83 protein-coding genes and 1 tRNA gene (1 of these 84 running past the window's edge) are annotated in these 95,524 nt (G+C 35.1%); 64 read left to right on the top strand and 20 right to left on the bottom strand.

All coding sequences use genetic code 11. From position 1 onward, the window contains the following. Positions 1 to 272 precede the first annotated feature (272 nt). The 4 genes from rnr to ACN5J7_RS10080 all read left to right on the top strand — a co-directional run bounded on the left by rnr (position 273) and on the right by ACN5J7_RS10080 (position 4,474). Entirely contained in the window at positions 273 to 2,471 is a 2,199-nt protein-coding gene (gene rnr, locus ACN5J7_RS10095) for a ribonuclease R (RefSeq protein WP_418603781.1), read from the top strand. Positions 2,472 to 2,551: 80 nt separating this feature from the next. Further along, positions 2,552 to 2,851 carry a YbjQ family protein gene (locus ACN5J7_RS10090; protein ID WP_311936097.1) on the top strand — a complete coding sequence of 100 codons (300 nt, stop codon included), beginning with the start codon at positions 2,552 to 2,554 and terminating at the stop codon, positions 2,849 to 2,851. Between the two features lie 132 nt (positions 2,852 to 2,983). Beyond that, positions 2,984 to 3,658 carry a head GIN domain-containing protein gene (locus ACN5J7_RS10085; RefSeq protein WP_418603780.1) on the top strand — a complete coding sequence of 225 codons (675 nt, stop codon included), beginning with the start codon at positions 2,984 to 2,986 and terminating at the stop codon, positions 3,656 to 3,658. A 120-nt stretch (positions 3,659 to 3,778) separates the two neighbouring features. Next, a complete protein-coding gene (locus ACN5J7_RS10080; RefSeq protein WP_311936091.1) occupies positions 3,779 to 4,474 on the top strand; it encodes a LysE family translocator in 696 nt (231 codons plus the stop codon). 426 nt (positions 4,475 to 4,900) lie between these two features. Here the strand turns inward: ACN5J7_RS10080 and ACN5J7_RS10075 are convergent. After that, positions 4,901 to 4,971 (bottom strand) — tRNA-Cys (locus tag ACN5J7_RS10075). A 39-nt stretch (positions 4,972 to 5,010) separates the two neighbouring features. Further along, positions 5,011 to 5,382, bottom strand: a complete 372-nt coding sequence (gene folB, locus ACN5J7_RS10070) for a dihydroneopterin aldolase (RefSeq protein WP_418603779.1) — start codon at positions 5,380 to 5,382, stop codon at positions 5,011 to 5,013. A gap of 98 nt (positions 5,383 to 5,480) precedes the next feature. Here folB and ACN5J7_RS10065 point away from each other — a divergent pair, with 98 nt between their 5' ends. The 3 genes from ACN5J7_RS10065 to ACN5J7_RS10055 all read left to right on the top strand — a co-directional run bounded on the left by ACN5J7_RS10065 (position 5,481) and on the right by ACN5J7_RS10055 (position 9,288). Next, the gene (locus ACN5J7_RS10065) at positions 5,481 to 7,499 is read left to right on the top strand and encodes a glutamine--tRNA ligase/YqeY domain fusion protein (RefSeq protein WP_418603778.1); all 2,019 of its coding nucleotides are present in this window, start codon (positions 5,481 to 5,483) and stop codon (positions 7,497 to 7,499) included. Between the two features lie 85 nt (positions 7,500 to 7,584). Further along, complete coding sequence (locus ACN5J7_RS10060) at positions 7,585 to 8,064, top strand: DUF1761 domain-containing protein (RefSeq protein ID WP_376717815.1); 480 nt, start codon at positions 7,585 to 7,587, stop codon at positions 8,062 to 8,064. A gap of 66 nt (positions 8,065 to 8,130) precedes the next feature. Then, positions 8,131 to 9,288, top strand: coding sequence for a GNAT family N-acetyltransferase (locus tag ACN5J7_RS10055; protein ID WP_311936078.1), 1,158 nt, complete (start codon positions 8,131 to 8,133; stop codon positions 9,286 to 9,288). A 6-nt stretch (positions 9,289 to 9,294) separates the two neighbouring features. On the opposite strand, the gene ACN5J7_RS10050 is transcribed toward ACN5J7_RS10055, so the two are convergent. Both ACN5J7_RS10050 and ACN5J7_RS10045 read right to left on the bottom strand, forming a co-directional pair. After that, positions 9,295 to 9,786: a YdcF family protein gene (locus ACN5J7_RS10050; RefSeq protein WP_418603777.1), complete on the bottom strand. Its 492-nt coding sequence runs from the start codon at positions 9,784 to 9,786 to the stop codon at positions 9,295 to 9,297. 66 nt (positions 9,787 to 9,852) lie between these two features. Next, a complete protein-coding gene (locus tag ACN5J7_RS10045; protein ID WP_311936073.1) occupies positions 9,853 to 10,776 on the bottom strand; it encodes an SPFH domain-containing protein in 924 nt (307 codons plus the stop codon). A gap of 74 nt (positions 10,777 to 10,850) precedes the next feature. Here ACN5J7_RS10045 and ACN5J7_RS10040 point away from each other — a divergent pair, with 74 nt between their 5' ends. Next, a complete protein-coding gene (locus ACN5J7_RS10040) occupies positions 10,851 to 11,540 on the top strand; it encodes a hypothetical protein (protein ID WP_311936069.1) in 690 nt (229 codons plus the stop codon). Between the two features lie 238 nt (positions 11,541 to 11,778). Beyond that, positions 11,779 to 12,822, top strand: a complete 1,044-nt coding sequence (gene asnA / locus ACN5J7_RS10035; RefSeq protein WP_418603776.1) for an aspartate--ammonia ligase — start codon at positions 11,779 to 11,781, stop codon at positions 12,820 to 12,822. A gap of 67 nt (positions 12,823 to 12,889) precedes the next feature. Here the strand turns inward: asnA and gltX are convergent, their stop codons facing one another. Next, positions 12,890 to 14,416, bottom strand: coding sequence for a glutamate--tRNA ligase (gltX, locus tag ACN5J7_RS10030; RefSeq protein WP_418603775.1), 1,527 nt, complete (start codon positions 14,414 to 14,416; stop codon positions 12,890 to 12,892). Between the two features lie 216 nt (positions 14,417 to 14,632). Here gltX and ACN5J7_RS10025 point away from each other — a divergent pair, with 216 nt between their 5' ends. From ACN5J7_RS10025 to ACN5J7_RS10005, 5 genes are all read left to right on the top strand, one after another. Further along, positions 14,633 to 18,058 (top strand): hypothetical protein, encoded by a 3,426-nt coding sequence (locus ACN5J7_RS10025; RefSeq protein WP_418603774.1) that lies wholly within the window; start codon positions 14,633 to 14,635, stop codon positions 18,056 to 18,058. Beyond that, the gene (gene ybeY, locus ACN5J7_RS10020; RefSeq protein ID WP_418603773.1) at positions 18,051 to 18,461 is read left to right on the top strand and encodes an rRNA maturation RNase YbeY; all 411 of its coding nucleotides are present in this window, start codon (positions 18,051 to 18,053) and stop codon (positions 18,459 to 18,461) included. Before ACN5J7_RS10025 ends, ybeY begins: the two co-directional genes overlap by 8 nt. Positions 18,462 to 18,597: 136 nt before the next feature. Continuing rightward, complete coding sequence (mnmG, locus tag ACN5J7_RS10015) at positions 18,598 to 20,469, top strand: tRNA uridine-5-carboxymethylaminomethyl(34) synthesis enzyme MnmG (protein ID WP_418603772.1); 1,872 nt, start codon at positions 18,598 to 18,600, stop codon at positions 20,467 to 20,469. Between the two features lie 202 nt (positions 20,470 to 20,671). After that, the gene (locus ACN5J7_RS10010) at positions 20,672 to 21,517 is read left to right on the top strand and encodes a class I SAM-dependent methyltransferase (protein WP_418603771.1); all 846 of its coding nucleotides are present in this window, start codon (positions 20,672 to 20,674) and stop codon (positions 21,515 to 21,517) included. Between the two features lie 236 nt (positions 21,518 to 21,753). Further along, a complete protein-coding gene (locus tag ACN5J7_RS10005) occupies positions 21,754 to 22,296 on the top strand; it encodes an OmpH family outer membrane protein (RefSeq protein ID WP_418603770.1) in 543 nt (180 codons plus the stop codon). A gap of 83 nt (positions 22,297 to 22,379) precedes the next feature. On the opposite strand, the gene ACN5J7_RS10000 is transcribed toward ACN5J7_RS10005, so the two are convergent. Together ACN5J7_RS10000 and ACN5J7_RS09995 are read right to left on the bottom strand one after the other, a co-directional pair. Next, positions 22,380 to 23,534: an ATP-binding protein gene (locus ACN5J7_RS10000; RefSeq protein ID WP_418603769.1), complete on the bottom strand. Its 1,155-nt coding sequence runs from the start codon at positions 23,532 to 23,534 to the stop codon at positions 22,380 to 22,382. A gap of 303 nt (positions 23,535 to 23,837) precedes the next feature. Next, complete coding sequence (locus ACN5J7_RS09995; RefSeq protein ID WP_418603768.1) at positions 23,838 to 27,416, bottom strand: SIR2 family protein; 3,579 nt, start codon at positions 27,414 to 27,416, stop codon at positions 23,838 to 23,840. Positions 27,417 to 27,713: 297 nt separating this feature from the next. Between ACN5J7_RS09995 and ACN5J7_RS09990 the strand changes: the two genes are divergently transcribed. The 3 genes from ACN5J7_RS09990 (at position 27,714) to ACN5J7_RS09980 (ending at position 31,555) form a co-directional block, all read left to right on the top strand. Continuing rightward, positions 27,714 to 28,901, top strand: coding sequence for a phosphoglycerate kinase (locus ACN5J7_RS09990; protein WP_418603767.1), 1,188 nt, complete (start codon positions 27,714 to 27,716; stop codon positions 28,899 to 28,901). A 95-nt stretch (positions 28,902 to 28,996) separates the two neighbouring features. Further along, entirely contained in the window at positions 28,997 to 30,550 is a 1,554-nt protein-coding gene (locus ACN5J7_RS09985) for a LysM peptidoglycan-binding domain-containing protein (RefSeq protein WP_418603766.1), read from the top strand. Positions 30,551 to 30,574: 24 nt separating this feature from the next. Next, complete coding sequence (locus tag ACN5J7_RS09980; protein ID WP_311936032.1) at positions 30,575 to 31,555, top strand: DUF4837 family protein; 981 nt, start codon at positions 30,575 to 30,577, stop codon at positions 31,553 to 31,555. Between the two features lie 107 nt (positions 31,556 to 31,662). On the opposite strand, the gene ACN5J7_RS09975 is transcribed toward ACN5J7_RS09980, so the two are convergent. After that, positions 31,663 to 31,851, bottom strand: a complete 189-nt coding sequence (locus ACN5J7_RS09975) for a twin-arginine translocase TatA/TatE family subunit (RefSeq protein ID WP_311936029.1) — start codon at positions 31,849 to 31,851, stop codon at positions 31,663 to 31,665. 118 nt (positions 31,852 to 31,969) lie between these two features. On the opposite strand from ACN5J7_RS09975, the gene ACN5J7_RS09970 reads away from it, so the two are divergent. From ACN5J7_RS09970 to ACN5J7_RS09870, 21 genes are all read left to right on the top strand, one after another. Next, a complete protein-coding gene (locus ACN5J7_RS09970) occupies positions 31,970 to 32,839 on the top strand; it encodes a M23 family metallopeptidase (RefSeq protein WP_311936025.1) in 870 nt (289 codons plus the stop codon). 91 nt (positions 32,840 to 32,930) lie between these two features. Continuing rightward, entirely contained in the window at positions 32,931 to 34,421 is a 1,491-nt protein-coding gene (locus ACN5J7_RS09965) for a GH3 auxin-responsive promoter family protein (protein ID WP_311936022.1), read from the top strand. A gap of 100 nt (positions 34,422 to 34,521) precedes the next feature. Continuing rightward, positions 34,522 to 36,201 (top strand): DUF6909 family protein, encoded by a 1,680-nt coding sequence (locus ACN5J7_RS09960; RefSeq protein ID WP_418603765.1) that lies wholly within the window; start codon positions 34,522 to 34,524, stop codon positions 36,199 to 36,201. 12 nt (positions 36,202 to 36,213) lie between these two features. Continuing rightward, complete coding sequence (locus tag ACN5J7_RS09955) at positions 36,214 to 37,287, top strand: hypothetical protein (protein WP_418603764.1); 1,074 nt, start codon at positions 36,214 to 36,216, stop codon at positions 37,285 to 37,287. 3 nt (positions 37,288 to 37,290) lie between these two features. Next, positions 37,291 to 38,298 (top strand): dTDP-glucose 4,6-dehydratase, encoded by a 1,008-nt coding sequence (gene rfbB, locus ACN5J7_RS09950; RefSeq protein ID WP_418603763.1) that lies wholly within the window; start codon positions 37,291 to 37,293, stop codon positions 38,296 to 38,298. A gap of 43 nt (positions 38,299 to 38,341) precedes the next feature. Continuing rightward, positions 38,342 to 39,202, top strand: a complete 861-nt coding sequence (gene rfbA / locus ACN5J7_RS09945; protein ID WP_311936010.1) for a glucose-1-phosphate thymidylyltransferase RfbA — start codon at positions 38,342 to 38,344, stop codon at positions 39,200 to 39,202. 1 nt (position 39,203) lies between these two features. Next, positions 39,204 to 39,752, top strand: a complete 549-nt coding sequence (gene rfbC, locus ACN5J7_RS09940; RefSeq protein WP_311936008.1) for a dTDP-4-dehydrorhamnose 3,5-epimerase — start codon at positions 39,204 to 39,206, stop codon at positions 39,750 to 39,752. After that, positions 39,745 to 40,530, top strand: coding sequence for a dTDP-4-dehydrorhamnose reductase (gene rfbD / locus ACN5J7_RS09935; protein WP_311936005.1), 786 nt, complete (start codon positions 39,745 to 39,747; stop codon positions 40,528 to 40,530). Before rfbC ends, rfbD begins: the two co-directional genes overlap by 8 nt. A 13-nt stretch (positions 40,531 to 40,543) precedes the next feature. Further along, on the top strand, positions 40,544 to 42,358 hold the full coding sequence (gene asnB / locus ACN5J7_RS09930) for an asparagine synthase (glutamine-hydrolyzing) (protein WP_311936002.1): 1,815 nt from the start codon (positions 40,544 to 40,546) through the stop codon (positions 42,356 to 42,358). Between the two features lie 14 nt (positions 42,359 to 42,372). After that, positions 42,373 to 42,810, top strand: coding sequence for an adenylyltransferase/cytidyltransferase family protein (locus tag ACN5J7_RS09925; RefSeq protein WP_311936001.1), 438 nt, complete (start codon positions 42,373 to 42,375; stop codon positions 42,808 to 42,810). A 38-nt stretch (positions 42,811 to 42,848) separates the two neighbouring features. Continuing rightward, on the top strand, positions 42,849 to 44,102 hold the full coding sequence (locus tag ACN5J7_RS09920) for an oligosaccharide flippase family protein (RefSeq protein ID WP_418603762.1): 1,254 nt from the start codon (positions 42,849 to 42,851) through the stop codon (positions 44,100 to 44,102). An 8-nt stretch (positions 44,103 to 44,110) separates the two neighbouring features. Continuing rightward, entirely contained in the window at positions 44,111 to 45,316 is a 1,206-nt protein-coding gene (locus ACN5J7_RS09915; RefSeq protein ID WP_311935995.1) for a CDP-glycerol glycerophosphotransferase family protein, read from the top strand. A 26-nt stretch (positions 45,317 to 45,342) separates the two neighbouring features. After that, positions 45,343 to 46,611, top strand: coding sequence for an O-antigen ligase family protein (locus tag ACN5J7_RS09910; protein WP_418603761.1), 1,269 nt, complete (start codon positions 45,343 to 45,345; stop codon positions 46,609 to 46,611). Further along, positions 46,598 to 47,845, top strand: coding sequence for an O-antigen ligase family protein (locus tag ACN5J7_RS09905; RefSeq protein WP_311935990.1), 1,248 nt, complete (start codon positions 46,598 to 46,600; stop codon positions 47,843 to 47,845). Before ACN5J7_RS09910 ends, ACN5J7_RS09905 begins: the two co-directional genes overlap by 14 nt. Beyond that, complete coding sequence (locus ACN5J7_RS09900) at positions 47,842 to 48,885, top strand: glycosyltransferase family 1 protein (protein ID WP_311935987.1); 1,044 nt, start codon at positions 47,842 to 47,844, stop codon at positions 48,883 to 48,885. The genes ACN5J7_RS09905 and ACN5J7_RS09900 overlap by 4 nt, the downstream gene beginning before the upstream one ends. Next, positions 48,882 to 50,030, top strand: a complete 1,149-nt coding sequence (locus ACN5J7_RS09895) for a glycosyltransferase (RefSeq protein WP_311935984.1) — start codon at positions 48,882 to 48,884, stop codon at positions 50,028 to 50,030. Before ACN5J7_RS09900 ends, ACN5J7_RS09895 begins: the two co-directional genes overlap by 4 nt. A gap of 1 nt (position 50,031) precedes the next feature. After that, positions 50,032 to 51,066, top strand: a complete 1,035-nt coding sequence (gene gmd, locus ACN5J7_RS09890; RefSeq protein ID WP_311935981.1) for a GDP-mannose 4,6-dehydratase — start codon at positions 50,032 to 50,034, stop codon at positions 51,064 to 51,066. After that, entirely contained in the window at positions 51,035 to 51,946 is a 912-nt protein-coding gene (locus ACN5J7_RS09885; RefSeq protein ID WP_382301319.1) for a GDP-mannose 4,6-dehydratase, read from the top strand. The genes gmd and ACN5J7_RS09885 overlap by 32 nt, the downstream gene beginning before the upstream one ends. Before the next feature lie 18 nt (positions 51,947 to 51,964). After that, entirely contained in the window at positions 51,965 to 53,365 is a 1,401-nt protein-coding gene (locus tag ACN5J7_RS09880; protein ID WP_311935976.1) for a nucleotide sugar dehydrogenase, read from the top strand. Between the two features lie 5 nt (positions 53,366 to 53,370). Continuing rightward, positions 53,371 to 54,357: a UDP-glucuronic acid decarboxylase family protein gene (locus tag ACN5J7_RS09875; RefSeq protein WP_418603760.1), complete on the top strand. Its 987-nt coding sequence runs from the start codon at positions 53,371 to 53,373 to the stop codon at positions 54,355 to 54,357. Positions 54,358 to 54,359: 2 nt separating this feature from the next. After that, on the top strand, positions 54,360 to 55,712 hold the full coding sequence (locus tag ACN5J7_RS09870; protein WP_311935973.1) for an undecaprenyl-phosphate glucose phosphotransferase: 1,353 nt from the start codon (positions 54,360 to 54,362) through the stop codon (positions 55,710 to 55,712). Here ACN5J7_RS09870 and ACN5J7_RS09865 read toward each other — a convergent pair. Genes ACN5J7_RS09865 through ACN5J7_RS09855 form a run of 3 tightly spaced genes read right to left on the bottom strand, consistent with a single transcriptional unit; the run spans position 55,709 to position 59,283 of the window. Then, positions 55,709 to 56,872: a glycosyltransferase family 4 protein gene (locus ACN5J7_RS09865; protein ID WP_311935970.1), complete on the bottom strand. Its 1,164-nt coding sequence runs from the start codon at positions 56,870 to 56,872 to the stop codon at positions 55,709 to 55,711. The genes ACN5J7_RS09870 and ACN5J7_RS09865 overlap by 4 nt on opposite strands. Next, positions 56,873 to 57,967, bottom strand: coding sequence for a non-hydrolyzing UDP-N-acetylglucosamine 2-epimerase (gene wecB, locus ACN5J7_RS09860; RefSeq protein ID WP_311935967.1), 1,095 nt, complete (start codon positions 57,965 to 57,967; stop codon positions 56,873 to 56,875). Further along, positions 57,964 to 59,283, bottom strand: a complete 1,320-nt coding sequence (locus tag ACN5J7_RS09855) for a phenylacetate--CoA ligase family protein (RefSeq protein WP_418603758.1) — start codon at positions 59,281 to 59,283, stop codon at positions 57,964 to 57,966. Before ACN5J7_RS09855 ends, wecB begins: the two co-directional genes overlap by 4 nt. 92 nt (positions 59,284 to 59,375) lie before the next feature. On the opposite strand from ACN5J7_RS09855, the gene purD reads away from it, so the two are divergent. Next, the gene (gene purD / locus ACN5J7_RS09850) at positions 59,376 to 60,647 is read left to right on the top strand and encodes a phosphoribosylamine--glycine ligase (RefSeq protein WP_311935961.1); all 1,272 of its coding nucleotides are present in this window, start codon (positions 59,376 to 59,378) and stop codon (positions 60,645 to 60,647) included. Position 60,648: 1 nt separating this feature from the next. Here purD and ACN5J7_RS09845 read toward each other — a convergent pair whose 3' ends face one another. After that, the gene (locus ACN5J7_RS09845; protein WP_311935958.1) at positions 60,649 to 60,876 is read right to left on the bottom strand and encodes a DUF6341 family protein; all 228 of its coding nucleotides are present in this window, start codon (positions 60,874 to 60,876) and stop codon (positions 60,649 to 60,651) included. 70 nt (positions 60,877 to 60,946) lie between these two features. On the opposite strand from ACN5J7_RS09845, the gene ACN5J7_RS09840 reads away from it, so the two are divergent. Continuing rightward, the gene (locus tag ACN5J7_RS09840; RefSeq protein ID WP_311935956.1) at positions 60,947 to 61,870 is read left to right on the top strand and encodes a DUF6427 family protein; all 924 of its coding nucleotides are present in this window, start codon (positions 60,947 to 60,949) and stop codon (positions 61,868 to 61,870) included. Here the strand turns inward: ACN5J7_RS09840 and upp are convergent. Beyond that, complete coding sequence (upp, locus tag ACN5J7_RS09835; RefSeq protein WP_311935951.1) at positions 61,859 to 62,518, bottom strand: uracil phosphoribosyltransferase; 660 nt, start codon at positions 62,516 to 62,518, stop codon at positions 61,859 to 61,861. The two genes, ACN5J7_RS09840 and upp, sit on opposite strands and share 12 nt — an antisense overlap. A 75-nt stretch (positions 62,519 to 62,593) precedes the next feature. On the opposite strand from upp, the gene ACN5J7_RS09830 reads away from it, so the two are divergent. Together ACN5J7_RS09830 and ACN5J7_RS09825 are read left to right on the top strand one after the other, a co-directional pair. Continuing rightward, positions 62,594 to 63,202, top strand: coding sequence for a DUF4254 domain-containing protein (locus tag ACN5J7_RS09830; protein WP_311935949.1), 609 nt, complete (start codon positions 62,594 to 62,596; stop codon positions 63,200 to 63,202). Positions 63,203 to 63,269: 67 nt separating this feature from the next. Then, a complete protein-coding gene (locus ACN5J7_RS09825; RefSeq protein ID WP_311935947.1) occupies positions 63,270 to 64,292 on the top strand; it encodes a glycosyltransferase family 9 protein in 1,023 nt (340 codons plus the stop codon). A gap of 179 nt (positions 64,293 to 64,471) precedes the next feature. On the opposite strand, the gene ACN5J7_RS09820 is transcribed toward ACN5J7_RS09825, so the two are convergent. After that, positions 64,472 to 65,530 carry a ferredoxin--NADP reductase gene (locus ACN5J7_RS09820; RefSeq protein ID WP_311935945.1) on the bottom strand — a complete coding sequence of 353 codons (1,059 nt, stop codon included), beginning with the start codon at positions 65,528 to 65,530 and terminating at the stop codon, positions 64,472 to 64,474. 120 nt (positions 65,531 to 65,650) lie between these two features. Here ACN5J7_RS09820 and ACN5J7_RS09815 point away from each other — a divergent pair, with 120 nt between their 5' ends. The 12 genes from ACN5J7_RS09815 to atpG all read left to right on the top strand — a co-directional run bounded on the left by ACN5J7_RS09815 (position 65,651) and on the right by atpG (position 76,996). Beyond that, complete coding sequence (locus tag ACN5J7_RS09815; RefSeq protein WP_311935942.1) at positions 65,651 to 67,129, top strand: DUF5687 family protein; 1,479 nt, start codon at positions 65,651 to 65,653, stop codon at positions 67,127 to 67,129. An 11-nt stretch (positions 67,130 to 67,140) separates the two neighbouring features. After that, positions 67,141 to 67,848 carry an ABC transporter ATP-binding protein gene (locus tag ACN5J7_RS09810; protein WP_311935939.1) on the top strand — a complete coding sequence of 236 codons (708 nt, stop codon included), beginning with the start codon at positions 67,141 to 67,143 and terminating at the stop codon, positions 67,846 to 67,848. A 301-nt stretch (positions 67,849 to 68,149) separates the two neighbouring features. After that, complete coding sequence (locus ACN5J7_RS09805; protein ID WP_311935937.1) at positions 68,150 to 70,708, top strand: tetratricopeptide repeat protein; 2,559 nt, start codon at positions 68,150 to 68,152, stop codon at positions 70,706 to 70,708. 13 nt (positions 70,709 to 70,721) lie between these two features. Then, complete coding sequence (locus tag ACN5J7_RS09800) at positions 70,722 to 71,153, top strand: polymer-forming cytoskeletal protein (protein ID WP_311935934.1); 432 nt, start codon at positions 70,722 to 70,724, stop codon at positions 71,151 to 71,153. Beyond that, positions 71,101 to 71,352, top strand: a complete 252-nt coding sequence (locus tag ACN5J7_RS09795; RefSeq protein ID WP_418603757.1) for an AtpZ/AtpI family protein — start codon at positions 71,101 to 71,103, stop codon at positions 71,350 to 71,352. Before ACN5J7_RS09800 ends, ACN5J7_RS09795 begins: the two co-directional genes overlap by 53 nt. Then, complete coding sequence (locus tag ACN5J7_RS09790) at positions 71,353 to 71,751, top strand: hypothetical protein (RefSeq protein WP_311935928.1); 399 nt, start codon at positions 71,353 to 71,355, stop codon at positions 71,749 to 71,751. It abuts the gene before it with no gap. A 127-nt stretch (positions 71,752 to 71,878) separates the two neighbouring features. Next, entirely contained in the window at positions 71,879 to 72,964 is a 1,086-nt protein-coding gene (gene atpB, locus ACN5J7_RS09785) for a F0F1 ATP synthase subunit A (RefSeq protein ID WP_311935924.1), read from the top strand. A gap of 20 nt (positions 72,965 to 72,984) precedes the next feature. Further along, positions 72,985 to 73,191, top strand: a complete 207-nt coding sequence (gene atpE, locus ACN5J7_RS09780) for an ATP synthase F0 subunit C (protein ID WP_007647348.1) — start codon at positions 72,985 to 72,987, stop codon at positions 73,189 to 73,191. A 173-nt stretch (positions 73,192 to 73,364) separates the two neighbouring features. Then, positions 73,365 to 73,859 (top strand): F0F1 ATP synthase subunit B, encoded by a 495-nt coding sequence (locus ACN5J7_RS09775; protein WP_311935918.1) that lies wholly within the window; start codon positions 73,365 to 73,367, stop codon positions 73,857 to 73,859. A 7-nt stretch (positions 73,860 to 73,866) separates the two neighbouring features. Beyond that, entirely contained in the window at positions 73,867 to 74,403 is a 537-nt protein-coding gene (gene atpH, locus ACN5J7_RS09770) for an ATP synthase F1 subunit delta (RefSeq protein WP_311935914.1), read from the top strand. Positions 74,404 to 74,445: 42 nt separating this feature from the next. Next, entirely contained in the window at positions 74,446 to 76,026 is a 1,581-nt protein-coding gene (atpA, locus tag ACN5J7_RS09765; protein WP_311935911.1) for a F0F1 ATP synthase subunit alpha, read from the top strand. Between the two features lie 109 nt (positions 76,027 to 76,135). Then, on the top strand, positions 76,136 to 76,996 hold the full coding sequence (gene atpG, locus ACN5J7_RS09760; RefSeq protein WP_311935907.1) for an ATP synthase F1 subunit gamma: 861 nt from the start codon (positions 76,136 to 76,138) through the stop codon (positions 76,994 to 76,996). 81 nt (positions 76,997 to 77,077) lie between these two features. On the opposite strand, the gene ACN5J7_RS09755 is transcribed toward atpG, so the two are convergent. Continuing rightward, complete coding sequence (locus tag ACN5J7_RS09755) at positions 77,078 to 77,542, bottom strand: hypothetical protein (RefSeq protein ID WP_418603756.1); 465 nt, start codon at positions 77,540 to 77,542, stop codon at positions 77,078 to 77,080. Between the two features lie 260 nt (positions 77,543 to 77,802). Between ACN5J7_RS09755 and ACN5J7_RS09750 the strand changes: the two genes are divergently transcribed. The 7 genes from ACN5J7_RS09750 to ACN5J7_RS09720 all read left to right on the top strand — a co-directional run bounded on the left by ACN5J7_RS09750 (position 77,803) and on the right by ACN5J7_RS09720 (position 84,841). Next, positions 77,803 to 78,309 (top strand): hypothetical protein, encoded by a 507-nt coding sequence (locus tag ACN5J7_RS09750; protein ID WP_311935900.1) that lies wholly within the window; start codon positions 77,803 to 77,805, stop codon positions 78,307 to 78,309. A gap of 58 nt (positions 78,310 to 78,367) precedes the next feature. After that, positions 78,368 to 79,828, top strand: a complete 1,461-nt coding sequence (locus tag ACN5J7_RS09745) for a polysaccharide biosynthesis C-terminal domain-containing protein (protein WP_311935897.1) — start codon at positions 78,368 to 78,370, stop codon at positions 79,826 to 79,828. 1 nt (position 79,829) lies between these two features. After that, complete coding sequence (dut, locus tag ACN5J7_RS09740) at positions 79,830 to 80,264, top strand: dUTP diphosphatase (protein WP_311935894.1); 435 nt, start codon at positions 79,830 to 79,832, stop codon at positions 80,262 to 80,264. A 107-nt stretch (positions 80,265 to 80,371) separates the two neighbouring features. Next, positions 80,372 to 81,391 carry a sugar phosphate nucleotidyltransferase gene (locus tag ACN5J7_RS09735; protein WP_418603755.1) on the top strand — a complete coding sequence of 340 codons (1,020 nt, stop codon included), beginning with the start codon at positions 80,372 to 80,374 and terminating at the stop codon, positions 81,389 to 81,391. A 92-nt stretch (positions 81,392 to 81,483) separates the two neighbouring features. Beyond that, on the top strand, positions 81,484 to 82,845 hold the full coding sequence (locus ACN5J7_RS09730; RefSeq protein WP_418603754.1) for a tetratricopeptide repeat protein: 1,362 nt from the start codon (positions 81,484 to 81,486) through the stop codon (positions 82,843 to 82,845). Beyond that, positions 82,845 to 83,612 (top strand): DUF4292 domain-containing protein, encoded by a 768-nt coding sequence (locus tag ACN5J7_RS09725; RefSeq protein ID WP_311935885.1) that lies wholly within the window; start codon positions 82,845 to 82,847, stop codon positions 83,610 to 83,612. The genes ACN5J7_RS09730 and ACN5J7_RS09725 overlap by 1 nt, the downstream gene beginning before the upstream one ends. A gap of 2 nt (positions 83,613 to 83,614) precedes the next feature. Further along, positions 83,615 to 84,841, top strand: coding sequence for a murein hydrolase activator EnvC family protein (locus ACN5J7_RS09720; protein ID WP_311935883.1), 1,227 nt, complete (start codon positions 83,615 to 83,617; stop codon positions 84,839 to 84,841). Between the two features lie 45 nt (positions 84,842 to 84,886). Here the strand turns inward: ACN5J7_RS09720 and ACN5J7_RS09715 are convergent, their stop codons facing one another. Beyond that, the gene (locus tag ACN5J7_RS09715; RefSeq protein WP_311935881.1) at positions 84,887 to 85,099 is read right to left on the bottom strand and encodes a DUF6515 family protein; all 213 of its coding nucleotides are present in this window, start codon (positions 85,097 to 85,099) and stop codon (positions 84,887 to 84,889) included. 232 nt (positions 85,100 to 85,331) lie between these two features. Here ACN5J7_RS09715 and ACN5J7_RS09710 point away from each other — a divergent pair, with 232 nt between their 5' ends. The 3 genes from ACN5J7_RS09710 (at position 85,332) to ACN5J7_RS09700 (ending at position 92,293) form a co-directional block, all read left to right on the top strand. Further along, a complete protein-coding gene (locus tag ACN5J7_RS09710; RefSeq protein ID WP_311935878.1) occupies positions 85,332 to 86,033 on the top strand; it encodes a CoA transferase subunit A in 702 nt (233 codons plus the stop codon). A gap of 97 nt (positions 86,034 to 86,130) precedes the next feature. Continuing rightward, positions 86,131 to 86,790, top strand: a complete 660-nt coding sequence (locus tag ACN5J7_RS09705) for a 3-oxoacid CoA-transferase subunit B (protein WP_311935876.1) — start codon at positions 86,131 to 86,133, stop codon at positions 86,788 to 86,790. Between the two features lie 685 nt (positions 86,791 to 87,475). Continuing rightward, positions 87,476 to 92,293, top strand: a complete 4,818-nt coding sequence (locus ACN5J7_RS09700; RefSeq protein ID WP_418603753.1) for an immunoglobulin-like domain-containing protein — start codon at positions 87,476 to 87,478, stop codon at positions 92,291 to 92,293. Positions 92,294 to 92,368: 75 nt separating this feature from the next. Here ACN5J7_RS09700 and ACN5J7_RS09695 read toward each other — a convergent pair whose 3' ends face one another. The 4 genes from ACN5J7_RS09695 to rsmA form a co-directional block, all read right to left on the bottom strand. Further along, positions 92,369 to 93,307, bottom strand: a complete 939-nt coding sequence (locus ACN5J7_RS09695; protein ID WP_311935870.1) for a 2-hydroxyacid dehydrogenase — start codon at positions 93,305 to 93,307, stop codon at positions 92,369 to 92,371. Between the two features lie 58 nt (positions 93,308 to 93,365). After that, positions 93,366 to 93,731 carry a cupin domain-containing protein gene (locus tag ACN5J7_RS09690; protein WP_311935866.1) on the bottom strand — a complete coding sequence of 122 codons (366 nt, stop codon included), beginning with the start codon at positions 93,729 to 93,731 and terminating at the stop codon, positions 93,366 to 93,368. Positions 93,732 to 93,935: 204 nt separating this feature from the next. After that, positions 93,936 to 95,309, bottom strand: coding sequence for a magnesium transporter (mgtE, locus tag ACN5J7_RS09685; RefSeq protein ID WP_311935863.1), 1,374 nt, complete (start codon positions 95,307 to 95,309; stop codon positions 93,936 to 93,938). Between the two features lie 60 nt (positions 95,310 to 95,369). Then, a protein-coding gene (gene rsmA / locus ACN5J7_RS09680; protein WP_418603752.1) for a 16S rRNA (adenine(1518)-N(6)/adenine(1519)-N(6))-dimethyltransferase RsmA crosses the window boundary here: on the bottom strand, positions 95,370 to 95,524 show its 3' portion. Its footprint extends 643 nt past the window's final position; the window shows 155 of its 798 coding nt (coding positions 644-798); its start codon lies beyond the right edge, outside the window; the stop codon is at positions 95,370 to 95,372.

Below are 95,524 nucleotides of genomic sequence, written 5' to 3'. Positions count from 1 at the left end.
AAAATAAAACGTAAAAAAGTTATACCGCTATTAACACACTATAATAACCATCATTTATTTTTTTAAATTTTAAAAGAAAAATTATTATATAATATATAATGTGGATAAGTTGAATTTACCTAAGCTTAACATTAAAAAAATGCTATTTAATATTAAAACCCTAACTTTGCACAAAACAAATAGCGATCTTCTCCTAAAAACAAAGCTATTTAATAACAAAATTTTCTCCCGACACTTCGGGATTGGAAATTAAAATGATTACAAAAAATTAAATGACAAGAAAGAAAAAAGGGAAATCCAAAAATAAAGGCATTTCCAACTTAACAAATACCATTCTAAGTATTTTAAAAAAAGATAGAAACCAATCATTCAACTACAAACAAATTGCTGCAAAACTTGGTGTAAACGATGCGAGCAGCAGAAATCAAATTATAAAAAAATTACGCGATTTACAAGGAAAACAGGAAATTGAAGAGGTTGAGCGCGGTAAGTATAAAGCCATTGTAAATACCGAATATCACATAGGTAAATTAGATTTGGCCGCAAAAGGAAATGGTTATATAATTTCCGAAGATTTTGATGATGATGTGTTTATTGCATCAAACAATATCAATAAAGCCCTAAACGGCGATGAAGTAGAATTTTATGTTTATAAACGACGTAAGCGCGGAAATCTAGAAGGCGAAATAACAAATATCATCAAACGCGAAAAAAGCGAATATGTTGGCGTTATTCAAATTCAAGAGAAAAAGAACTTTGCCTTTGTAGTGGCGGATAGCAATAAAATGTACAAAGACATTTTTGTGCCTATTGATAAAATCAATAAAGCTGAAAATGGCGATAAAGTATTGGTAAAACTTGAAGATTGGCCGGAAAAAGCCGATTCTCCTTACGGAAAGGTCATTCAGGTTTTGGGCAAACCGGGAGATCATAATACCGAGATACATGCCATACTTGCAGAATATGGATTACCACACGATTTTCCCCAGGAAGTTGAAGATTTTGCTAATAAAATAGACACGTCAATTACTCAAGAAGAAATAGCAAAACGACGCGATATGCGTCAGGATTTAACCTTTACTATCGACCCTAAAGACGCTAAAGATTTTGATGATGCCCTATCATTTAAAATGTTGGAAAACGGTTTGTACGAAATAGGTATTCATATCGCCGATGTATCACATTATGTGCAAGAAGGTACTATTTTAGATGATGAAGCTTACGAGCGCGCCACCTCGGTTTATTTAGTCGATAGAGTGGTACCTATGTTACCAGAAGTATTATCGAATAATGCCTGTTCGTTACGTCAGCACGAAGAAAAGTATACCTTTTCTGCAGTGTTTCAAATGAATGATGCCTGCGATGTTAAAAACCAATGGTTTGGCAGAACAGTAACCTATAGCGATGCCCGTTTTGCTTACGAAGAAGCACAGGCTGTAATTGAATCTAAAACCAACACGATTCCCGCAGAAGTTTCATTAACAGGAAAAACTTATAAAACAGATCAAGCCATTGCAGATGCTATATTAAAAATGGACGAATTAGCTAAAAAAATGCGTCGTAAACGTATGAGTTCTGGAGCCATTTCGTTTGATAAAGTAGAAGTAAAATTTGATTTGGACGAAGAAGCAAATCCAATAGGGGTGTTCTTTAAAACCAGTAAAGATGCTAATAAAATGATTGAAGAATTCATGTTATTGGCCAATAAAAAAGTAGCTGAGTTTATAGGTAAACAATCACCAAAAAAGACTTTTGTATATCGTGTGCACGACAAACCGGACGATAGCAAATTATCTAATTTACAAAGTATTGTTTCTAAATTTGGGTATAAACTTAATTTTAAAGACCGTAAAACAACATCGGCATCACTTAATAATTTATTAAAGGAAGTCAATGGGAAAAAAGAACAAAATTTAGTTGATACGCTTACCATTCGAAGCATGAGCAAAGCCGAATATACCACGAATAATATTGGGCATTACGGATTGGCTTTCGATTATTACAGTCATTTTACATCGCCCATTCGAAGGTATCCCGATGTGATGTCGCATCGCTTGTTACAACACTATTTAGATGGCGGAAAATCGGCTAACGAAGCTATTTACGAAGATAAATGCAACCATTCCAGCAACATGGAAAATTTGGCCACTAAAGCTGAACGCGATTCTATAAAATACATGCAAATTAAGTTTATGGAAGACCATAAAGATGAAGCATTTGTAGGCGTAATTTCAGGGGTAACCGATTGGGGAATTTATGTAGAAATTATTTCAAATAAATGCGAAGGCATGGTAAGTGTTCGCGATATGAAAGACGATCATTACGCCTTCGATCAAGACCAATACGCCATGGTTGGCAGAAATACCAAAACCATGTATCAGCTGGGAGATGAAGTTGTTGTAAAAGTTAAAAACACCGATTTGGTCAAAAAACACCTCGATTTTAATCTTATCGGAAAACATGAAAATTAATTTAATTTAGCTATAGTTTAAGTTCGGATATAAGCTTTTTTAAAAAGCACAATGAATTATACTAATATAAAATACAACCCATGATACTAACAACAACAAACACCATTGAAGGGCATAGCATTCAAGATTATTTAGGCATTGTTACAGGAATAAGTGTAAATATGCCAAAAGCTACATTTTCATTTAAAATGGAAAAATATTACCAATCTTACGAAGTAAAAATCAATGATGTTAAAGAAGACGCCTTTCAAAAACTTAGAGATAACGCCATTAAACTAAAAGCCAACGCCGTAGTGGGCATTAGGGTTGATGTTGAAACTTCACCAACATCGGGCTTAATATTTGTTTCCATTACAGGAACCGCTGTTAAGGCTGTTTAATTTTCTACTCATCTTTTTCTATTTCCTAAAAAGTCAAGATGAGTTCATTATAAAATTTTCATAAATAAAGTAACAACGGAATAATTATTGATAATTTTACGTTTAATAAAAAAACAATTAATAAAAATGTTTATGAAACGTATAGTAACAATTCTCGCTATTTGTATTTCAACACTTTCAATGGCCCAAAAACCCATAGAAAAATCAATTGGTGAATTTTCAGAACTTAAAGTCTACGATTTAATTGAAGTAGAGCTCATTAAGGCTAATGAAAACAAAGTGGTTATTTCAGGAAAAAACAGAAGTAGCGTTTTGGTTAATAACAAAAACGGAAAGCTAAAGATTAAAATGAATTTAGAAGAAATTTTTGATGGCAATAACACAACGGTAAAATTATACTACACCAATGTTGACGTTATAGATGTTAACGAAGGCGCACTGGTGCACTCCAATGATAAAATAAAACAATTCGAGATAAATTTAAAAGCCCAAGAAGGTGGCAAAATAGACGTTAAATTAAATGTAAATTATGCTAATATTAAATCGGTTACAGGCGGCGTAATTACCACGGAAGGAAAATCGGAAAATCAAAAAATATCGCTATTAACCGGTGGTGTTTATAAAGGCGAATCCTTAAAAACGAAAAACACCGAAGTTGCCATTAGAGCAGCAGGTAAAGCTTATATAAATGCATCCAAATTAGCAGAGATTAAAATACGGGCTGGAGGCGACGTCTTTATTTATGGCGATCCGGAATATGTAAATGAAAGTCGAGTATTTGGTGGTCGTGTAAAGCGAATGAATTAAAATACAATACATTATAAATTTTAAACCCACTGTTTACAGTGGGTTTTCTTTTAAATAGTGAGCAAAGCTATTAAATAATCATAAAATATTTCTTTACTTTGTGTAAAGCTTCTCTCAATTATGTTTGATGATATTTTAACAGCAGTTCCATTTGGTATTATACTTGCCTTTACCATAGGTCCTGTATTTTTTGTGCTTTTGGAAACTAGTGCAACAAAAGGTTTTAAAAGTGCATTGATTTTTGATTGCGGCGTTATGTTTGCCGATGTTTTATTTATTCTCGTTGCGTTTTACAGTACAAATAGGCTGTTGGAAAAAGTAAAAGACGACCCTGGGTTTTTAATTTTTGGTGGTGTTTTACTGGTTACTTATGGTATCATTTCATTTGTAAAAACCTCAAAGTCTTTTCGGGAAATAGTAAGGGAATACCATAAAATTCAAATAAAAAAAGGTTACGGTAAATTATTCCTTAAAGGGTTTTTACTCAACTTTATCAATATTGGCGTGTTGTTGGGCTGGATCGCTTTTATTGTATTGGCAAACTCATTAACCGAAACCAAAACTGGGGTTATCACTTTTTTATCAACTATATTAATCGTTTATTTTTTAGTGGATTTGGTTAAAATAGCTATTGCAAAAAAACTGAGAAACAGGCTAACGCCCAGGCTCATTTTTAAATCTAAAAAAATAATAGCATTGGTTATTCTCGGGTTTGGTATTTTGCTATTGGTTCAAGGTTTTTTTCCAAATGAAAAGGAAATGATAAAAGAACGATTGGAACAAATCAACCCTATAAAAGATAGGCTTTCAGAATAAGTAAAAATCTTGTATTAGTACGGTATTATTTTTTGGGCGTTACCACAACCCTTCGACTGCGCTCAGGGCATGTGGTCGGGCTATTCGCTGCAAGTCCTCGCTACCTGCGTCGCTGTGGGCTTTCCACTGCTATCCCTAACGCAATTTACAGCGTAATTCAACAGTTTACAAACATTCAAAAACCCTTAAGTTCAATCGAAATGAATTCCTCAAGGCTATGCCTAGGAGTTTCCATTGTCCCGAAATTCCGGGAGTCATTCTCAAAAAATTAATAATCTAAAATAACTTCAAAGGTAGTGCTTGAAGGCTCTTAGAGGCGTCGATCGGATTCAAATATATTTATTAGCAGGTTTTGCACTACTTTAAAATAATTTTTTCTAAAAATTTAAAATAAAAAAACCTCCAAGTTTCCTTGAAGGTTCTTTGAGGCGTCGAGCGGATTCGAACCGCTGTAGAAGGTTTTGCAGACCTCTGCCTAGCCACTCGGCCACGACGCCTTAATCGTTTGCAAATGTAAAAAAAATAAACTTTTTACACTACTTGTCTTTGGTTTTTCTTTTATCACTCATTTTTATAGTTACTCTTGCCACATCCCCACCAATTGGCGGATTTAGTTTGCCTACCCAAACGGTGGCTTTTTCAACTAATTTATCTTCTGCAAAAATTCTATTTAAAATACGTTTTGCTACCGTTTCAAGCAAATGGGAGGGTTTTTCCATTTCCTCTTTTATAATCCTGTTTAAAAAAACATAGTCCACCGTGTCTGTTAATTTATCCGTTTTTGCAGATTCCTGTAAATTGGCTTTAACCTGTAAGTCCACACGGTAATCACTTCCAATTTTGGTTTCTTCCTTTAAGCAACCATGGTAAGCGAATACACGAATATTTTCAACTTTTATAATTCCCATGAGGTTCATTTTAAGTCGTCAAAATTACCTAATTTTGCACAATAATTTGTTTAATATCATTAGTTTTTAAAAGCTAATACATAGCGTTGTAAATTTTTATGTCTGAAGAAAAAAAATCACTTAACTTTTTAGAGCAAATCATAGAAGAAGATTTAGCTAACGGCATGTCGAAAAACGATTTGCGCTTCCGCTTTCCACCCGAACCCAATGGTTATTTGCATATTGGGCATACTAAAGCAATTGGAATAAGTTTTGGTTTGGGCGAAAAATACAATGCGCCGGTAAACCTTCGTTTTGATGATACCAATCCCGCAAAAGAAGAACAAGAATATGTTGATGCTATAAAGCGTGATATTGAGTGGTTAGGGTATACTTGGGCAAACGAGCTGTATTCTTCAGATTATTTTCAACAACTTTACGATTGGGCCGTTTTGCTTATTAAAGACGGAAAGGCCTATGTAGATTCGCAATCTAGTGAAGCCATGGCCGAACAAAAAGGCACGCCAACCCAACCAGGAGTGGATGGCCCTTATAGAAATAGAAGTGTTGCCGAAAATTTAGACCTTTTTGAACGCATGAAAAATGGCGAATTTGAAGCTGGGTCACACATTTTACGCGCTAAAATTGATATGCAGCACACCAATATGCTCATGCGCGACCCGATTATGTACCGTATTTTAAAGAAGCACCATCACAGAACAGGAAATGATTGGTGTATTTACCCGATGTACGACTGGACGCATGGCGAAAGCGATTATATTGAACAAATATCACACTCTTTATGCTCGCTTGAATTTAAGCCTCATAGAGAGCTTTATAATTGGTTTAAACACGAAGTGTACGCTTACAGCAAAAACAAATACCCATTGTTGCCCAAGCAACGTGAGTTTGCCCGTTTAAATTTAAGTTATACCATAATGAGCAAACGCAAGTTGCTTCAATTGGTTGAAGATGGTGTTGTAAGCGGTTGGGACGATCCGAGAATGCCTACCATCTCTGGCTTGCGCCGTCGCGGATATACCCCAAATGCTATTAGAAAATTTGTTGAAACCGTTGGTGTGGCAAAACGCGACAATGTGATTGATGTGTCGCTTTTAGAGTTTTGTATTCGCGAAGATTTAAACAAAACAGCGCCTCGGGTTATGGCGGTTTTAAACCCTGTTAAGCTTGTAATTACCAACTATCCGGAAGACAAAGTGGAATGGATGGAAGCCGAAAACAATCAAGAAGATGAAAGTGCAGGTTTTAGAAAAGTGCCGTTTTCTCGTGAACTCTATATTGAAAAAGAAGATTTTAAAGAAGAGGCTGGGAATAAGTTTTTCAGACTGAAATTAGGTGGCGAAGTCCGACTAAAAAATGCTTATATTATTAAAGCGGAAAGTGTTGTAAAAGACACCCGCGGAAACATTACGGAAATTCGTTGTACCTATACCGAAGACACTACCAAAAAAGTAAAGGGCACCTTGCATTGGGTGTCTATAAATCATGCGATTAAGGCTGAAGTTAGAGAATACGATAGGCTGTTTATGGACGAAGCTCCAGATAGTCATCAAGATAAAAACTATATGGATTTTATCAATCCAAATTCATTAAAAATCATTGAAGCTTTTGTCGAGCCAAGTTTGAAAGAAGCTCAAATAGGCGATAGGTTTCAGTTTCAACGTTTAGGTTATTTTAATGTTGATGACGATTCTATTTCAGAAAAATTAGTATTCAATAAAACGGTTGGTTTACGAGATTCTTGGGCGAAGCAATCCCGAAGTGTCGAGACTAAAAATAAAACCAATCAAAACCAAGCGAAACCCCAACAACAAAATAACCGTCCGGCGATTGAACAAATAAAATCGTACGGTAAAAAATACGATAGATTACCAGAAGATGCACGGGAAAAGGCCAAAGCAGAAATTATAGAATTGGCAAAACACGTGGCTTATGACGATTTAGAACCGCTGTTCAACACATCTGTTAAAAAATCCGGAACACGAATTATTACCATGATTACACTCGGAGTTTTGTTAAAAAACGGCTTGAAAAAAAATGAGGCTATAAATGCGTTTATTTCAAAAGCTTTAGACGATAAAAATGCGTTATTGGTTGCTGAGGCTAAGCAAGTGTAACACCCATTAAAGTGTTAAAAAAAAATACGTGATTAATATTTTTACCTATATTTAAGTTCTAACTATAAAACTAAAATATATGGAAATGCCAATTAACCCCATAGCAATCCCAATTGCTGCAGTTGCTGCACTGGTTGTAGGATTTATATGGTACAACCCAAAAGTATTTGGAAACGCATGGATGCAAGCTTCTGGAATGACGGAAGAAAAAATTAAAGGCGGAAATATGGCCAAAATATTTGGATTAGCCTTGTTTTTTGCAGCCTTATTAGCCGTACAGCTTATGCAAATGACCAATCACCAATGGGGCGCCTTAGGAATGGTTGGTGGAGATCCAACCATAGCTTTACCGTCATTTGAAGCGTTTATGGCAGATTACGGAACGGCTTACAGAACCTTTAAACACGGTGCGTTTCATGGCACACTGGCAGGAATTTTTGTAGCGCTTCCCATTATTGGAACCAATGCCTTATTTGAACGCAAAAGCGCCAAATACATTTTTATAAATGCAGGATATTGGATTGTTACGCTTGCGGTTATGGGCGCTATCCTTTGTGGTATGTAAAATTTTGTAATTTTTTAACACATTTAAAGACTGAGGTATTTAACTTCGGTCTTTTTTCTTTTTGTATTGATACACTATAAAATCTATAACACGGTTAGTCAGCTTCCAAATTCTTGGGATGCTTTACCAAATAACGATATTTTCTTAAAAACCTATTTTTTAAAAGGGCTTGAGCTATCGTCGCCTTATAACATTACACCCTATTATTTGGGCGTTTTTAAAAATGAAAAATTAGTTGGCATTGCTATAATTAAGCGTGTGGAAATGTATGCCGATGATATTTTTAGAAACAATAAAAGCCCAACATTAAAGCAATTGGCCAAACAATTGGTTTCTAAAATTATAAAAGGAAACGCCTTAATTGTTGGTAGCTTAATGCATACGGGGCAACACGGAATTTATTATAACCCCCAAGACATATCGCAAAAAGATTATTTGAATCAGCTTGAAAAATCACTACAAGATTTAACGGCCAGAATCAAATCTGAGTTTAATAAAAAGATACGCATTATTGCTTTTAAAGATTATTTTGAAAACGATACCATTCATAAAAGCCCTGAATTCTTCAAAAGGAATAATTTGTACAAAGTCCAGGTACAACCCAACATGGTACTTTCAATTTCAGAAAATTGGAAATCGCCTGAAGACTACGTATCGTCATTAAATAAAAAATACAAAAGGCGTTACAAAACGGCTCGAAAAAAGGTATCGAACATAGCTTGTAAAGAACTAAACGAAGATTTTATCAAGGCAAATTCCGAAATCCTTTTTGAATTATATGAAACCGTTTCGGATAATGCCAGGGTCAATTCCTTTAAACTACACAAATCGCATTTTTATAATTTAAAAGTCAGTTTAGGCGAAAAGCTTAAAGTTTTTGGTTTCTTTTTAAATGAAGATTTGATTGGGTTTTATACCTTAATTTTGAATAACGACGTTTTGGAAACCTACTTTTTAGGCTATAATAAAGAGCTGCAGCACAAGCATCAAATGTATTTGAATATGCTGTTTAACATGGCATTTTTTGGTATTGAAAACGGCTTTAAAACCATTGTATATGCCAGAACTGCTATGGAAATTAAAAGCTCTATTGGCGCAAAACCCAAAACGATGCATGTGTATTTAAAGCACACCAATAATTTTATAGCGAACACCATTTTAAAGTGCATTGTAAAATACATGAACCCGATTAGAAAATGGGAAGAGCGGCATCCGTTTAGCTAATCTAAATTAATAGTATAACCCATTATTTATTATGGATTTCATCGCTTTTTTTTCATGGGCAACCAATTTATTGTAAGCTACTACACTTAGATTAGATTCCACTCCATGAAACTTCAATTCAAAAGATTTTAAAACTTCATTAAAAATTAACTTTACGCGTGCTAAGTGGTAATCGGAAGTAATAATAGTTAAACCTACATGGTTTAATTTTTCAACAATGGGCTTTATTTTTACGGCATCGTCAACCGTATTTGATGACATAGCGTACTTTAAAAAAGCATCTTTTAAAACTCCTTTTTTAAGTAGATATGCTTTTGCATAATAGGCGTGAGGTTTAGGGTATGTATTAAAATGATTGCCCCAACCGCCAGTGCAAAGCACAAGGTTTTCTTTTGAAAATATGTTTGCACAAAAATCCAATCTACTTGTAGAAATGGCACTTAATTCCCCTTTTGGGGAATTTGGAGATCCTAAAACGATTAAAACGGTTTTTTTCATGCGCTTGAGCAATGTAAAAACCCTCTAAAAATAAATTCAGAGGGTTGATTTTATAAATAGAATATCTTATTCTTTTTTCTTCCTAGCTTCTTTCATGGCCTCCCCAATTTGATTGCTCGCAGCAAAACTAGCAACCATATCGTTTAGCATATTGCTTCCGGCCTGTGGCGCATTGGGTAAAAGAATTAAATTACTATTGGTTTCTTCACCTAAAGATTGAAGGGTATCGTAGTGCTGTGTAACCACAATTAACGCCGAAGCTTCCTGACTGTTAATGCCAACGCGATTTAAAACCTCGACAGATTCCTCTAAACCACGCGCAATTTCACGACGCTGGTCTGCAATACCTTGACCTTGCAAACGTTTGCTTTCGGCTTCGGCTTTTGCTTTTTCAACAATTAAAATACGCTGTGCATCACCCTCAAACTGAGCCGCGATTTTTTCACGTTCAGAAGCATTAATTCTATTCATCGCCTGCTTTACCTGCGCATCCGGATCAATATCGGTAACCAGGGTTTTTATAATATCAAAACCGTAATCAGACATGGCGTCGTTCAATTCAGCTTTTACGGCCAATGCAATATCATCTTTTTTCACAAAAACATCATCCAATTTCATTTTTGGTACCTCGGCACGCACCACATCAAATACATAAGAGGTAATTTGGTCGTGTGGATAATCTAATTTATAAAACGCATCGTACACTTTATCACGAATTACCTTGTATTGCACCGATACTTTTAAACGCACAAATACATCGTCCAGTGTTTTGGTTTCGATAATAACATCCAATTGCTGAATTTTTAAGCTTAAACGACCGGCAATTCTATCTACTAAAGGGATTTTTAGCTGCAAACCAGACTGACGAATACTATGGAATTTACCAAAGCGTTCTATAATGGCAGCCGTTTGTTGTTTAACAACGAAGAAAGCAGAGATTAATATGATTAATCCGAAGATAATAATGGGAATAAAAAGAAAATTGTTCATGGAAATATTTTTAATGGTTAAGAAAATGAACTACTAATTTAAGCTATATTTGAATATTTAACCCTAAATAAGCAATGAATAATAACGGATATTTCTTATTAGTAGCACTAACACTGTGTTTTGTTACAAAAAGCTTTTCTCAAAAAGGAAATTATCGCATACAAAATGGCTTTGGAATTGGTGGAGGAATCACCCAATTTGATATAACCACAGATAATTTTATAACCAAATCGTCCAATGGATTTTTGGGCGGTATGTCTTCAACCGTTAATATTCCTACCAGATGGTACGATATTAGTTTTGGGATGCAACTCTCTGAAAACCGAATTGAAATTTCTGCGAGACCAACGCCGTTAAGCAACAGTAATCCGGACGAATTTATTGCGTATAAAATGTTTGCCGCCCAAGTGGCAATGTTGATGCATATTAAAGTGATTCCGGATTATTTAACCATCGATTTGGGGCCGATGTTGCAATACAACGGAAAATTGGAACTTAAAGATGACACTAAAAAAGGCTACTACATCAATAATTATAACCTTTTAACCGCCGAAGACATCACAACTATTTCCCAGTTTAACGTCAATGGTGCTATTGGTGCATCGGTTGGCATTAAAAACTTTAAGCTAAAAGCCCAATATATTTACGGATTTACCAATATTTTAAAGAAATTAAATTCTGAAAATGTGGATGTTTCCGGTGGAACCCCTCGTTTTAAGGGTAATCAAACGATGTTGGTTTTGGGCGGAATAATTTCGTTTTAACTTTTTTTCGGCATCTTTATTGCGCCACTTTTTAAACCTGCTTAAAATTAAATAGACCTGTTTTATTTATTTCCCTTCATAATTTATAACCTAAAACACATAAAACTGCATTTTTTCAATTTTAACGGTCGAATTTTTAAGTATTTCCCATTCACCAAGGTTTTGATATTCATTCTATTTATCGCATTTTTGTGCCATAAATACCGAGTCGCTAATCAACTAATTTAATATGAACACCATGGGTTATAAATTACAAACTCCAAAAGGATACTTTCCGCAATTAAATATACAAGAGACAGAGCAAGCCATTAAATTGATTAAGGATTTTTTTGAGCTTAGTTTATCTTCGGAATTGCGATTAAGAAGAATCACAGCGCCGTTGTTCGTGAAAAAGGGGTCTGGAATTAATGATGATTTAAGTGGGATAGAGCGCCCTGTTTCCTTTCCTATAAAATCGATGAATGACGCTGAAGCTGAAATCGTGCATTCGCTGGCAAAATGGAAAAGATTGGCCTTGGCCGAATTAGGCATCGAGTCGGGCTATGGCGTATATACAGATATGAATGCCATTCGTCCGGACGAAGTATTTACAAATATACATTCTATATATGTAGATCAGTGGGACTGGGAACGCGTCGTTACTAACGAAGAACGAAATATTGATTTTCTTAAACACGTTGTTACTAAAATTTATAGCGTTTTAAGAAGGGTAGAATATGTGGTATTTGAAAATTACCCACAATTAAAACCCGTTCTTCCTAATAAAATTACGTTTATTCACACCCAAGAATTAGCAGAACAATACCCAAACCTTACGCCTGATGAAAGAGAAACCGAAGCCACAAAAAAGCACGGTGCCGTATTTATAATTGGAATTGGAGCGCAGCTTCCGGAAGGGCGAAAGCACGATGGAAGAGCACCAGATTACGACGATTGGAGTACCGAAACCGGAAATGGTAAAAAAGGCTTAAATGGTGATATCCTGCTTTGGAACCCTATTCTTGAACGCGCATTTGAGATTTCATCGATGGGTATTCGTGTGGATAAAGAAGCCTTAAATACTCAATTAGCAATTGAAGGTGCGGAAGACAGAAAAGAATTGATGTGGCATAAAATGCTTTTAAACGGTGAATTGCCACTATCAATTGGCGGTGGCATTGGGCAATCGCGTTTATGTATGTTTTTCTTGAAAAAGGCGCATATAGGCGAAATCCAAACCAGTATCTGGCCCGAAGAAATGATTGAAAAATGTAAACAGGCCAATATTCCTATTTTAAAATAAGACTTAACACTTTTAAATAAAAAATGGCTGTCAATTATATTTGGCGGCCATTATTTATGATAAAATCTTAGTCTAGTGAGCTAATCACTTTTTCAATCCGTTTAACCGTTTCGGCTTTTCCAATCATAAACATAATATCAAACACTTCGGGACCTTGCAACGCGCCAACCAAAGCTAAACGTAGGGGCATCATAACTTTTCCGAAACCAATTTCGTTACTTGTTATCCAGCCTTTTATTTCGGTTTGAAGGTTTTCTACGGTAAAATCTTCAACCTTGTTTACTATTGAAATGACTTCTTCTAAAATGGCTTTGGTGTCGTCTTTAAACGCTTTTTTTGAAGCTTTCTCATCATAAGAAGTTGGGGCAATGAAGAAGAAATGACTCAACGCCCAAAATTCGGATACAAAAGTCGCACGTTCTTTAATTAAACCAATAACCATGGCGATGTAATTAACATCAATTTGGGCTAACTCAGAGCGTTCTGCTTTAAACAATTCAGCCAATACATCGTTATTTTGCTCTTGCATATAATGGTGATTGAACCACTTGGTTTTATCCGGATCAAAACGTGCCCCGGATTTGTTTACCTTTTTCAAATCGAAAGCTGCAATCAATTCATTTAAAGAAAAAATTTCTTGTTCCGTACCGGGATTCCAACCTAAAAAAGCCAAAAAATTTACCATAGCTTCGGGGAAATACCCATCTTCTTTATAACCTCTTGAAACGTCTCCGGTTTTTGGGTCTGTCCATTCCAAAGGAAACACTGGAAAGCCCAATTTATCGCCATCGCGTTTGCTTAATTTACCTTTTCCGGTTGGTTTTAATATTAAGGGTAAATGGGCGAATTCTGGAGTTTCCCACCCAAAAGCTTTGTATAATTGATAGTGTAATGCTAAACTTGGCAACCATTCTTCGCCACGGATAACGTGCGATATTTCCATAAGGTGGTCGTCCACAATATTGGCTAAATGATAGGTTGGCATGCCATCGCTTTTAAACAAAACCTTATCATCTAAAATATTGGTATCGATTTTAATCGTACCGCGAATCATATCATTTAAGTGCAGCGTTTCGTCTTGTGGCGATTTAAACCGAATCACATAATCGTCGCTAGCCTCTAATTTGGCTTTGGTTTCTTCCGCCGAAAGCGATAAAGAGTTGTTTAATTTAAGCCGGTTATGCCAATTGTAAATAAAGGTTTTGCCTTTGGCTTCGTGGTCTTTTCTGTGAAAATCCAATGTTTCAGCCGTATCAAAAGCATAATAGGCGTTACCCGAAGCAATCAACTCATCGGCATATTGTTTGTATAAATGTTTACGTTCGCTTTGACGATACGGTCCTTTTTTCATTTCCGCTTCCGCGGAAATCCGTGGCCCTTCGTCAAAAGGCATATTACACCAATTTAATGCATCAATAATGTATTGTTCGGCGCCTTCAACATAACGGTTTTGATCGGTATCTTCTATCCTCAAAATAAAAGTACCATTGTGTTTTTTAGCGAATAAATAGTTGAAAAGCGCGGTTCGAACGCCGCCAATATGTAAAGGCCCGGTTGGACTTGGTGCGAAACGCACACGAACGTTTTTGGTCATGTTTTATAAATTTCTTCAAAGATACAATTATCGAGATTTTTAAAGACACAGATTGCACTGATTTTCGCGGATAAGGTTTTGCATATAGAAAATCTGTGAGGGGCCAAATAAACCATGTAAACTCTAGTTTGCCTTTAAACCAAAATTAACAGACAGTTAAGACGCTTATAAAAATAAAATTGTAATTTAGTAAGTTATAAGCCTTAAACAATACAATTGAACAATTTTAAAACTATACAAACCAAATTAGAGCAATTTATTAGTCGGTATTACACCAACGAATTAATAAAGGGTGCTATTTTGTTTTTCGCCATTGGCTTGTTGTATTTTTTATTTACGCTGTTTATCGAGTATGTTTTATGGCTAAATCCTTTAGCGCGAACCATTTTATTTTGGGTGTTTATTTTAGTTGAGGTTTTGTTACTCGCTAGGTTTATAGCTGTGCCGTTGGCTAAATTATTTAAGCTAAAAAAGGGAATTGATTATGTGGATGCTTCTAAAATTATAGGCAATCATTTCCCTGAAGTTAGCGATAAATTATTGAATGTTGTTCAGCTGAAACAAAACCCATCGCAATCTGAATTATTGTTGGCGAGTATTGAACAAAAATCGATGGAACTGAAACCCATTCCGTTTAAATTGGCCGTAAATTTTAAAAAGAATTTGGGCTATTTAAAATATGCCGCCATTCCTGTTTTAATCATTTTAGCTACTTTTTTAACCGGCGAATCCAATTGGTTTAGTGATAGTTATAAACGTGTTGTACATTACAAAACGGCCTACGAACCACCAGCTCCATTTCAGTTTTTTGTAGTTAATAACGATTTAAAAGCCATTGAAAATAAAGATTTTAAATTAGAAGTTAGAACCGCCGGCGATGTTGCTCCAGAAAGCGCGCAAATAATTTACAATAACGAAACCTATTTTTTAAACAAAAAGGGAATAGGCGAGTTTGAATATGTGTTTTCCCAACCAAAATCCAATATCGAATTTCAGTTATTGGCAAACACCGTAACCTCAAAACCGTATACCTTAAATGTTGTTGAAACACCATCATTATTGAGTTTTGAGATGGTTTTGGATTTTCCGAAACACACCAAAAAGAAGAATACTACTTTAAAAAGTACCGGCAATGCCGTTGTTCCGGAAGGCACCAATGTTACGTGGCGACTTAAAACAAAATCGACCGATACTGTGCACTTGTACGCCACTGACACCTTGGATTTTTCTTCGGATAAAATAGATAATTTTGAATTATCCAAACGTCTTTACAAGCATTTCGATTATAGCTTAAGCACTAGTAACGTCAACCTTAAAAACTACGAAAATTTGGCTTTTAGAATTGATGTTGTTAAAGATGAGTATCCCGAACTCAACTTAAAAGTGCAGGTGGATAGCCTGGATTTACAAACCCTTTATTTTTACGGTCAAATTAGTGACGATTATGGGTTTAGCAAGCTTCAAATGGTGTATTATCCCGTTAATGATGCAACTAAAAAGCAAGTGGAGATCATACCTATTTCCAACACAAATATTGATGAATTTATTACGGCTTTCCCCAATAATTTGAATATTAAAGCTGGCATTGCTTACGAATTGTATTTTCAAGTATTTGATAATGATGTGGTTAACAATTATAAGCGTACAAAAAGCAATGTGTTTACCTATAGAAAACGTACCAAGGCTGAAGAGGAACAAAAACAACTGAATGAACAAAACGAAACAATAAAAGACTTAAATAAATCCTTGGAAAAGTTCGAAGAACAAGAAAAAAACCTAGAAGAATTATCTAAAACCCAAAAGGAAAAGTCGAGCTTAAATTTTAACGATAAAAAGAAATTGGAATCATTTTTAAAGCGTCAACAACAACAAGACGAAATGATGAAAAATTTCAATAAAAAACTCAAAGATAATTTAGAGAATTTTCAAAAAGAAAACATAGAGGAGGACACCTTTAAAGAAGATTTAAAAAAGCGGTTGGATGAAAATGAAGAGCAACTTAAAAAGGACGAAAAACTTTTAGAGGAATTAAAAAAACTTCAAGAAAAAATAAATAAGGAAGAGTTAACCGAAAAACTTGATGAATTAGCAAAACAAAATAAAAACAAAAAGAGAAGTCTTGAGCAATTAATCGAGTTAACCAAACGCTTTTATATTGAAAAGAAATTGGAAAAGCTTAAAGAGGATTTAATGAAGTTGGCCATCGACCAAGAAAAATTATCCAACGAACCTGAAGAGAAAAACACCAAAGAAAATCAGGATGGTTTAAACGAACAGTTTGAAGAGTTTAAAAAACAAATTGAACAACTTGAAAAAGACAGCAAAGCATTAAAAAAGCCCATTGATATTCCCCGGGATAAATTGGATGAAAGGGAAGTAGACGACGAACAGCAAAAAGCTACTGAAGCTTTGGAAAAAAGCAAAGAGGAAAAAGCGTCAGACAAGCAAGAAAGTGAGCTCAAGAACAGTGAAAATCAAAATCAGAAAAACGCTAAAAAAAGTCAAAAGAAGGCGGCAAAAAAAATGATGGAGATGAGCGAGAAAATAAAAAGTTCCATGGGATGGAGTGATGCCAATCAAATGCAAGAAGATGTTGAAATGCTTCGACAAATTCTAGATAATTTGGTATTGTTTTCTTTTGATCAAGAAGCCCTAATGAATCAGTTTAAAACCATTGAAGCCAATAACAATAAGTATGCCTCTTATTTAAGAAAACAGCATAACCTTAAAGAACATTTTGAGCATATTGACGACAGCTTATTTGCTATGTCGTTGCGTCAGCCCAAACTATCTGAAACGGTAAACAAAGAAATTACCGAGGTGTTTTATAATATTGATAAAGCATTAAGTTTACTGGCAGAAAACCAATTGTATCAAGGGGTTTCAAATCAACAATTCACCATTACAGCCGCGAATAATCTGGCCAATTTTTTAAGTGATGTTTTAGACAATATGCAAGAAAACATGAGTATGTCCCAGGGCAAGGGAGGAGAGGGCGAAATGCAACTTCCGGATATTATTACGACACAGGAAGAGCTTAATAAGATGATGGAAGAAGGCTTGAAAAAAGGTGAAGGTCAAAAACCCGAAAAGGGTGAAGGCGATAAAGAAGGTGAGGGCGAAAAAGAGGGAGAAAAAGGAAAGCAAGGACAAGAAGGAAATAATGAGGGAAAGGGAGAAAACGGCAACCAAAATGGCGGTGAAGGTGAAGGAGAAAACGATGATTTGAATGGTAAACTATACGAGATTTATCAGCAGCAACAGGAATTGCGAAAGGCCTTAGAAGAACGTTTGGCAAAAGAAGGAAAGGGCTCAAAAGGAGATGGCGATGCGCTGTTAAAAAAAATGGAAGAGGTAGAGTTGGATTTGTTAAATGAAGGATTTACAAATCAAACCCTTCAAAAAATGATGGAATTAAAACATCAATTATTAAAAATGGAGAACGCTACGTTTCAACAAGGCGAAGACAATAAGCGTGAATCTGAAACCAACAAAAATGATTTCGACAATAACACAAACAATCAAATTCCATCGGCTAAACAATATTTTAATACTACCGAAATATTGAACAGACAAACCTTACCTTTGCGTCAAATTTACAGAAAGAAAGTTCAAAAGTACTTTAAAAAAACAAATGATTAGTTTTAATTACGAAACCGATTTTTCATTGGAAAACGAAGAGGCTGTTTCCTCATGGATTTCACAAACTATTTCCACAGAAGGATTTAAAGAAGATGATATAAATTATGTGTTTTGCGATGATGCCTATTTACATAAATTAAACGTTGAATTCCTCAATCACGATACTTTAACCGATATAATTAGCTTTGATTATTCAGTCGGAAAAATTATACAAGGTGATATTTTTATATCTGTGGAACGGGTAGCGGATAATGCCAAAGATTTCAATACTCCTTTTGAAGAAGAATTACATCGCGTTATAATCCACGGTATTTTACATTACTGTGGCTACAAAGATAAAACGGAAGAGGACGCCAAGGAAATGCGCAATAAAGAAAACCACTACTTAAAGCAACTGGTTTAATATTCAAGAATTCAGCGTATATTTGCAAACCAAAAATATTAAGATGTTCCACGTGGAACGTTTTATGATTATAAAATGAATGAGACATTGAGCTTGCCGAAATGTGTATCATTCAAAGCAATAAAAAAACAATAGGATGTTTAACGACCTTTATGATGTTATAGTTGTTGGTGCTGGCCACGCAGGAAGTGAAGCTGCCGCCGCTGCCGCCAATATGGGAAGCAAAACATTGCTGGTTACCATGAATTTGCAAAACATTGCGCAAATGTCTTGCAACCCCGCTATGGGCGGTATTGCAAAAGGGCAAATTGTTCGTGAGATTGATGCGCTTGGTGGCTATAGCGGTATTGTATCCGACACTTCGGCCATTCAGTTTAAAATGCTTAACAAATCCAAAGGGCCTGCAATGTGGAGTCCCAGAGTGCAGAGCGATAGAATGCGTTTTGCGGAAGATTGGAGATTACTTTTAGAAGGCACACCAAATCTTGATTTTTATCAAGAAATGGTTTCTGGTTTGTTGGTGAAGAATCATAAAGTTGTCGGAATAAAAACGTCGCTTGGATTAGAGATTAAAGGCAAAACCGTTGTGCTTACAAACGGCACTTTTTTAAACGGTTTAATTCATATTGGCGACAAGAATTTTGGAGGAGGAAGAGCAGGTGAAAAAGCCGCAACTGGAATCACGGAACAATTGGTTGGTTTAGGTTTTGAATCGGGTAGAATGAAAACCGGAACGCCTCCAAGGGTTGATGGAAGGTCATTGGATTTTTCTAAAATGATAGAACAGCCTGGGGATGAAAACCCCGAAAAATTCTCTTTTTTAGATATTACAAAACCATTGGGGAACCAGCGCTCTTGTCACATGACTTACACAAGCGAATTGGTACATGATTTGCTACGTGAAGGTTTTGATAGATCACCGATGTTTAATGGTAGAATTAAAAGTTTGGGCCCGCGTTATTGCCCGTCTATTGAAGACAAAATTAATCGTTTTGCAGATAAAGACAGGCATCAATTATTCATTGAACCCGAAGGCTGGAAAACATGTGAGGTTTATGTAAATGGGTTTTCTACTTCGCTTCCTGAAGATGTTCAGTTTAAAGCATTGCGCTCTGTTGTCGGTTTTGAAAACGTTAAGTTTTTTAGACCAGGTTATGCCATAGAATACGATTATTTTCCACCAACACAATTAAAGCATACTTTAGAAACCAAGTTGGTTGATGGTTTGTATTTCGCTGGTCAAATTAACGGCACTACGGGATACGAAGAGGCCGCTTCGCAAGGATTAATGGCAGGTATAAATGCCAGTTTAAAAGTTAAGGAAAAAGAACCTTTTACCTTGAAAAGAGATGAAGCTTATATTGGTGTTTTGATTGATGATTTGATTACAAAAGGCACCGAAGAACCGTATCGTATGTTTACATCTCGTGCGGAATATAGAACGTTGTTACGTCAAGATAATGCAGATAAAAGATTAACACCAAAAGGTTTTAAAATTGGTTTGGCTTCAGAAAAGCGTTTAAAGCGAATGGAAGAAAAACATGAAGCAGCTGAAAAATTTGTGAATTTTTTTGAAACACAAAGTGTCAAGCCAGAGGAAATAAATCCGATATTGGAATCAAAAAAATCATCACCGGTTAATCAATCGGGAAAACTATTTAAAGTGTTTGCTCGACCAAATATTGAAATGGATGATGTTAGAAAAATAGAAAGTGTTGAAGCTTATATTCAGGAAAACGATCTGGACAGAGAGGTTATTGAGCAAACGGAAATACAGGTAAAATACTCTGGGTATATTGCGAAAGAAAAAAACAATGCAGACAAATTAAGCCGATTGGAATATGTGAAAATCCCGCAGAATTTTGATTACTCACAAATTAAATCCATGAGTTTTGAGGCGCGCGAAAAGCTTAAAAAAATCCAACCAACTACGGTATCGCAAGCATCAAGAATTAGTGGTGTTTCTCCAAATGATATTTCGGTGTTATTGGTTTATATGGGACGCTAAATTCCTTCGAATGCAGTAATCTCATTATTGAAAACAAGTAAACGTTGTTATTTAAAATGCGAATTACTTACAAACGTTCCACGTGGAACATTCGTTTTTTTGTCATTCCTGCGAAAGCAGGAATCCACTTTTGAAAACAAAACAAGATCGTCATAGTGCGATTTATTTTTAGAAAACAACTTGCTAAAACATTCGTGTATTCGTGGCTAAAGAAAATTTAAAAGTAAAAGACCATTCTGTTTCAGGAGAGGAATTTGAATTAGTTCTAAATTCAGAATATGGATTTTTAGAAACCTCGCCGCAACCAGTTTCAGATAAATTATCCGAATATTATAAAAGTGAAGATTATATTTCGCATACGGATTCACAACGCAATCTGTTTGAAAAAGCATATCATTTAGTTCGGCAATTTTCACTTAAAAAGAAGTTGAATTTGATAAACTCTTTTTCCTCAACCGAAAAAAACCTATTGGATGTTGGATGCGGAACAGGTGATTTTTTACAAAGCGCAAAACAAAATAATTGGACTGTTTTTGGAATTGAGCCCAACAAAAAAGCCCGGGACATTGCCAATAAAAAAACAAACCATTCCGTTTTTAAAACCGATGAGCTTTTTAAGTTTGAAGAACACCGTTTTGATGTCATTACACTTTGGCATGTTTTAGAACATTTACCAAATTTGGAAGAACAGATTTCAATATTCAAAAAAATATTAAAACCCAATGGCACTTTAATAATTGCCGTTCCTAATTACAAAAGTTACGATGCCAAACATTACAAACAGTTTTGGGCCGCTTTCGATGTGCCGAGACATCTTTGGCATTTTAATAAAGCATCAATTTCAAAATTAGTTTCAAAACAGGCCATGCAAGTTGTTAAAATGAAACCCATGCTTTTTGATGCGTTTTATGTGAGCCTACTTTCGGAAAAATACAAAACAGGAAAAATGAACATGCTTAATGGTTTTTGGATAGGATTGCTTTCAAATTTAAAATCCTTACGCACTAAAGAGGCATCTTCCTTAATTTATATCATAAAAAACAGGTAAAATTTGTTTTCGTGTACGCATTTAAGCGATTAACCATACAAACAGCTATATGCTAGTCCTATTTAAAAAAGGCTCTTAAATCGCTTTAAACGATTCTGTTTTCAATAGACACTGACTATTTTAATAGATACATTCTATAAAAATTACTTATACGTTAAATTCAAAATAATTCCGCTTTAAATTATCACTTACTTTATTACATTTGTGCGAATTCTAAAAACAGAAAAACCAAACCCATGAAAAATATAGTTTACCTCGTATTAGCAATGATTGTTTTATCCTCTTGCCAAAAACAAGCAAAGATTGGATATGTAAATAACGGAACGCTTATAAACGAATTTCAAGAAAAAAAGGATCTTGAAGCAAAATTTCAGATTAAGGAAGAAGCTTTTAAGAAAAGAGCCGACAGTATTGGTAAAGCATTTCAAGCAGAAGTACAAGAAACCCAAAAGGAAGCGCAAAGAGCTTCTCAAAAAAAGCAACAAGAATTAATGGGCGGTTTGCAGCAAAAACAACAGCAATTGCAACAGCAAATGCAATATGAGCAGCAATTGTTAACTCAATCTTTTCAAACAGAAATCGATTCTGTAATTATTAAAGTAAAGGATTTTGTAAAAGATTACGGCGAGAAAAACGGTTACACCTACATTTTAGGCACTACCGATGCCGCATCAACCGTTATGTACAGCTCGGAAGAAAACGATTTAACCCAAACCATTGTAGAGGCTTTAAACGGTACCGAAAAAGAAGTTGCTAAAGAAACTGACAAAAAGGAATAAGTCTTAAAACACTAATAAACAAATAGTTAAACGCTTTTGGAGTCATTTCCGGAAGCGTTTTTGTTTTTATCCTAATTAGTGGCTTATGTTTCCTTTTTATGAAGCAAGCGCGTTAATTTAATAGACAAATCGGTTAAAATAATTTTTGAATTTCCGTTGCGCTCAATATGGTAAATCGCGTCTTGTAGCTCGTTGCTAATATCCATAATGTTATTCCCGTGCACAAAAGGCGCAAAATTTTCAAGTTTGAATTTTTCGGTTTTAGGCTCTAAAAAAACAAGATCGGTAGCGTTGTAGTTTAGCAATAATGCTTGACGAAAAAAATCCAAACAAAAATTTAAAAACTGCTTTTGGGTTTCGCGCCCTGTTTTTGCAATATCGGCGCTCCACGAAATTAAATCGTGTATGGCCGCTTTGTTGCCTTTGGCCTTAAAAGCACTACGAATCCAGAAAATAAACCAAGTTTCAAATTGGATGTCTTCAGAATCCCGATACACCAAATCGCAAGCTTTGTTGTAATTCCCGTCCGATTGATGCGCTATTTTTGTAGCAACAGAAAGCTCTAAACCATACTTTTTAACCAAAGCATCTTTTATCACATCTTCAGCCAATGGCGGAAAATGCAATAGTTGGCAACGCGATTTTATCGTGTTGATTATTTGCTCATCGTCTTCGGTAATTAAAATAAAAACGGTTTTGCTTGGCGGTTCTTCAATCAGTTTTAAAAGTTTATTGGCGCAGGCGGTATTCATTTTTTCTGCCATCCAAATCAGCATCACTTTATAGCCACCTTCGTAAGATTTCAGCGTAAGCGATTTTACAATCTCATGGGCTTCATCAACCCCAATTTGCCCCTGTTTATTATCAACCCCAAGCAATTTGTACCAATCAAACAAATTTCCGTAAGGTTGCTCTTTTAGCAATTGGCGCCACTCTTCCAAATAAAAACTCGAAACTGGTTTGCTTTTCACCTTATCGCTCGTGGTTACCGGAAATGCGAAATGTAAATCGGGATGCGAAAAATTCTTGAATTTTAGGTTACACACATCATTTCCAGTATGGTTTTCACCGCCCGAATTAGAGCATAAAATGTACCGCGCATAAGCAATGGCCATGGGTAAGGTACCAGAGCCCTCTTTACCAACAAACAATTGGGCATGCGGTATTCTGCCATTATCAACACTTTGCGTCAAATGGTTTTTAATGTGTTCTTGTCCTAAAATATCTTCAAAAAGCATAAAGCAAAATATACGAATTTTATTAGAAGTTAAGCACCAAAAAAGAAGTAAAATTTTAGAGTTTTTTTCATTTGGGCGTTACCACAAGGGTCGCGCTTTCGGCAGTCGCTTTTTTGTGTTGCATAGGTGCAACAACACAAAAAGAGCTTCAACAAAACCTCAATCCCTAACGCGCTTTTTGTTATCTTATGGTTTTAGATTTGAAGTTTTTTTATTTTTTGGAGCGGTTCGTTTAACGTTTGGGGCACGGTTTCGTAGCTGACGATATGAAGCTATGAACGATACCCATTGTTGTGTACAGTTTTATTTTATTAAATATCTTTTATCGTGTTTTTTGCCAATTTTCTCGATGATTTTATTGAGGTACTTCTTTCTTTGTCCATTAGATTTATTGTATTCAGGAATCAATTTACTAATAACAAATTCGTCAGTCGATATTTTTTGCAATAATCCACCCCTATAATGAGATGCTTCTAACTGAATGTTATCTAACAAATATGAAATCGATTCAGGAGTGAAATCCTCTAATTTCAATTCATCAATTCTTGGTAACAAATTCGATTGAAGGATTTTTCTATACTTACTACCAGGCTGGTTAAATTCACGAATAAGTGTTTCAACCTCAAGCGGTTTTAAAACCCGAGATAATAGAATTGAAATACGATCGACAAAGATCCAAGATTTGTCATCTTTGGAAGATGAAGCTTCATAAATCCATTCGAGCCACCATGACAAATCTTCGAAATTTAATTTAGGAAGTTTATTGTTATCGCTTATCACGTCCAATGATTCACACAACTGCCATCCTAAATGGATATTTCTCTTTCGAAGTAATTTAATAAATAGGTCTCCTTGATTGCTCCAATCCAATTCCATGTGCCCAATCAGGTCAATTGGTTCCAAGTTCAGTTGTTCTTTATCTAATTCTATTAGATTATTTAAACTCTCAAAAGCATCTTCTTCACTAATACAATAATTCAATGCAGCCAAGACTACGCCTTTTTCATTTTGAGAGATTTTTTGAACGATTGTCTTGTTGTCAGCGCTATACTCACACAATTGTTTTAATGAACTTAGAGCCCAATCAGCGTTTTTGCTATGCTGATTCTTAACAATTTCAATTAATTCCTCAATATGTTCTTTGGAGAAAACAGAAAGATCTAATTCGATATCATCATCAACAAATTTTAATATGAAATAAATGGGTACTACCACATCGGTAACACCTTGAGATAGAAGTTTAATTGCAATATTCATACCTTCTTGAGACCGAGTATCTTGGAGGAAGTCATTTAGACAAGCTATTCTAACACTTTGTTCTTCGTGTGTTTTATTTGAATCAAAAAAGGTATCATAAACTAAGGCGGCATTCTGCCCGTGTAATAATGTGCCTAAAGCACTATCAAAAGCTTCAAAGTTATCAATTTGTTTGTTGTCATATTGCTTTTGAACTATTTCTGCTGCATTTACTAATTCTAATAAATCGGCTTGATTTATCTTTTTTCGGATTTGACGTGCAATTCTCGAACAAAAGTTATAATCAGTACAGTTTTCTATTATTAAATTAATTCCAAATGTTTTATCGTGCTTTGCGCTTAATTCAATAACCTTAGCAGCAGCAACTCCTCCTAAAGAATTCTTTGACTCTATTATCTGAATCAAAGTAGGAATGTGTTCTTGTGTAAGTGGAACTGAATAATCTAATTTATGCTCCAAAGAGGACATAGTTTCAAAATCTTCCTCAGATCTGGTCTTTATTTCTTCAAGTAATCTTTCAACGATGCTTGATTGGTTTTCATCGATGTAACAAACAGCTACTAAAGCTAATTCGAAGTCAAGTTTTATTACTGTTTCAAGAAATTCAATTGACTTTGGATTTGGTAACAAATTTAAAGTTAGAAAAAGGGCTTGATCCCAATTCCTGTTTTTCATTTTTCTTTCAAGAATTGCAGGATCTTTTTGATATTCTTTTGCCAAATCAGATGCTGCTAGGAACTCGGTAATAGACTGATGGAAAAATGATACTTTCTTGTTAGGGCTTGTTATGAAGAATTCCTTTGCAATTAGCCAATTCAGTATGTCCTTGTACTCTAAACCTTCAGGGCAAATTTGTTTAATACTAGAGATGACACCATCAATATCAATTGTTTCTGAACCAACATCAATCGCATAAGCAGCAAGCTTCTCTAAAGGTGTAAAGATATTAATCTCTTGTCCAAATCGGCCTTGTATGTCGCTCAAAAGAAGCTTAAAGTATTCAGAATAAATACTACTTGGCTTAGTATGGTTTGTAATATGAAACTTTCCTTCTATAGCTAATTTGTAAAAAATAGGTCTCCTTAATATTGATAAAACCTCTCTAGAAACAGTTTCAGGTTCAAGAATATTTTTACTCGATAGGTTTTCTTGTACGAATTTCTCTTCTATCGAGTCTATTCTATAAATAGGTAAATCCAAGTCAATAAGTCCATCGCTTGTTCTTGATGATATTATAAATGAAATAGAAGGGAAAGATGATAGCAATTCATTAATATCAGTGTCCCAAACGTTGTCCTCCTTGTACTCAACTGGTATTTCATTGAAAGCATCAAAATAAATTTTAACAGTAAAATTTGCACATAGGTCATTAAAATTAATACCTGTTGGTAGAGATCCTTCAATAAGATCAATTACATTACCTTGATAATTTTTTAGATCTATAAAAATAGGAACAATAAGATTACTAGGATCGACAGGTGTTGATAAACAACTATCTAACAATTTTTCGGACAACCTGAAAACACTGCGTTCTATAGAAAAGCTTTTACCCGAACCAGGCAACCCTAAAAGAATAAATCGAGTTGGGCCATGATCCAATATCCTTTCAATTGAAGCACCATAGTATCTATAATCTTTTGTTTCGTTCGTTTTACTTTTTTCTGGGTAAACTTCAAGTGGGATTATAGATATACTGTTAGTGTTTTTTAAAAATCTTGATGCATGACGAGTCAACTTTAATAGGGTTCCAGGATCATTTTTAAGGTTAGCTATAGAAGTAGCTAATTCTTCAGGCTTACCTAAACTCTTTAATAAGTCAATTAATTGACCATGATTACTTGAGCCATCTTCGTTAATAGTTGTAGTGTACCCTAATAAATGAATGCCGTAATTTCGTCTCCAGTAATCTACCTCTGCTTCTGTGATGTCAGCTACAATACAATAATGGTCTCTATTTCCACCTTTATATGTATTTGCTATTAGATCTCTGACAAATAAAAAATCAGGATCACGTAATCCGAATCCAATGTACACGAATGGTCTACTTAACTGTAGGGTTTTAATGGCATCTAATGCATGATGTAATTCTCCGTCTGGATTAAGAATTCTATATTGCTCTCTAGTTAGAATAATACTACTTGAGTCTTGAGCATCACCGTGAAGTTTGTATAAAAACTGATTACTTCTAGCGCCTACTATCTCAGCTGTTTCAACCAACATTCGATTGGTTATAAATCTAAAATGCATTTGAGATTTCCACTTGAGAAAACTTTGCTCCAAAAGATTGTCATAATTGGTAGTTACGAAACAAGTGGGTCCTAAATTGACTATTAACTGGTGAATTTGATGGGGTTGAGAAACACCAATCCTGCACGTCTTTCTAATAAACTGTCCTACTAGTTGCGGTGTTAATTTGTCAAACCCATAACTCGCTGCCTGAAGTAATTCTCCTTTTTGAAGTTCTTTGTCAACTAATGATTTATCTATCCCGATTTCTTCTAAAAATGTTGATAGTTCTTCGATTAGCCCATACCAAGTCGGTAACCCAGACCATAAGGATATCCCAGATCCAATAAATAGTACAGTATCGTCTTGGTTTAATATCCTTTTTAATTGGTTATGCATTTATTAGGTTTTTCATTTTGTACACAATGTTATCAAGTATATGAATCCGTTTTAATGATTTATATACAACGTTAACGAAATTATCCTTTTTTTCTCACAAAGTCAAGCGATAGGCTTAACTAATATTTCAATTTGTATCAAAAAAACAAAATGCTCAATGTGTTTATACTTAAATAAATTCAGCAGAGGTAATTTATTTTCAAGCTACATCGTTTTCGTTAAAAAACACATTTTAATTGGCTGTATAATTGGTTACATTTGTGTTTCAAATAACTAAGAAACAAAAACATATATACAATGAAAACCCTTAACGACTTTAATTTCGAAAATAAAAAAGCACTAATCCGAGTAGATTTTAACGTGCCACTAAACGACAATTTTGAGGTAACCGATGCCACAAGAATTGTATCGGCAAAACCAACCATAATTAAAATATTGGAAGATGGCGGGAGTTGTGTTTTAATGTCGCATTTAGGTCGCCCTAAAGGATTTCAAGAAGAATTTTCGTTAAAGCACATCGCATCAAAAGTTGAAGATGTGTTGGGTGTTGACGTTAAGTTCGTGCCCGATTGTGTTGGAGACGAAGCAGAAAACGCCGTGGCAAACCTAGAACCGGGTCAAATTTTATTGTTGGAAAACCTACGGTATTATAAAGAAGAAACCGCTGGCGATGTCGAGTTTGCCAAAAAATTATCGAAACTAGGCGACATTTACGTAAACGATGCCTTCGGTACAGCCCACAGAGCGCACGCATCAACCACTATTATAGCGCAGTTTTTTAAAGACAAAAAATGCTTCGGAAATTTATTGGCGCAAGAAATTGAAAGCATTAAAAAAGTCATGGAAACAGGCGAAAAACCAGTTTTAGCTGTTTTGGGCGGAGCAAAGGTTTCTTCAAAAATTACAATCATCGAGAATATTCTGGATAAAGTAGACCATTTAATTATTGGTGGCGGTATGTCGTTTACCTTTGTTAAAGCTCAAGGAGGACAAATAGGAAATTCCATTTGTGAAGACGATAAAATGGACTTGGCATTGGATATATTAAAACAAGCCAAAGCTAAAAACGTTCACGTGCACATTCCTGTTGATGTGGTTGCTGCAGACGATTTTAGTAACGATGCAAACACGCAAATTGTGGATATTAATGCCATTCCTGACGGATGGGAAGGTGTTGATGCCGGACCAAAATCGATTGAATTATTTCACGATGTTGTTATGGATTCCAAAACCATTTTATGGAACGGTCCTTTAGGCGTTTTCGAAATGGAAAGCTTTGCAAAGGGCACCATTGAGTTAGGGAATTCTATAGCAGAAGCTACTAAAAATGGAGCGTTTTCACTTGTGGGTGGTGGCGACTCTGTTGCCGCGGTAAAACAATTTGGTTTTGAGAACAAAGTAAGTTACGTTAGTACTGGTGGTGGCGCAATGCTTGAAAGTTTAGAAGGTAAAACATTACCCGGAATAGCCGCTATTTTAGAATAAACGAAATTAAGTTTTCAAATTACATTAAAAAATACGATTTTAGCCATACTATCGTTAAACCTTATCTAGGTTAGATAACAAACAGAACAGATTTTATGGCTTTTCGATTTTTTATAATATGCTTGCTTTTTAATTATGGCGTTTGTGTTGCACAAACTCAAGACTCCATTTTGCCTAAAAATGAATCCATTAAAGATTCAATAGTTGATGGGAAACCCCATGGTGTTAAAAAAATTGAAGCTGAAAAAGATAGTACCTCCATTAAGAAATTGGAAGACTTGGAATTTGCGGCGAAAATAGATGAAAAATGGCTTGAAGAACTATACAGCAATAATCTGTTCGACACCATTTATAAATCGGTTACCGAGCTTACTTACGAGCCCATCGATTATCCGGAATTGCCTACCGACACCTTAAAAAAACGCTTAAAAGAACTCGATGCCAGAACGCCTTTTAATGTGGAGTACAATCCGTCGTTGGAAAGCGTTATTAAATCATATTTAAAACATCGCAGAAAGCATTTGCAAAAGTTAATGACTTTAAGTGCATTTTACTTTCCTATGTTCGAGGAGGAATTGGATAAACATAACATTCCATTAGAAATAAAATATTTAGCCATTGTTGAGTCGGCATTAAAACCCAGAGCCAAATCCAGAGTGGGAGCAACAGGTTTGTGGCAGTTTATGTTTGGTACGGGCAAAGAGCACGGATTGGATGTAAGCAGTTATGTTGATGAGCGTAGCGACCCTATAAAATCTACCAAAGCTGCCGCAGAATATTTAACACGCTTATATAAAATATTTGGCGATTGGGACCTAGCTTTGGCCGCCTACAATTCGGGGCCCGGAAATGTTACCAAAGCCATTAGGCGCTCTGGCGGTTATGAAAATTATTGGAACATTAGGCATAATTTACCACGCGAAACCGCAGGTTATTTACCGGCGTTTTTAGCGAATATGTATATTTTTGAATATGCCGAAGCCCATGGTTTTAAAAATCTTAAACCCCAATTCACATTAATTGAAACCGACACGGTTATAGTAAAACATATGATAACGCTCGATCAGGTTTCAGAAGTTACGGGCACACCAATTGAAGAACTTCAGTTTTTAAACCCTTCGTATAAATTAGATATTATTCCTTTTATAGAAAAAGAAAATTATGTGTTGCGATTACCACGAGAGGTGGTTGGTACCTTTGTAAATAACGAAGAAAAAATATATGCCTTTGTAAAAGAAGAGTTTGCACAGCGCGAAAAACCATTACCGCAGTTTTTTAATGCGAATGATAAGGTACGATACCGCGTGAGATCTGGTGATTACTTAGGAAAAATAGCCAGAAATTATGGTGTTCGCGTAAGCCAGATAAAACAATGGAACGGCTTGAGGAGCAATAATTTAAGAATTGGCCAGCGATTAACCATTTATCCGCGAAAACCTTATGTTGCAAGCGCAACGGCAACCAATACAACACCTAAATCAAAGCCTATTTCCGGCAATGTAACAACCTATACTGTAAAAAGTGGCGACTCGCTTTGGAGCATCGCCCAAAAATTTCCTGGAGTTTCTGTTCAAAATATTAAAGATTGGAACGATATTAGTGGTAGTAAATTAAAACCGGGAATGAAACTTAAAATATCAAAAGGTTAAGTTCCTAAAAAAACCAAAAACTTAATGATGCGTAATTTTCTTTTAACAGCATTAGCCATTGTGCTACTAGTCTCTTGCGGAGACAAAAAATCTTCCAACGATAGAATACTTTTCGATTCGTCTGGAAACGTTAATCACATTTCGGTTGTAGTTAGTAACGAACTATGGAACGGTAGTGTTGGAGAAGCCATTAGAAACGTGCTTACCACGCCAATTTATGGGCTGCCACAAGACGAACCCATGTTTAATATTAACCAAATACCAACCAAGGTGTTTTCCGATTTTATTACGAGAAACCGAACCATTTTAAAAATAGAAATGGGTAAACCCTCAGGGTTTAAAGTCGTTAGAAATGTATACGCGCAACCTCAAAAAGTAATTGTTGTTTCAGGAAATACCAAAGACGATGTTATTGGGTTGCTTAAAGACAATTCGGAAAAAATATTGGAAGAATTTAAAAATGAAGAGCTAGCAGAACAGCAGCGACGTATGAGCAAATCGCTTCACCGTACAAAAAAGATTGAAGAAAAACTGGGGTTGAGTATTAAGTTCCAGACGGCTTACCGAATCGCCAAAGAAATCGATAATTTCTTTTGGATACGTAAAGATATTTCAACAGGAACAACCAATTTAATGATTTACGAGTTGCCTTTGAGTGCTATTAAAAGAAATGATAGTGTTGTAAATCAAATTATTAAAATTCGAGATTCTATTGGTAAAAAGTATATCCCAGGCCCTACAGATGGCTCTTATATGGTTACCGAGAATGCTTATGCGCCATTCCATTCTGAAACCATTTTAGACAACAAACCCGCTTTAGAGACCAAAGGACTTTGGGATTTAAAAGGTGCTTTTATGGCTGGTCCCTATATTAATTATGCCATTGAAGATAAAATTAATAACAGATGGATTATTGCAGAAGGCTTTGCATTTGCGCCATCTGTTGAAAAACGGGATTATATGTTCGAGCTAGAAGCCATAATTAAAACGATTAAAATTAATTAACGGTTTGCGTGTAAACAGAGCATCCTTAAGACCTTTATTTAAAAAATTCAGTCATAAAAAAAAACCAGCTTTTTAAGCTGGTTTTTCATTACTAGTAAAATACACTTTTACTGTTTTTTATCTTTTGCAGGCTCATCGCCTTCTTCTTTGCTAGCGTCTTTAAATTCCTTAATGCCGCTACCCAATCCTCGCATTAATTCCGGTATTTTTTTACCGCCAAACAACAGTAAAACAACAACAACAATTAAGGCTATTTGCCAAGGACCAATCGCTAATGGTAATATATAAAAACTCATAACTTTAAAATTTAAAAAGCAAAGTTAATAATTAAAGTTTAATAATGGCGTTTTAAAGCTAACTTTAGTACAAAGAGAAACTACTCGTGCCATAATTTTATATATTTTTGTTTTCAACATGAAGAACGAAAAGAAAGAACCTAAAAAAATAAAACGAAAATTACTCGATAAGTATCGCTTAGTCATTTTAAACGAAAACACCTTCGAGGAACGCCTGTCTTTTAAACTAACAAGACTAAACGTTTTTGTGTTGGCTTCAATCTCAATAATTGTTTTAATAAGCGCTACATATGCATTAATTGCTTTTACACCGCTTAGGGAGTATATTCCTGGGTATTCTTCAACAGCTTTAAAAAAGAAAGCCGTAGAGCTTAATTATAAAACCGATTCGTTGCAACAGGTTATTTCTATGAACGAAAGGTATTTTTCATCGATAAAAAAAGTATTGCAAGGCGATGTAAGCGTTGTGGATTTTAATAAGGATTCTATAGTAGAAGCCATAAAATTAGAAGATACCGAAATAGACTTAAGTCCAAGTTTGGAAGATTCCTTATTGCGTGAAAAAGTGGCCAAAGAAGACAAATACAACCTCTTTGAGTCGGCTATATCGGCTTCAAATTTTGTACTGTTTCCCCCTGTTAACGGTACTATTAGCGAGCCTTATAATCTTAAGGAAAAACATTATGCGGTAGATGTTGTAGTGCCCAAGGACGCCCCCATTAAAGCCACGGCCGATGGTATTGTAATTTTTGCCGAATGGACACCAACTACGGGACATGTAATAATTATTGAGCACAGTTACGGTTTAATTTCTGTGTACAAACACAATGGTGCATTAACAAAAACACAAGGCGATTTGGTAAAGGCAGGCGAGGTTATAGCCACAGCGGGAGATTCTGGAGAGCTTTCAACGGGTCCACATTTACATTTCGAGCTTTGGAACGACGGTTACCCAATAAACCCAACAAACTTTATAGATTTTGAATAAAAGCGGTTCCCTCGAGCGCAGTCGAGAGGTTAAAAACAAAATTAATAAAAGGTCTCGACTGCGCTCGATGTAATATTTAACTATAAATTAAATGCTATCAATAAAATCGGCTTTAGCAAAACCCTTTGCAAAACGTGCTTACAAGCGCATTAAAAAATGGGCAGAAAAGCCTATTGAAACACAAGAGAAGGTTTTTCAGGAATTAATAAGTAAAGCGGCTGCAACTTCCTTTGGGAAAGACCACGATTTTATTAGTATAAATAACCATTCAGATTTTGTAAAACGCGTTCCTGTAAGAGATTACGAAGCGCTTAGATCCTATGTTGAAAAAGCAGTATCGGGCGAAGAAAATGTACTTTGGACAGGAAAACCTATTTACTTTGCAAAAACCTCGGGCACAACCTCCGGTTCCAAATACATACCTATTACCAAAGAAAGCATGCCCACCCATGTTGAGGCGGCAAGAAATGCTATTTTAATGTACATTCACGAAACCGGGAATGCTAAATTTGTTGACGGGAAAATGATTTTTTTACAAGGCAGCCCAATTTTAAAAGAGCAAAATGGCATTCAACTAGGTAGGCTTTCGGGTATTGTGGCCCATTATGTGCCCAAGTATCTTCAAAAAAACAGATTGCCATCCTGGGAAACCAATTGCATTGAAGATTGGGAAACCAAAGTGGATGCTATTGTTGAAGAAACCTTGCCCGAAAACATGACGGTTATTTCAGGTATTCCGTCGTGGGTGCAAATGTATTTTGAAAAACTGCAACAAAAAACAGGCAAAAAGGTTGGTGATATTTTTAAAAACTTTAATCTTTTTATTTTTGGCGGTGTAAATTACGAGCCCTATCGCGCAAAATTTGAAAACCTAATTGGCAGAAAAGTAGATAGTATTGAACTGTACCCCGCCAGCGAAGGTTTTTTTGCATTTCAAGATAAACAAAACGAAAAAGGCATGTTGCTTCAATTAAACTCTGGTATTTTTTATGAGTTTATTAAAGCCGATGATTTTTTTAACGACAACCCCAAGCGCATCACGATTGCAGATGTAGAAATAGGGGTAAATTATGTGATGATAATCTCTACAAATGCCGGACTTTGGGCCTACAATATTGGTGATACGGTTGAGTTTACGTCAACAAACCCGTACCGTGTAATCGTTTCAGGAAGAATAAAGCATTTTATATCGGCTTTTGGTGAGCATGTGATTGGTAAAGAAGTTGAGCAAGCCATGAAGGAAGCCACTTTAAACACAGCGGTTAGGGTTTCAGAATTTACGGTGGCGCCTCAAATTAACCCAACTGAAGGTTTGCCGTATCACGAATGGTTTGTTGAGTTTGAAAATGAACCAGAAAATCTTTCCGCGCTAGCGAAAAATATAGACCAATCGCTTCAAAAACAAAACAGTTATTATTTCGATTTAATAGAAGGTAAAGTTTTGCAACCGCTTAAAATCACTAAAGTTAAAAAAGACGGTTTTCAAGAGTATATGAAATCTGTTGGGAAATTGGGCGGGCAAAATAAAATTCCGCGCCTATCAAACGACAGGAAGATTGCTAAGCATTTTTCGACGGATTAAAAATTTAAGGACCGGTTATGTGTAGAATTGACCAATACCATTGCAGCTTTCATGTTTAAAGTAATACAAATAGTATTATCTTTGCAAGAATTTAATAAGTATGAGTAAAAAGAAACGTCACGAAAGAACGAGAGCTCAAGAAAGCTCGAATGCCATTGAGAGAATGTACATTACAATGCGCCATTTGTTTAACCGTGGTTTTTATAAACCCATGGGGGTTTCGGGCGAAACGTTAAGACAATCGTTGTTGTTGCTACGACCAGAAATTTACGGATCAATTGGCGATGAAAAGGCAGAATTGGAAGGTTTACTTTATGTTATTGATAGATTGCCAATTGGTATTGAAGAGTGTACTTTTATCAATTTAACGAGTGATGAGGGCTATGCGAACTCTCATTTCAAACCTATAATCCCACCCAAAAGGCGTCGAAATTGCTATAGAATAGATGCCGAACAAATGAATATTGAGATTACCAGAGGACGATCGGACATCTACGATATTTTAACCCACCTTACCTTTCTTTTTATCGAATCGCACAAAATTAGTAATCGGGTCATTATTGATGAAAACGGCGCTACCACAAGAGATTGGATTAAGTTGGAAAAAGCGGTTTTATCAACTAAAAAGTTAACACAACCCGAACGTGAAATTGCAATTACGCACACGGCAAACATATTGGGGCGCACATTTAACGAGTTAACTAATGTGTATTCTAAATTTGCAACACCCAAACAACCGGAGCGCCTGTTGCATATTGTGTACTGGCTGGGTAAACTTGCCATTGAAGAGCAAATAAACAACAATAAGCGCACGGTTACTTTTAGTCCGGTGCTTAGGGAGCGCCTTGGCCACCATATACACGGTGAGATTTGGGCAAATACGATTAAGGAAACCTTACATAAAAACAATTTATTAGAACGGCCAATACATATTATTAGCGCCAATATGCATAGTGTTATGAATACGCTTTTCGCTCCAACGGCCTTAAAATCTAAAAAAGATATTTTCGAGGTCTATAAGTCTTTAAGTCAAAAAGAAAGCGAAAGCCTGCGAAATAAAGTCACTAAAGAGGCCTTGCTTAACGGGATGATTTATATTAAGGACAGCTCGGGTACCAATATCGACGTTCAAATTTTCGATACCGATAAAATAGATGCTTCTAAAATTGACGTAAAAACCAACGAAGCCGCATTAAATTCAGAAAAACCAGTGGTGTTTGTAATGGATTATGCTTTTGGTGAACAAGCCTACGAAACGATTGATGAATTATTGAAACCTTATATCGTAAAAGGAAAAGATATCCATTTAAATGTAGAATCCATTTCTATAATGGGTAAAGCTGGAATTTTAGAAGGCGGGAAAGGCGATATTATGATTCCCACGGCGCATATTTTTGAAGGAACAGCAGATAATTACCCTTTTAAAAATGAATTGAAAAAAGAAGATTTTGAAGGTGAAAACGTTAATGTTTGCGAAGGCTCAATGATTACTGTTTTGGGCACATCGTTACAAAACAAGGATATTTTAAAGTTTTTCCATGACTCGACATGGCACGTTATAGGCTTGGAGATGGAAGGTGCCCATTACCAAAAGGCCATTCAAGCGGCTTCCAAGGTGAGAAATAGCATAAACCCAAACGTAAAAGTGCGTTACGCTTATTACGCCAGTGATAATCCTTTAGAAACAGGAAGCACTTTAGCATCTGGCGGATTGGGAACTTCGGGCGTAAAGCCAACCTATTTAATAACCAGAAAAATATTAGAACAACTATTTAATTAACACAATAAAATTATGAGTAAAGATTTGCCACAACAAAACCCGTCTGAAGAAGTCGATTTAGGACAGTTGTTCAAACTTATAGGAAATGCTTTTGACCGCTTTTTTAAGTTTATAGGTAGCATATTGAACAGTCTTTTTTTGGCGTTTGTTTGGATTGTGTTTTTTCTAAAAAAACACTTTATAAAATTTATAATTGCTGGAATTGTTGGAGTTGCTCTAGGCATATTATTGGAAAAAACTTCCGAACCGGTTTACAAATCGTACATCACTGTTAAGCAAAATTATAATACTGGAGAAAATTTATACAATGCTATTAGCTATTATAATGATTTAGTAGAGCAACAGGATATAAGTACTTTGGAAAGTGTTTTAGGTGTTGAGCAGGACGCGTTGTCTTCTATAGACAAAATTGAAATTGAATCAACACTTAGTGAAAATCAAAAAATACAAGCTTACGATGCATACATAAAAACACTCGATTCTACCGTAGCATCAACAATTGATTATGAATCGTTCTTAAAAAATGATAAGGATTACAATCATAGGTATCAGCAAATTACCATTAAAGCTAAAGAAAGAAATAGTTTTAGTGCCGTTTTTAATAATATTATAGAAAATATAAACTCTAATCCATACTTTAAAAGAGAACAAGAAAAAGATATAAAAGCATTAAATGAACAGGCGTTGGCAATCAATAGGTCGTTGATTAAATCTGATACTTTACTTAATGTTTACCAAAAAGCCATTATAAAAGCTGCAGAAAACAACAATAATTCACAAGCTAGAATTACAATTGACAACAAAGATACCGGAAGTTCTACAAAAGAGTTTGAATTGTACTCTAAAGACTTGGAATTAAGAGAAAAGTTAGTAGAAATTGAAAGAAACATTGCCGACAAGCAACACATTATAGAAATAACATCAAGTAAGCAAGACAGTGGCTCTATAGATAACAGCAAAGAACTTTTAGGCAAATCAATGGGCTTAAAAAGCTATTACGCCTTGATTTTGTTAACACTAACTTTTTTAGTCTTAATTGGTTTAGAGTTTATTAAGTTTTTAGGACGCTATAAAGATAAAATATAGACTATGACTATTTTAATAACAGGTGGTGCCGGATTTATAGGATCAAATTTCATCCTATATTATTTAGAAAACAACCCAGATGTTAAAATAGTAAACATTGATAAATTAACCTACGCCGCTAATGTATCAAATTTAGCTAGTGTAGAAAACAACGATAGATACACTTTTATTAAGGGTGATATTTGTGATAGAGCCTTAATTGAACGTTTATTTACTCAATACGAATTTAAAGGTGTTATACATTTTGCGGCAGAATCTCATGTTGATAATTCTATCAGTAAACCTACAGCTTTTATTAACACCAATATTGTAGGAACATTTAATTTAATTGATGTAGCTAAAAACCATTGGATGGATGCTCCAAAATCGCCAAAACCACAGCATAAAAACTCAAGATTTCATCATATTTCTACCGATGAGGTTTATGGTACATTGGGAGAACATGGCTTATTTACAGAACAAACACCTTATGCACCAAACAGCCCGTATAGTGCCTCAAAGGCATCATCAGATTTTATAGTTCGAAGCTATTTTCATACTTACGGTATGAATGTGGTAACCACCAATTGCTCAAATAATTACGGCCCCAATCAGCACGACGAAAAACTTATTCCAACCATAATTAGAAAAGCGCTGTCTGGAGAAGACATCCCCATTTATGGCGACGGAAAAAACATTCGCGATTGGTTATATGTTAAAGACCATTGCTACGGGATTGACCTGGTTTTTAAAAAAGGCATTGCGGGTGATACCTATAATATTGGAGGCAAAAACGAACGTAATAATTTATATATTGCACATAGAATTTGTGAGATATTGGACGAAATGAAACCTAAAACGAAGTCGTATAAAAATCAAATTTCGTTTGTTACAGACAGGCCGGGGCATGATTATAGGTACGCCATTGATGCGTCAAAAATTGAAACCGAACTGGGTTGGCAAGCACACGAAAGTTTTGAAACCGGCATACTTAAAACCATTAATTGGTATATTAAGAAATACAACGTTTAATTTAAAGAGATTTCCACTTTCGTGGAAATGAAAAAAATAATTGATGAAGGGTATCATTTTAGCAGGAGGTTCGGGCACGCGTTTGCATCCACTAACCAAAGTGGTTAGTAAACAACTTATGCCTATTTACGATAAACCCATGATTTATTATCCGCTTACCACGTTAATGTCTACGGGAATACAAGAAATTCTAATTATTTCCACTTCAAAAGACACCCCAAAATTTAAGGAATTATTGGGCGATGGAAGCGATTACGGTTGTCATTTCCAATACGCCATTCAAGAGGAGCCAAACGGATTGGCCGAAGCATTTATTATTGGAGAAGAATTTATAGGAAACGATAGCGTAGCCCTTATTTTAGGCGATAATATATTTTATGGTTCAGGTTTAAACAGCATTTTACGAGCTAGCGTTAATCCAATCGGAGGTATTATTTTTGCGTACCATGTTAACGATCCACAGCGCTATGGCGTTGTTGAGTTCGATGACCAAAACAAAGCGGTTTCAATTGAAGAAAAACCAAAACAACCAAAATCTAATTTTGCGGTTCCGGGCATATATTTTTATGATAATAATGTAGTTGAAATTGCAAAGAACATAAAACCGAGCCATAGGGGCGAACTAGAAATAACAGATATTAATAAAGCTTATTTAATTAAAGGAGCGCTTAACGTAGAAATTTTAGATAAAGGCACAGCTTGGTTAGATACTGGTACTTTCGCATCGCTCATGCAGGCTTCTCAATTTGTACAAGTTATTGAGGATCGCCAAGGTCAAAAAATAGGATGTATTGAGGAAGTGGCATATAAAATGGGATATATTGACAGTATTCAACTAAATAAACTAGCACAGCCACTACTTAAAAGCGGCTACGGCGAATACCTTCAACAATTAATAGATTAACATGACGGTTGAAGAAACAAATTTAAAAGGCTGTTTTGTAATAGCGCCTAATGTAATTGAAGACGAAAGAGGTTATTTTTTTGAAAGTTTTAACAAAGCTCAATTCGAAGCTAAAACAGGAATTGCCACCAACTTTATTCAAGATAACCAATCGCAATCCTCAAAAGGGGTTTTAAGAGGACTGCATTTACAAACTGGAGCGTTTGCTCAAGCCAAACTTGTTAGGGTAATTAAAGGCAAAGTTTTAGATGTCTGTGTAGATTTAAGAAAAGATTCGCTAACCTTTGGAAAACACTTTTCAATAGTTTTAGACGCTATAGAGCACAATCAACTTTACATTCCTAAAGGATTCGCCCACGGTTTTTTAGTTTTGGAAGACCAAACTATTTTTTCTTATAAATGTGATAATTATTATAATAAAGCTTCAGAAAGAGGCATTATTTATAACGATAAAACATTAAATATCGATTGGGGTTTCCCAACGGAAAACTTAATGCTTTCAGAAAAAGACAAAGCGCTACCAACACTAGAGGCTTACCTAAATGAATAAACGAGTTTTAGTAACAGGAGCCAATGGGCAATTAGGAAAAACCACTAATGAGTTATTCGCTAAAAACGAATACGGCCTAGAATTTACTTTTGTTACTAAAGCAGAATTAGATATTACCAAAGAAGCCGATTTAAAACCGTTTTTTAAAAATAACAAGTTTGATTATTGTATAAATTGTGCCGCTTACACCAATGTGGAGCAAGCAGAAAAAACACCTGAAATAGCCTATAAAGTAAATGCCGAAGGTGTAAAGTATTTAGCTGAGGCTTGCAAAGAAACCGATACGGTATTAATCCATATTTCAACAGATTATGTTTTTGATGGCGAGAAAACAGAGCCTTACACAATCAAGGACATCCCAAATCCTATTAACGAATATGGTAAATCAAAACTATTGGGCGAGCAACATGTTCAAGATATTTTAGATGACTACTTTATAATAAGAACCTCGTGGCTGTACAGTAAACAATACGGACATAACTTTTATAAAACCATTTTAAAAAAGGCTAAAGCAGGAGAAGCTTTACTAATAACTGATGATCAACTAGGTTGTCCAACAAACACTGAGAACCTAGCAAAATACATAATAAGTCTAATTGCAATCAAATCAAAAGATTACGGAATAAAACATTTTTGTGATGAAGGAGAAATGACTTGGTATGGTTTTACAGAACAGATTTTAAAAGAAATTGGTTTGTTTAATAAAGTAAACCTTGCCAAGGCAAAGAATTATCGTACTTTTGCACGCAGACCAAAAAGAAGTGTTTTATTAAAATAAATTTTTAGATTTAATGTGCGGAATAACGGGAATCTATTCTAAAAAAAATATTCAAAATATTAAAGAAAGAGTTTTAAGGATGAATACCTCTATAAAACATAGGGGGCCTGATGCCGAAGGAGTTTATGGAGATGATAATCTTGTACTTGGGCACAGACGATTAAGTATTATAGATACAAGAGAGGTTTCTAATCAACCAATGCATTCCAACTCTAACTATTGGCATGTAGTGTTTAATGGAGAGATTTATAATTTTAAAAAAATAAAATCAAAGCTTAATTACAGTTTCAAAACAACCTCAGATACAGAGGTCATTTTAGCGGCCGTAGAAGAAAAAGGAATTGATTGGTTTATTGAACAAGCTAATGGTATGTTTGCAATTGCTTTGTATAATTCTGAGACTAAAAATTTGTACCTAGTAAGAGACAGGTTGGGGATAAAGCCCCTTTACATTTATAATGATGGCGAACATTTAATTTTTTCATCAGAGATAAAAGCCATCCTGTCTAGTGGCTTGGTGGATGCACAATTTAACGAAGAAGCAGTAGACGAATATTTGGCAAATAGGTACATACGCTCCCCTTATACATTCTTTAAAAACATCTTTCAAGTACAACCCGGAACATATTTACTGGTTGATAAAAACCTGTCTTCAATTGAAAACAAATATTGGGACATTCCACAAGTATTTAATATGTCCAAGGAGTATAATGAGGGTAGAATTCTAAGTGGGTTAGACGAAGAGTTAAATAAAGCGATTAAATATAGGCTTATTGCCGATGTGCCATTAGGAACTTATTTAAGTGGAGGAGTTGACTCTAGTGTCATTACTGCAATTACGGCTATAAATAAAAAGGAAAAAGTTAACACGTATACAATTGGATTTAAGGAAATTAATGAGTTTGAGTATGCAAAGATGATTGCTGAAAAATATGATACCGAACACCATGAAATCTTAATGCATAAAGAAGATTATATGTCTAATTGGGAGCGCCTAATTAAATTCAAAGATGCACCACTAGGTGTGCCCAACGAAATCCCGTTAGCTGTAATGTCTAGTAAACTAAAAGAAAAAATTACTGTTGTATTATCGGGCGAAGGAGCAGACGAATTGCTAGGAGGATATGGTAGGATTTTTAGATCACCATTTGATTATTCCAATAAAGAAACTAATAAATCATTTTACGATTACTTTATTTCAAAATACGAGTATGTACCCAGGTCTATGCGAGATGAATTAATTAACACACCTAAAAACTACAGACACAAGTTTGATAAAGAAATAAAGGAAAGTTTTGATTCTAGCTCTAAAGAAGAAAGTGTTTTCAAGTTTTTTCATAAATACCATGTAAAAGGATTATTACAGCGGGTTGACATGACAACGATGCAAACCTCAGTAGAAGCTAGAGTACCCTTTTTAGATCATAATTTAATTGAATTTTCATATCGTAATATTCCTTACGATATGAAACTACGTTGGATAAATGACGAAGCGGAGAATAAAGCAAAGTCTATGAGTGCTGATCAATATAGCGAAACCTTGGACACACCAAAATATTTACTCAGGAAATTATCTTACAAATATTTGCCCGAAGAAATCATTGAGCGAAAAAAAATAGGATTTCCTGTGCCTTTAACAGAATGGTTTGATAACCTAGAATCTCTAGCCAAAGAGCTTTTACCAAAAGCCAATTGGTTAAAAGAGGGTGTTGTTAACGATTTAATAGAAAAAAGTAAAACCGAATCTAGAGCAGGACAAATACTCTGGATGTTTATTAATATAGAATTATTTAAAAGTAACTACTTCAATAAGCAGTGGAAGTGGTAATATAACATTAGCTTATGTACAAAAGAGGAGACGAAAAAACAACGATAGGATACACGTCTGGGGTGTACGACTTATTTCATATTGGACATTTAAATTTAATAAAAAATGCTAAAGGATTATGCGACAAGCTAATTGTTGGAGTAACTTCTGATGAGTTAGTTGCTTATAAAAACAAAAAAGCCGTAATAGGCCACCAAGAGCGCATGGAAATTGTTAGAAACATTAAACATGTTGACGCAGTTGTTCCCCAAAACGATATGGACAAATTCAAAATGTGGGAACGCCTAAAGTTTGATGTCATGTTTGTTGGCGATGACTGGTTTGAGAGTGAAAAATGGAAAGAACTTGATGAAAAATTTAAGGCCGTTGGAGTAAAAATTGTGTACTTTCCATATACCAAAGGAACATCTTCTACTTTAATAAACGAAACTTTAAAGAAGCTAAGAGAGTAGGTTTTTTCATGCAGGAGCTATAAATTTAACTTATTAAAATGAAGCTTGTAACATTTAAACATGTTTTAGTAAAAAATTTTTTAGCTCTTTCTACTTTACAAGGAGTTAACCTTATTCTACCATTTGTAACTTTGCCCTATTTAACTAGAGTGCTAGGGGTTTCTAATTATGGGGTTGTGGTAATGGTTTATTCTATTATGCAGTTTTTAAATGTGATTTGTGATTATGGTTTTAATTTATCAGCTACAAAAGATATTTCATTACACAGAAATGATAAGTTAAAAGTTAACACTATTTTTAGCAGTATCCTAATTATTAAAGTATTCTTGCTAATAATATCATTGGCTATTTTATTAATATTAACCAATCTTATACCTGTTTTAGCAGGGAATCGATTGGCCTATTTTTGGGGTTTTGGTATAGTAGTTGGCCAAGCAATAACGCCAACATGGTTATTTCAAGGTATGGAAAAAATGAAATATATTACCATAGTTAATTTAGTTTCTAAGTCGCTTTTTACACTTTTAATTTTTGTATTTATAAAACATTCGAGCGAGTTTATATTCGTACCCTTATTGTATTCTATTGGGTTTGTTCTTGCAGGAGTATTATCATTATTTTTTGCTTATAAAGAATTTGGAGTTTCCTTTTATTTATCTAAATGGAAAGATATAAAAGAAGAATTAAAAAACAGTACCCAATACTTTTACTCTAGGGCTTCGGTTGCTCTATATACCTCAAGTAATAATTTTATTGTAGGTTTAGTTCTTGGAGAATTTTATGCAGGAATTTTTGGAGTTGCTGAAAGGTTGTTTACAGCAATGACAGTAATTTATAGCCCATTATCTGATGCAATTTACCCATATATGGTTAAAAAAAAAGACTTAAAACTGTTTAAAAAAATATTTATTTCTGCAATGGTTTTTAATCTACTAGTTTGTTTAATTACCGTAATTTTTTCTTCCGAAATAGTTAATTTTGTTTTTGGAGAAGGATACCAAGAAAGTGCTATGTTGTTAAAATATTTTTGCTTTTTAGCATTAATTATTGTGCCAGCGACTTTTATTGGTTACCCATTACTTGGTGCATTTGGTTTTGAAAAATACGCCAACTATAGTGTTGTTGTAGCATGTATAATTCATGTAACTATTTTAATTTTTATAGCTTCTTTCCTTACTATATATTCAATGGTATTATTATTAATTTTCACTCAAGTTATTGTTTTAAGTATAAGATCTGTAGGTGTTATTAAACTTTTTAAATTAAATTTATTAGGTAATAAAAAAAACTAGATGTTTTAATGAAAACAGCTCTCAGACGATTAAAGATAATATTAAAAACAGTGATAGGGCTGCCTATTTATTATATTTCTATTTTTTTTCCAAAGAAAAAAGGTCTAATTGTAATCGGGTCTTCATTAGGAAAATATTTTGCAGACAATTCAAAGTATTTTTACTTAAAGTACTATAACAGAGACAAGAGTGGTTTAAATCTAATTTGGCTAACAAAGAGCAGAGATGTTGTTAGAGAACTAAATTCAAAAGGTTTACCAGTAAAATTCTTATATTCTTTTGGAGGCGCTTATACAGCCTTAAGAGCGTCAAAAGCCTATTTGTCTCACCAATTAGACGATATTAATGGAGCCTTAATTGGAGGAGCAAAAATTGTTCAATTATGGCACGGGATGCCGTTAAGAAAAATTGGGTATGGAGGGGATTGGATGGACGACAATCTTTCTGGTAAAGTAAAACTTTTTATTTCCAAATGGTTGCCATATGCATATTATATGAAGTGCGATGTTTTAATGGCACCCTCTAAAAGAGCAAAGGATAATTATGTAGAACCATTTTCTAAGTCATTTAGAAATAATAAGATAGAAGATAATATTGTATTATCGCAACAGCCTAGAACATTCTGTTTTGAAGAAACCTTTGAATTAAGCGAAACTTTCTTTCCAGAAAAGAAAATGCTTTTAGAGCTTAGGAGTAAATATAAATGCATTATTTCATGGTTGCCAACCCAAAGAAAACAATTTAATAAAACAATAATAGACGTAATTAAAGACTCTGGGTTGAACATGAAAAAAATGGATGCTTTTTGTAGAAAAACGAATAGTATATTTGTGATTAAAGCTCATTTTTTAGATTTTGACTTACTTAAAGGAATTACAAAAGGATTTAACAATATTTTAATATACCCAAACTCTGACCCATATCCGTTACTTAAATTTACTGATGTATTAATAACTGATTATTCAAGTGTTTTCTTTGATTTTTTGTTATTGGATAGACCAATAATATTTATGTGTCATGATTTAGAAGAGTACACCAATAAAGCTCAGTTTTACTATGACTTTGAAACCTTGGAGATTGGGCCAATATGTAGGTCATGGAAATCAACAATCAAAGTTATCTCAAATATTTCTGAAGATAACGATGATTTTGCAAAAAAAAGGAATAATAAATTTAATATGTTTGGATTTGTGGAATACTTTGACACTGTATAGTAAAAAAAATATTTAATAAGTCAATAATGAAAGTCAAAATTGCTACATTTTTTTGCTTGTTCTTGTTTTTCCTGCCTTTTACGCAAGCTCTTACACTGAATGTGGGATTCCCTTTAAAAGTGTCAGAAATATTACTAATAGTAATGATTGGAATATACTTTTTTATTGGGTATGTGCCTAAAGAATATTTACACTTTATTATAAATAACAAGGCCATATTTCTTTTCTTATTATGGGCACTTCTGTCATTTATGATAAATAGCTTCTGGCAGTATGATTATCCTTTAAAACAGATACCATTCAGAATAAGTGCTATTGGAGATAGTTTTTTAAGGTTTTGTTATATAATTTTAAATATAACAGCTTTTTTTATTAGTATATATTTTATTTCAAGAAACAAAAGGATTTTAAAGTTTTGGGTTTTAGGAGCTGTTATTGCAAGTTCATACTCATGGTATTTGTTTGTTTTTTCAGCGCTCGGGTTACCTTATATAAAGGTATTTGGGATGGAATCAAATCCCCAAAATTTATTTGGGATAATTAGATGTGGCACTTTTAAAGAAGGTAATTTTTTCGGCCTATTTTTAATATTATCTTCATTAATTGCCTTTTTTAGAGGTAAAACAAAAGTAGGTTGGTTTTTAATGTTTACAATTATTACAACTATGTCCACGATTTCTATTGTAAGTGGGTGTTTAACATTGGTTTATATTTACAGAAAAAAAATGTTCACAGGCAAAATTTTGATTGTTTACCCTTTAATTTTAATGGCGGTTATTTTTTCTGCAAAAACAGAGTTTTTTCAGCGTTATGTTAAAGGAAAAATATTTCAACCTGTTAGTCATCTTACTAATGATAACTTTTCTAAAGTAGATAGATATCTTACTGGTAGAATTGCTTTTAAACAAGGTTTATATAACCCATTTATTGGTGTAGGTCCATATAACTATGCGCTTCATTATGATTATTATAATGATTATGAAACCGTAGTAAAAAACCCATCTAAATGGTTTGATAATTATATTGCAAGAACTAATAAGAGGGCTATAACAAACAATGTATATTTAGAAGTATGGTCTGAGTATGGTGTAGTTGGGTTTGTTTTTTTTATGTTTTTTTTAGTAAAAACCTTATTTGTGGCAATCAAAAATAAAAATGATTTTATAACTGGAGGAGTTATTGCTATTTTGATTTCTTTTAACGCATTTCCTTCTTTTATAATGTTATTCATTTGGGTTTATTTAGCTATACCTTATGCATTTAACTATAACAAACGGGTAAATGAAAATCCCTAACTACGTATTAAAAGCAAGCAAGATATTCTTGTACTTGTTAGCTCTACTTCCTTTACTCTCTTTACCTTTGGTTAGTATAGCAATCATGCTGTTCGTTTTTTTTTCTATAATTTCTTTTAGATTAACTAACCAAGAAAAAAACACAATGGTCAAAAAGGAATGGTTTTTGTTTTTTTTATTTACAACTCCTTTTTTGTTTTATTTGATTGCTTTAATTTGGACTGAAGACTTATCACTCGGCATTAAACTAATTGAAAAGAATTTATCGTTTTTAGTAATTCCGTTTACGGTTTTTATTTTAAAACCCTTTAAATCACATCTGCAAATAAAAAACTTCATTAAAACGTATATTATATCATGTTCTATTTCTGTAATTTTTACAATATTATATATACTCATTAATCTTAAAAGTATTTATAATCAACAAAACACTTATTTTATAAATATAAAACTTAGAGAGACTATTGAATTGACGCCAATTATTGGAGAACATGCTATATATTTTTCACTAATTTTAGGAATAGGATTATTATTGCTTTTTTACAACAGATTCAAAAATCGTAGACTTAATATTTTTTTGTTTTTGATGTTAACAATTGGAATTGTTATTGCGAGCTCTAGAGGCGTGATTATAGCCATATTGATTGTTGGGGTTTTATTAGCTTATCAAGAAATCAAAAATAAAAGGAAATTAGTTATAATAATAGTGTTGTCAATCTCAGGTTTTGCTGTTTTAGCTTACGTATCTCCTATTAAAAAACGAGTAATTGAAATTGTTAATACCAAGTACATTTATCCTAAAGGAGACTACTATAATTCGTTTAACTTAAGGATGGCCATTTATAATTGCTCCTTGTCGTTAATTAATGAATCGGCAATTATAGGCTTTGCTCCAGCCGATTTACAGCAAAAATTAAATGAGTGTTATAAGAAATTTGATACTAGTGCATTTCAAAAAACTAATTACAATACCCACAATCAGTATCTAGATTATATTTTATCATTCGGAGCAATAGGTTTTATTTTAATTTTATTCTCATTTGCATATTTTTTAAAAATTGCAATTGTAACCCAAAACAATGAGTATTTTAATTTTTTAATCTTAATGTATATTGCGTTTTTAACTGAAAATATATTAGTTAGAAACACGGGGATAGTTTTATTTGTAATGTTTAATTGTTTATTTGCTTATTCTACTTTATTAAAAAATTTTAATTTAAATATCAAACAATGATAGTGATTAATGCTAGGTTTTTAACTCAAAAGATGACAGGCGTTCAAAGATATGCTTTTGAAATATGCAATTTGTTACCAAAAAAAATAGGAAATAAAAAAATTGTTTTGGTTGCTCCAAAAGCCACAATAATAAATAAATTAGATAACGATATAGATATTGTTTTTTATGGTAATTTAAAAGGGCAACTTTGGGAACAGATTAGTTTACCAATATTTTTAAACAAGAATAAAAACCCCTTGTTAATTAATTTTGTTGGTATAGCACCGGTATTTTATAAAAGGAAAGTAATGTTTTTATACGATTTAGCTTTTAAACATTATCCAGAATGGTTTTCTTATTCATTTCAAAAACCATATAATCTTTTGATACCCTTAAGTTTAAAGAACTCTTTGAAGATTATTACAGACAGCAATTATGTTAAAGAAGATATACATAAAGTATACAAGATTAGCAATGATAATATTTATGTTATATATGCAGCACCTTCAGTCAAGTTTAAGAATTTGAATTTAAAAAAAGAAAAATTTATTTTAACCGTATCTTCAATCGATCCTAGAAAAAATCTTCAAAGAGTTATCAAAGCATTTAATGAATTGAATTCAGACTATAAACTCGTTATTGTGGGATCAAAAAGCAAAACGTTTTCAAATATTGAATTAAACGAAAAAAAGTATAATAGAAACATTATCTTTACAGGCTATTTAAGTGATGAAGATTTAATTAAACTTTATAATAGAGCGGAAGTATTCATTTATGCCTCTTTGTTCGAAGGTTTTGGCATTCCTCCATTAGAGGCTCAAGCCTGCGGGACTGTTTGTGTTGTATCTAACACAACTTCATTACCAGAAGTATATGAGGATTCAGTAGAATACTGCGATCCGCATTCTATTGAAAGTATTAAAAACGCGATTAAAAAACTATTAATTGATTCGAATAGAAGAAATCAATTAAAGAAAAAAGGAGAAAAGAATGTTAATCGATTTAGTTGGAATGATTCGACAAATAGGTTAGTTAAAAAAATAGAAGGCATTTTATGAAAAAAGCATTAATTCACGACTGGTACACCGTATATGGCGGAGCAGAAAGGTGCGTTGAGAGTTTTACGAATATTTGGAGTGATTTTGATCATTTTTCTTTAATTGATAATTTATCACAAAAGCATAGAGATATCATTTTAAAGGGTAAACAGACAAAAAATTCTTTTATCCAAAAGCTTCCATTTGGAAAAACAAAATATAGGAGCTATTTACCATTTTTTCCTCTTGCGATTGAGCAGTTAGATTTAACAGATTATGACTTAGTTATTTCTTCCTCATCTTCCGTTGCAAAAGGAGTTTTAACGAGACCTAATCAACTACATATATCTTATGTTTATTCTCCTGTAAGATATGCATGGGATTTGTACGCACAATACATCAAAGAGGCCAAGTTAGATAAAGGAATTAAAGGGTTCTTTGCTAGATATTTCTTGTTTAAATTAAGACTATGGGATTATTCGACAGCAAATAGACCAGATCATTATATAGCAATCTCTAATTATGTAGGAAAAAGGATAAAAAAAATTTATAATAAAGAATCTATTGTAATTTATCCACCAGTTGATACAGAATCGTTTACAATAACTAAACAAACTAGTGACTATTATATTACATGCTCAAGAATGGTTCCTTATAAAAAGATTGATTTAATTGTGGAGGCTTTTTCTAAGACGGATAAAAAATTAATTGTTGTTGGAGATGGTCCTGACTACAAAAAAATAAAAAAACTAGTAAGCCCAAATATTAATCTAAAAGGATACGTTGAAAAGGAAGAGATGCAAGAATTGATTAAACGAGCAAGAGCCTTTATCTTTGCAGCTGAAGAAGATTTTGGGATTGCTCCGATTGAGGCTCAGGCTTGTGGAGTTCCTGTAATTGCCTTTGGAAAAGGGGGAGCTCTTGAAACTATTAAGGGAGTGTTTCCAAGTGAAAGCATGATTTCCGAAACTGAGACTGGAGTATTTTTTGACAATCAAAAGGTAAACTCACTTTTAGAAGCTTTAAATTATTTTGAAAAAAACGAATCATTGTTTAATAAAGAAGTTATAAGAAAAAATGCGGAGCGATTTAGCATTAAAAGATTTGAAAATGAATTTAAAGAAACAGTAGAAAGATTATATAATAATTGGAAAGAAATAAAATAAAATGAAAAAAGCATTAATTACCGGAATTACAGGTCAAGACGCTGCATATTTAGCTGAACTTTTACTTGACAAGGATTATAAAGTTTATGGGACATATAGAAGGACAAGTTCGACTAACTTTTGGAGAATTGAAGAATTGGGCATAGACCAACACCCAAATTTAACCTTATTAGAGTACGATTTAATTGATTTATCTAGTGCGTATAGAATAATTTCAGAAATCGACCCAGATGAAATTTATAATTTGGCCGCACAGAGTTTTGTGGGTGTTTCTTTTACACAACCAATTGCCACAGCTCAAATTACAGGGGTTGGAGCTATGAATTTACTTGAAGCTATAAGAACAATTAACCCTAAAATTAAATTTTATCAAGCCTCAACATCTGAAATGTTTGGAAAAGTCCATGCAATTCCTCAAAATGAGAATACACCATTTCACCCAAGAAGCCCATACGGTGTTGCAAAAGTATTTGCGCATTGGGCAACACTAAATTATCAAGAGTCTTACGGTTTATTCGCCACTAGCGGTATTTTATTTAACCATGAATCTCCATTAAGAGGTAAAGAGTTCGTAACAAGAAAAATTACTGATGCAGTAGCAAAAATTCATTTAGGAAAACAAAGTCATTTAGAATTGGGTAATTTGGATGCTAAAAGAGATTGGGGATATGCTAAAGAGTATGTTGATGGGATGTATAAAATGCTACAAATTGACGAACCAGGAACTTTTGTGTTAGCTACAAATAGAACGCAAACTGTTAGAGATTTCGTTTCATTAGCCTTTAAAGCTATTGATGTGGATGTTGAATGGAATGGAAAAGAAGAAAATGAAATTGGTCTAGATGTAAATACTGGTAAAACACTAATTAAAGTAAATCCAAAGTTTTACAGGCCAGCTGAGGTGGATTTGCTAATTGGAGACGCCTCTAGAGCCAATGATAAACTAGGTTGGAAACCTAAAACAACGCTTCAAGAACTTTGCGACATGATGGTTAAGAAAGATATTGAAAGAAATCAAAATGGAGGAACGTTCTAAGAAAAAAGTATTTATAACAGGTATTAATGGTTTTACAGGACTTCATCTAGAAAAACATTTATTGGAAAAAGGATTTGAAGTTTTTGGAACTACATTTAGAAAAACAGATAATCCCAATCACTATCCTTGTGATATTTTAAAAGAGGAACGGATTAGTGATATTTTGGTGACGATTAAACCCGAATATATTATTCATTTGGCAGCTATATCCTTTGTTGCTTCTAAAGACAAACAAAACATTTATAATGTTAATGTTTTTGGCACTATAAATTTACTCGAAGCAATAAATAAATTAGACTATATTCCTAATAAAATTCTAATTGCAAGTAGTGCTGCTGTTTATGGTAATATTGAAGGTGAATTAGATGAAACTTTATGCCCGCAACCCGTTAACCATTATGGGAACAGTAAATTGGTTATGGAAAATATGACAAAAGCTTATTTTAATAGTCAGAACATAATTATAACTAGACCTTTTAATTATACAGGTGTAGGGCAAGAGTCACATTTTTTAGTTCCTAAAATTGTATCGCATTTTAAAGAAAAAAAAGCTAATATTTCTTTAGGAAACATAGATGTTTATAGAGAGTTTAATGATGTCGATTATGTTATAGAATGTTACACAAAGCTTTTAATCTCTAACTTAAAATCAGATATTATTAATGTTTGTAGTGGTAAAGCAGTAAATATAAAGTATATAATTAGCGCAATGGAAAATTTGGCGAATTATAAAATAAACGTCAATGTAAATCCTGATTTCATTAGAAAAAACGAAATAAAAACACTTACTGGTTCAAACAAAAAATTAATTTCAGTTATTGGAGATTTTTCAAATAATTATCAAATACAAAACACATTAAAAAAAATTTACAAACATTAAAATTTTTATTTAATTAAGATGAAAATAAATAACATCTGCTGTATAGGCGCAGGTTACGTAGGTGGCCCAACCATGGCGGTAATAGCCAAACAATGCCCAAACATAAAGATTACCATTGTAGATGTTAACGAAGCAAGAATAGCGGCTTGGAACTCCAAAAACCTTGATGAGCTACCCATATTCGAACTAGGTTTAGCCGATATTGTGAAAGAAACCAGAGGCAAAAACCTTTTCTTTTCTACAGAAATAGATAAAGCCATAGATGAGGCCGAAATGATATTTATATCGGTAAATACGCCAACTAAAACCTACGGTAAAGGAAAAGGGATGGCGTCCGATTTAAAATATATTGAATTGTGTGCCCGACAAATCGCCAGAGTGGCGAAACAAGACAAAATTGTTGTAGAAAAATCTACACTTCCCGTAAGAACAGCATCTGCCATAAAAAGTATTTTAGATAATGTGGGTAATGGTGTTCAATTTCAAATTTTATCTAATCCAGAATTTTTAGCCGAGGGTACTGCGGTGCAAGATTTATTAAACCCGGACCGTGTACTAATTGGGGGAGATGAATCTACGAAAGAAGGAGAAATAGCCGTTAAGGCATTGGTAGATATTTATACCGAATGGGTCCCTAAAAACAAGATTTTAACAACAAACGTATGGTCTTCAGAGCTTTCAAAACTCACTGCTAACGCCTTTTTAGCGCAGCGTGTTTCATCAATAAATGCCATGTCAGAAATTTGCGAGAAAACTGGCGCAGATATTAAAGAAGTTTCAAAGGCTATTGGAATGGATTCTAGAATTGGGCCTAAATTTTTAAATGCTTCGGTTGGTTTTGGTGGATCATGCTTTCAAAAAGATATTTTAAATCTTGTGTATATTGCAAAAAGTTATGGATTGAACGAAGTGGCAGATTATTGGGAACAGGTCATTATTATGAACGACCACCAGAAAAATCGCTTTTCTGATAACATTGTAAGTACATTATACAATACCGTTTCCGGTAAAAAAATAACCTTTTTAGGTTGGGCGTTTAAAAAAGATACGAACGATACCCGTGAGTCCGCTGCCATAAAAGTAGCCGATAACCTTTTAAATGAGCAAGCTAAAATAGAGGTTTATGATCCTAAAGTTTCCGAAGAAAGAATCTATGCAGATATAGCTAATTTAAATACACGATCAGCAAAAGAAAACAAAACCTTGTTAACAGTAAAAAAAGATCCCTATCAAGCTTGCAATGACGCACATGCCATAGCTATTTTAACTGAATGGGATGAATTTAAAAACTATAATTGGGAAAACATTTATAATAACATGCCAAAGCCGGCATTTATATTTGACGGAAGAGGAATTTTAAATAAAGAGATAATTGAGGGTATTGGTTTTATCTACTACAAAATAGGTAGCGGAAATTAAATAACATGAAAAAAGTTTTAATAACAGGTGCGGCGGGATTTTTAGGCTCTCATTTATGTGACCGATTTATTTCTGAGAGGTATAAAGTTATAGGAATGGATAACTTTATTACTGGCGACAAAAAAAACATACAGCATTTAGATTCTAATCCAAACTTTGAGTTTGTTGAACACGATGTGACCCAGTTTATCAAAATTGAAGGCGAATTAGATTACATTCTACATTTTGCATCTCCGGCTAGTCCTATCGACTATTTAAAAATTCCAATACAAACCCTAAAAGTGGGGTCTTTAGGAACGCATAACCTGTTAGGATTGGCTAAAGCTAAAAAGGCACGAATACTCATTGCCTCAACATCAGAGGTATATGGCGACCCTTTGGTACATCCGCAAAACGAAGATTATTATGGTAATGTAAACAGCATTGGCCCGCGAGGTGTATATGATGAAGCAAAGCGCTTCCAAGAATCAATTACTATGGCATATCATAGATTTCACGGATTGGAAACACGGATTGTTCGTATATTTAACACCTACGGACCAAGGATGCGACTTAATGACGGACGAGTTATTCCCGCGTTTATGGGGCAAGCTTTAAGAGGAGAGGATTTAACCGTTTTTGGCGATGGTATGCAAACCCGTTCGTTTTGTTATGTTGATGATCAAGTTGAAGGCATTTACAGGTTACTGTTAAGTGATTATGCCTACCCTGTTAATATTGGAAACCCTAATGAAATTGCAATTAAAGATTTTGCCGAAGAAATAATTAAACTAACAGGAACAGCACAAAAAGTGATTTATAAGGACCTGCCAGTAGACGACCCCATGCAACGCCAACCCGACATTACTTTAGCAAAAAAACTATTGGGATGGGAGCCGAAAACAGGAAGAGAAGAAGGTATGAAAATAACTTTTGAATACTTTAAATCTTTATCAAAAGAAGAATTATTTAAAAGCGAGCATAAAGATTTTAAAGGTTATATTAATAAGTAGCAATGGATTATAAACGTGGTAGATATTCAAATTTAATGAAACCATTATTTGGTTTTATAGATTTAAGCATTATTATTTCTACTCTTTTATTTTTTGAGTTAAACCTAACAAACATTTACCTTTTTGTAGGCTATTTGTCTATGCTATGGATAATCATTTCTTTTAAAAATCATTTTTATGAAGTCCAAAGGCACACTAGAATAATTCAGGTTATACCGCTTTTGGTAACACAGATGCTTTTTTTTGCCGTAATTATGTATGCTTACATAGGTGTATTTAAACAACCCAATATAAGCAGATTAGGATTGGCTCAATATTTGGCTACGGTTTTTGTGTTAATCTCGGTGGTTAAAATATTGACTTTTATTTTACTTAAAAGATATAGATCTGTTTTAAGAGGAAATACCAGAAATGTTATCGTTATAGGAAAAAACGAAAAAACCAGACAGTTAATAAAAACGTTCAATAATAGACTTGATTTTGGATACAAGTTTATGAAGCAGTATAATACAAATAAAGAAGGGTTTTCACTGCACGAATGTTTTAATTATGTTATTGACAATGATATTGACGAAATATACTTTTCAATAGCAGAACTCTCTAATAAACAAATAAATAGATTGATCGATTTTGCGGATAATAACTTGCGGGAGTTAAAGTTTATTCCTGACAACAAAGATATTTTTACTAAAAAACTTAAGTACGAATATTATGATTACATCCCAATTTTATCTTTACGGTCTATACCTTTACAGGAATCTTTAAATAAATTTATCAAGCGTTTATTCGATATTTTATTTTCTTCGTTTATCATTGTTTTCGTCTTATCGTGGTTAACTCCGATTTTAGCCATTTTAATAAAGCTTGAATCTAAAGGGCCTGTGTTTTTTAAGCAATCTAGGAATGGCTTTAATTATGAGGAGTTCGATTGCTATAAATTTAGGTCGATGACGCCAAATAAGAACGCTCATTTGCATCAAGCCACTAGAGGCGATCAGCGAATTACCAAGATTGGAAAATTTATTCGCAAAACAAGTATAGACGAATTGCCCCAGTTTTTTAATGTATTATTTGGCGATATGTCTGTTGTTGGTCCACGACCTCACATGGTTAGCCATACCAATATGTATGCCCAAAAAGTTGATAAATTTATGGTTCGTCATTTTGTTAAGCCTGGAATTACTGGATTAGCGCAAGTAAGCGGATTCAGGGGAGAAATAGAAAAGGATAAAGACATTATAAACAGGGTAAAATATGATATTTTTTATATAGAAAACTGGTCGCTGCTATTAGATATAAAAATTATTGTTCAAACATTTTTAAATGCCTTGAAAGGGGAAGAAAAAGCATATTAAACATGCGCCACTAAATGGTTTAACTGTGTGTTAAAGTCAAAGTTTTTAAGAGCTGTTTTCTTTATTTTTTGCTTTAGTTCTAAATCTATTTCAAACGGTTTAATCTTTGCAATTATTCTATTCAAATCATTATAATTACCAGGTTTTGCAATACAACCTAGCGCGTTATCTTTAATAATGGTTTCGCCTTCACCGCCACCAAAGTAAATTATGGGCAAACCTAATCGCGCATATTCAAATATTTTTGAAGGCATCGAACCATAAATTCTGTTTAGTAACGGAATGATGGTTACATCATATTGTAACAATGCCTTGTGAAGCTTATCTCTAGCTACTTCACCATGGTAAAAAATGGGAAGGTTTGGGTTAGAGTTTAAAAAGCTTTTAATTTTGTCTTGTTCTGAGCCGTTGCCATAAATATGAAACTCGATATTACTATAATCTAGATGCTTTATAAGCTTATAAATACCTTGGGCAACACCAAGCAACCCAGCATATACCAAGGTCAATTTTTCTTTAGATATTTTTTTTTGAATAATTTCAGGAGGCGAAAAATCTGGGTAATTTCGATACAAAAAGGTTTCTTTCTTTGGGAAAATAGATTTTACATGTGCAATAATTTCTTCGCTTTGCCCTAGAATCAAATCAGCATTGTTATAGTTGAATCGTTCAATATATTCAAGGATTTTGTAGCTAAAATTCTTTTTTAAAGCACCCAGTTCCAAGCCAGCAATAGGCCATAAATCGCTTACATTCAAAATGATCTTGCGTTGTTTTGACCCTAAAAATAACACGCTAGTAAAGGCAACTAGCAAAGGCGGAGATTGAATAATGACGGTTTTCGGTATTTTATTCCACATAAAAAACCAAATTAAACTAAAACTGTAAGAGAGCATTGCTAACAATCGCAACACCTTGTTTTTTGAGTTGCTCGCGTAAATCCATAATCTAAAAATTTTAACACCTTTTTCAGTTGAAATATGCTTAAACTCACCTTTGTAGTCGTTGAATATTTTCCCGGTAGGATAATTGGGCAAAGGCGTAATTACCGACACGTTAAAGTTGCGCTTTTGAAGCCCATCGGCTAAATGAAAAATTCTATTGGATGCCGCACCGGTTTCTGGAGGGTAATAGCTGGTTATTATTAGAATATTCTTCATTTATAGGCTATAAATTTCAACCAAATGATTTACAATTCGTTCGGCAGCTTTTCCATCCCAAAGTTCTGGAATTTTACTTTGTTTCCAGTTACCAGAAAGCAAATTCTCAAAAGCAGATTTAATTTTTGAGGGATCATTTCCAACTAAAACATTTGTACCTAGCTCACAAGTTTCGGGGCGTTCGGTGGAATTCCTAAGCGTTATACAGGGTACATCCATAACCGTAGTTTCTTCGGTTATGCCACCTGAATCTGTTAAAACACCAAAAGCGTTTTTTACCAAATAATTAAACTCTAAATAACCCAAGGGTTCAATATAATGCAGGTTTTCAAAATTCAGCTTAAGCCCTTGCAGTAACTTTTTTGTTCTAGGATGCACAGGGAAAACAATAGGAAAACCTTTTCCTAAGGTAGCAATTTGTGTAATTAGGTTTTTTAACTGTATTTCTTCGTCGACATTATTTGGCCTATGAAGCGTCATCACCAAATAATGCTTTTTCTTTAAGTTTAAATCTTTCCAAATTGAAGGTTGTTTCAGCCTGTTTTCGTTTTTACGTAAAGTATCAATCATCACGTTTCCAACAAAAAAAATATTTTTTTCCAATACGCCCAACTGCTTCAAGTTGTTATTTGCGTATGTTGAGGTTGTAAAAAAATAATCAGTTAAGCTGTCGGTTACAATCCTGTTTATTTCTTCGGGCATATTCATGTCTCCCGACCTAATACCAGCTTCAACATGTGCTACTTTTACGCCTGCTTTTTTAGCCACAATGGTACAGGCCATGGTTGATGTAACATCGCCCACAACCATCACCAAATCGCATGGATTTTGTTGTAATTCCTTTTCAAAACCAATCATAATGGCCGCGGTTTGTTGGGCTTGCGTGCCGCTTTTCACCTCTAAATTTGTATCTGGAAAAGGAATATTAAGTTCCTCAAAAAAAGTATCGCTTAAATTTTTATCATAATGCTGACCGGTATGGACTAATCTGTAATTAATATTAAAACCTTCTTTTTTTTTCTGTTTTATAGCTTTAATTATAGGTGCAATTTTCATAAAGTTTGGGCGTGCGCCAGCTACAATAGTAATGTTCATTGTTTTTTTGGTATTAAAGATGAAAACTGTTTGAGCTTACCACTTTTTGAGCGTTGTAAATGCGTTTTCTTTTCAAAAAATATATGCAATCCTTTTTCAAGATAACGCTCCATTTCTGTTATAATTATAGCTTCTTTTTCTTTTGAAAGAGTCTTATCGCTCACATACAAAATTTTAAACGTATCAAGCTTTTGCTGCTCAATTACAAACTCTTTTACATGGCCATCGTCCTGAATAATGCTTTTGGTAATATAGTAAAAAGTAAGTCCTGCCGCTTTTTTTCCGCTGGGTAAAATAGCCATATCATTGGTTCTGCCCACTAGTTTTTCAAGAATGGGCTTTTTAAAGGTGCTTTCTTTTGAAAGTATGCCAATATCGCCAATATCGTAACGAATAAATGGTTGCGACTTATTGTAAAGTGACGTGATAACCAACCGGCCTTCTTCACCTAATGGCAACACGCTATTCTGTTCGTCTAAAACCTCTACAAAAAGGGTTTCGCTATTCACTTGCCATTCGTTTTTTGGGTTTTCAAAAGCAATTAAATCCAATTCAGAAGCCCCATATTCATTAACAACAGGCACTCCAAATTGGGTTTCCATAAGTTGTTTATCGTCATCAAAAAGCATTTCGGAAGTTACAATACAAACTTTTATGGAACCGCAAACGCTTTTTAATACCAGATTTTTGCCTTGTAAATATTTAGCAAACTGTACAATGGGGTTGGTATAGCCATTTATATATTCAATAGGTTTTGTCTTAAAAGTTGATAGCCATTTATAAAAAGCCGCTTCGCTTAAATCGAACACATTAAATCGAGTTCTGTTGCTTACAAAATCTTTTAATTTTTCTTTGTAATATCCTTTTTTATCTAACGGAATACCGTAAAATCGCGCTTGCTTCGAGGTGTTGAAATCAATATGATACCAGCCAAATCTATCTTGAATAACAGCCCAAGTTAAGGCATGGCAAAACTTGTCTTTTGAAAAAACAAACGGTGTTCCCGAAGCGCCGGAGGTTTTATCGATATAAATATTGTTTTTTGAAAAACCATCAGATAAAAGCGATGGTAAAGGCTGCTGCAAATCCTGTTTGGTCATCACGGGAATGCTATTCCAATCCAATGGATTAGCATTTTTTGCAAAGTTTTTATAAAACGAATTGTGTTTTAAATGATATGATACAATATCTTGTTTTCTGGTTTCCAGATAATCTTTAAAGGCATTATCATCTTTATTTTGAATAAATTTTAAATGATTTTTAGCTTCCTTTATGGGGAAGCCTTTTAGTTTTAACGAAAGATCGAATAGTTTCAAAAGAAAAGATAATTTTTGTAAAGTAAATAAAAAAAAGTCGTGTTTTAGTAGCATTAGTTTTATTTTTGTTTTCGAAAAAAAACCACACCACGATGAACATTTTAATATTAGGTTCTGGCGGAAGAGAACACACTTTTGCTTGGAAAATCGCCCAAAGTCCGTTATGTCAAAATCTTTTTGTTGCTCCCGGAAACTCCGGAACCGCGAAAATAGCAACCAATGTAAATATTGGTGTAACCGATTTTGAAGCCATTAAAACTTTGGTTTTAAATGAAAATATCGATATGGTCGTTGTTGGGCCAGAAGACCCTTTGGTTAAGGGTGTTCACGATTTCTTTTTGAACGACGCTAGCGTAAAACATGTTTCGGTTATTGGTCCACAACAAAAAGCGGCTGAATTGGAGGGCAGTAAGGAATTTGCCAAAGAATTTATGTTTCGCCATAATATTCCAACAGCAGCCTACCAGAGTTTTACAAAAGATTCAGTGGAAAAAGCTTATGCGTTTTTAGAAACCTTAAATCCGCCTTACGTTTTAAAAGCCGACGGATTAGCGGCGGGAAAAGGCGTGGTTATCCTTAATGATTTGGACGAAGCAAAAGCCGAACTAAAAAGCATGCTTGTTGATGCTAAGTTTGGTGCGGCCAGCACAAAAGTGGTTATCGAAGAATTTTTAGACGGCATCGAGTTGAGCTGTTTTGTGTTAACCGATGGCAAAAACTATAAAATCTTACCAACCGCTAAAGATTACAAGCGCATTGGCGAAGGCGATACAGGCTTAAATACAGGCGGTATGGGCGCGGTGTCTCCAGTGCCTTTTGCTACAGATGAATTCCTGAATAAAATTGAAGAGCGCATCGTAAAACCAACTATTAAAGGATTTAAAAAAGACCATTTGCCCTATGTTGGTTTTGTGTTTATCGGTTTGATAAAAGTTGGTAATGACCCCAAAGTTATTGAGTATAATGTTAGAATGGGCGACCCGGAAACCGAAGTGGTATTACCGCGTTTAAAGAATGATTTTGTTGAAATCCTTCAAGCGATGGCAAATCAAACATTAGATAAAATAAATATTGAAATTGACGAACGTGCGGCAACAACCATCATGTTGGTGTCTGGTGGTTATCCGGAAGCTTATGAAAAAGGAAAGGAAATTTCTGGTGTTGAAAACATAACTGATTCCATACCTTTTCATGCGGGCGCCATTATTGAAAATGGTAAAATAGTAACCTCAGGCGGACGGGTTATGGCTATTACATCATACGGAAACACCTATAAAGAAGCCATAAAAAAATCTTACCAAAGTATAGAAAAACTACATTTTGATAAGATGAATTATCGTAAAGATATTGGTTTCGATTTATAAATTATAAATACGAATGCGAAGAGATGCTTTTATCTTCTTCATTATTATCATTAAATATTTTAAGTTGCTTCATCCAGTAAAGCATGGCAACAAAACATATTACGATAAAAATCCAGGATACAATATTTGCCATCCACCAATTGTCTAGCTCCAAAGCTCTTAAAGCATCGAAGGGTGCAAAAAGCACATCGACAAATAAATCTTGTATAGCGTAAAAGAAATCTTTCATGTGTATTTTATTATTTTCTAACCGAAAATTTAGTTAGTATATTTACATAGCAAAAATACAAAAACAGTTAATGATTACAAGCCTTTTTAAAAAATCTAAGCCAATTAATTTTGCTATTGTTTTTTTTATTATGCTTTTTGCTTTCATTGTACTTAACATAAAGTACGTAAAAGCACCTGTTACAGGGACTTTCTTTATAAAAGAAACATTTTTGTTTTTAGTGAGTTACGTGTCTGTTTTGGCCCTTAGTTTTATTGTTGGCAAAAATAGTTTGACCCAAAAGAGCAATTACGAAATTGTATTGTATAGCTTGTTTTTGTTGGCTCTTCCGCAAACGGTAAGCCATCCGGATATTATTTACGCTAACTTTTTTGTGCTGCTTGGTTATAGACGAATTATAAGCTTACGCTCTCAAATAAACGTCAATAAAAAATTATTCGATGCGGCCTTTTGGATTGCCATTGCAGCTCTGTTTTACTTTTGGGCCATATTGTTTTTTGTGCTTATTATTATCACATTGCTTCTATACACCGATAACAATATTAAACATTGGCTGATTCCTTTTACCGGATTATTAACCGTTTTTTTAATTTCAATTAGTGTTTCGATAATTTGGGACGACAGTTTTTTTGGAATTTTCAGTAGTTTACCCGAATTGAGTTACAATTTTAACAATTACAATTCAGCGCAATATGTAATTATAATAACCATGCTTCTTTCTTTTGGGGTGTGGGCATCCATTTTCTATATAAAAAACATAAAGCAGAAAAAGAAAGCGTTGAGGCCTTCGTTTTACGTGGTGCTTTTTGCGGTACTTATTGGGTTTTTAATTATAGTTTTTGCACCAAATAAAGACGGCAGTGAGTTTTTGTTTTTATTTGCACCCTTAGCGATTATAATTGCCAATTACATTGAAATCATTCAAGAAAAATGGTTTAAAGAGTTGTTTCTTTCAGCTATAATTTTAGTGCCTTTTGTAATTTTATTGCTGTAGTTTTTTGCCAAAAGCCAAATCGCCGGCATCACCGAGCCCCGGAACAATATAACCTTTTGCGTTTAAGGTTTTATCGATGGTCGCAATCCATAAATGGGTGTTTTCATCAAAGGATTTCGAAACGTAATCTACACCTTCTTGAGCGCCAATAACGCTAACCAAATGGACTTCTTTAGGCGTGCCAAAAGGCTTTAAGGCCTCAAAGGTAGCAATCATGGACTGACCCGTTGCCAACATAGGATCGGCAAGAATTAAAGTCTTGTTTTCCAAATCTGGGCAGGCTAGATATTCCACAATAATCTCAAAGCTTTCAGGGTTTTCTTTGTGGTGTCTGTAAGCCGAAATAAAAGCATTTTCAGCTTTATCAAAATAGTTTAACAGCCCATTGTGCAAAGGCACTCCAGCTCTTAAAATAGAGCACAAAACAACATCATTTTCCAACAAATCCATAGTGCTACTCGCTAAAGGGGTTTCAATTTCTGAAGCTTTATAATTTAAAGATTTACTCAATTCGTAAGCTAAAACCTCGCCTGTACGTTCAATGTTACGCCTAAAACGCATGCTATCTTTTTGAATATTAGCGTCTCGCATTTCAGAAATAAAGGTATTTAATATAGAGTTCTGTTGCGATAAATCATGAATATGCATCGTGTGTTTTTTGTGGTTTTCAGGTAGTAAAGTTAATTATTTAGAAGTATATTTACACTTTAAAATCAATACATTATGTTTACAAGTAAAGCCAATAAAATTTTTAAGGAAGTTATAGAGAAGTACCACATTATCAATACGGTTGATCAACCTTTTGAGAACCCGTACAACAAAGATTCGCATTTAATCGAACATTTATTGTACAGAAAAAGTTGGATTGATACTGTGCAATGGCATTACGAAGATATTATTCGCGACCCACAGATAGACCCTGTTGCAGCATTGACACTAAAGCGTAAAATTGATGCATCAAATCAAGACAGAACCGATATGGTGGAATACATTGATAGCTATTTTCTTGAAAAATACAAAGATGTTACCGTAAAAGACGATGCCACGATTAACACCGAAAGTCCTGCTTGGGGCATTGATAGGTTGTCTATTTTAGCTTTAAAAGTATACCACATGAATGAGGAGGCTACGCGTAATGACGCTTCCGCGGAACACAGAGCAGCTTGTCAAACAAAATTAGACGTATTGTTAGAGCAACGTGTGGATTTATCAACGGCTATCGATACGCTTTTAAGCGATATTGAAAAAGGCGATAAATACATGAAGGTTTACAAACAAATGAAGATGTACAATGACGATGAATTAAACCCTGTGTTGCGTTCGCAGAAATAGAGCAACATAGCCAATTAAAATCGTTATGTCAGTCTGAGCTTGTCGAAGACTTTTTCTATTGAAGCTCATGTCTAATAAACTAAAACACATCCTGGTTATTCGTCTATCGGCCATGGGCGATGTGGCTATGTCCGTTCCGGTTTTACGCGCTTTGGAACAACAGCATCCCGAAGTTAAAATAACTGTTTTAACAAAAGCATTTTTTAAACCTTTTTTCAGAGATTTACAAAACGTTACTGTTTTTCCGGCTGATGTTAAAGGTGAACACAAAGGCGTTTTCGGACTTTATAAATTAGCGCGACAACTCAATAAAGACAATCGTTTTTATGCCATTGCGGATTTACACAGCGTTTTAAGAAGTAAGATTTTAAAAAAGTTTTTGCACTGCAAACGTTTTGTTTCCATTGACAAAGACCGAAAAGAAAAACGACTTTTAACCAAAGGAAAAATATTCAAACAACTTAAAACCACACACCAACGCTATGCCGATGTTTTTGAAACCTTAGGCTTTCCGTTGGATTTAACAAACCCTAAATTTCCTGAAAAAGCGGCATTAAATAGAAAACTCCAAAATATTTTAGGAGATGTTTCAAAGAAAAGGATTGGCATTGCTCCTTTTGCAACCTACGAAAGTAAAATGTATCCTTTGGACGCCATAAAACAAGTGATTGAAACGCTTTCAAAAGATTATAAAGTGATTTTATTTGGCGGTGGAAATTATGAAACCGAACTTTTGAATACGTTTGAAACCGAGTTTGACAATACTGTAAATGTCTCAGGGAAATTGACACTTGATGACGAAATGGATATCATTTCAAATTTAGACGTGATGCTTTCAATGGATTCGGGTAACGCCCATATCGCCGCTATGTTGGGCATAAAGGTGGTTACCATTTGGGGTGTTACGCATCCGTTTGCCGGTTTTGCACCGTTTAATCAACCTGAAGATTATGCATTACTTGCAGATAGAAACCAATATCCAAAAATACCAACTTCTATTTACGGGAATAAATACCCGGAACATTACAAAGAAGCCTCACGAAGTATTGCTCCAAAAGAGATTACTGAAAAAATCAAATCTATCATCTAAATGTGATTTGCCATTCCTGCGAATCCCGTTAGCTATCGGGAAGGAATCTATTTTAAATTTTCTAACGTCTAAGAGCGAAGCGGTCTAAAGTCTAGCGCTTTTAAATTATAGTTAACAAAATTAAGTCCGCGATTTAAGTTCTCACCCTTCGGGGGAGATGTCCGCAGGACAGAGGGGGCTTAAACATCATCATAATCAACAGTTAATGTTGGCGTTGTAGGGTGCGCTTGACAGGTTAAAATTAAACCTTCGGCAACTTCACTTTCGGTTAGAATATTATTTTGTCGCATTGTGGCTTCACCTTCTTTTATGCGCGCTAAACAACTGCTGCATATACCGCCTTGGCAAGAATAAGGCGCATCTAAATCTTCATCCAGCGCAGCTTCGAGTACGCTTTGTTTGGCAGACATTTCGAAAGTCGTCGATTCATCATCAACAATAACGGTAATTTTTGTCTTTCCGCTTGCGGTAACCGCTTCTTCTTCTATTTCGGCAGGTTTTGCTGCTTTAAATAGCTCGAAATGAATGCGGTCTTTGTCAATATGGTGTTCGGTTAAAACATCTTTTACCGTGTGAATCATAGCTTCTGGTCCACAAAGATAAAAGGCATCAACCACAACATGTTTATGCTCGTTTTTCATCACATAATTAACCGTGCTTTTTTCAATTCTGCCAAAAATAGCATCATCTTCATCGGCTTGACTAAACACAAATTGTATTGAAAAACGGTCTTTGTATTGGTGCTGGAGCTCTAAAAGTTCGTTTAAAAACATGGTGTCTTTTGTGGTTTTATTGCCAAAGACCAAAATAACCTTGCTATAAACCTCTTCTTCCAAAGCGCATTTTATAATGCTTAAAATGGGCGTAATACCGCTTCCTGCCGCAAAAAGCGCGATGTTTTTGGTTTTGGAATCGTTGGGCACAAAAACAAATCGACCCTTTGGAGGCGCAACCTCTAAAGTGTCACCGGCTTGTAATGTGGTGTTGGCATAGGCCGAAAAGGTACCGTCTTTAACCTCTTTTACCGCTACTTTTACCTCGCCACTTTTAGGCGAAGAACAAAGTGAATAATCGCGACGTACTTCATGGCCGTCAATCTCCGATTTTAGAGTAATATATTGCCCCGCTTTAAAAGCAAACGTTTCTTTTAAGTGCTCTGGGACATTAAAACTAATGCTTATCGCTTTAGAGGTTTCCCTTTTTATTTCTTTTATGGTGAGTTTATAAAATGATGACATATATAAATTTTTGACAAAAATAGTGAAGTTGGTTTTTAAATTTTAACTTTATTTGTAACAATTGCGATAAAAGGCTTACTAACCCATTGAACCAAATTTAAAAATATAACCAGCCAAACTATGATTAAACATTTTATAAATTTAGAATGGAAAGCTTTTTTTAGGTCTGCCAGCTTTGGCAAAAGTTTAGCCATTAAAATATTAATGGGCTTTTTCACGCTGTATTTTATGGTTATGTTTCTGTTTATAGGATTTTTGATGGATAAAATCTTAAAGGAAATATATCCGGATTTAGATCCGTTGGTTGCTTTTAACGGCTTGTTGTTTTTCTGGATAATTGGCGATTTGTTGATTCGATTCTTTTTTCAAAAACTACCGGTAATGAGTGTTAAACCTTTACTGACACTGCCCGTTAAACGAAAATCTGTGGTCAATTTTGTTTTGGGAAAATCGGCATTGTCATTCATTAATTTTTTACCATTATTCGCCATTGTTCCTTTTGGGCTCAAATTAATAGCAAACGATTACAACACATCAGCCGTTTTAATTTGGATGTTTGTTATTGTGCTCATTACGCTAATAAATAACTTTTTAAATTTTATTATTGAAAGCTTATCGGCTAAAACCGAACTGTCATTTTTACCCATTATTGTATTTGCTGGTGCTTTGTTCGGTTTAAATCATTTTAATATTATAAATATTGCGGGAGCGCTTTCAAATGGCGTCACTTACATAACTGAAAATCCGGTTTTATTAATCGTTCCTATTTTATTACTGACAGCCTTATACGCTTACAATTTTAAAATACTAAAACAAAAACTGTTTTTAGACAGCGGATTAAAAGCTAAGATTAAAGAGGTAAACACCTCAAATATGGAGTGGACCAAAAACTTTGGCGACATTGCCCCTTTTATGCAACTGGATTTAAAACTGATTTGGCGCAACAAGCGAACAAAATCCTCGGTTTGGATGGTTTTAATTGGCCTTTTGTACGGTTTGTTTTTCTATCCGCAACCCACCTATCAAAACCTACCTTGGTTTTTTATGTTTATTGGTGTGTTTTCAACGGGTATCTTTTTAATCAATTTCGGGCAGTTTATTCCCGCTTGGGATAGTGGTTATTATAAACTCTTGATGAGCCAAAACATTAAATACGAGCAGTATTTAAAATCGAAATTTACCTTAATGGCGGTAAGCGTTATTATTTTGTTTGTTCTTGGTATTCCGTATGTCTTTTTCGGATGGAAAATTTTATTGGCTCATTTTGTAGCTGCCATTTATAACATAGGTGTTAATACGCATGTTATTTTGTACGGCGGATCTTTTAACCGCAAGAAAATCGATTTAAACCAAAAAGCAGCCTTTAATTATCAAGGTACAGGTGCGGTACAATGGCTTATTGGCATTCCGCTTTTAATATTGCCAATGGGTATATTTGCACTATTTTACTTTTTAATAGGGTTTGAAATAGCTTGTTTGGTACTCGCTTTATTGGGCGTTATTGGTATTGTTTTTCATCAAAAATTAATGAAAATCATTACTCTGAAATACACAAAATCAAAATACAAAATGATCAATGCCTTTGATCAAGACAACTAAAAGAAAACATTATGATTACAACATCAAATCTTTCAAAAAAATACAGCAACAATATTGTTTTAAATATTGAAAAATTAGACATTCCCAAAGGCCAAAGTTTTGGATTGGTAGGAAACAATGGCGCTGGAAAAACCACGTATTTTAGTTTGCTGTTGGATTTAATTCAGCCCACAACCGGATATGTTAAAAACAACAATATTAAGGTAAATGAAAGTGAAGATTGGAAACCCTTTACATCAGCTTTTATTGATGAAAGTTTTTTAATTGGTTATTTAACGGCCGAAGAATATTTTTACTTTATTGGTGAATTACGCGGACAAAACAGAGCCGATGTTGATAGATTGGTAAGCCAGTTTGAAGATTTTTTCCACGGGGAAATCCTCGGGCAGAAAAAGTATTTACGCGATTTAAGTAAAGGCAATCAGAAAAAAGCAGGCATTGTTGCGGCACTTATTGGCAACCCGGAAGTTATTGTTTTAGACGAACCTTTTGCAAACCTGGATCCCACAACACAAATTCGATTAAAAGGCATTATTAAGGATTTAGCCGAAAAACAAGGCGTAACCGTATTAATTTCCAGTCATGATTTAATGCATGTAACCGACGTTTGCGAACGCATTGTAGTACTTGAAAAAGGCGAAATAGTTAAAGATTTAAACACAAGCGAAGCCACTTTAAAAGAACTTGAAGCACATTTTTCGGGAACTGAGGCTGTTTAAAATTATAACACGGAGTCCCGCTGGGTTTTCGCAGAGATACACGGAGCGTTTTCAGAATGTTATCAAAATCACTATGTTAATTCATGTTTTACTATGTATTCCTCTACGAGTCTCTGTAAAAACTTTGTGTGTCTCTGCGAAACAATCCATAATCATACAGTGTCCACTTTGCGCCTTAGCGTCTTTGCGCGAGCATTTTATAACTGCAATTTATAGCTAAATCCAAAAAGATGCTTATTTTTACGGTTACATATAATAATAACTAGAGTTTATAGTTATTTATTAGACTAAATAACCACCGTTGAAAACATCTATCAAAGCCATACTACTTATAGTTTTTTCTACTGTTTTAGCAACCAGTTGTTCTAGAAAAAAAGACAATTTTGTTAGCCGAAATTATCACGCCGTTACTGCCGAATTCAATGCGCTTTACAATGGCTATTTAGCTTTAGAAGAAGGCAGAAACACCCTTAACGAAGGGTACGCCGATAATTATTGGGACGTGCTTCCCATCGAGCGCATGCAAATTCAAGAAGACATTGTATTGCCCGGGCAGTCTAAAAACGAGAACTTTAATAGAGCCGAAGAAAAGGCGGTAAAAGCCATTCAAAAACACAGTATAAATATTGATGGCAAAGAAAAAAATCCGCAAATAGATGAAGCGTATTTGCTTTTGGGAAAAGCCCGTTATTTCGACCAACGCTTTGTTCCGGCATTGGCGGCATTCAATAATATTCTGAATAAATACCCAACGAGCGACAAAATAAATCAAGTTAAAATTTGGCGCGAAAAGGCCAATATCCGGTTGGACAACAATGAAGTGGCCATAAAAAAGTTGAAACGGTTGTTGGCCGATGAAGAATTAAACGATCAAGATTTGGCCGATGCCACGTCTATTTTGGCACAAGCGTATTTAAACACCAAATCTGTTGACAGCGCCATTACGCAATTAAACATTGCCGCAAACGCCACGAAAAACAACGACGAGCGCGGGCGTTATCGTTTTATCCAAGGGCAACTATACAATCAATTAGGTTATAAAGACAGTGCCAACATCGCGTTTGATAAGGTTATAGGGCTCAATAGAAAAACACCGCGTATTTACATGATAAGTGCCCATATTGAAAAAGTTAAAAATTTCGATTATGAAAACGGAAACAAACTGGCGCTTTTGGAACACCTTACGGCACTTGAAGAAAATAGGGAAAACAGACCCTTTTTGGATAAAATTTACCATCAAATTGCCGAATATCATTTAAATAATCAATCGGATTCTTTAGCGGTAAACTACTATAATAAATCTTTGCGCACCAATTCGCAGGATAAATTGTTGAGAGCTAAAAATTACCAAACTTTGGGCGACATGAATTTTGATACATCGAAGTATGAAATCGCAGGTAATTATTACGACAGCACGATGACGAATTTGGAGTTAAACTCCAAGCCCTATCGCATCATTAAAAGGAAACGCGATAATTTGGAAGATGTTATTTATTACGAAAACATAGCCCGTGTTAACGATAGTATCTTGCAATTAGTGAATTTTTCGGAAACCGAACGATTGGAGTACTTTGAATCCTTTGTTGAAGCTTTAAAAGAAAAAGCCGAAGAAGATGAAAAACAAGCCGAAGCTGCCGAACGGAATACAGGTTTGGCTACGGTTAACAATACCATTGGTGGACAGTCGCAAAACAGGGGAACACCAAACGAAGCGACCCTATTTTATTTTTACAACCCAACCACGGTGGCCTATGGCAAAAACGAGTTTATTAAAATTTGGGGCAACAGAACTTTAGAAGACAATTGGCGATGGTCCAACAAAGCAAATTCCAACACCGGAAATAGTGCTTCGGATGTTAATATCGTTGATTTGGCTTCAGATGAAGAACGGTTTGATCCGCAGTTCTATATCTCTAAAATTCCTTCCGAAGAAAAGGCCATCGACAGTATTTCAAAAGACCGGAATTTTGCCTACTATCAATTGGGTCTTATTTACAAGGAAAAATTCAAAGAATACGATTTAGCAAAAAGCAAGTTCCAAAACCTAATGAATAGCCAACCGGAAGAGCGGTTAATAGTGCCTTCAAAATACAATCTATATAAGATTTATGAATTGTTGGGCGAAAACGATGAGGCTTCCATTGCCAAAAACGAGATTATTACAAACCATCCGGAATCGCGCTACGCCACCATTTTAAACAACCCGGATTTAGCGAATTTAAAAGACGAGCAGAGCCCTGAGCGGGTTTACGAAAAGCTGTTTGCGCAACATGAAAATCAGGAATATGCTACAGTCATTTCAGCATGCGAAACCTATATCAATGCCTTTGATGGCGATCCCATTGTGCCAAAATTCGAGCTTTTAAAAGCCACGGCCATAGGCAGGTTGTTTGGTTATGAGGCTTACAAAAGAGCCATTAATTATGTGGCGATAACCTTTGCCAATACGCCAGAAGGCCAGCAAGCCGAAAAAATGGATACAGAGATTTTACCAAAAATGGCGAGCTCCGATTTTATTGAAGAAACCGATGATGCTTCAACCAACTTTAAAGTGGTTTATAAATTTGAAAACACAGAAATTGATGAAATTGAAGCGTTCCAAAAAACTTTGGATTCTGTTTTAAAAAACATAAAATATTACGATTTAAAAACATCGGTCGATGTTTACAGCCCAAATACAAGACTCGTTGTTATTCATGGTTTAAAAAGTGCTCAAGTTGCTAAAACTTTCGACCAATTATTAACCAAAGAAGACAGCCGAAAAATAACCGAACCTTATTTTGCAATATCATCTGCAAATTATCAAATCGTTCAGATTCATAAAAATCTGGATACGTATTTAAACATTAGTAATAATTAAAATTAATAGCATTATGTTCTCTGATAATAAAAAAGACAAACACATGGTAGAAGGAACATCCAGTCAAAATATAATATCCCAAGGCACTAAAATTGTTGGCGACTTTAATAGCGAAGGCGATTTTAGGGTAGATGGAATTATAGAAGGAAATATAAAAACCACAGGAAAAGTAGTTGTGGGTAAAGCAGGTTTTATAAAAGGCACCCTGCAAGGCACCGATGCCTATTTTGAAGGTAAATTTTCAGGAAAATTATCGCTGTCGGGCACCCTTACATTAAAAGCAGCAGCACACATTGAAGGCGAAGTGGTTGTTGGCAAACTAGCCGTTGAACCAGGGGCAACCTTTAATGTAACCTGTGTTATGAAGGGCTCTGTAAAAGATATGAACAAAAGTGGACAAGGACCGCAACAACAAAAAAAGTCAGAACCAGAAAAAACAGCTTAATACTTACGCGCGTTATTCTAGTATTGCTTTTCAAATGTTTGCCATTATTGGCATAGGTGCTTTTGTTGGTGTAAAACTCGACGATGCATTTCCAAACAAGCATAACCTTTACACTATTATTCTATCTTTAGTGTTTGTAATTTTTGCGATTGTTTTTGTAATAAGACGTATTATTGCAATCTCAAAAGAAGAACAATAAATGAACAATCTTTTTAAAAAGAGAGAGCTAAACTTTCTGGTGCAACTCATAGTGTTGAGTGCTTTGTTATTTGGTATCCACGCCTATTTAAACTTGCATTTTGCAAAAAACGCTGTTTTGTTTTTTCCGCTATGGCATATTTATATGTTTCATTTGGTTACCGTTGTAATAATCTATACGCTAATTAACTACCGCGAATCGATTGGCAAAATCGAAGTGTTCAATGCATTTGTTTTGGGCATGCTATTAAAAATGGTGTTGGCCATGGTGTTTTTGTTGCCGTGGATTTTATCAAAACCTGAACAAAAAGCATACGATCTCGCCAATTTTTTTGTTCCCTATTTTATTTTTCTTGCATTTGAAGTGTATGCTGTAACTAGATTACTTCAAAAAAAGTAGGCGTCCACCGCTAATTTTCAATAAAAAACCGTATTGACAAATAATCATTAAATTATTATTTGTCAATTAACTTTATGTGCGTACATTTGCACGGAATTTAAAGCAAGGTATTTTTAATCAAAATAGAATGACATTAAACACCTTTAAAAGCGTATTTTTTTCTGCATTATTTATGGCCACATCATTTGGTGGCTATGCGTCGGAAAACCAAGAGAACGAGAACGATAAAGAGTTCAATGCCAAAGAGATGATTATGCATCACGTTAAGGATGCTCATGAATTTCATATTCTTGATTGGAATGGGAAGCCAATTTCGATTGCTTTGCCTATTATTTTATGGACAGACCAAGGTTTGGTTACCTTTATGTCCAGCGAATTTCATCATGACGACTCTGGGTCGCACATCGTTGAAAAAGACGGTTTGAGATTTGTAAAATACCACGAAAAAATTTATCAACTAGATGCCAACGCACAAGCTGTAGCTTTTGATGCCGAGCATCACCCTACAAACGCTAGCAAGCCAGCGGATTTTTCTATCACAAAAAACGTGTTCATGATGTGGGTGTCGGTTATCGTATTATTGCTCGTGTTTATTTCTACCGCTCGGGTTTATAAAAAATCTAGCACTAAAATCCCAACAGGAATTGCAGGTTTTATGGAACCTTTAATTGTTTTTGTTCGCGATGAGATTGCAAAGCCTATGATTGGCGATCATAAATACAAAAAGTACATGCCCTATTTATTAACCGTATTTTTCTTTATATGGCTTAATAATATTTTTGGGTTAATACCTATTGTTAACGGTGCCAACGTAAGTGGTAATATTGCCTTTACATTAACTTTGGCGGTGTTTACCTTTTTGGTAACAAACTTTAGCGGCAACAAAAACTATTGGAAACATATTTTCTGGATGCCCGGGGTTCCTGTGCCAATGAAAATTTTCTTAATGCCCATAGAAATTGTGGGGATGTTTGTAAAACCAATCTCGTTAATGATTCGTTTATTTGCAAACATTACAGCAGGACATATTATTATTTTAGCCTTAATGTCCTTAATATTTATTTTTGAGACCACATGGGTATCTCCGGTATCGGTAGCGTTCTCATTATTTATCGGATTAATAGAAATTGTAGTAGTAGCAATTCAAGCATATATATTTACCGTGTTGTCTGCCCTGTATATTGGCATGGCAACCGAAGAAGCACATCATTAATTAATTTAAATTTTATAACTATGACTATTACAGGAATCGCAGCAATCGGAGCTGGTTTAGCAGCAATTGGAGCTGGAATGGGAATTGGAAGAATCGGTGGTTCTGCTATGGATGCCATGGCACGTCAACCGGAAATCCAAGGAAAAATCCAAACTTCAGCGCTTATTTTAGCAGCTTTCGTAGAAGCAGTAGCACTATTTGGTGTTGTTGCTGCATTAATCGTTTAATTATGATTACAAAGTACAGAGGTAACGGTTGGTTGCCTCTGTATTTTAATTAAAGCTTCTATAACCTTAAGGTTTATCCGTAAGGAACAACATGGAAAATAATTTTTAAATTTGGGGCAATCCTCAAAAAATGAAACCCATACGTGGGATTATAAAACTAAATAAATTAAGAAATGGATTTAATTACACCAGGTTTAGGACTTGTATTTTGGACAGTAATTACATTTTTGTTTTTACTTATTATCTTAAAAAAGTTTGCTTGGAAACCTATTCTTGGAGCGGTTAGCGAAAGAGAAGAAGGTATTAAAAAAGCATTGGCTTCAGCTGAAGATGCTCGTAAAGAGATGGAAAACCTTCATGCCGATAACGAACGCATTTTAAAAGAAGCACGAGCAGAACGCGAAGCTTTGTTAAAAGAAGCGCGCGATATTAAAAATAAAATGATCGACGACGCCAAAGGCGAAGCGCAAAACCAAGCGGATAAAATAATTACCCAAGCTCAAGCTGCAATTGAAAGCGAAAAGAAAGCCGCTATGGCAGAACTTAAAAAACATGTTGCGGATTTATCCATTGAAATAGCTGAAAAAGTAGTGCGAAAAGAACTTTCCAACAAAGACAAACAAGTTCAATTGGTTGAGTCTATGCTGGTTGAAGCAAAATTAAACTAATAGTATCATGGCAGGAGCAAGAGCAGCAATACGTTACGCAAAAGCAGTTTTAAGTTTAGCATCTGATAAAAATACAACCGAGGTTGTAAATAAAGACATGAAGCTAATAGCCAAAACTATTGCAGAGAGCACAGAGTTAAACAATGCGCTTCAAAATCCTGTAGTGAGTTCTTCAGTTAAAAAAGCCATTTTATTAGATGTTTTTAAAGGTTCTAATGAAATGACAAAAAATTTAATCGATACCCTAATTACAAATAAAAGATTACCGCTTTTACAAGAAGTCGCTTTAAAATACAATCTTTTATTCGACGAATTAACAGGAACTCAAGTGGCCCAAGTAACTACCGCTATACCTTTAACAGACGATTTAAGAGTTAAGGTGTTGGCTAAGGTTAAAGAGCTTACAGGAAAAGATGCTGAAATTAAAAGCATTATAGACGAAAGCATTTTAGGAGGCTTTATCTTGCGTGTTGGAGATATTCAATACAATGCAAGTATTGCAAACAAATTAAATAAGTTAAAAAGAGAATTTACATTAAACTAAAATAATTCAGAGTTCTAAATTCTGGGTTCAAAATTAATAAAGATGGCAGAAGTAAAACCAGCTGAAGTATCAGCAATCTTAAAACAACAACTGGCAGGATTCAAGGCTACAGCATCTTTAGATGAAGTAGGAACAGTATTAACTGTTGGTGATGGTATTGTACGTGCCTATGGACTTTCAAACGCTCAATATGGTGAGCTGGTAGAATTTGATGGCGGTCTTGAAGGTATTGTACTTAACCTTGAAGAAGACAACGTAGGTATTGTATTATTAGGACACTCTAAAGCAGTTGCCGAAGGTTCTACGGTAAAACGTACGGGCAGAATCGCTTCTATTAACGTAGGTGAAGGTATTGTTGGTCGTGTTGTTGATACATTAGGGACACCAATAGATGGAAAAGGCCCTATTGCCGGTGAAACTTACCAAATGCCCTTAGAGCGTAAAGCGCCTGGGGTTATTTATCGTGAACCGGTTACCGAGCCCTTACAAACCGGAGTTAAAGCAATTGACGCAATGATTCCTGTTGGACGTGGACAACGTGAGCTGGTAATTGGAGATAGACAAACTGGTAAAACAGCCGTTTGTATTGACACCATTATAAATCAAAAAGAATTTTACGATGCAGGCGAGCCTGTATATTGTATATATGTTGCAGTTGGGCAAAAGGCATCAACAGTAGCTTTAATAGCTAAAACCCTGGAAGAAAAAGGAGCATTAGCTTATACTACTATTGTTGCTGCAAATGCATCAGATCCTGCGCCAATGCAAGTTTATGCACCAATGGCCGGAGCTGCAATCGGTGAGTATTTTAGAGATACGGGTCGTCCAGCTTTAATTATCTATGACGATTTATCTAAACAAGCGGTAGCGTATCGTGAGGTATCTTTATTGTTACGTCGCCCACCAGGACGTGAGGCGTACCCTGGAGACGTTTTCTATTTACACTCACGTTTATTAGAGCGTTCTGCAAAAGTGATTAATGATGATGCGATTGCTAAAGAAATGAACGATTTACCAGATAGCTTAAAGCCCATGGTAAAAGGTGGAGGTTCGTTAACCGCTTTACCAATTATTGAAACGCAGGCAGGTGACGTATCAGCTTATATTCCAACAAACGTAATTTCCATTACCGATGGACAAATTTTCTTAGATGGTGATTTATTTAACTCTGGTGTTCGTCCGGCAATTAACGTAGGTATTTCGGTATCTCGTGTTGGTGGTAACGCTCAGATTAAATCAATGAAAAAGGTATCAGGTACTTTAAAATTAGACCAAGCGCAATTCCGTGAGTTAGAAGCTTTCGCAAAGTTTGGATCTGATTTAGATGCCGTTACTTTAAACGTAATCGAAAAAGGAAAACGTAACGTTGAAATTTTAAAGCAAGCACAAAACGATCCGTTTACAGTTGAAGACCAAGTAGCTATTATTTACGCAGGGTCTAAAAACTTATTGAAAGATGTTCCTGTTGAAAAAGTTAAAGAATTCGAACGTGATTATATAGAATTCTTAAACGCAAAGCACAGAGATGTTCTAGATACTTTAAAGGCAGGTAAATTAACTGATGAAGTTACAGATACATTAACAGCTGTGGCTAAAGATTTATCGGGAAAGTATAGAAATTAATAAAAAGGCCCATCGCAGCCTCCCCGAAAGGGAAGAGTTGTGAGATGGTGCTTGTATTTTAACATAATCAATTAATCCCTTCCCTTTGGGGAGGTTAGGTGGGGCTAATATGGCAAACTTAAAAGAAATACGTAACAGAATATCCTCGGTATCTTCAACGATGCAGATTACCAGTGCCATGAAAATGGTATCGGCTGCAAAGTTAAAGAAGGCACAAGATGCTATTACCGCAATGCGCCCTTATGCAGATAAGTTGACTGAGCTTTTACAAAGCTTAAGTGCCACTTTAGATGCAGACTCTGGAAGCAAATTTTCCACGCAACGCGAAGTAAACAATGTTTTAATTGTTCCTATTACATCCAATAGAGGCTTATGTGGCGCTTTTAATTCTAATATTATTAAGCAAACACAACATTTAATTAGCAATGTATACGCTGGTAAAAAGGTTTCGGTAGTTGCAATTGGAAAAAAAGCAAACGATGCGTTTGTAAAACAAAACATGGTTATCGCCAATAAAAGTGAGGTTTTTGATGATTTGACTTTTGATAATGTGGCAGAAATCGCTGAATCGTTAATGGAGAAATTTGTTGCCGGTGAGTTCGATAAAATCGAAATTGTTTACAACAAGTTTAAAAATGCGGCAACTCAAATTGTAATGACTGAGCAATTTTTACCAATTGTTCCTATTGAGGGTGAAGCAAATAACAATTCAGATTATATTTTTGAGCCATCGAAAGTTGAAATCGTTGAGGAGTTGATTCCTAAATCGTTAAAAACACAATTGTATAAAGGTATTAGAGACTCTTTTGCAAGCGAACACGGTGCGCGAATGACAGCAATGCACAAAGCAACGGATAACGCCACAGAATTAAGAGACCAGCTTAAATTAACGTACAACAAAGCGCGTCAAGCTGCAATTACCAACGAAATCCTTGAAATTGTTGGAGGTGCGGAAGCTTTGAATAATTAGATTACGATTTTTTTATTCACAACATTATAGACCTTTCATTAACATTTAGTGAGAGGTTTTTTTATTGCTGTTTGATTTTGATTAACACTTATCGCTTGCCAGTGTGCAACGTTTACGCCCATGTTTTTTTACAAGGCTACACCATTTTCCAGCTTTACTCTTACAGTAATCATTCTGCAAGACATCATCTACCTCGTGGCAACATTTGTCATTGCTTAAAGCTAGAAACCCTATTTCTTTAGCTAATGCTATTGCATTTGCTGCCTTATGCCCAACATCTTCTATTGTACAGGCAAACAATTCTCTTATTGTAACTTCCCCAGCATCAATCATTAAATTTTTTAGAATCTCGAATACCTTGCTATCTGGTGCAGCATCTTCAAGGCTTTCATAAAGTTCGCTGTCTGATACACCCCGACACTTGCATGCAGAATTAGAAGTATTACCTGATTGACCATTGTTTCGTGCGTAAGCTACTTTTTCCTCCACATGTTGAAGACGTACCGTCAATTCACCAATGTCTTTCCCTATTTTGTACTTTCCCATAATTAAAAATTTGAATTAAAATAAAGTGTTACCATATTTTTGAAGAGGTAGCCATGTCTAGATTATGGGAATAAAGCAACTCTTAAAATTAAGAAATATATTTCAATAAATAAATAACTATTTGATTATTATGTGTTTAAATGCCGGTATTTAGTTTTAAACATTTCGACTGACTCATTTTTCTTTCAAAAATCCAGTTTTCTGATTTTTTTTATGGCATCAATTTTGAAACCGTATCTTTATAATTCTATAATTAAGCCATGAAACTTTTAAAGCATATTTTATTCTCATTTTTATTGTTGGTCATGATGTCTAGCTTTTCGCAATGTTCCGGTGTCCCAAAGCTAGAAAAGAAAACCTCAATAAATTTTGGAGATGTGTATTCTCAAAAATGGACCTCAGGCATTAAAGAAGGTGGTTCGGGCATCAAGTTGTTTATTCCAGTTACAAAGTCAAATAAAAACCTGCAATTAGACTCGGTTTATTTTAGAGGAAAAGTTACAAAACTCTTATTGTCGCATGACGGTTTGCGTTATGTTGGCATATTCAAAAAGAAAGAAAAACGGAGCTACAATGTTGTAATGAGCAGCGATCCACTTGAAGAATACGGCAACGAAACACCACCAATACCAAAGAAAATCCCGTTTGACTTAAAAGCAAGCGAATGTATTGTAAGTTATAAAGAAAATAAGAAAACCAAATACATTAAAATCGATCAGATTAACGAAAAACCAATGGCATCATATCCAAGCGTACCGCCGCAATAATATATCTTTGGTTTACGTTAGCTAAAAACGTATTTTTAGCCCTATAAATAACCAATCGTTGAGCGGACTCAAATCACTTTTTAAGCAAACATTTATCTACGGATTAGCCACAGTGCTACCCAGAATGTTGAGTTTTTTATTGGTAAGGTTGCACACTGATGAAAGCGTTTTAAAATCGGTTGCCGACTATGGCGATGTGTCCCTCATATTTTCCTATTTTGTATTATTCAATGTGGTTTTAGCCTATGGCATGGAAACCGCCTTTTTTAGGTTTTTCAATAAAGAGGACGATAAATCCAAAGTCGTCGGAACCTCTTCCGTATCCTTAATAATTACGTCTTTGCTCTTCTTTGTTTTGGCCATAGCTTTTCAAAACCAGATTGCAAATGCTATTGATATTAAAGCAGAATACATTCATTTAGTCATTTGGATTTTATTGTTAGATGCTTTGGTTATCATCCCTTTCGCTTGGTTACGCGCCAAGGCCAAACCAATAAAGTACGCGGTAATTAAAATATTGAACATAGTGATTAACCTGGGATTGAACCTATTTTTGCTATTATGGTTAAAAGATTTAGCTACGGAGTCTTCTGTATTCGCATCGGTTTATCAACCGAATTACGAAATTAATTACATATTCATTGCCAATTTAGTGGCTAGTGCGGTAACGTTGTTATTGATGCTTCCGTTTTATTTTAAAGTAAAATACACTTTCAACACAGCGCTTTGGAAACAAATGATGCGTTATGCTTTTCCTGTTTTAATTGCTGGAGTAGCATTTTCGGTGAACGAAACTTTTGATAGAATTTTATTGGATAAACTATTGCCCGAAAACATAGCCAAAACCGAAATTGGAATGTATTCGGCCTGTTATAAATTGGCGTTGTTTATGACGCTTTTCGCAACAGCTTACAGATTAGGGATTGAACCCTTCTTTTTTAGTCATGCCAAAACAGAAAACCCACAAAAAAACTATGCCAAAATCTTGGAGTTCTTTGTTATTTTTGGTTCGGTAATTTTATTGACGGTGGTTGTTTTTGCCGATGTTTTAAAAGTTATTTTTATTGGAGACGAGGCCTATTGGGAAGCCATGTGGATTGTACCCATTGTTTTGCTGGCAAATTTCTGTTTGGGTATTTACCACAATTTATCGGTGTGGTACAAGATAACCGATAGAACAAAATTCGGGGCGTACATTTCGGTTTTCGGAGCTGTATTGACGCTTTTGCTCAATTTCTGGCTCATACCAATAATAAGTTACAAAGGCTCTGCAATTGCAACCCTAGCCGCCTATGCTTGCATGATGTTGGCATCGTTTTATTTCGGAAGAAAATATTACCCCATTCCTTATAATTTGAAAAAAATCGGAATGTATTTAGCGCTTTCCGTTGGGTTATCAAGTCTATCATTTTATCAATTTAGAGAAAATTATAGTGTTGGAATAGCATTGTTAATCGTATTTTTGACAATCATTTATTTTTCAGAAAAAAATCAAATTAAACAATTATTAAAGCGTTGATATGCAAATTAAAATAATAAACAAATCCAATCACGATTTACCGCACTACGAAACCATAGCATCGGCAGGCATGGATTTACGCGCAAATATTTCAGAATCCAGAACATTAAAACCCTTGGAACGCAGTATTGTTGGCACAGGTTTGTTTATAGAACTGCCTATTGGTTTTGAAGCTCAAGTGCGTCCGCGGAGTGGGTTAGCAGCAAAAAAAGGCATTACCGTTCTAAATGCTCCGGGAACCATTGATGCCGATTACAGAGGCGAAATTGGCGTGATTTTAGTAAATCTTTCAAATGAAGACTTTGTTATCAATAACGGCGAGCGAATTGCGCAATTGGTTATAGCAAAACACGACCGTGCCGAATGGATTGAAGTCGAAGAACTTTCTGAAACCTCTCGTGGCGAAGGCGGTTTTGGGAGTACAGGAACGAAGTAATTGACGAATTACGATTAACGATTTTTGATTTCAAAACAGGAAAACATTCGTGTATTCGTGGCTAAAACAAATTAACAACTAAACAAAAAACGACTTAACTCTAAAAGATGAAAATAATAGTTCCCATGGCAGGGCGAGGTTCTCGTTTACGCCCACATAGTTTAACCGTTCCAAAGCCTTTAATTCCGGTGGCAGGGCAACCCATTGTGCATCGCTTGGTTAAAGATATAGCTAAAGTTTTAAAACAACCTATTGAAGAAATCGCTTTTGTTTTAGGCGATCCAGCTTGGTTTGGCGACGATGTTGTGAAAAGCTTGGAAGCATTGGCAGAAAGCTTAGGCGCCAAGCCTTCTATTTACCGTCAGGATTTGCCTTTGGGAACCGGTCATGCCATTATGTGCGCAAAACCATCACTTTCGGGGCCGGCAGTTATCGCTTATGCCGACACTTTAATTAGAGCCGAATTTGATTTAGACCCTAAAGCAGATGCCGTTATTTGGACCAAACAAGTTGAAAACCCGGAAGCTTACGGTGTGGTAAAACTCAATGCCAAAGAAGAAATTGTTGAGCTTGTTGAAAAACCCAAAACCTTTGTAAGCGACCAAGCGGTTATTGGCATTTATTATTTTAAAGATGTTGGTGTTTTAAAAGGAAAGCTACAAGAAATTCTTGATGAGAACGTTATGAATGGTGGCGAGTACCAAATTAATGATGGTATAAAACGCATGATGGCTGAAGGGAAAATATTTAAAACGGGCACTGTTGACGAATGGATGGATTGCGGCAATAAAGCCATAACTATAGAAACCAATCAGCGGATGCTAGGGTTTTTAAAAGCTGATGGCGACGAGCAATTGGTATCAAATTCAGCCAAATTGGAAAACTCAAATATTATCGAACCATGCTTTATTGGCGATAATGTAACGCTTAAAAACAGTACGGTTGGACCATTTGTTTCCATTGGAAACGATAGTGTTGTTGAAAATTCAACCGTTAAAAATAGCTTAATTCAAACCCAAACAAGCATTAAAAATGCTAATTTAGACCATGCCATGATTGGTAACCACGTAAAGTACGATGGTAATTTTACCAGCATAAGTATTGGCGATTATTCCATATTGGAATAAATTCCTGTGTAAACAGGAATCTTATAAAACTGACTTTGGAATACTATTTGGAAACACAATGTTATGATGAGCGCAATCGAAGCATCTTTCTTATGAAACAAAAATTACACATATTGGTTTTCATTTTCGGATTGTTTCTCTTTCCGCAGGTAAATTACGCCCAAGTCGATTTTAACAAAAAACCAGATGACGATTTAGGCAATGTAGATGATAAATTTCAGGAATTGTTCTATGAAGCTTTAAAACAAAAAGGTATCGAGAATTACGACCGATCTGTTGAAGCGTTGTTAAAATGCATCGAAATAGATAATTCTGTACCCGTTTTATATTTCGAATTGGGTAAAAACTACAACAAGCTTAAAAACTTTGGTGCGGCTGAAGATGCGCTTAAAAAAGCTGTAAAAATAGAACCCGATAACGAATGGTTTTTGGATGAATTGTATGGGTTTTATGCTTCTCAAAACGAGTACGATAAGGCAATAAAAACAGTAAAGCAACTGGTTAAATACCACCCCGATTACAAAGAAGATTTGGCATCGTTGTATGTGCAGACAAAAAAGTATAATGATGCTTTAAAGGTTTTAGATGAATTGGATGCCGAGTTTGGAATATCGGTGGCCAGAGACCTGATGCGCAATCAAATTTACGAGGCAACGGGGCGCAAAAAAGACCAAATTAAAAACTTGGAATCCCGCGTTGAAAATAACCCAGACAAAGAATCGAATTATTTAGCGCTTATTTTCCGATACAGCGAAAACAACGACAAAGAAAAAGCATTTGAAACAGCCAAGGAATTGCTTAAAATAAATCCGAAATCGCAAATAGTACATTTAGCCTTGTACAAATTTTATTTAGATGATAATGCTACCGATAAGGCCATTGAATCGATGAAAATAGTTTTAAAAAGCAGCCAAATAAAACCGGAGGCCAAACTTAAAGTGTTGTCGGATTTTGTGAGTTTTGTTCGTGAAAATCCGGAATATGAATCCGATTTGGTTGAAGTTACCGCTTTGGTTGACGATAGCAATAATGGTAAAACCTTGGTTGAATTGGCACAGTATTATTTAAAAAAAGGCGATAAAACAAAAGCCTTAAAATACTACGAGGATGCTTTGGCTTTGGAAACCAATAACTTTCAAATTTTGCGTAATGTGTTACTGCTTTATATCGATTTGAAACAGTTTGATTTGGCTTCGGAAAAAAGCAGTAAAGCTCTGGAAAAATATCCGTCGCAACCCATATTTTATTTAATAAATGGCGTTGCCTTAAATGGATTGAGTCAATCTGAAAAAGCAGTAGAAATTTTAGAATCTGGATTGGATTATATTATTGAAGACACCAAAATGGAAGCCGATTTTTACAGTCAATTAAGTAAAGCTTATACCTCATTAAACAATACAGCTAAGGCAAAAACGTTTGCTGATAAAGCGAAACAATTAGAAACTTCAAATTAATGCACAGACCTACTTATATTATTTTTACGCTGGTTACATTGTTAATGTTTAGCTGCAAATCGAGCAAAACAATTAGTACTGGTGAAGCAAATTATGACTTATCCACAAGGCAATTAATAAATGAAAACGCCAAACAAGCAGCGCGTTTTAAAACACTGCAGGCAAAACTTAAAATAAGCTATTTTCAAGACCAAAAAGAACAAACGCACGCGGTTTCGTTTAGAGCGAAAAGGGATGAGGTGTTATGGATAAGCGCCACTTTTTCGGTTATAAGGGCCAAAGTTACCCCGGAAAAAGTAAGTTTTTACAATAAGTTGGATAATACGTATTTTGAAGGCGATTACGAGTATTTAAGTGATTTATTGGGAACGGAACTGGATTTTAAAAAAGTACAGAATCTGTTGCTTGGCGAAGCGTTATTTAATTTAAAAGAAGAGGCTTATAAGTCCAGTGTAGATAATGGCGTTTACGTGCTTCAACCAAAAAAACAACGCGAATTATTTGAGATTTTCTTTTTGTTGGATCCGTCGTATTTTAAGGTAAAATCACAGCAAATTTCACAACCAAAAACATTTAGACATCTACAAATAGATTATTTGGCGTACCAAGAAGTTAATGGACAAACGCTTCCGCTACACACCAAAATTATTGCTGTTGATGCGAATGAAGAAACCATTATTAAATTGGAATTTAAAAACGTATCGTTAAATGAAGACTTGCGTTTTCCGTTTAAAATACCATCTGGTTTTAAAGAAATTAAGTTATAACATTGAACACAAAAAAAACATATATATTTTTAACTCTGCTGGTTTTTTGCCTGTGCTGTGCTTCGGGGTTTTCTCAAAATAACAAACAAAAAGAACTGGAAACACGCCGTCAAGAATTAAGGCGCGAAATCCAAAAAATCAATGAACTGCGCTTAGAAAACAAGTCAAAAGAAAAATCGCAATTATCGTTAATTGAAGATTTTAATTATAAAATAAACGTCCTAAACAACTTAATTAAGGTTACCAACCAGCAAGCCAATTTAATTACCAGGGAAATTAGTTCAAATCAAAAGAAAATTACAAAGCTTAGAGACGAATTAAAACAGCTTAAAGAAGATTATGCGGACATGATTGTAAAGTCGTACAAAAGCAAAAACCAACAAAGTAGGATTATGTTTTTGCTGTCTTCAAACGATTTTAAACAAGCTTACAAACGACTGCAATACATAAAACAATATAGCGACCACCAAAAGCAACAAGGCGAAACCATAAAAGCGAAAACAAAAGAATTACAGGATATTAACACCAATTTGTTAAAGCAAAAAGAAGACAAACAAAAGTTAATTGCCGAAAATAAAGTAACTCAAAAATCATTGGAAGCCGAACGCAAACAGCATCAGGTTTTAATGCAATCCATTAAAAACAACATCAATCTTTATACAAACCAAATTAATAATAGAGAGCGTGAAGCCAGAAAAATTGATGCCGAAATAGATAAAATCATAAAAGCTGCCATTGCAAAATCGAATAAAAAGGCAGGCAAATCCTCTAACTCAAAAACCTTTGCCTTAACCCCAGCCGGTAAAGCTTTGGCTAAAGATTTTGAATCGAATAAAGGCAAGTTGGGTTGGCCTGTTGAAAAAGGCATTGTAAAAGTACGTTACGGCACGCAACCCCATCCTATAAATAGATCGTTAACCATTAAAAGTAACGGGGTTAGAATTGCCACCGAAAAAAACGCTAAGGTTAGGGCTGTTTTTAGTGGCGAAGTAATTGGTGTTGTTGCCATGAAAAACATAAACCCGCTGGTTATGATTCGCCATGGAAACTACATTACCACCTACAAAAACCTATCTAAAGTTTATGTAAAAGAAGGTGATAAAGTTACCACTAAACAGGAAATAGGCGAGGTTTTTACCAATAAAAGAACCGGTGAAACGATATTGAGTTTTAGTATCTCGAAAGAAAGCAGCACCCAAAACCCAGCGTCTTGGATTTATAAAATGTAAAACGGTCGTCATGCTGCCTCAATAGTTCAGCCTCATTTTATTTGCTTACACTCTAACAATCACAAATCCTTTTCTTGTTTTTCTGTAATGGTTTCCGTTCCAAAAATAGTAGCGCTTGCCTTTTACCCTTACAATTTTGTAATGTTTTGGCGCCTTTTTAATAACCGTAACCTTTGCAGGTCTGGTTTCTACATAGGTTGCACACGATGTTGCACTTAGCATAAATAATACTGAAAATAAAATAACTGAAGTTCTCATAGCAATAGAGATTTTGGGTTAATAGTATTAATTGGACTTGCCAAAAGTTTAAAAGTTTAATAGGAAGGTTTTTTGAAAATTATAATCAACTCCTTAAGCCCAACCTTGTGTTAAAGCTAAAATTTCTACCTGCATAACATAAGTCGTATAAAAACGATATGGTAAAAGAATGGCTATTATTTAATATTATTATTCAATTATTCGTAATTTTAGACGACAAAAATTATTGATAATGATAAATAAAAAAGTGGCTAATGTTCAAGAAGCACTTCAAGGCATCAAAGATAATATGACTTGTATGTTTGGAGGTTTCGGACTTAGCGGAATCCCTGAAAACGCCATAGCTGAAATAGTAAAAATGGGCACCAAAGGATTAACCTGTATTTCCAATAATGCTGGAGTTGACGATTTTGGATTGGGCTTATTGTTGCAAAAACATCAAATAAAAAAAATGGTGTCCTCTTATGTGGGAGAAAACGATGAGTTTGAACGACAAATGCTTTCAGGCGAATTGGATGTAGAGTTAATTCCACAAGGTACATTGGCAGAACGCTGCAGAGCGGCGCAAGCGGGTTTCCCTGCTATTTACACCCCAGCGGGATACGGAACAGAGGTTGCCGAAGGCAAAGAAACCAGAGAATTTAACGGAAAAATGTATGTTTTGGAACATGCTTTTGATGCCGATTTTGCCTTTATAAAGGCTTGGAAAGGCGACGCGGCAGGCAATTTAATTTTTAAAGGCACTGCTCGAAATTTCAATCCTAATATGTGTGGCGCTGCAAAAATAACCGTCGCTGAAGTTGAGGAATTGGTCCCATTGGGAACTTTGGACCCCAATCAAATTCATATCCCTGGAATTTTTGTACAACGCATATTTCAAGGTGAAAGATATGAGAAACGGATTGAGCAACGCACCGTTAGACCAAAAAATTAAGTGATGTTATTCCTGCGAAAGTAGGAATCCACTTTTTAAAATTTAGATTCATTTAAAAAGATTCCCATTTCCATGGGAATGACAAAATAAAATATAGATGTTAGATAAAACAGGTATTGCAAAGCGAATAGCCAAAGAAGTGAAAGACGGCTATTATGTTAACTTAGGAATCGGGATTCCTACTTTAGTGGCCAATTACGTGAGAAACGATATTGAAGTTGAATTTCAAAGTGAAAATGGCGTATTGGGTATGGGACCATTTCCTTTTGAAGGCGAGGAAGATGCCGATGTAATTAACGCGGGCAAACAAACCATTACCACTTTACCAGGAGCTAGTTTTTTTGATTCTGCCTTAAGCTTTTCCATGATACGGGGGCAACATGTAGATTTAACCATTTTAGGCGCTATGGAAGTTGCAGAAAACGGAGACATTGCCAATTGGAAAATTCCGGGACGTATGGTAAAAGGCATGGGAGGCGCTATGGATTTGGTGGCAAGTGCAGAAAATATAATTGTTGCCATGATGCACACTAATAAAAAAGGAGAGTCTAAATTGTTAAAAATATGCTCGTTGCCATTAACCGGTGTGGGTTGTGTAAAAAAGATAGTAACTAATATGGCCGTGTTGGAAGTAACCGAAAAAGGCTTTAAACTTTTAGAACGTGCACCGGGAGTTTCAGTTGAAGCGATTAAAAAGGCTACTGAAGGTACTTTAATTGTTGAAGGCGAAATACCGGAAATGATTTTCGATGAATAAAAACAATAGATAAAACGCATTAAATGTTAAAATAAATTGCATTTCGTCGAATTAATGTGTTTTTAATCTGATAAATTAAAAATTTGTTCCATATTTACATCAGCAAATTTACCAAATCAATTTATATAGATTTTTCCAAATCTACCATAAACTTAACCTAAATAATTATGGAATCAAATCTACCTGAACAACCCACTTTTAGAGATAGTAAACTAAAAGAAGCGCTCCAAGAAAATTTGCGGTTTTTAAAAAGTTTGCTTTATCTAACAAAAAAAATATTTATGCTTTAGCATAAATATTTTTTTTTGCCCAATCTGTATTAGTTTTTCTTCATCTGTCAATTTCTTCATTTCTCTTTTTATTTAAGATAGTTATTTGATTTCATCACCAATCCGGTTTATTTCAATAACAGGAATATAAGGGTTATCAATTCTTAAAAACACCTTTTTTTGGTAGTAGCGCTCAAGTAATATAAGCCATTTTTAACTCCAATTCACTGTGTTACAACCCAAAAGACCTAAATCAAAATTATCCTTCAAAAGGACAAAGTAAGTTGTTTCTTCAAAAGCGTTATGGGTAATCCGTAAAAAACTACATGAAATGAAGATTGTCTATAAAAATCACTTTTAGTCTTAAAAAAACATTTATTTTTCAGAGCAATTTTTAATCAAATAACCAAACCCGAATGAAAAAACTATTACTATCACTCCTAATTCTATTCAATGTTACTTTTGCTTTTTCTCAAAGCAATGATGTACAAAAAGCAGAAAAATACTTATCTACTAAAGGTGAGTTAACATTTACTTTTAAAGTTAATAGCCAGAAAGAAATCGACAATTACTCAAAGGATTTTTCTATAGTAAATTACGATTCAAAAACCAAAACCGTTAAAGCTTGGGCAAACAAAAATCAGTTTAGAGCCTTTCAAGCTAAACATATACCTTTTCAAGTTCCCGAGAGCGAAAATGAAATGGATGCAGATTTAATTTATGATAGTAAATCTAAGAATTCAAAAGGTAGTCTTTCAGCAAAAGGACTTGCTAATACACTTAGCTTTCCGGTTGCTAATTACCCAACCTATGCCCAATATGCCCAACAAATGCAGGATTTTGAAAACGACTACCCTACTTTGGTTGATAAATTCAGTATTGGAACAACCACTCAAGGTGATAAAGAATTACTCTTTGTAAAAATTTCTGATAATGTTGGTACCGATGAGCAAGAGCCTAAACTTTTGTTTACCTCTTCAATGCACGGCGATGAAATTGCAGGGTATCCTATGATGTTAAGTTTAATAGATTATATTTTAACGGTATATTCCAATCCTGGACATGCCGATCATGCCAGAGTGAAAAACTTGGTAGAAAATACTGAAATATGGATAAACCCTAACGCCAATCCAGATGGTACTTACCACAATAGTCCATCAAACACCTCGGTAGCAAATGCTAGAAGAGGTAATGCCAACAATGTGGATTTAAACAGGAATTATCCAGATAATGTACAAGGGGCACATACCGATGGCAATGCTTATCAAACAGAAACCTTGGCTTTTATGGCTTTGGCCGATGCCAATCATTTTGTGATTTCAGCGAATTTTCATGGTGGGACTGAATTGGTAAATTATCCTTTCGATAATGCCTATGTAAGTCAGTACACCCACCCTGATGGAAATTGGTTTGAATTTACTGGTGTAGAATATGCAACGCATGCCCAAAATGACAGTGATGCCTTAGGCGATACCACTTACATGACCGCTGATGATGACAGCAATGTTTATCCGAGTCCGGGTGTAACTCATGGTGCTGAATGGTATCGTGTTTACGGTGGCAGACAAGATTTTATGAACTTTTACCATCAATGTAGAGAGATTACCGTTGAATTATCGGACACTAAAATTTTACCCGAAAGCCAATTGGTAAACTACTGGCTTTACAACCGCGATGCCTTGCTAGATTACTTAACCCAAGGCACCTATGGTTTTAGGGGCACCGTTAAAGATGCTAATACTAACAATCCTATTGATGCAACAGTAACCATTGTTGGCCATGATGCTTATGGGTCGCATACCGTAACAGATATTTCTCATGGGGATTATTACAGACCGATAAAAGCAGGGACTTACGATATTCTTTTTGAAGCACCTTGCTACCAACCGGTTACTTTAACGGGGCAAACCATTTCAGATTACCAAACGCTTGCATTGGCAGATGTTTTGCTAACTCCAATTGGTGCTGTTGCCCCTACAGGCTTGTCCGCTTCTAATTTAGGAGCAACCACAGCGTCTTTAAGTTGGGACGCTACCTCTGGGGCAACTTACGATTTAAGGTATAGAGAGGATGGGAATTCAACTTGGACAGATGTTAATGGGCTATCTAGCGCCTCTACCAATTTAACGGGATTAACTGCTTTAACACAATACGAGGCACAAGTAAGAAGTAATTGTAATGGCGGGAGTAGTTCCGCTTATAGTGCTTCCATAAATTTTACGACCACAAATGTACAGTTGAATTATTGTAATTCTGCAAGTACAAATGTTAATGACGAATATATTGGTAGGGTTCAGCTAAACACCATTGACAACAGCTCGGGTGCACAGTTTTATACTGATTTTACAAGTGTTTCAACCACATTGACGAAAGATACGCAATTTACAATAACAGTAACACCAACTTGGACGGGAACAACTTATAACGAAGGTTATTCCGTTTGGATTGATTATAATATTGATGGTGATTTTGATGATGCAGGCGAACAAGTTTGGACTAATGCTAGAACTAAAACAACACCAGTAAGCGGAAACTTTACCATACCATCTACAGCGGTTGAAGGCTCTACAAGAATGCGTGTTTCCATGAAGTATAATGCAGTTCCAACCTCTTGTGAAACATTTCAATATGGTGAAGTTGAAGATTATACCGTAGTTATTCAAGGATTGGTTGACACCACCGCACCGGTAATCACCTTAAACGGAGCAGCGACCATTAACTTAAACGTTGGCGATGTTTACACTGAACAAGGTGCCACAGCGAACGACAATAAAGACGGCGATATTACGGCAAGCATTGTTGTAGCCGGCGATGTGGTTGATACCAATACCGCGGGCACTTATGTTGTTACCTATAACGTAAGCGATGCCGCAGGAAATGCAGCGACTCAGGTTACCCGAACGGTAAACGTAATTCCCGATACCACCGCACCGGTAATCACCTTAAACGGAGCATCGACCATTAACTTAAACGTTGGCGATGTTTACACCGAACAAGGTGCAACAGCGAACGACAATAAAGACGGCGATATTTCGGCAAGCATTGTTGTAGGCGGCGATGTGGTTGATACCAACACAGCGGGCACTTATGTTGTGACCTATAATGTAAACGATGCCGCAGGAAATGCAGCGACCCAAATTACCCGAACGGTAAACGTAATTCCCGATACCACCGCACCGGTAATCACCTTAAACGGAGCATCGACCATAAACTTAAACGTCGGTGATGTTTATACTGAACAAGGCGCAACAGCGAACGACAATAAAGACGGCGATATTACGGCAAGCATTGTTGTAGCCGGAGATGTAGTTGATACCAACACAGCGGGAACTTATGTAGTAACCTATAACGTGAGCGATGCAGCAGGAAATGCAGCGACTCAGGTTACCCGAACGGTAAACGTAATTCCAGATACCACCGCACCGGTAATCACCTTAAACGGGGCATCGACCATCAACTTAAACGTCGGCGATGTTTACACCGAACAAGGTGCCACGGCAATTGACAATAAAGATGGCGATATTACGGCAGGCATTGTTGTAGCCGGCGATGTGGTTGATACCAACACAGCGGGCACTTATGTTGTCACCTATAACGTAAGCGATGCCGCAGGAAATGCAGCGACTCAGGTTACCCGAACGGTAAACGTAATTCCCGATACCACCGCACCGGTAATCACTTTAAACGGAGCAGCGACCATTAACTTAAACGTTGGCGATGTTTACACCGAACAAGGTGCAACAGCGAACGACAATAAAGATGGCGATATCACCGCAAGCATTGTTGTAGCCGGCGATGTAGTTGATACTAATACCGCGGGAACTTATGTAGTAACTTATAACGTAAGCGATGCCGCAGGAAATGCAGCCACCCAGGTTACACGAACGATAAATGTAGCAGAGGTTCCTAATGGATGTACAGGAGGTATTTCGTCATTTCCATATACGGAAGGTTTTGAGAATACTTTAGGCGCATGGACACAATCGACATCCGACGATATAAACTGGACCGTTGATGCCAACGGCACACCATCAAATAACACCGGACCAGCTAGTGCGGTTCAGGGTAGTTATTATGTGTTTGTAGAAGCTTCATCACCTAATTATCCTAGCAAAAGAGCTATTTTAAACTCACCATGCTTTGATTTGAGTGGATTAACAGAAGCCACATTCAGCTTTAAATATCATATGTATGGATCTTCAGATATGGGAACCATAGACTTGGAAGTTAGTACCGACGAAGGTAGTACTTGGACAAGTATTTGGAGTCAAACAGGCAATAAAGGAAACTCATGGCAAACTGCAAATGTCGATGTATCGGCTTATACAGGTGGCGGTATTCAATTACGATTCAACAGATTTGTTGGAGGCACTTGGCAAGCAGATATAGCTATTGATGATGTTAGCATGGTTGAAGGAGGCATAGTAGTATCGGCATGTTCTGGCGGAATAACGTCGTTCCCTTATACCGAAGGATTTGAGAATACTTTAGGTGCATGGACACAATCCACATCCGACGATATAAATTGGACCGTTGATGCCAACGGTACACCATCTGGAAGTACAGGACCAGCGAGTGCTGTTCAAGGAAGTTATTACATTTTTGTTGAAGCATCGGGCAATGGCACAGGATATCCTAACAAACAAGCCATTATTAATTCGCCTTGTTATGATTTAAGTGGGCAATCTTCAGCTACATTTAGCTTTAGCTACCACATGTATGGTGCTTCTGACATGGGAACCATTGCTTTAGAAGCAAGTAACGATAATGGCCTAAGTTGGACAAGTATTTGGAACCAATCTGGTAACAAAGGCAACTCGTGGCAAACGGCAAACGTAGATTTAGCTGCGTATGTAGGCAACAGTGTTCAGTTACGTTTTAACCGAGTAACGGGAAGCACTTGGCAGGCCGATATTGCTTTAGACAATATTAACTTAACCGCATCATCAGCCTTGGCCAAAAACAATTTAAACGATAAATTGTTGGATGTAAATACCAATACTTTAAATACGTTTAAGCTGTTTCCAAACCCAGTAAAAGGAGATGTATTGAACATCAAACTATCAAAGGGAACAAACCTATCCTACAAAATTATAAATATGTTGGGACAGGTTGTCAATACAGGCAAAACCACTAAAGAAGTTAAGGTAAACAACTTAGAGGCTGGTGTGTATTATATAGAAGTAAATGATGGTAATACAACCATGACAAAAAAGTTTATAAAGCGTAAATAGCTTAACCTTTTTAACCTTGGGAAAAGTCCAGATAATAGTTTTTATCTGGACTTTTTTTATTTTAAGAAATCTTAGTTAAGAAAGTGTAAAGGCTTTAATTTTATCGACAATGGTTTGTGCCAATTTTTCTTTGCTTTCAACCGTCCAACCCGCGACGTGTGGTGATAATAAAACGTTTTCAGCTTGTATTAAATACCGAAACGGTTCTGGCATGGTTGAAGAAAACAGGTTTTCGAACGATGCTTTTTCGTACTCTAAAACATCCAGTCCCGCGCCTAAAACCTTACCCGATTGTAATGCGGAAACCAAATCTTTGGTCACGACACTTTTGCCCCGTGCCGTATTAATTAGCCAAAACGGTTTTGTAAATTGATTGATAAAAGCACCATCAATCATATTAATGGTTAAAGGTGTTTCCGGTGTGTGCAAACTTAAAACATCGGCACGTTGTTGCAGTTCTTTTAACGAAACCTGTTTTGCATTTTTATCGGCGACATGGTCTTTAATATCGTAACATAAAACCGTAACATCAAAACCAAGTAGTTTTTTTGCAAAAGCCTTACCCATATTGCCGTAGCCAATAAGACCAACCGTTTTTCCGTCGAGCTCTAAACCACGGTTTTCTTCGCGCAACCATTTGCCTGCTCTAATTTCTTTATCGGCTTTATTCAATTTATTAAATAACGCTAGCAACATGGCTAAGCTGTGCTCACCAACGGCATTTCTGTTGCCTTCGGGTGCGGCTATTAATGCAATTCCTTTTTGTTCGGCATAATCGCAATCTATATTTTCCAGACCTGCACCAACACGACCAATAAACTTTAAGTTGGTTGCGGCATCTAAAAACGATTTGTCGATTGAAAACCGACTTCGAATAATAAACCCGTCGTATTGATGGATTTTGGCTTTAACGGCTTCTTTTGATGAGGTATAATCTTCATGGTTTGTAAAGCCCAAATCGTTGAGTTGGTTAATTAATAGTTCGTGATTGGTGTCTAAGTGTAGAATTTTCATTTTAAAACATTAAAAGAAGATGCAACATCCCGATAGCTTTCGGGCGCGCATGACGTTACTATATTTTTGGATATTCGGTTTGAGTTTTTTCGTGTTGTACGTTTCCAGTGTGCGCCGTATTTAGTTTTTCGAATAGTAGCACATGGACTTCTTCGTTGTTTTTTGTACACGGATTGTGCTCTACGCCTTTTGGAACCACAATAATTTCGCCGGTATTTACAACTTCGGTTCGGTCTCTAAATTGCATGTATAAGGTGCCTTTTATAACTTGAAAAAGCTCGTCTTCATTGTCGTGGCTGTGCCATACAAATTCGCCTTTAAGTTTTGCCAATATAACCTGCATATCGTCGACCACGGCAATTTGATGTGGGTGCCAGTTTTTTAAAAATTTTGAAAACTTTTGTTTGATATTTATTGCCTTCATTCTACAAAATTACGATGTTTTGCGTTAGGGATTGATGCGGCATCCTTTTTTGTGCTTAACTATAAAGTTTAATATAAAATTTACTTTAAAATATATTGAAATATTTGATGAGATACTGAAACAATTTCGGCACAAGAAAGATATAGCGGAAAGCCCGACCACGTGCCCTGAGCGCAGTCGAAGGGTTGGGGTAACGCCCAAAGACTAAAACCCCAATATTAATTTGGCTATTAAAAAATACATTAAAATACCAAACACATCGTTGCTTGTTGTAATAAAAGGGCCTGTGGCCACGGCGGGGTCTATGCCTCTTTTATCTAAAAAAATAGGTATAAATGTGCCAATTAAGGCTGCCATAATAATGACCGAAATTAGCGCGATACCAATAGTGATTGAAACAATGTACGGTGTGCCAAATAAAAAATGGGTAATAATTAGTGCGATGATGGCAATGGCGAAACCGTTAACAACGCCCAGAAAAAATTCTTTAAAAAGCCGTTTTATAATGTTGCCGTCCACACTGTCGTTTGCCAACCCCTGTACGACGATGGCTGACGACTGTACGCCCACGTTTCCTGCGGTTGCCTGTATAAGCGGCACAAAACTGAGCAACACGATAAACGAGCCCATGGCTTCGTTAAAATACTCGATGATGCTGGCTGCTCCCAAACCACCAAACATGCCTATAAGTAGCCACGGTAAACGTGCTTTGGTTAGTTTTAAAATGCTATCGTCGGCCTCCACATCTTGGGTAATACCAGCTGCCAATTGGTAATCTTTTTCGGCTTCTTCTTTTAATACGTCTACAATATCGTCAATGGTGATTCTGCCTAATAATGTTTGTTTATCGTCTACCACAGGAATAGCTTCCAAATCGTATTTTGCCATGATTTTTGCTACATCTTCTGCGTTGTCGTGTACATTGACATAATCGACATTGACTTTTACCAAGTCTGATATTTTTTGGTCGCTTTTGGCGACTATTAAATCTTTTAACGACAGACGGCCAATGAGTTTTTCTTCTTTATTGACCACATAAATGGAATGCACCCGTGTAACTTCTTTGGCTTGCCCTCGAATTCGGCGCATGCATCCGGCAACGGTCCAGGTTTCGTAAACTTTAACCAACTCTTTTGCCATAAGCCCACCGGCTGTATCCTCATCGTAAGCTAAAAGTTCTGTGATTTCCGCTTTGTGCTCAAGGTCTTCAATCCTGTTGATAACTTCTTGCTGACGCGCTTCGGGAAGTTCTGAGATAATATCTGCGGCGTCATCGGTGTCTAACTCCTCAACTTCTTCGGCGATTTCTTGTGCCGATAGATTTTTTAATACTTTTTCCCGATTGTCTTCATCAAGCTCCATCAGTATTTCTGAAGTCGTTTCAGAATCCAACAGCTTAATAACATACATGGCTTCTTCCAGATTTAGTTCATCTAGAATTTCAGCTATATCGGCGTAGTGAAACTCATTGAGTAGCTTGCGTAGTTCCTTATCGTTATTAACTTCAATAAGTTGTTCTACTTGCCCAACAAGTTCTTTTGTTAGCTCAAATTGTATGTTTTCTTTTTCTTCGGACATGAGATTTAAAACTTCTCGATACTATTTCAAAACTCATTTTGAAATCACTCGAAGTGACATTTAACTTTTATCGTTTTCAATTAATTGCGTAAGCTCAATAAAGGCTTCTACACTTAATTGTTCCGGACGCTTGCCAAATATAACATTTGCTTTTAAATTATCGGATAAATTGAAGGTTTTTAAACTATTGCGAAGTGTTTTTCTGCGTTGTTGAA

Origin of the sequence: Hwangdonia sp., assembly GCF_048381975.1 — a bacterium.
In the GTDB taxonomy this organism is placed as follows: domain Bacteria; phylum Bacteroidota; class Bacteroidia; order Flavobacteriales; family Flavobacteriaceae; genus Hwangdonia; species Hwangdonia seohaensis.
Note: the sequence above shows the minus strand (reverse complement) of the source record. Positions and strands in the feature narration are given on the sequence as shown.

Bases quoted from the DNA above. Each gene is read 5' to 3' on its own strand.
- wecB (WP_311935967.1), bottom strand. From the start codon at position 57,967: ATGAACATTACTATTGTAGCTGGCGCACGCCCAAACTTTATGAAAATT.
- mnmG (WP_418603772.1), top strand. From the start codon at position 18,598: ATGTTTAACGACCTTTATGATGTTATAGTTGTTGGTGCTGGCCACGCA.
- rnr (WP_418603781.1), top strand. From the start codon at position 273: ATGACAAGAAAGAAAAAAGGGAAATCCAAAAATAAAGGCATTTCCAAC.
- ACN5J7_RS09925 (WP_311936001.1), top strand. From the start codon at position 42,373: ATGTACAAAAGAGGAGACGAAAAAACAACGATAGGATACACGTCTGGG.
- ACN5J7_RS09710 (WP_311935878.1), top strand. From the start codon at position 85,332: ATGATAAATAAAAAAGTGGCTAATGTTCAAGAAGCACTTCAAGGCATC.
- ACN5J7_RS09910 (WP_418603761.1), top strand. From the start codon at position 45,343: ATGAAAGTCAAAATTGCTACATTTTTTTGCTTGTTCTTGTTTTTCCTG.
- ACN5J7_RS09725 (WP_311935885.1), top strand. From the start codon at position 82,845: ATGCACAGACCTACTTATATTATTTTTACGCTGGTTACATTGTTAATG.
- gmd (WP_311935981.1), top strand. From the start codon at position 50,032: ATGAAAAAAGCATTAATTACCGGAATTACAGGTCAAGACGCTGCATAT.
- ACN5J7_RS09815 (WP_311935942.1), top strand. From the start codon at position 65,651: ATGATTAAACATTTTATAAATTTAGAATGGAAAGCTTTTTTTAGGTCT.
- ACN5J7_RS10000 (WP_418603769.1), bottom strand. From the start codon at position 23,534: ATGCTTTTTGAAGATATTTTAGGACAAGAACACATTAAAAACCATTTG.
- ACN5J7_RS09775 (WP_311935918.1), top strand. From the start codon at position 73,365: ATGGATTTAATTACACCAGGTTTAGGACTTGTATTTTGGACAGTAATT.
- ACN5J7_RS09845 (WP_311935958.1), bottom strand. From the start codon at position 60,876: ATGAAAGATTTCTTTTACGCTATACAAGATTTATTTGTCGATGTGCTT.
- ACN5J7_RS09700 (WP_418603753.1), top strand. From the start codon at position 87,476: ATGAAAAAACTATTACTATCACTCCTAATTCTATTCAATGTTACTTTT.
- ACN5J7_RS09995 (WP_418603768.1), bottom strand. From the start codon at position 27,416: ATGCATAACCAATTAAAAAGGATATTAAACCAAGACGATACTGTACTA.
- atpB (WP_311935924.1), top strand. From the start codon at position 71,879: ATGACATTAAACACCTTTAAAAGCGTATTTTTTTCTGCATTATTTATG.
- ACN5J7_RS09825 (WP_311935947.1), top strand. From the start codon at position 63,270: ATGTCTAATAAACTAAAACACATCCTGGTTATTCGTCTATCGGCCATG.
- ACN5J7_RS09750 (WP_311935900.1), top strand. From the start codon at position 77,803: ATGAAACTTTTAAAGCATATTTTATTCTCATTTTTATTGTTGGTCATG.
- ACN5J7_RS09980 (WP_311936032.1), top strand. From the start codon at position 30,575: ATGATGCGTAATTTTCTTTTAACAGCATTAGCCATTGTGCTACTAGTC.
- ACN5J7_RS09690 (WP_311935866.1), bottom strand. From the start codon at position 93,731: ATGAAGGCAATAAATATCAAACAAAAGTTTTCAAAATTTTTAAAAAAC.
- ACN5J7_RS09970 (WP_311936025.1), top strand. From the start codon at position 31,970: ATGAAGAACGAAAAGAAAGAACCTAAAAAAATAAAACGAAAATTACTC.
- ACN5J7_RS09870 (WP_311935973.1), top strand. From the start codon at position 54,360: ATGGATTATAAACGTGGTAGATATTCAAATTTAATGAAACCATTATTT.
- ACN5J7_RS09960 (WP_418603765.1), top strand. From the start codon at position 34,522: ATGAGTAAAAAGAAACGTCACGAAAGAACGAGAGCTCAAGAAAGCTCG.
- ACN5J7_RS09755 (WP_418603756.1), bottom strand. From the start codon at position 77,542: ATGGGAAAGTACAAAATAGGGAAAGACATTGGTGAATTGACGGTACGT.
- ACN5J7_RS09810 (WP_311935939.1), top strand. From the start codon at position 67,141: ATGATTACAACATCAAATCTTTCAAAAAAATACAGCAACAATATTGTT.
- ACN5J7_RS09895 (WP_311935984.1), top strand. From the start codon at position 48,882: ATGAAAAAAGCATTAATTCACGACTGGTACACCGTATATGGCGGAGCA.
- ACN5J7_RS09730 (WP_418603754.1), top strand. From the start codon at position 81,484: ATGAAACAAAAATTACACATATTGGTTTTCATTTTCGGATTGTTTCTC.
- ACN5J7_RS09955 (WP_418603764.1), top strand. From the start codon at position 36,214: ATGAGTAAAGATTTGCCACAACAAAACCCGTCTGAAGAAGTCGATTTA.
- ACN5J7_RS09830 (WP_311935949.1), top strand. From the start codon at position 62,594: ATGTTTACAAGTAAAGCCAATAAAATTTTTAAGGAAGTTATAGAGAAG.
- ACN5J7_RS09715 (WP_311935881.1), bottom strand. From the start codon at position 85,099: ATGAGAACTTCAGTTATTTTATTTTCAGTATTATTTATGCTAAGTGCA.
- atpH (WP_311935914.1), top strand. From the start codon at position 73,867: ATGGCAGGAGCAAGAGCAGCAATACGTTACGCAAAAGCAGTTTTAAGT.
- asnB (WP_311936002.1), top strand. From the start codon at position 40,544: ATGTGCGGAATAACGGGAATCTATTCTAAAAAAAATATTCAAAATATT.
- asnA (WP_418603776.1), top strand. From the start codon at position 11,779: ATGGGTTATAAATTACAAACTCCAAAAGGATACTTTCCGCAATTAAAT.
- ACN5J7_RS09735 (WP_418603755.1), top strand. From the start codon at position 80,372: ATGAAAATAATAGTTCCCATGGCAGGGCGAGGTTCTCGTTTACGCCCA.
- ACN5J7_RS09695 (WP_311935870.1), bottom strand. From the start codon at position 93,307: ATGAAAATTCTACACTTAGACACCAATCACGAACTATTAATTAACCAA.
- ACN5J7_RS09840 (WP_311935956.1), top strand. From the start codon at position 60,947: ATGATTACAAGCCTTTTTAAAAAATCTAAGCCAATTAATTTTGCTATT.
- ACN5J7_RS09865 (WP_311935970.1), bottom strand. From the start codon at position 56,872: ATGAAGAATATTCTAATAATAACCAGCTATTACCCTCCAGAAACCGGT.
- ACN5J7_RS10080 (WP_311936091.1), top strand. From the start codon at position 3,779: ATGTTTGATGATATTTTAACAGCAGTTCCATTTGGTATTATACTTGCC.
- upp (WP_311935951.1), bottom strand. From the start codon at position 62,518: ATGCATATTCATGATTTATCGCAACAGAACTCTATATTAAATACCTTT.
- atpG (WP_311935907.1), top strand. From the start codon at position 76,136: ATGGCAAACTTAAAAGAAATACGTAACAGAATATCCTCGGTATCTTCA.
- purD (WP_311935961.1), top strand. From the start codon at position 59,376: ATGAACATTTTAATATTAGGTTCTGGCGGAAGAGAACACACTTTTGCT.
- ACN5J7_RS10045 (WP_311936073.1), bottom strand. From the start codon at position 10,776: ATGAACAATTTTCTTTTTATTCCCATTATTATCTTCGGATTAATCATA.
- folB (WP_418603779.1), bottom strand. From the start codon at position 5,382: ATGGGAATTATAAAAGTTGAAAATATTCGTGTATTCGCTTACCATGGT.
- ACN5J7_RS09915 (WP_311935995.1), top strand. From the start codon at position 44,111: ATGAAAACAGCTCTCAGACGATTAAAGATAATATTAAAAACAGTGATA.
- ybeY (WP_418603773.1), top strand. From the start codon at position 18,051: ATGATTAGTTTTAATTACGAAACCGATTTTTCATTGGAAAACGAAGAG.
- rfbD (WP_311936005.1), top strand. From the start codon at position 39,745: ATGAATAAACGAGTTTTAGTAACAGGAGCCAATGGGCAATTAGGAAAA.
- dut (WP_311935894.1), top strand. From the start codon at position 79,830: ATGCAAATTAAAATAATAAACAAATCCAATCACGATTTACCGCACTAC.
- gltX (WP_418603775.1), bottom strand. From the start codon at position 14,416: ATGACCAAAAACGTTCGTGTGCGTTTCGCACCAAGTCCAACCGGGCCT.
- atpE (WP_007647348.1), top strand. From the start codon at position 72,985: ATGACTATTACAGGAATCGCAGCAATCGGAGCTGGTTTAGCAGCAATT.
- ACN5J7_RS09975 (WP_311936029.1), bottom strand. From the start codon at position 31,851: ATGAGTTTTTATATATTACCATTAGCGATTGGTCCTTGGCAAATAGCC.
- ACN5J7_RS10085 (WP_418603780.1), top strand. From the start codon at position 2,984: ATGAAACGTATAGTAACAATTCTCGCTATTTGTATTTCAACACTTTCA.
- ACN5J7_RS09905 (WP_311935990.1), top strand. From the start codon at position 46,598: ATGAAAATCCCTAACTACGTATTAAAAGCAAGCAAGATATTCTTGTAC.
- ACN5J7_RS09880 (WP_311935976.1), top strand. From the start codon at position 51,965: ATGAAAATAAATAACATCTGCTGTATAGGCGCAGGTTACGTAGGTGGC.
- ACN5J7_RS09875 (WP_418603760.1), top strand. From the start codon at position 53,371: ATGAAAAAAGTTTTAATAACAGGTGCGGCGGGATTTTTAGGCTCTCAT.
- ACN5J7_RS10050 (WP_418603777.1), bottom strand. From the start codon at position 9,786: ATGAAAAAAACCGTTTTAATCGTTTTAGGATCTCCAAATTCCCCAAAA.
- ACN5J7_RS09790 (WP_311935928.1), top strand. From the start codon at position 71,353: ATGAACAATCTTTTTAAAAAGAGAGAGCTAAACTTTCTGGTGCAACTC.
- atpA (WP_311935911.1), top strand. From the start codon at position 74,446: ATGGCAGAAGTAAAACCAGCTGAAGTATCAGCAATCTTAAAACAACAA.
- ACN5J7_RS09800 (WP_311935934.1), top strand. From the start codon at position 70,722: ATGTTCTCTGATAATAAAAAAGACAAACACATGGTAGAAGGAACATCC.
- ACN5J7_RS09965 (WP_311936022.1), top strand. From the start codon at position 32,931: ATGCTATCAATAAAATCGGCTTTAGCAAAACCCTTTGCAAAACGTGCT.
- mgtE (WP_311935863.1), bottom strand. From the start codon at position 95,309: ATGTCCGAAGAAAAAGAAAACATACAATTTGAGCTAACAAAAGAACTT.
- rfbC (WP_311936008.1), top strand. From the start codon at position 39,204: ATGACGGTTGAAGAAACAAATTTAAAAGGCTGTTTTGTAATAGCGCCT.
- ACN5J7_RS10090 (WP_311936097.1), top strand. From the start codon at position 2,552: ATGATACTAACAACAACAAACACCATTGAAGGGCATAGCATTCAAGAT.
- ACN5J7_RS09820 (WP_311935945.1), bottom strand. From the start codon at position 65,530: ATGTCATCATTTTATAAACTCACCATAAAAGAAATAAAAAGGGAAACC.
- ACN5J7_RS09920 (WP_418603762.1), top strand. From the start codon at position 42,849: ATGAAGCTTGTAACATTTAAACATGTTTTAGTAAAAAATTTTTTAGCT.
- ACN5J7_RS10060 (WP_376717815.1), top strand. From the start codon at position 7,585: ATGCCAATTAACCCCATAGCAATCCCAATTGCTGCAGTTGCTGCACTG.
- ACN5J7_RS10040 (WP_311936069.1), top strand. From the start codon at position 10,851: ATGAATAATAACGGATATTTCTTATTAGTAGCACTAACACTGTGTTTT.
- rfbB (WP_418603763.1), top strand. From the start codon at position 37,291: ATGACTATTTTAATAACAGGTGGTGCCGGATTTATAGGATCAAATTTC.
- ACN5J7_RS10005 (WP_418603770.1), top strand. From the start codon at position 21,754: ATGAAAAATATAGTTTACCTCGTATTAGCAATGATTGTTTTATCCTCT.
- ACN5J7_RS09990 (WP_418603767.1), top strand. From the start codon at position 27,714: ATGAAAACCCTTAACGACTTTAATTTCGAAAATAAAAAAGCACTAATC.
- ACN5J7_RS10065 (WP_418603778.1), top strand. From the start codon at position 5,481: ATGTCTGAAGAAAAAAAATCACTTAACTTTTTAGAGCAAATCATAGAA.
- ACN5J7_RS09985 (WP_418603766.1), top strand. From the start codon at position 28,997: ATGGCTTTTCGATTTTTTATAATATGCTTGCTTTTTAATTATGGCGTT.
- ACN5J7_RS09900 (WP_311935987.1), top strand. From the start codon at position 47,842: ATGATAGTGATTAATGCTAGGTTTTTAACTCAAAAGATGACAGGCGTT.
- ACN5J7_RS09705 (WP_311935876.1), top strand. From the start codon at position 86,131: ATGTTAGATAAAACAGGTATTGCAAAGCGAATAGCCAAAGAAGTGAAA.
- rfbA (WP_311936010.1), top strand. From the start codon at position 38,342: ATGAAGGGTATCATTTTAGCAGGAGGTTCGGGCACGCGTTTGCATCCA.